This is a genomic window from Nocardia sp. NPDC052566 (assembly GCF_044547285.1).
Lineage (GTDB): Bacteria > Actinomycetota > Actinomycetes > Mycobacteriales > Mycobacteriaceae > Nocardia.
Genome location: NZ_JBIUAF010000004.1, coordinates 111,946 through 225,572, shown reverse-complemented (window position 1 = coordinate 225,572; position 113,627 = coordinate 111,946). Strand labels below are relative to the sequence as shown.

105 protein-coding genes (2 of these 105 only partly in view) are annotated in these 113,627 nt (G+C 67.1%); 67 read left to right on the top strand and 38 right to left on the bottom strand.

Annotation, left to right across the window (positions count from 1 at the left end; all coding sequences use genetic code 11):
* Positions 1–454 carry the 5' portion of a helix-turn-helix domain-containing protein gene (locus tag ACIG5A_RS20725; RefSeq protein WP_397242298.1) on the bottom strand. 350 nt of this gene lie to the left of the window's left edge, so the window shows 454 of its 804 coding nt (coding positions 1–454); it begins with the start codon at positions 452–454; its stop codon lies off the left edge, out of view.
* A gap of 228 nt (positions 455–682) precedes the next feature.
* A complete protein-coding gene (locus ACIG5A_RS20720) occupies positions 683–1,132 on the bottom strand; it encodes a hypothetical protein (RefSeq protein WP_397242296.1) in 450 nt (149 codons plus the stop codon).
* A 180-nt stretch (positions 1,133–1,312) separates the two neighbouring features.
* Between ACIG5A_RS20720 and ACIG5A_RS20715 the strand changes: the two genes are divergently transcribed.
* The 3 genes from ACIG5A_RS20715 (at position 1,313) to ACIG5A_RS20705 (ending at position 5,744) form a co-directional block, all read left to right on the top strand.
* Positions 1,313–2,707, top strand: coding sequence for a helix-turn-helix domain-containing protein (locus ACIG5A_RS20715; RefSeq protein ID WP_397242294.1), 1,395 nt, complete (start codon positions 1,313–1,315; stop codon positions 2,705–2,707).
* 79 nt (positions 2,708–2,786) lie between these two features.
* Positions 2,787–4,043, top strand: a complete 1,257-nt coding sequence (locus ACIG5A_RS20710; RefSeq protein ID WP_397242292.1) for a pyridoxal phosphate-dependent aminotransferase — start codon at positions 2,787–2,789, stop codon at positions 4,041–4,043.
* Between the two features lie 426 nt (positions 4,044–4,469).
* Positions 4,470–5,744, top strand: a complete 1,275-nt coding sequence (locus ACIG5A_RS20705; protein ID WP_397242290.1) for a YibE/F family protein — start codon at positions 4,470–4,472, stop codon at positions 5,742–5,744.
* 1 nt (position 5,745) lies between these two features.
* On the opposite strand, the gene ACIG5A_RS20700 is transcribed toward ACIG5A_RS20705, so the two are convergent.
* The 3 genes from ACIG5A_RS20700 to ACIG5A_RS20690 all read right to left on the bottom strand — a co-directional run bounded on the left by ACIG5A_RS20700 (position 5,746) and on the right by ACIG5A_RS20690 (position 9,234).
* Positions 5,746–7,053, bottom strand: a complete 1,308-nt coding sequence (locus ACIG5A_RS20700; protein ID WP_397242288.1) for an Hsp70 family protein — start codon at positions 7,051–7,053, stop codon at positions 5,746–5,748.
* Positions 7,054–7,209: 156 nt separating this feature from the next.
* Positions 7,210–8,532 (bottom strand): UDP-glucose dehydrogenase family protein, encoded by a 1,323-nt coding sequence (locus ACIG5A_RS20695; RefSeq protein WP_397242286.1) that lies wholly within the window; start codon positions 8,530–8,532, stop codon positions 7,210–7,212.
* Positions 8,533–8,946: 414 nt separating this feature from the next.
* Positions 8,947–9,234 (bottom strand): hypothetical protein, encoded by a 288-nt coding sequence (locus ACIG5A_RS20690; RefSeq protein WP_397242284.1) that lies wholly within the window; start codon positions 9,232–9,234, stop codon positions 8,947–8,949.
* Between ACIG5A_RS20690 and ACIG5A_RS20685 the strand changes: the two genes are divergently transcribed.
* Positions 9,233–9,439, top strand: a complete 207-nt coding sequence (locus ACIG5A_RS20685; protein WP_397242282.1) for a PASTA domain-containing protein — start codon at positions 9,233–9,235, stop codon at positions 9,437–9,439. The genes ACIG5A_RS20690 and ACIG5A_RS20685 overlap by 2 nt on opposite strands.
* A gap of 60 nt (positions 9,440–9,499) precedes the next feature.
* On the opposite strand, the gene ACIG5A_RS20680 is transcribed toward ACIG5A_RS20685, so the two are convergent.
* The 3 genes from ACIG5A_RS20680 to ACIG5A_RS20670 all read right to left on the bottom strand — a co-directional run bounded on the left by ACIG5A_RS20680 (position 9,500) and on the right by ACIG5A_RS20670 (position 12,420).
* Positions 9,500–10,570 (bottom strand): macro domain-containing protein, encoded by a 1,071-nt coding sequence (locus ACIG5A_RS20680; protein ID WP_397242280.1) that lies wholly within the window; start codon positions 10,568–10,570, stop codon positions 9,500–9,502.
* 11 nt (positions 10,571–10,581) lie between these two features.
* Positions 10,582–11,274 carry a DUF4433 domain-containing protein gene (locus ACIG5A_RS20675; protein WP_397242278.1) on the bottom strand — a complete coding sequence of 231 codons (693 nt, stop codon included), beginning with the start codon at positions 11,272–11,274 and terminating at the stop codon, positions 10,582–10,584.
* Between the two features lie 162 nt (positions 11,275–11,436).
* Positions 11,437–12,420 (bottom strand): alpha/beta hydrolase family esterase, encoded by a 984-nt coding sequence (locus ACIG5A_RS20670; RefSeq protein WP_397242276.1) that lies wholly within the window; start codon positions 12,418–12,420, stop codon positions 11,437–11,439.
* Positions 12,421–12,816: 396 nt separating this feature from the next.
* Between ACIG5A_RS20670 and ACIG5A_RS20665 the strand changes: the two genes are divergently transcribed.
* The 11 genes from ACIG5A_RS20665 to ACIG5A_RS20615 all read left to right on the top strand — a co-directional run bounded on the left by ACIG5A_RS20665 (position 12,817) and on the right by ACIG5A_RS20615 (position 23,498).
* Positions 12,817–13,236, top strand: coding sequence for a hypothetical protein (locus ACIG5A_RS20665; protein ID WP_397242274.1), 420 nt, complete (start codon positions 12,817–12,819; stop codon positions 13,234–13,236).
* A gap of 62 nt (positions 13,237–13,298) precedes the next feature.
* The gene (locus tag ACIG5A_RS20660) at positions 13,299–13,859 is read left to right on the top strand and encodes a hypothetical protein (protein ID WP_397242272.1); all 561 of its coding nucleotides are present in this window, start codon (positions 13,299–13,301) and stop codon (positions 13,857–13,859) included.
* Positions 13,860–14,011: 152 nt separating this feature from the next.
* Positions 14,012–14,269, top strand: a complete 258-nt coding sequence (locus tag ACIG5A_RS20655; RefSeq protein ID WP_397242270.1) for a hypothetical protein — start codon at positions 14,012–14,014, stop codon at positions 14,267–14,269.
* Complete coding sequence (locus tag ACIG5A_RS20650) at positions 14,221–14,673, top strand: DUF5361 domain-containing protein (RefSeq protein ID WP_397242268.1); 453 nt, start codon at positions 14,221–14,223, stop codon at positions 14,671–14,673. The genes ACIG5A_RS20655 and ACIG5A_RS20650 overlap by 49 nt, the downstream gene beginning before the upstream one ends.
* A 14-nt stretch (positions 14,674–14,687) precedes the next feature.
* Positions 14,688–18,461: a phage tail tape measure protein gene (locus ACIG5A_RS20645; protein ID WP_397242266.1), complete on the top strand. Its 3,774-nt coding sequence runs from the start codon at positions 14,688–14,690 to the stop codon at positions 18,459–18,461.
* Between the two features lie 42 nt (positions 18,462–18,503).
* A complete protein-coding gene (locus ACIG5A_RS20640) occupies positions 18,504–19,421 on the top strand; it encodes a phage tail protein (RefSeq protein ID WP_397242264.1) in 918 nt (305 codons plus the stop codon).
* Positions 19,418–21,061 (top strand): phage tail protein, encoded by a 1,644-nt coding sequence (locus ACIG5A_RS20635; protein WP_397242262.1) that lies wholly within the window; start codon positions 19,418–19,420, stop codon positions 21,059–21,061. Before ACIG5A_RS20640 ends, ACIG5A_RS20635 begins: the two co-directional genes overlap by 4 nt.
* A 2-nt stretch (positions 21,062–21,063) precedes the next feature.
* Positions 21,064–21,486, top strand: coding sequence for a DUF2744 domain-containing protein (locus ACIG5A_RS20630; protein WP_397242260.1), 423 nt, complete (start codon positions 21,064–21,066; stop codon positions 21,484–21,486).
* Complete coding sequence (locus ACIG5A_RS20625; protein WP_397242258.1) at positions 21,483–22,574, top strand: glycine-rich domain-containing protein; 1,092 nt, start codon at positions 21,483–21,485, stop codon at positions 22,572–22,574. Before ACIG5A_RS20630 ends, ACIG5A_RS20625 begins: the two co-directional genes overlap by 4 nt.
* The gene (locus tag ACIG5A_RS20620; RefSeq protein ID WP_397242256.1) at positions 22,571–23,161 is read left to right on the top strand and encodes a hypothetical protein; all 591 of its coding nucleotides are present in this window, start codon (positions 22,571–22,573) and stop codon (positions 23,159–23,161) included. Before ACIG5A_RS20625 ends, ACIG5A_RS20620 begins: the two co-directional genes overlap by 4 nt.
* A gap of 1 nt (position 23,162) precedes the next feature.
* The gene (locus ACIG5A_RS20615) at positions 23,163–23,498 is read left to right on the top strand and encodes a hypothetical protein (protein ID WP_397242254.1); all 336 of its coding nucleotides are present in this window, start codon (positions 23,163–23,165) and stop codon (positions 23,496–23,498) included.
* A 61-nt stretch (positions 23,499–23,559) separates the two neighbouring features.
* Here ACIG5A_RS20615 and ACIG5A_RS20610 read toward each other — a convergent pair whose 3' ends face one another.
* Complete coding sequence (locus tag ACIG5A_RS20610) at positions 23,560–24,510, bottom strand: PH domain-containing protein (RefSeq protein WP_397242252.1); 951 nt, start codon at positions 24,508–24,510, stop codon at positions 23,560–23,562.
* A gap of 248 nt (positions 24,511–24,758) precedes the next feature.
* Between ACIG5A_RS20610 and ACIG5A_RS20605 the strand changes: the two genes are divergently transcribed.
* The 3 genes from ACIG5A_RS20605 to ACIG5A_RS20595 are packed head-to-tail and all read left to right on the top strand — an operon-like array spanning position 24,759 to position 27,406.
* Entirely contained in the window at positions 24,759–25,988 is a 1,230-nt protein-coding gene (locus ACIG5A_RS20605; RefSeq protein WP_397242250.1) for an acyl-CoA dehydrogenase family protein, read from the top strand.
* Positions 25,988–27,136 (top strand): acyl-CoA dehydrogenase family protein, encoded by a 1,149-nt coding sequence (locus ACIG5A_RS20600; RefSeq protein ID WP_397242248.1) that lies wholly within the window; start codon positions 25,988–25,990, stop codon positions 27,134–27,136. The genes ACIG5A_RS20605 and ACIG5A_RS20600 overlap by 1 nt, the downstream gene beginning before the upstream one ends.
* Positions 27,137–27,172: 36 nt before the next feature.
* Positions 27,173–27,406: a hypothetical protein gene (locus tag ACIG5A_RS20595; RefSeq protein WP_397242246.1), complete on the top strand. Its 234-nt coding sequence runs from the start codon at positions 27,173–27,175 to the stop codon at positions 27,404–27,406.
* A gap of 13 nt (positions 27,407–27,419) precedes the next feature.
* Here the strand turns inward: ACIG5A_RS20595 and ACIG5A_RS20590 are convergent, their stop codons facing one another.
* The 3 genes from ACIG5A_RS20590 to ACIG5A_RS20580 all read right to left on the bottom strand — a co-directional run bounded on the left by ACIG5A_RS20590 (position 27,420) and on the right by ACIG5A_RS20580 (position 31,765).
* A complete protein-coding gene (locus ACIG5A_RS20590; RefSeq protein ID WP_397242244.1) occupies positions 27,420–27,989 on the bottom strand; it encodes a PIN domain-containing protein in 570 nt (189 codons plus the stop codon).
* Positions 27,989–28,510, bottom strand: a complete 522-nt coding sequence (locus ACIG5A_RS20585; protein WP_397242242.1) for a helix-turn-helix domain-containing protein — start codon at positions 28,508–28,510, stop codon at positions 27,989–27,991. Before ACIG5A_RS20585 ends, ACIG5A_RS20590 begins: the two co-directional genes overlap by 1 nt.
* A 123-nt stretch (positions 28,511–28,633) precedes the next feature.
* Positions 28,634–31,765 carry a heterodisulfide reductase-related iron-sulfur binding cluster gene (locus tag ACIG5A_RS20580; RefSeq protein WP_397242240.1) on the bottom strand — a complete coding sequence of 1,044 codons (3,132 nt, stop codon included), beginning with the start codon at positions 31,763–31,765 and terminating at the stop codon, positions 28,634–28,636.
* A 467-nt stretch (positions 31,766–32,232) separates the two neighbouring features.
* Here ACIG5A_RS20580 and ACIG5A_RS20575 point away from each other — a divergent pair, with 467 nt between their 5' ends.
* On the top strand, positions 32,233–32,910 hold the full coding sequence (locus ACIG5A_RS20575; protein WP_397242238.1) for a hypothetical protein: 678 nt from the start codon (positions 32,233–32,235) through the stop codon (positions 32,908–32,910).
* A gap of 63 nt (positions 32,911–32,973) precedes the next feature.
* Here ACIG5A_RS20575 and ACIG5A_RS20570 read toward each other — a convergent pair whose 3' ends face one another.
* The 6 genes from ACIG5A_RS20570 to ACIG5A_RS20545 all read right to left on the bottom strand — a co-directional run bounded on the left by ACIG5A_RS20570 (position 32,974) and on the right by ACIG5A_RS20545 (position 42,348).
* Positions 32,974–33,831, bottom strand: coding sequence for an NRDE family protein (locus tag ACIG5A_RS20570; protein ID WP_397242236.1), 858 nt, complete (start codon positions 33,829–33,831; stop codon positions 32,974–32,976).
* A gap of 98 nt (positions 33,832–33,929) precedes the next feature.
* Entirely contained in the window at positions 33,930–35,210 is a 1,281-nt protein-coding gene (locus tag ACIG5A_RS20565; protein WP_397242234.1) for a protease, read from the bottom strand.
* A gap of 135 nt (positions 35,211–35,345) precedes the next feature.
* The gene (locus ACIG5A_RS20560; RefSeq protein WP_397242232.1) at positions 35,346–36,704 is read right to left on the bottom strand and encodes a S1 family peptidase; all 1,359 of its coding nucleotides are present in this window, start codon (positions 36,702–36,704) and stop codon (positions 35,346–35,348) included.
* A gap of 134 nt (positions 36,705–36,838) precedes the next feature.
* Positions 36,839–37,963: a hypothetical protein gene (locus ACIG5A_RS20555; protein WP_397242230.1), complete on the bottom strand. Its 1,125-nt coding sequence runs from the start codon at positions 37,961–37,963 to the stop codon at positions 36,839–36,841.
* A gap of 43 nt (positions 37,964–38,006) precedes the next feature.
* Positions 38,007–40,622 (bottom strand): LuxR C-terminal-related transcriptional regulator, encoded by a 2,616-nt coding sequence (locus ACIG5A_RS20550; protein WP_397242228.1) that lies wholly within the window; start codon positions 40,620–40,622, stop codon positions 38,007–38,009.
* Entirely contained in the window at positions 40,615–42,348 is a 1,734-nt protein-coding gene (locus ACIG5A_RS20545) for an Hsp70 family protein (RefSeq protein ID WP_397242226.1), read from the bottom strand. The genes ACIG5A_RS20550 and ACIG5A_RS20545 overlap by 8 nt, the downstream gene beginning before the upstream one ends.
* Before the next feature lie 294 nt (positions 42,349–42,642).
* Between ACIG5A_RS20545 and ACIG5A_RS20540 the strand changes: the two genes are divergently transcribed.
* The 5 genes from ACIG5A_RS20540 (at position 42,643) to ACIG5A_RS20520 (ending at position 51,168) form a co-directional block, all read left to right on the top strand.
* Complete coding sequence (locus tag ACIG5A_RS20540) at positions 42,643–46,146, top strand: beta strand repeat-containing protein (RefSeq protein WP_397242224.1); 3,504 nt, start codon at positions 42,643–42,645, stop codon at positions 46,144–46,146.
* A 33-nt stretch (positions 46,147–46,179) separates the two neighbouring features.
* A complete protein-coding gene (locus ACIG5A_RS20535; RefSeq protein WP_397242222.1) occupies positions 46,180–48,027 on the top strand; it encodes a dynamin family protein in 1,848 nt (615 codons plus the stop codon).
* A gap of 211 nt (positions 48,028–48,238) precedes the next feature.
* A complete protein-coding gene (locus tag ACIG5A_RS20530; protein ID WP_397242220.1) occupies positions 48,239–49,795 on the top strand; it encodes a dynamin family protein in 1,557 nt (518 codons plus the stop codon).
* 182 nt (positions 49,796–49,977) lie between these two features.
* Entirely contained in the window at positions 49,978–50,622 is a 645-nt protein-coding gene (locus ACIG5A_RS20525) for an endonuclease (RefSeq protein ID WP_397242218.1), read from the top strand.
* A gap of 99 nt (positions 50,623–50,721) precedes the next feature.
* Entirely contained in the window at positions 50,722–51,168 is a 447-nt protein-coding gene (locus ACIG5A_RS20520) for a hypothetical protein (RefSeq protein WP_397242216.1), read from the top strand.
* Here the strand turns inward: ACIG5A_RS20520 and ACIG5A_RS20515 are convergent.
* Positions 51,158–52,315 (bottom strand): zinc-binding dehydrogenase, encoded by a 1,158-nt coding sequence (locus ACIG5A_RS20515; RefSeq protein ID WP_397242214.1) that lies wholly within the window; start codon positions 52,313–52,315, stop codon positions 51,158–51,160. The two genes, ACIG5A_RS20520 and ACIG5A_RS20515, sit on opposite strands and share 11 nt — an antisense overlap.
* A gap of 389 nt (positions 52,316–52,704) precedes the next feature.
* A complete protein-coding gene (locus tag ACIG5A_RS20510) occupies positions 52,705–53,154 on the bottom strand; it encodes a winged helix-turn-helix transcriptional regulator (protein WP_397242212.1) in 450 nt (149 codons plus the stop codon).
* Between the two features lie 84 nt (positions 53,155–53,238).
* On the opposite strand from ACIG5A_RS20510, the gene ACIG5A_RS20505 reads away from it, so the two are divergent.
* Positions 53,239–54,684 carry an MFS transporter gene (locus tag ACIG5A_RS20505; protein ID WP_397242210.1) on the top strand — a complete coding sequence of 482 codons (1,446 nt, stop codon included), beginning with the start codon at positions 53,239–53,241 and terminating at the stop codon, positions 54,682–54,684.
* Positions 54,685–54,752: 68 nt separating this feature from the next.
* Here the strand turns inward: ACIG5A_RS20505 and ACIG5A_RS20500 are convergent, their stop codons facing one another.
* A complete protein-coding gene (locus ACIG5A_RS20500) occupies positions 54,753–56,351 on the bottom strand; it encodes an FAD-binding oxidoreductase (RefSeq protein ID WP_397242208.1) in 1,599 nt (532 codons plus the stop codon).
* Positions 56,352–56,983: 632 nt separating this feature from the next.
* On the opposite strand from ACIG5A_RS20500, the gene dnaK reads away from it, so the two are divergent.
* The 5 genes from dnaK to ACIG5A_RS20475 all read left to right on the top strand — a co-directional run bounded on the left by dnaK (position 56,984) and on the right by ACIG5A_RS20475 (position 62,761).
* Positions 56,984–58,831: a molecular chaperone DnaK gene (gene dnaK / locus ACIG5A_RS20495; RefSeq protein WP_397242206.1), complete on the top strand. Its 1,848-nt coding sequence runs from the start codon at positions 56,984–56,986 to the stop codon at positions 58,829–58,831.
* Positions 58,828–59,460: a nucleotide exchange factor GrpE gene (gene grpE / locus ACIG5A_RS20490; RefSeq protein WP_397242204.1), complete on the top strand. Its 633-nt coding sequence runs from the start codon at positions 58,828–58,830 to the stop codon at positions 59,458–59,460. Before dnaK ends, grpE begins: the two co-directional genes overlap by 4 nt.
* Positions 59,461–59,484: 24 nt before the next feature.
* Positions 59,485–60,639 carry a molecular chaperone DnaJ gene (gene dnaJ / locus ACIG5A_RS20485; protein ID WP_397242202.1) on the top strand — a complete coding sequence of 385 codons (1,155 nt, stop codon included), beginning with the start codon at positions 59,485–59,487 and terminating at the stop codon, positions 60,637–60,639.
* Entirely contained in the window at positions 60,639–61,064 is a 426-nt protein-coding gene (locus ACIG5A_RS20480) for a heat shock protein transcriptional repressor HspR (RefSeq protein ID WP_397242200.1), read from the top strand. The genes dnaJ and ACIG5A_RS20480 overlap by 1 nt, the downstream gene beginning before the upstream one ends.
* A 527-nt stretch (positions 61,065–61,591) precedes the next feature.
* Positions 61,592–62,761, top strand: coding sequence for an FAD-binding oxidoreductase (locus tag ACIG5A_RS20475; protein WP_397242198.1), 1,170 nt, complete (start codon positions 61,592–61,594; stop codon positions 62,759–62,761).
* 13 nt (positions 62,762–62,774) lie between these two features.
* On the opposite strand, the gene ACIG5A_RS20470 is transcribed toward ACIG5A_RS20475, so the two are convergent.
* The 3 genes from ACIG5A_RS20470 to ACIG5A_RS20460 form a co-directional block, all read right to left on the bottom strand.
* Positions 62,775–63,557, bottom strand: coding sequence for an FAD-binding oxidoreductase (locus ACIG5A_RS20470; protein ID WP_397242196.1), 783 nt, complete (start codon positions 63,555–63,557; stop codon positions 62,775–62,777).
* A gap of 33 nt (positions 63,558–63,590) precedes the next feature.
* Positions 63,591–64,748, bottom strand: coding sequence for an FAD-binding oxidoreductase (locus ACIG5A_RS20465; protein ID WP_397242194.1), 1,158 nt, complete (start codon positions 64,746–64,748; stop codon positions 63,591–63,593).
* A gap of 218 nt (positions 64,749–64,966) precedes the next feature.
* The gene (locus ACIG5A_RS20460) at positions 64,967–65,902 is read right to left on the bottom strand and encodes an NADP-dependent oxidoreductase (protein ID WP_397242192.1); all 936 of its coding nucleotides are present in this window, start codon (positions 65,900–65,902) and stop codon (positions 64,967–64,969) included.
* A 263-nt stretch (positions 65,903–66,165) separates the two neighbouring features.
* Between ACIG5A_RS20460 and clpB the strand changes: the two genes are divergently transcribed.
* On the top strand, positions 66,166–68,718 hold the full coding sequence (gene clpB / locus ACIG5A_RS20455) for an ATP-dependent chaperone ClpB (protein ID WP_397242190.1): 2,553 nt from the start codon (positions 66,166–66,168) through the stop codon (positions 68,716–68,718).
* A 209-nt stretch (positions 68,719–68,927) separates the two neighbouring features.
* Positions 68,928–69,743, top strand: a complete 816-nt coding sequence (locus ACIG5A_RS20450) for an alpha/beta fold hydrolase (RefSeq protein ID WP_397242187.1) — start codon at positions 68,928–68,930, stop codon at positions 69,741–69,743.
* Between the two features lie 8 nt (positions 69,744–69,751).
* Here the strand turns inward: ACIG5A_RS20450 and ACIG5A_RS20445 are convergent, their stop codons facing one another.
* Positions 69,752–70,264, bottom strand: a complete 513-nt coding sequence (locus ACIG5A_RS20445) for a DinB family protein (RefSeq protein WP_397242185.1) — start codon at positions 70,262–70,264, stop codon at positions 69,752–69,754.
* Positions 70,265–70,418: 154 nt separating this feature from the next.
* On the opposite strand from ACIG5A_RS20445, the gene ACIG5A_RS20440 reads away from it, so the two are divergent.
* The 6 genes from ACIG5A_RS20440 (at position 70,419) to ACIG5A_RS20415 (ending at position 75,681) form a co-directional block, all read left to right on the top strand.
* Positions 70,419–71,210 carry a DUF5666 domain-containing protein gene (locus ACIG5A_RS20440; RefSeq protein ID WP_397242183.1) on the top strand — a complete coding sequence of 264 codons (792 nt, stop codon included), beginning with the start codon at positions 70,419–70,421 and terminating at the stop codon, positions 71,208–71,210.
* Positions 71,211–71,281: 71 nt separating this feature from the next.
* Entirely contained in the window at positions 71,282–72,358 is a 1,077-nt protein-coding gene (locus ACIG5A_RS20435; protein WP_397242181.1) for a hypothetical protein, read from the top strand.
* A gap of 28 nt (positions 72,359–72,386) precedes the next feature.
* Complete coding sequence (locus tag ACIG5A_RS20430; RefSeq protein WP_397243926.1) at positions 72,387–73,193, top strand: SDR family NAD(P)-dependent oxidoreductase; 807 nt, start codon at positions 72,387–72,389, stop codon at positions 73,191–73,193.
* A gap of 8 nt (positions 73,194–73,201) precedes the next feature.
* On the top strand, positions 73,202–73,750 hold the full coding sequence (gene pyrE / locus ACIG5A_RS20425; protein ID WP_397242179.1) for an orotate phosphoribosyltransferase: 549 nt from the start codon (positions 73,202–73,204) through the stop codon (positions 73,748–73,750).
* A 171-nt stretch (positions 73,751–73,921) separates the two neighbouring features.
* Positions 73,922–74,980: a beta-ketoacyl-ACP synthase 3 gene (locus ACIG5A_RS20420; protein ID WP_397242177.1), complete on the top strand. Its 1,059-nt coding sequence runs from the start codon at positions 73,922–73,924 to the stop codon at positions 74,978–74,980.
* A gap of 2 nt (positions 74,981–74,982) precedes the next feature.
* The gene (locus ACIG5A_RS20415) at positions 74,983–75,681 is read left to right on the top strand and encodes a lysoplasmalogenase family protein (protein ID WP_397242175.1); all 699 of its coding nucleotides are present in this window, start codon (positions 74,983–74,985) and stop codon (positions 75,679–75,681) included.
* 49 nt (positions 75,682–75,730) lie between these two features.
* Here the strand turns inward: ACIG5A_RS20415 and ACIG5A_RS20410 are convergent, their stop codons facing one another.
* A complete protein-coding gene (locus ACIG5A_RS20410) occupies positions 75,731–76,177 on the bottom strand; it encodes a hypothetical protein (RefSeq protein ID WP_397242173.1) in 447 nt (148 codons plus the stop codon).
* Positions 76,178–76,346: 169 nt separating this feature from the next.
* Here ACIG5A_RS20410 and ACIG5A_RS20405 point away from each other — a divergent pair, with 169 nt between their 5' ends.
* A complete protein-coding gene (locus ACIG5A_RS20405; RefSeq protein WP_397242171.1) occupies positions 76,347–76,658 on the top strand; it encodes a DUF4190 domain-containing protein in 312 nt (103 codons plus the stop codon).
* Here ACIG5A_RS20405 and ACIG5A_RS20400 read toward each other — a convergent pair.
* Positions 76,648–77,307, bottom strand: a complete 660-nt coding sequence (locus ACIG5A_RS20400) for a LuxR C-terminal-related transcriptional regulator (protein ID WP_397242169.1) — start codon at positions 77,305–77,307, stop codon at positions 76,648–76,650. The genes ACIG5A_RS20405 and ACIG5A_RS20400 overlap by 11 nt on opposite strands.
* On the bottom strand, positions 77,304–78,674 hold the full coding sequence (locus ACIG5A_RS20395) for a sensor histidine kinase (RefSeq protein ID WP_397242167.1): 1,371 nt from the start codon (positions 78,672–78,674) through the stop codon (positions 77,304–77,306). Before ACIG5A_RS20395 ends, ACIG5A_RS20400 begins: the two co-directional genes overlap by 4 nt.
* Positions 78,675–78,816: 142 nt before the next feature.
* Here ACIG5A_RS20395 and ACIG5A_RS20390 point away from each other — a divergent pair, with 142 nt between their 5' ends.
* The 3 genes from ACIG5A_RS20390 (at position 78,817) to ACIG5A_RS20380 (ending at position 81,183) form a co-directional block, all read left to right on the top strand.
* A complete protein-coding gene (locus tag ACIG5A_RS20390) occupies positions 78,817–79,140 on the top strand; it encodes a DUF4190 domain-containing protein (RefSeq protein WP_397242165.1) in 324 nt (107 codons plus the stop codon).
* Positions 79,141–79,174: 34 nt separating this feature from the next.
* Positions 79,175–79,855, top strand: coding sequence for a TrmH family RNA methyltransferase (locus ACIG5A_RS20385; RefSeq protein WP_397242163.1), 681 nt, complete (start codon positions 79,175–79,177; stop codon positions 79,853–79,855).
* Positions 79,856–80,094: 239 nt separating this feature from the next.
* Complete coding sequence (locus tag ACIG5A_RS20380; RefSeq protein WP_397243924.1) at positions 80,095–81,183, top strand: glycoside hydrolase family 76 protein; 1,089 nt, start codon at positions 80,095–80,097, stop codon at positions 81,181–81,183.
* 9 nt (positions 81,184–81,192) lie between these two features.
* Here the strand turns inward: ACIG5A_RS20380 and ACIG5A_RS20375 are convergent, their stop codons facing one another.
* Both ACIG5A_RS20375 and ACIG5A_RS20370 read right to left on the bottom strand, forming a co-directional pair.
* Positions 81,193–81,891: a DedA family protein gene (locus tag ACIG5A_RS20375; protein ID WP_397242161.1), complete on the bottom strand. Its 699-nt coding sequence runs from the start codon at positions 81,889–81,891 to the stop codon at positions 81,193–81,195.
* Between the two features lie 4 nt (positions 81,892–81,895).
* Complete coding sequence (locus ACIG5A_RS20370) at positions 81,896–82,552, bottom strand: DedA family protein (RefSeq protein ID WP_397243922.1); 657 nt, start codon at positions 82,550–82,552, stop codon at positions 81,896–81,898.
* A 335-nt stretch (positions 82,553–82,887) separates the two neighbouring features.
* Here ACIG5A_RS20370 and fbaA point away from each other — a divergent pair, with 335 nt between their 5' ends.
* Complete coding sequence (gene fbaA, locus ACIG5A_RS20365) at positions 82,888–83,922, top strand: class II fructose-bisphosphate aldolase (protein ID WP_397242159.1); 1,035 nt, start codon at positions 82,888–82,890, stop codon at positions 83,920–83,922.
* Positions 83,923–83,953: 31 nt separating this feature from the next.
* Positions 83,954–85,072, top strand: a complete 1,119-nt coding sequence (locus ACIG5A_RS20360; protein WP_397242157.1) for a BTAD domain-containing putative transcriptional regulator — start codon at positions 83,954–83,956, stop codon at positions 85,070–85,072.
* Here ACIG5A_RS20360 and ACIG5A_RS20355 read toward each other — a convergent pair whose 3' ends face one another.
* On the bottom strand, positions 85,073–85,396 hold the full coding sequence (locus ACIG5A_RS20355) for an excalibur calcium-binding domain-containing protein (RefSeq protein WP_397242155.1): 324 nt from the start codon (positions 85,394–85,396) through the stop codon (positions 85,073–85,075).
* 197 nt (positions 85,397–85,593) lie between these two features.
* On the opposite strand from ACIG5A_RS20355, the gene ACIG5A_RS20350 reads away from it, so the two are divergent.
* On the top strand, positions 85,594–87,057 hold the full coding sequence (locus ACIG5A_RS20350) for a DUF4185 domain-containing protein (protein ID WP_397242153.1): 1,464 nt from the start codon (positions 85,594–85,596) through the stop codon (positions 87,055–87,057).
* A gap of 7 nt (positions 87,058–87,064) precedes the next feature.
* Here ACIG5A_RS20350 and ACIG5A_RS20345 read toward each other — a convergent pair whose 3' ends face one another.
* Positions 87,065–88,123: a fused (3R)-hydroxyacyl-ACP dehydratase subunits HadA/HadB gene (locus ACIG5A_RS20345; RefSeq protein ID WP_397242151.1), complete on the bottom strand. Its 1,059-nt coding sequence runs from the start codon at positions 88,121–88,123 to the stop codon at positions 87,065–87,067.
* Between the two features lie 208 nt (positions 88,124–88,331).
* Complete coding sequence (locus tag ACIG5A_RS20340) at positions 88,332–89,351, bottom strand: hypothetical protein (protein ID WP_397243920.1); 1,020 nt, start codon at positions 89,349–89,351, stop codon at positions 88,332–88,334.
* Between the two features lie 1,231 nt (positions 89,352–90,582).
* Here ACIG5A_RS20340 and ACIG5A_RS20335 point away from each other — a divergent pair.
* The 4 genes from ACIG5A_RS20335 to ACIG5A_RS20320 all read left to right on the top strand — a co-directional run bounded on the left by ACIG5A_RS20335 (position 90,583) and on the right by ACIG5A_RS20320 (position 95,525).
* Entirely contained in the window at positions 90,583–91,026 is a 444-nt protein-coding gene (locus ACIG5A_RS20335) for a DUF3151 domain-containing protein (RefSeq protein ID WP_397242149.1), read from the top strand.
* A gap of 6 nt (positions 91,027–91,032) precedes the next feature.
* Positions 91,033–92,181, top strand: a complete 1,149-nt coding sequence (locus ACIG5A_RS20330; protein WP_397242147.1) for an aromatic acid exporter family protein — start codon at positions 91,033–91,035, stop codon at positions 92,179–92,181.
* A 1,097-nt stretch (positions 92,182–93,278) separates the two neighbouring features.
* A complete protein-coding gene (locus tag ACIG5A_RS20325) occupies positions 93,279–93,983 on the top strand; it encodes a DUF3800 domain-containing protein (RefSeq protein WP_397242145.1) in 705 nt (234 codons plus the stop codon).
* 684 nt (positions 93,984–94,667) lie between these two features.
* Positions 94,668–95,525, top strand: coding sequence for a hypothetical protein (locus ACIG5A_RS20320; protein ID WP_397242143.1), 858 nt, complete (start codon positions 94,668–94,670; stop codon positions 95,523–95,525).
* Between the two features lie 71 nt (positions 95,526–95,596).
* Here ACIG5A_RS20320 and ACIG5A_RS20315 read toward each other — a convergent pair whose 3' ends face one another.
* A complete protein-coding gene (locus ACIG5A_RS20315) occupies positions 95,597–96,295 on the bottom strand; it encodes a GntR family transcriptional regulator (protein WP_397242141.1) in 699 nt (232 codons plus the stop codon).
* A gap of 229 nt (positions 96,296–96,524) precedes the next feature.
* Between ACIG5A_RS20315 and ACIG5A_RS20310 the strand changes: the two genes are divergently transcribed.
* The 15 genes from ACIG5A_RS20310 to ACIG5A_RS20240 are packed head-to-tail and all read left to right on the top strand — an operon-like array spanning position 96,525 to position 104,927.
* Positions 96,525–96,995 carry a hypothetical protein gene (locus ACIG5A_RS20310; protein ID WP_397243918.1) on the top strand — a complete coding sequence of 157 codons (471 nt, stop codon included), beginning with the start codon at positions 96,525–96,527 and terminating at the stop codon, positions 96,993–96,995.
* Positions 96,995–97,612: a DUF2637 domain-containing protein gene (locus tag ACIG5A_RS20305; protein WP_397242139.1), complete on the top strand. Its 618-nt coding sequence runs from the start codon at positions 96,995–96,997 to the stop codon at positions 97,610–97,612. The genes ACIG5A_RS20310 and ACIG5A_RS20305 overlap by 1 nt, the downstream gene beginning before the upstream one ends.
* 12 nt (positions 97,613–97,624) lie before the next feature.
* On the top strand, positions 97,625–97,879 hold the full coding sequence (locus ACIG5A_RS20300) for a hypothetical protein (protein ID WP_397242137.1): 255 nt from the start codon (positions 97,625–97,627) through the stop codon (positions 97,877–97,879).
* On the top strand, positions 97,879–98,241 hold the full coding sequence (locus ACIG5A_RS20295; RefSeq protein ID WP_397242135.1) for a hypothetical protein: 363 nt from the start codon (positions 97,879–97,881) through the stop codon (positions 98,239–98,241). The genes ACIG5A_RS20300 and ACIG5A_RS20295 overlap by 1 nt, the downstream gene beginning before the upstream one ends.
* A complete protein-coding gene (locus tag ACIG5A_RS20290; protein ID WP_397242133.1) occupies positions 98,238–98,429 on the top strand; it encodes a hypothetical protein in 192 nt (63 codons plus the stop codon). Before ACIG5A_RS20295 ends, ACIG5A_RS20290 begins: the two co-directional genes overlap by 4 nt.
* Positions 98,429–98,815 (top strand): hypothetical protein, encoded by a 387-nt coding sequence (locus ACIG5A_RS20285; protein WP_397242131.1) that lies wholly within the window; start codon positions 98,429–98,431, stop codon positions 98,813–98,815. Before ACIG5A_RS20290 ends, ACIG5A_RS20285 begins: the two co-directional genes overlap by 1 nt.
* Positions 98,736–100,124, top strand: a complete 1,389-nt coding sequence (locus tag ACIG5A_RS20280; protein ID WP_397242129.1) for an FtsK/SpoIIIE domain-containing protein — start codon at positions 98,736–98,738, stop codon at positions 100,122–100,124. Before ACIG5A_RS20285 ends, ACIG5A_RS20280 begins: the two co-directional genes overlap by 80 nt.
* Entirely contained in the window at positions 100,121–100,354 is a 234-nt protein-coding gene (locus tag ACIG5A_RS20275; protein ID WP_397242127.1) for a hypothetical protein, read from the top strand. Before ACIG5A_RS20280 ends, ACIG5A_RS20275 begins: the two co-directional genes overlap by 4 nt.
* Entirely contained in the window at positions 100,354–100,680 is a 327-nt protein-coding gene (locus ACIG5A_RS20270; RefSeq protein ID WP_397242125.1) for a hypothetical protein, read from the top strand. The genes ACIG5A_RS20275 and ACIG5A_RS20270 overlap by 1 nt, the downstream gene beginning before the upstream one ends.
* Positions 100,677–100,895 (top strand): hypothetical protein, encoded by a 219-nt coding sequence (locus ACIG5A_RS20265; RefSeq protein ID WP_397242123.1) that lies wholly within the window; start codon positions 100,677–100,679, stop codon positions 100,893–100,895. The genes ACIG5A_RS20270 and ACIG5A_RS20265 overlap by 4 nt, the downstream gene beginning before the upstream one ends.
* The gene (locus tag ACIG5A_RS20260) at positions 100,892–101,125 is read left to right on the top strand and encodes a hypothetical protein (protein WP_397242121.1); all 234 of its coding nucleotides are present in this window, start codon (positions 100,892–100,894) and stop codon (positions 101,123–101,125) included. The genes ACIG5A_RS20265 and ACIG5A_RS20260 overlap by 4 nt, the downstream gene beginning before the upstream one ends.
* Positions 101,122–101,754 (top strand): hypothetical protein, encoded by a 633-nt coding sequence (locus tag ACIG5A_RS20255; protein ID WP_397242119.1) that lies wholly within the window; start codon positions 101,122–101,124, stop codon positions 101,752–101,754. The genes ACIG5A_RS20260 and ACIG5A_RS20255 overlap by 4 nt, the downstream gene beginning before the upstream one ends.
* Positions 101,754–103,457, top strand: a complete 1,704-nt coding sequence (locus ACIG5A_RS20250; RefSeq protein ID WP_397242117.1) for a replication initiator — start codon at positions 101,754–101,756, stop codon at positions 103,455–103,457. The genes ACIG5A_RS20255 and ACIG5A_RS20250 overlap by 1 nt, the downstream gene beginning before the upstream one ends.
* 10 nt (positions 103,458–103,467) lie before the next feature.
* On the top strand, positions 103,468–103,662 hold the full coding sequence (locus ACIG5A_RS20245; RefSeq protein ID WP_397242115.1) for a helix-turn-helix transcriptional regulator: 195 nt from the start codon (positions 103,468–103,470) through the stop codon (positions 103,660–103,662).
* Complete coding sequence (locus ACIG5A_RS20240) at positions 103,662–104,927, top strand: tyrosine-type recombinase/integrase (RefSeq protein ID WP_397242113.1); 1,266 nt, start codon at positions 103,662–103,664, stop codon at positions 104,925–104,927. Before ACIG5A_RS20245 ends, ACIG5A_RS20240 begins: the two co-directional genes overlap by 1 nt.
* 102 nt (positions 104,928–105,029) lie before the next feature.
* Here the strand turns inward: ACIG5A_RS20240 and ACIG5A_RS20235 are convergent, their stop codons facing one another.
* Together ACIG5A_RS20235 and ACIG5A_RS20230 are read right to left on the bottom strand one after the other, a co-directional pair.
* Positions 105,030–105,821: a site-2 protease family protein gene (locus tag ACIG5A_RS20235; protein ID WP_397242111.1), complete on the bottom strand. Its 792-nt coding sequence runs from the start codon at positions 105,819–105,821 to the stop codon at positions 105,030–105,032.
* Complete coding sequence (locus ACIG5A_RS20230) at positions 105,818–106,477, bottom strand: hypothetical protein (RefSeq protein ID WP_397242109.1); 660 nt, start codon at positions 106,475–106,477, stop codon at positions 105,818–105,820. Before ACIG5A_RS20230 ends, ACIG5A_RS20235 begins: the two co-directional genes overlap by 4 nt.
* A gap of 321 nt (positions 106,478–106,798) precedes the next feature.
* On the opposite strand from ACIG5A_RS20230, the gene ACIG5A_RS20225 reads away from it, so the two are divergent.
* The 3 genes from ACIG5A_RS20225 to ACIG5A_RS20215 all read left to right on the top strand — a co-directional run bounded on the left by ACIG5A_RS20225 (position 106,799) and on the right by ACIG5A_RS20215 (position 112,776).
* Complete coding sequence (locus ACIG5A_RS20225; protein ID WP_397242107.1) at positions 106,799–108,088, top strand: adenylosuccinate synthase; 1,290 nt, start codon at positions 106,799–106,801, stop codon at positions 108,086–108,088.
* Positions 108,089–108,607: 519 nt separating this feature from the next.
* Positions 108,608–111,211 (top strand): LuxR C-terminal-related transcriptional regulator, encoded by a 2,604-nt coding sequence (locus tag ACIG5A_RS20220; RefSeq protein ID WP_397242105.1) that lies wholly within the window; start codon positions 108,608–108,610, stop codon positions 111,209–111,211.
* Between the two features lie 602 nt (positions 111,212–111,813).
* Positions 111,814–112,776: a hypothetical protein gene (locus ACIG5A_RS20215; RefSeq protein WP_397242104.1), complete on the top strand. Its 963-nt coding sequence runs from the start codon at positions 111,814–111,816 to the stop codon at positions 112,774–112,776.
* Positions 112,777–112,814: 38 nt separating this feature from the next.
* On the opposite strand, the gene ACIG5A_RS20210 is transcribed toward ACIG5A_RS20215, so the two are convergent.
* Together ACIG5A_RS20210 and ACIG5A_RS20205 are read right to left on the bottom strand one after the other, a co-directional pair.
* Positions 112,815–113,375 (bottom strand): methylated-DNA--[protein]-cysteine S-methyltransferase, encoded by a 561-nt coding sequence (locus ACIG5A_RS20210; RefSeq protein ID WP_397242102.1) that lies wholly within the window; start codon positions 113,373–113,375, stop codon positions 112,815–112,817.
* A 148-nt stretch (positions 113,376–113,523) separates the two neighbouring features.
* On the bottom strand, positions 113,524–113,627 hold the final stretch of the coding sequence (locus tag ACIG5A_RS20205; protein ID WP_397242100.1) for a hypothetical protein. The gene runs 406 nt beyond the window's last position; 104 of the gene's 510 nt are visible here — the last part of the coding sequence; its start codon lies off the right edge, out of view; the stop codon is at positions 113,524–113,526.

The window sequence follows — 113,627 nt, the reverse complement described above, 5'->3', positions numbered from 1 at the left end:
CGGCGACCAGCGTGAACCGATCCGTCCATGCCGTCGTCTCCGCGAGCCGAGCGGTCAGCTCGTGCGCCGAAGGCCCGAGGAACTCACCGAGATCGGCTGTCCCGTTGCGTAATTCGTGCAGCGGCGCGCCGAGCAGCCGACGCGCGGCCAGCGGCTCCAATTGCACCTGCACGCTGCGCATCCGGCCGGCGTGCTCGGCGGTGCCGCCGCGGTCGTGCAGCCCGATCACCAGCGGTGCCGGCTCGATCCGCCGCCCTTCGAACGTGCCGTCCAGTGCGAAAACGATTTTCACGGTGCCGCCGGGAATCTTGCGGCGGCGCAGGGGTTTCGGTTCGTGCACATCGAAACCGAAACAGCGGATCACCGGCAGCCCGGCGAACTCCACGGCCGGTCCGTGCACGACGTGCCGAGACCGAACCTGGTATGTCCCACGCAGATCCAGCAGGCGATCCATCCATCAACACTATGTCCGTACCTCCGCATTCGCTCCGGCCATGCGCGGTCTGCGGACGGACTTCGTCCGGCTGCGCCTGTCATGCGGAGCGGTGGGGTGGACCACCCGACCGGAGTCCAACCCCACCGCGTCCGTCCCACCGAATCCGCCCCGTCGACTGCCAGGAAAAGGGGCGGATTCGGCTCGGTCCGGTACCGGACGGCTGCGGGAACCGATCGCGGCGCGTGATCAGTCCCCGCCGCCCGCTCCGACCGCGAGCGCCGTCGTGATGACGACGGACAGCGGTGGGAGCGTGTCGCCGCGGCTCGGTGGGCTGACCCAGAAGCACCCTTCCCGGGTCCAGCGGCCGAGTCCGGTCGGCAACATCACGGCACTACCGATTGCGGGTATGCCGATATCGAGTCGGTTGAGCACCTCCAGTACTTGTGTTCCCGGCCTGCTGTCTGGTTCGGCGAGGAAGCTCCACCGAATCTGCCTGGCCAGCATGGGTCCCCTCGTCCCTTGCTGTTCCAATGCGGCTCTTACCTTTTCGGCTCGAGCAGTCGGCAGGTGAACGACACAGACCCGCCCGGTGATTGGTAACATGACGAAGCCACCACGTTCGGTTACCGGTAGCCCGAATTCGTGTCGGTAGAACGCCACCCAATCATCAACGGTTCTGAGCTTCTCCACGTTCACGGCGAACTCCTTGCCTCCCTGCTCTATAGGGTCTCCCGGGATGGGGCGGCGCGGTATTGCCCGCACGCCCGCCTTCTACTGCCTTTCCGCTGCCTCTGATAGCGCGACCATTTTGTTTGTGGCCCTGGTCACTGCGCGCTCGTACCCTGGGAGAAGAGTTCGTTCGGAAGGGATGACATCGTGGTCCGGCAGTGGTCAGGAAAAGAGGCCCGAGCCCTGCGCGATGCCAAGCGGATGAGCATCCGGGAGTTCGCGGCGCACCTGGGTGTGCACGAGCGCCTGGTATCGAAGTGGGAGGCCGGTGGCGCGCGGGTCCATCCACGTCCGATGAATCAAGCCGCTCTGGATACATCCCTTGCCAGGTCCGACGAGGTGGTGCGGGCACGGTTCGCGGCGATGGTCGATTCGACCGTCGCCGATCGCGATCCGGCGCTCGGATTCGACGCGGGTGCCACAGCCTCGGCACACGCCAATTACACGAGCGACGCGGACCTTTTGGCTCTCATAGATGCCGGTGCGATGAGAGGTGATGCGTTAGCAGCGATTTCGGAGAGGGATCTGATCATGGCGGCTGCCCATGAGGCCAGCGAGCACGCCGGCCAGGCGGAAAGTACCAACGTGGGTGCCACGACGTTGGAACAACTCGACGCCGACGTCACACGTATCGCGAACGATTACGTGCAACTTCCACCGGTACCGATGATGGTGGAGATGCTGCGCGTGCGGCGACGGGTGTATCGGTTACTCGAGGGCCATCAGCGGCCCGCCGACACCAGCCATCTGTATCTGCTCGCGGGAACCCTGTCCGGGTTGCTCGCCAACGCGAGCACCGACCTCGGGTACTACGACGCCGCGGGCGAGCAGGTCCGCGCGGCGTGGGCCTACGCCGAACTGTGCGGCCACAACGGCTTACGTGCCTGGACCAGGGGCATGCACGCGCTGATCGAGTACTGGTCCGAGCGGCCGCGCCGCGGTGTGCTGCTCGCGCAGAGCGGGCAGGAGTTCGCCGAGTCGGCGACGGCGAAGGTGCGGCTGTTCAATATCGAGGCCAGGATCTGGTCCCGGCTCGGCAGCGCGCAGGACACCGACCGGTGCATCCGCGCCGCGGACGACGCGCGGGAAGTGTCGGAGACCGACTCGCTGCACGACGAGGTCGGCGGGGTGTTCGGATTCAACGACGCGAAGGCGCAGTACTACGCGGGTGCGACCTACATCCATCTCGGTCAGGCCGAGCCCGCGCTCACCGCGACCTCCCGGGCCATCGAGCTGTATTCGGGCGGTCCCACCGAGCAGCGGTCCTACGGCGCCGAATCCCTCGCGCGGGTGGACAGCGCGGCCGCGCATCTGATCAACGGCAGCCTGGACGGTGCCGCCGAGGCGCTCGCGCCGGTGCTCGGCCTGGCCGAGGACAAGCGCATCGCCCAACTGGAGGAGCGGCTGACCGCGGTTCGCCGCCGGATCGCGGGCCCGTCGTTCCGCGACGCGGTGGAGGCGCGCCGCCTGGACGAACGCATCGAGGAGTTCTGCGGCTCGACCGCCGCGAAGGGGATTCCGCCTGGTAACTCGGGGTCTTGAGGCGCGGGCGCGCGGTAGCGGAGCAGTTGCGTCACGGAATGACTGTGACGCAGATCAACCCCTTGCCCCGGATGGCACCATGGTTCAGGTGAGCCCGAGTCATCTACCGCATCGCCCGCCGCGTGTCCTGGAGCAGTCCACGAAGCTCCAGGACGTGCTCTACGAAATCCGTGGACCGGTACACGCGCATGCGGCACGACTGGAGGCCGAGGGGCATCGCATCCTCAAGCTCAATATCGGCAACCCGGCGCCGTTCGGATTCGAGGCGCCCGATGTGATCATGCGCGACATCATCGCCGCGCTCCCGTACGCCCAGGGCTACTCGGAATCGAAGGGCATCCTGTCCGCCCGCCGCGCCATCGTCACCCGCTACGAGCTGGTACCCGGTTTCCCTGAGCTCGATGTCGACGACATCTATCTGGGCAACGGCGTCTCCGAGCTGATCACCATGACCATGCAGGCGCTGCTCGACAACGGCGACGAGGTGCTGATCCCGGCGCCCGACTACCCGCTGTGGACCGCGATGACCAGCCTCGCCGGCGGCACACCGGTGCACTATCTCTGCGACGAGTCCAACGGCTGGCAGCCCGATGTCGCCGATATCGAATCCAAGATCACCGACAAGACCAAGGCCCTGCTGGTGATCAACCCGAACAATCCCACCGGCGCGGTGTATTCGGCCGAGGTGCTGCAGCAGCTCGTCGATCTCGCGCGCAAGCATCAGCTGCTGCTGCTCGCCGACGAGATCTACGACAAGATCCTCTACGACGACGCCAAGCACATCTCGCTGGCGACGCTGGCGCCGGATCTGTTGTGCCTCACCTTCAATGGGCTGTCCAAGGCCTACCGGGTGGCCGGCTACCGCTCCGGCTGGCTGGCGATCACCGGGCCGAAAGAGCATGCCGCCGGGTTCCTGGAGGGCATCGACCTGCTCGCCTCTACCCGCCTGTGCCCGAATGTGCCTGCGCAGCATGCCATTCAGGTGGCGCTCGGCGGGCATCAGAGCATCGAGGATCTGATCCTGCCCGGCGGGCGGCTGCTGGAGCAGCGCGACGTCGCCTGGGAGCGGCTGAACATGATTCCCGGCGTCTCCTGCGTGAAGCCCAAGGGCGCGCTCTACGCTTTCCCTCGTCTGGATCCGAATGTGTATGAGATCCACGATGATTCGAAGCTGATCCTGGATCTGCTGCTACAGGAGAAGATCCTGATGGTGCAGGGCACCGGCTTCAACTGGCCCGATCACGATCACCTGCGGATCGTAACGCTGCCCTGGGCAAGGGATCTCGCGGTCGCGATCGAACGGTTCGGCAACTTCCTGGCCAGTTACCGACAATAGTCAAAAAGTGTCGCCGGAGGCCCCAGATCGCCCCGCTTCCGGGCTCTAAACCGACCCTGCGTCTGGATATTTGGCGGTTTTAGAGACTGATCTAGCGCAAAAGAAGATCTTTTGTGTACAGTGGCTCTTGGCACTTCAAGTGCCTGGCCGAGTTGCCTACCCCCCTGGGCAACACGGCTTCGGGTACGGCCGCCTACCCCCCTGGGCCGCCTACCTGCGGGCGGCGGAGACATCCCCCTGCTCTCCGCCGCCCCCTCCGAAATCCTTCAGCCACTCCTGGCACGCACCATGGTCCCGACGCGCCCGCTTCGAGCTGGTGTTGAAAATGAAATCCTTTAAGCTCGCAGTCGTGAGTGAGCGGAGCGAGCGAACCAACAACACAGTGCGCATCGCGAATGACGGAGCCGAGCGCAGCGAGGCGCAGTCGTGAGCGATCACCACCATCACCACCACGACCATTCGGAACCGATCGAGATCAGTGCCACCGCGGCGCGGGTCGTCGTCGGATTGCTCACCGTCATCGGCATTCTCGTGCTGATCGGCACCTTCGTGCTGTGGCCGAGCCGCCAGCACGTCGACATTCCGCTGCCCTTCCAGAACGCGGGCGGCGGCGCGGTGCAGACCGAAGCGGGCACGGTGGTGCAGCAGGAGCGTGGCCCGTGCGGCAGTCCATCGAACGGCAAGGTCTTCATCGATAAGCCGGAGGCGCCGCGCAACACCTCCTACACCTGCAAGCGCAGCGTCATCGCCATCGAATCCGGACCGCACAAGGGCAATCACACCCTGTTCGAGATCACGGACGGGCCGGGGCAGCCCACCCTGCAGGTCGACGACAAGATTCGGATCGTGCGGCAGGCGGATCCGGCGGGCGTGCCGCTCTATTCGTTCGAGGACTACGCGCGCGGTATGCCGCTCACGCTGATCGTGCTGGCCTTCGTCGTGGTGATCGTGGTGGTGGCGCGCTGGCGCGGCCTGCGCGCGCTGCTCGGGCTCGGGTTCGCGTTCGCGGTGGTGGTGATGTTCCTGCTACCCGCGCTGCTCGACGGCAAACCGGCGATACCGGTCGCGCTGGTCGGGGGTGCGCTGATCCTGTACGCCGTGCTGTATCTCGCGCACGGGGTGAACCTGCGCACCAGCTCGGCGTTGCTCGGAACCTTGGCGTCGATGATCGTCGCGGCGGTGCTGTCCTGGCTCGCGCTGAAAATCACCCACCTGACCGGGTTCTCGGAGGAACAGAACACCAACGTCGCCACCTACCTGCAGCACGTCAGCATTACCGGACTGCTGCTCGCCGGGTTCATCATCGGCTCGCTCGGCGTGCTCAACGACGTCACCATCACCCAGGCCTCGGCCGCCTTCGAGCTCGCGGCCATCGACGAATCCGCCTCGCGGCGTGAGGTTTTCACCGCGGCCATGCGGGTCGGCCGCGACCACATCGCCAGTACCGTCTACACCCTCGTGCTCGCCTACGCCGGTGGCGCGCTGCCGCTGCTGCTGCTGTTCAGCGTGGCGGGCCGGTCCATTCGCGACGTGCTCACCGGTGACGCGGTCGGCATCGAAATCGCCCGCTCCTGCGTCGGCGGTATCGCGCTCGCCCTTTCGGTGCCGCTGACCACCGCGATCGCCGTGCTGCTCGCCCGTCCCTTCGGGCACCAGGCCGTCGCCGAGCCGCCGCGGCGCGCACGCCACGCGAAGGCCTGACCTAGCGCGGCGGAGGCGGCGGCGGAGGCGGGAAAGGCGGCAGCAATTCCGGGGGGATCGTCGGGACGATGATCGGCGGGAGGCCGGGGACGACGATGGTATTCGGGCCGGGAGTCGGCGGTGGCGGCGTCGTGGTCGTCTGGCGGCGCGGCGGCGGCGCCGCGGGGGATTCGGATTCGGTGGTCGGTGCGGGGGACACCGCGATCTGCGGATCAAGTGTCGTCGTGCGCGGTGCGCTGGTCGGCGGCGTCGACGTCGAGTTGTCGCTGCGCGAATCCCGTTGCAGCACTTCGGTTCCGTACCCGAGCCAGAGTCCGATCGCGGCGACCACCGCCAGCGCGCTCACCGCGAGTACGGCACCGCTGATCTCGCGCTTCTGCTTGTCCTTCGGCGGATTCGATAGCCATGCGGGGGAGAGTTCGTCGTCGTTCAGCGGGGCGACAGGGCCGCTCGACGGCCGCACCGACCGTGCGAGCAGCGCCGCGCCGCGCGCCATCACGGTCTCGGGGCTGTCCGGCACGATCACCGGAACGCCCATCCACCGCTCGAGCACCTTGGCGACAAGCGGAATCCGCGCGCAGCCGCCGATGGCGAGCACACCGTGTACCGGCCGATCCGAGCGCACGATCACATCGCGCGCCATCCGCGCCGAGGATTCCACGGCGAGCATGATCAGCGCTTCGAAGTTCTCCTGCGCCAGCAGAACCAGACCCTGTTCGCTGGGCAGCGCCACCGCGGTGTTGGTGGACAGCTGCTCCTTTGCCTCGCGGCACAGCGCGTCCAAGGCGGCGAGCCCGGCGTGATCCTGGGGATGGGCGATGCGGCCCGACGCGATCTGCTGTTCGCGGATCAGCGAATCCAGATAGTCGCCGCTGATATCGCTGGTGCGTTCGCTGTGGCGGACCTCGCGGGTGTGCGTATCGACCACGCTCACTGACAGGCCGGAACTGCCGAGGTCGTATACCACCAGGGAGGAGATGCCGCGGATATCGCCGGTGGATTCGGCGAACTCCAGCGCCGCGACGATCTCCGGGACGAGTTCGTAGTTGGTCAGCTGCTGGCGGGCCATCGCGGCGCGGATGCCGTGCTGCTCACCGCGATAGGCGATGACGGTCGCGCCGATATCGCCGATCGCCTCCAGGGTGACGCCGATCGCCTCGGCGGCCAGTTCGTCGACATGCTGTGGGCCGACCGGAATGGTCTGCAGATCGAAAGCGTGCGGCGCGACGTGGCCGTGGGTGCCCCCGGCGTGTGGCCGCGCCATACGGACGGCGCCGGCCCCCACCGAAACTCCCAGAACCGAACTCATCAGCTGCCCATCTCGTTTCACACTTACGACATGCGAGCCTGCGCCGACGACCGACGGATGGTCCCGCGCTTCGGACCATACCGTCGAGGACCAGCTACATGTAAGGCAGGACCCGGAGGCGGAGGCGACGCCGCCATCAGGCTCTGCCGAGCCACTTTACGGTGTGCCGAGTCCGGCGTACACCCATCCCGCATCCCTCCAGGTGGCACGATTGAGACAGTTCCGGCCGTCGATAATCGAACGGCTACGCACCACTTCGCCGAGGTCTTGCGGACGCAATGCGGTGAACTCATCCCACTCGGTGAGCACGAGCACCACATCGGCGCGCTCGCACGCCTCGGCCACCGAGGTGGCGTAGTTCAGTGTCGGGAACACCCTGCGCGAATTCTCCAGCGCCTTCGGGTCGTACACGGTGACCACCGCGCCGTGCAGCTGGATCATGCCCGCCACGTTCAGCGCCGGTGAATCGCGCACGTCGTCGGATTCGGGTTTGAACGCCGCACCGAGCACCGCGACATTCGCGCCGAGCAGTGAACCGCCGCACGCCCGCGTCGCCATGTCCACCATCTTGGTGCGGCGGCGCATGTTGATGTTGTCGACCTCACGCAGGAAGGCGACCGCGTGATCGGCGCCGAGCTCGCCCGAGCGCGCCATGAACGCGCGGATGTCCTTCGGCAGGCAGCCGCCGCCGAAACCGAGTCCGGCATTGAGGAATCGGCGGCCGATGCGCGCGTCGTAGCCGAGCGCGTCGGCGAGCACGGTCACATCGGCGCCGGTCGCCTCGCACACCTCCGACACTGCGTTGATGAAGGAGATCTTGGTCGCCAGAAAGGCATTCGCCGAGACCTTCACCAATTCGGCGGTGGCCAGATCGGTGAGCAGGAACGGCACCTCGGCGGCGATCAGGTCGGTGTAGATCTCGCGGACCAGTCCCTCGACCCAGGCCGCGTTGTCGCGGGCGCCGTCGACGCCGAGCACGAGCCGGTCAGGGCGCAGCGTGTCCTGTACCGCGAAGCCCTCGCGCAGGAACTCCGGATTCCAGGCCACCTCCACCTCGGTGCGGGTGAGTGCGCGGACCCGGTCGCCGAGCGCGGCGGCGGTGCCGACCGGAACGGTCGACTTGCCGATGATCACCGAGGGGCGCTCCAGCATCGGCGTCAGCGTATCCACCACGGCGTGTACGTATTTCAGGTCTGCGGCGTACTCGCCCTTCTTCTGCGGCGTGCCGACGCCGAGGAAGTGCACCTGCGCGTGCGCGGCGGCCTCGTCGTAGGAGGTGGTGAAGCGCAGCCTGCCCGCATCGAGGTTGCGCCGCAGCACCTCTTCCAGACCTGGTTCGTAGAACGGCACCACACCGTCGGACAGCTTCGCGACCTTGCCAGGATCGACATCCACCCCGATGACGTCATGCCCGAGTTCGGCCATGCACGCCGCGTGCGTGGCACCCAGGTACCCGGTTCCGAATACTGTGCATCGCATGATCGATTGGTAAGCCCCGCCGATGGCCGTGCCACATCACCCAAGCAAGGCACTGCGCAACATCTGGTGTACAAGCGGCGACGTAGGTCACACTCACCCACCCTGACCTGCGGCAACTGCTCATCGTGCCGGTGCGGCGGAACTGAATTGCCTGGCTTGCGCGGCGGCCTCGTCGCCGCCATTGCCGTCGGGCTGTGGCGGGTCTACGTCAGCCCGCGCCGCGATCGCCCGTGTCCGCTGACGCGTTCTTGTCATCTTCGGGGACCGCCTGCGCTGTGGCGTATCGGGCTCGAGTCTGATAGATGTATCCGATCCCAATAATTGGGAACGGGGGCTACGGCACTGCCGCACGATTCACCGGGGGCGCATCGTCTGCGTCCGCTCAGTTCGATCAGGGGGATTACAGCGTATGACTTATTCGTGGCGCGAATACACGTCCAGTCCGGCACGGATGATCGCGGTTGTCGGTGGAGTGCTGCTCGTCGGCATCACCGGCATTGCCTGCGGCAGTGACGAAACGAGGAGCGCGTCGGCGCGGCCGAGCGCCTCGTCCGTGAGCAGCAGCACCACCGTGGTTCCGAGTACCACGATCGCGCCTAGTGTGCCCAGTGCGCCGAAATCGACTGTCGCCGTACCGAAGGCGACAGTCGCGCCGCCCGCCCCCGCTGCCGCGAAGGTGCCCATGCCGAATGTGGTGTGCATGAATCTGCAAGACGCGCAGAACAAGATTCAGGCGGCGGGTGTGTTCTACTCCCGCTCCAAGGACGCGTCCGGCCGCGGCCGCGCACAGATTCTCGACCGCAATTGGCTCGTCGTCTCCCAATCGCCAGGTCCTGGCGTCGCGATCGGCGAAGGCGACGCGGTGCTCTCGGTCGTCAAATACGGCGAACCCAACTCCTGCCGCTGAAGGACTGTGCTCCCGCAGCAGCTAACTGCTACTTTCTGGATCGGTGGGTCCCGCTGATGTCTATGCTCCGGGAATCGCGGTCTGCTCTGTCAAGTGCTTCAGTGCGGTGCCGACATGATCATCGGTGAAGATTCGTCCCTTCCGCTCGGTCCAACTTCGAACGGCCTCGGCCGCCGCGCGATGGTCGCACGCGCCATGCTTGCTTGCCACCCAATGAGTGCTCGCGAGCAGTTCAATACCGTACGGTCCCTCGAAACCTTCGACGACCTGGAGAACCGCGCGAACGATATCAGCCACGTGCGGCCCGTTCTTCGACTGAAGATAGGCTTCCAGATCTCTTTCGCCATCCTTCGTCATCGAGATGGGGTTATTCGCAAGCGTCTTTGCGGTGCCGTCGCCTAGGCCGACGGTATACGCACCCTCCATCTCCTGGAGGATGTGACGTACCTTCTCACTGTAGGGCCCGTACCGTGCAGGCGTGAAGTCAAGTTTGAGCGAGGGTTCGAAGAGATCGGCGAAATACATCAACTTTTGTATCTCTAGGTGAGATGCACCTGCGGGGTTCTCCCACGGTTCAAGGGCTTGTCGCCGGTTGATGTAGCTCCGGATCAGGTCCAACAGCAACGCCCTGCCCCATGTCATACGTATTCCCTTGGGGGCGGCGAGCCTTCGAGTGGTTTCTGTCGGTGCATAGACGATTGCCAGAATCTTTGGAGCGTCTCCGAAGGCGGAGACCAATCGCGACTCGACATCAGGCCAATCCAGCCCCCCGTTACCGGCTCCGAGTGGCGGTATAGCGATTGTTTTGATTCCCAGCTCGTCGATTACTCGAAGTAGATCGACGAGCCCGTCGTCGATGTACGACAATTTCGACGGTGAACGCCAATGCTTCTTAGTTGGGAAATTGATGATGAACTTCGCGCCTTCGAGCTGCCCTGTCGGTATGACGAGCATTCGTCCGATCTGTACCTCGCCGCGATCGCATGCTTGCTTGTATTCATCGAACATATTTGGATAGCGTCGCTTGAATTGGAGTGCAATTCCTTTTCCCATGACTCCGACGCAATTAACGGTGTTCACCAGCGCTTCTGCCTCCGCTGTCAGCAGATCGCCCTCTCCCGCAACTATCATTGTTCACCTCCTCAGTAGTACATCTCAGGGTTGACCCCATACTCCCTCATGCCACTGACAAGTTCCAGGTGCCCCTTGGCTAGCTCCAGAGTTGCTTCGTTGGAGCAGCACACCCGGGTGACCAGCTCGAGTGGTACCTGTGCCAGGACCAGCACCTCGGCCGAGCGCCTTCGCTTCCGGTCGCCGTCATCTGGGGTGTTGGACCAGTCGCGCTGGCGCAGTAGATCGAAATCGATGAACTCTCCGAGAGTTGACAACTCGCGGCTGAATCGGGTGAGCGTCGCGGCAGCATTGCCATCGCTAACGCACCAGGTTGCCCCTGCATCGACAATGTCGCCGAGCGTGACACCGAGGAGGACCAGTGGGTCAGGGCCCTCTTTGTACTCTCCGTGTCCTCTGCAGACCACGTACAACATTGGGGACTTTGCCGCAATGTAGAACGGTACATGTTCACTGACGGTGGCAGTGGGGTAGTGGTGGTCAGGGGTCACCTGTTTCTGTGTTCGAAGTTCCTTGATTTCTTTGTTGGCGACATTGGTGTTCGACTGCATCTTTGACGCTGGCAGTAGTCGTTGCTCGGTCACCATGGTGCTGAGGTTGGTGATGTGCGTGAAGTGCCAAACCAGCCAGTCGCGCGGGTTCTCTCTTGCAGGCTCACCGCCGCGGGCGGCGAAACCTGAGTTACGACAGTACTCGTACGTCAAAGCTCCCACCCCTCGCTCGTGACATGGCCACCTCGCATCAGTCCCTGTCCTCGACCGACTTGCTAAAACTGGTCGCTTGGATCAGAGCCGTAAGACCGGAAACCGTACAGGACTCTCGGCATGTTTGGTCCAAAACGTGTGGTGAAGTGTCGATTTGGTCGTTCAGAGTGCGGCGAAGAAGGTCCAGATGGATTGGGCGGTGTTCAGGTTTTGGCTGGCCTTGCCGATGTCGGATTCGGGAAGGTATTGGGGGGTGCCTGGCCAGATGTGGCCGCCGCCTTCGACAGTGACGAGTTGGACCTGAGTGTTGTTGCGGCAGGACGTGGTCGCGGTGATGGTGATGTGGGTGCCGTCGTTCACCTTGTCCGGCACCGTGGTTGGTGCGGCAGGGGGTTGGCAGCCGTTCTTGGTGCGCCAGAGAGCGGCGGTGTCGGGGGCCGAGAGGACTTCGGTGCCGTCGCCGGGGCCGCCGCGGCTGACCACGGTGCCGCCGTCGTAGGGGACGATCGGGTCGGCGGTGCCGTGCAGCTCGTAGACCGAGAGCGGACGGGAAGGGTTGCAGCGCTTGACATATCCGGCGGGCATGCCGCTGAGCGTCGGGGCGATGGCGGCGAGCTTGTCGGCGGCGTCGCAGCCGAGCATCTGGGTGTAGGCACCGCCGAGTGAGACCCCGGTGGCGAAAACCCTTGTCCTGCTGATGTGCTGGTCGACGGCCAGCTTGTCGATGATGGCCGTGACGTAGCTGACGCTGTTCGCGCTCGATCGGGTACGCGAAGCGGGCCGGAACTCCATGAAGTTGTCGGGGTAGGCAACGACGAAATGGTTGGCGTCGGCGACCGCGTTCAGCCCCGACTTGGCCGCCATCTGCGCACCGGAGCCGCCGCGCCCGTGGAATGCGAGCACCGCGGGCGCATTCGACGGCAGGCCCGGCGGAACATGCAGGACGAACGTGGCCCGCTTACCGTCGACCGTGATCGTCTCGGTGGTGTCGCGCCCATCCTTCGCCACCGTGCTGGACCCACGCGGCGCCGCGCTGGGCTCGCCGACGTCACGGCAGCCTGCCACGCCGAGCGCCAAGGTCAGCACCCCGAGCAGGACGGCAAGACGCACCGCTCGCGGCAGTTCGATCGTTCGCGAGTTCCGCATCCGTCCACCATCGCATCGCCGCCGTCCGAATGGGGAACTCCGCGGCACCGTCCACGATTATGCGTCGTCACAGCGGGATCCGCAGTGCGAGCTCCCGACCGTCGGCCGCCCCTCGCGCGGCCGCTGCGCGATTGGCGAAAAGGCTAACTAGCTGTGAATTTGCCGTGCTGGTTGACAATCTCGTCCGCTTAGGTGAAACTTTGTGCAGCGCCACAGCTGCGCCTTCATCCCGGAAACCGGGATTCATTCTCTCCCCTAAGGAATTACGAACCCTGGTTCGTGTGCGGCCCCGATCCATGCTGGATCGGGGCCGCGGTCATTCCTGCGTCAGTCATCACCGAAGTAGGAGGCACCATGATCGATCCGCGCGCACAGGCATGGAGCAGGTAGCCGACGATGGTGGAAATAGTGGTATTTCCCGATGTGGAAGCTGTTGTGGGGTCCTACCTTTCCGCACAGCTGACCGCGAGGGGCGATAACACCCTGGTGACCAGGGCCGCACCGGAAACCCTGCCGAACCGGATGGTTCGCGTCAAGGGCTTCTGGGGCGCGGACCGCGGCGCCGCGCTCTCGACGCGATACGTCACCGTGCAATGCACCGACGCCTCGCCCGCGGCCGCCGCCGAACTCGCCGAACTGTGCTTCGCGATTCTCAAAGCCGCGTGGCACGACCCTGCGGTACCCGCGATTCGCCAGGTCGACAGCGTCGACGTGGTCACGGTCGAGCGATCTGCCCTGCGGTTGCCCGAACCGAATCCCGCTCGTCCGAACTACCAATTCACGGTTTCGTTACTGCTGCGCGGCAAAGGCCGCTAGCAAGTAGCCGAATTCAGCAAGCTCCAGGCCCGGTCCACGCTGCCTGAAAGGGGCTATCCATCATGGCAAGTACTGTTGCCAACGTTTTCGCCGCCATGCCGAAGGCCACCGGAGCCGTGTTCCGGGCACCGCTCGGCACCGCGGGTCCGGTGACCGCGATCGACGCGCTGAACGCCGCGTTCATCGACTGCGGCTATGTCGGCGAGGAAGGCTTCACCGAGTCCAACACCCGGGAAACCGAGAAGAAGAAGGCCTTCGGCGGTTCCACCGTCAAGGTGCTGCAGACCGACTACACCGCGACCCTGAAGTTCGCCTTCCTGGAGTCGACCAACGCCGACGTCCTCAAGGCCGTTTTCGGTGACAACAACGTCACCGTCGACGCCGCCAAGGGCGACATCACCGTGAAGAAGAACAAGAAGGCGCTGCCGCACAACGCCTGGGTCATCGACACCGTCGACGACGCCGTTGGCGCGATCCGCACCTTCATCCCGAACGGCCAGATCACCGCCGTCGAGGACATCGTCAAGGTGCACACCGACGCCATCATGTACACGGTGACGATGGAGTGCTTCGAGGACGCCAGCGGCAACAACATCTACGAGTACATCCACAAGGCCGCGTAGTACGACAACGCAGGCCGCGTCACGGATCTCGTAACGCAGTCCCGCCCGGTGGGGTTCATTCAACCCTTGGACCGGGCCTGCCCTCACCGGGCGGGCTTCGAAAGGCCCTGTCCACCAAGGCTACTCAAGAAAATCACGAAAGGTCCGGTCCCATGATGGAAAAGTTCAGCTACACCGCGAAGAGCGGCAAGAAGATCACCCTGCCCCGTTTCGACAACATCCCGTTCGGCGTCATCCGCACCCTGCGCAAAGAGGGCGAGACCGAACAGTTCTTCGGTCTTATCGAAGGCGTTTGCAGCGCAAAGGATCTGGCGGTCGTCGACGCGATGACCCAGGCCGAGGTGCGCGAGCTGATGACCGCATGGCAGCAGGAGTCGAGCGTCGACCTGGGGGAATCCTCGGCCTCCTAGAGCTGTGTAATCAGCACGGGGAGGCGATCGAGGCCGACCTCATTCGCGCGGGCGTTCGCCTGCGCGATGTCGGCACGAAGCGGTTCACCTGGCGAGATTTCGCCGTCCTCGTCCGCCAGTCGTCCGCGGACAGCGCGCTACTGCGCGCGATGCATCCGGAACGGTATCGCTGGGGACAGGTCGAGCATCTGCTCGCCGATCTGGTCGACGTGGCAAATCTGCTGCTGTGGAGCAAGACCAAGGACGGCAGCAACAACCGCAATCGTCCCTCGCCCTACCCGAGGCCAGGCGTCGAGGACAAGTCCAAGCGGCAGGTTAAAGGCACCGCGATGCCGGTGGATCAGCTGCACGCGCGGCTCGCGGCACTCCGAACGGGAACTTCCCCACCCACCGCCGGGGCATGACAGATGGAGACACCATGGCGAACACAAATGCGGAAGCTGCCGCAGCTCAGTTATCGGATGAGGTCAGGGAGGCGCTGAAGACCGCCCTGCAGGAGGCGTTCACGCAGGCGCAGGCCGAGACCGAGGTGGTGCCGCCGTCCGCCGCGGACGAGATGAAGGAGGCGTGGCGTACCGCGCTCAAGGATGCCTTCACCGCGACGGCAGGCACCATCAAGGACTCGTTCGCCAATGCCGTGAAGGATGCGGCATCGGGCGGCGGTAACGCGGGAAAGATTCTCACCGAAGGGCTTTCGCAAGGTGTCATCGCCGGCATGCAGGATCTGGCGAACAAGGTCGGCCTCGGTGGCGTCGTCGAGCAATTCGCCGCGGTCGGCAACGAATTCAAGGCCTCGCTGAAGTCGATCCAGGATCAGACGAAGGCGACCGACGCCCAGATGGCCCAGGTCTCCACGACCGCACAGCAATTGGGTGCGGCGCTGCCCGGCAGCTCGGCCAAGGACGCCGCGGCGGCCATGGCCGAGCTGGCCAAGAGCGGCTTCACGGTCGAGCAGGCCATGACCGCCGCCAACAGCACGCTGCAGCTGGCCGCCGCCGCGAAGGTCGACGCGACCAAAGCCGCGGCCGTCCAAGCGCAGGTGTTGAAGGCGTTCGGCCAGGACACGAGTTACGCCGCCACCTCGGCGGACGTGCTCGCCAGCTCGGCCAAGCTGATGGGTGTCAATGTCGCCGATGTCGCCACCGGCCTCGCGGCGTCGGGCGCCGGCGCGAACAAGCTCGGCGCGAATATGGCCGACACCGCCGCCGCCATAGCGGCGCTCACCAAGGCGGGCACGCCCGTCTCCGCGGCGGGAACGATGATCGCCGCGGCATTCCAGGGCCTGGCTTCCGACACCGCACCGGCCAAGCAGGCCATTCAGGATCTCGGTCTCACCGTGACCGACGCCGGCGGCAAATTCGTCGGTATGCCCGCGATTTTCGCGCAGTTGAACAGCGCGGCCAAGACCATGGCGCCGGGCATGTACGAGGCCGCGACCTCCGCGCTGTTCGGCACCGACGCGATGCAGTTGGCATCGCTCGCCGCGCAACAGGGCGTGGGGGCATTCGATGGCATCACCGGGGCCATCGGAAACCAGGGCGCGGCCGCCGATCTGGCGGCGAAGAACACCGCGGGCCATCTCGACGCGCTGAAGACACTGGAAGATGTCGCGCTCCGGGCACGGCTCGCACTCGACGGCATGACGCAGGCCATCGCCGAACGCATGGTCAGCGGTCTCGGCAAGGTGAAGAACGCCATCTCCGGCATCATCAACTTCTACCGCGAATGGAACGACGTCATCCAGGTGCTCGGCGCCACGGTCGTCGGATTCTTCATTCCCGGGTTGATCAGGCTCATCGCGACAACGGTGTGGGCGAAGGCCGTCACCCTCGCCCAGGCGGCGGTCACGCGCGTCGTCACCGCCGCGCAGCTGCTGTGGAATATGGCGATGATGGGCAGTCCCTTCGGCTTGATCATCGCGGCCATCGCCGCATTGGTCGCCGGGCTCGTCGTGTTCTTCACCAAAACCGAATTGGGCAAACGGATCTGGGCCACGGTCTGGGATGCGATCAAGTCGGCCATGGCCACCGCGTGGGAGTACATCAAACCGATCTGGGACGGCTTCCTCGTCGCCATGAAGGCGGTGGGCGATGCGCTGGTCTGGTTGTGGGGCACCATCATCCAGCCGATCTTCGGGTTGATCGGCACCTTGATCCAGCTGTGGTGGAACGGCTACGTGATGAACGTCTGGAGCGCCTTCACCGCGGCGCTCCAGCTGGTCGGCACCGTGATCGGCTGGCTGTGGTCCAGTGTCATCCAGCCGGTGTTCGGCTTCATCGGCGAGTTCATCTCCGCCTGGTGGAACGGGGTGGTCAAACCGGCCTGGGACGCCTTCGTCGCGGTGATCCAGTTCGTCGGCGATGCCATCAGCTGGTGGTGGACCAATATCGTGCAGCCGGTCTTCGGCTTCGTCGGCGCGTTCATCGCGGCGGTGTGGAACGACGTCATCAAACCGGCGTGGGACGGCTTCGTCGCGGCGCTGCAACTTGTCGGCGACGTGTTCAGCTGGTTGTGGTCGACCATCATTTCGCCGACCATCACCTTTATCGGCGACACGATCTCCGCGATCTGGAACGGCATCATCAAGCCGATCTGGGACGCGTTCATCGGCTCGTTGCAGATGGTAGGCAATGCCTTCCAATCCATGTGGAACGATTTCATCAAGCCTGCGTGGGATCTGCTCCAGGCCGGTATCCAGGCTGGTTGGGCGATCATCCAGACGGCCGTCGAAACCGGCCAGAATGTGTTCAACACGTTGCGCGACACCGTGGTCAACGCGGTCAACACCATCCTGGAGTACTGGAACAAGATCAAGGATGTCGTCGGCACGGTCGTCGATACGGTGGGCAAGATCGGCAGCACCGTCATCAACGGCGTCACCAGCATCATCCCCGGGTTCGCGACGGGTGGTCACATCTCCGGACCGGGAACGGGCACAAGCGATTCCATCGTTGCTCGGCTCTCCGATGGCGAGTTCGTCGTCAATGCGAAGGCGACAAGCGAGAACCTCGGCCTGCTGCACGCCATCAACAGCGGCTCGGTGCCGGGTTCCCCCGAGGGTGGGGCCTTCGGCACGTCGGACGGACTGCCCGGCTTCGCCGAGGGCGGTCTGGTCAGCGCCGATCAGCTGGTCGAATTCGCCAAGGGCGTCGAAGGCGCGGTGTACAACTGGGGCGGGGTCAACTGGGGCGACTGCTCCGGCGCCATCTCCGCACTGGCGAATTTCGTTGCCGGACTGCCTCCGTTCGCGAGCCGGTTCGCGACGGGCAACGAGGGCGACGCGCTGGTGCAGCGCGGCTTCCAGCTCGGTATGGGTCCGGCGGGCAGCCTGCGGGTCGGCTGGTACAACGGCGGCCAGTTCGGCGGGCATACCGCCGCGACGCTGCCGAACGGTGTCAACTTCGAGATGGGCGGCCAGCGCGGCAACGGCCAGTACGGCGGAATGGCTTCGGGCGCAGCCGATTCGATGTTCACCGATCACGCCTTCTTCCAATTCGCGGCCGCGCAGATGGCTTCACCGACCGGAGTCGAACCGGCGCAGTCGAATCCGGCCAGTTCGGCCCCGGCGGCTACCACGCCGGTCGCGGCGACCACCGACAATCGCTCGCCGATGCAGAAGCGGCAGGACGAGACCATCACCTCGATCCAGTCCAACTTCACCAAGGCGGGCGACGCGTTCAAGAACGGCATGTTCGGCGACTTCCTCACCGTGCTCGGCATTCCCGACCTCAGCAGCACGCCGCTGGCGAAGGCGTGGACCGCCATGGACAAGTCGAACCAGCAGTGGAACAAGGACCAGGCCGACCAGGCCAAATGGCAGCAGGCGAACCCGGGTACGCAGGCGCAGACCGACACTTCGATCTGGTGGGACTCGACCCGGGGTCCCGAGCAGCTGCTCGACCTGCCGGGACGGGTGGCCAACCTGTTCATGAGCAAGCTGGTGCCGACCCGATACGACAACGGTGGCTGGCTCGCGCCGGGAATGACGCTGGTGGAGAACAAGACTGGGCAGCCGGAGCCGGTGTTCAACCCGCAGCAGTGGTCGCAGATGTCGGATCTGGTGCAGGGCAACGGTTCTGCCGACAACTCGATCAATATCCAGAACATGCACACCGGGATGACCGCGGCGGACTTCCGCCGCGAGCTGAACCTGCTCCAGACCGAGCGCTCGCTCGGATTCGTGCGCCGATGAACAGCGCACCAGCACTGACCATTTCGATCAAAAGGACGGATCATGCCTGACACGCTGATCGAGCTGGAGGGCCACAACGGCCAGCGATTCACGGTGGCGGGTCCCGGCGCGGGCACCCGCGGTGTGTACCTGGCCCCGGAGAACGACGGCACCGAGTTCGACGGCCTCTACGACGCGCCGGTCAAGACCATCTGGAATTCGACCGCGTTCCAGCTCGGCGCCTCCTATGGCGGAATGCGCGAGGAGAAGTACGAATTCACCCTCGCCTTCCACGTCACCGAATCCGCGACCGCCACGTGGCGGGAGAACGACTCCGCGCTGCGCAAGGCGTTCTCCTACGACAAACGCTCGAAACTCTGGGTGCAGGTGCAGGATTCGCGGCGCTGGCTCGACGTGCAGCTGGTGTCGAATCCGCGGGTGAAGGTCGGCCGCGACCCCAACGATCAGCAGTACGGGCTGGTGCTCGTTCCGCTGGCCGCGGCCTACCCGAGGTGGATGCAGGCCGACGCCACCGCCACCTTCGTGACCACCAAGGACACCACCGACGGCAGTACCGAGCTGGGGTCGGTGCGGATCGCGAATCCGACCGATACCGAGATCTGGCTGAAGTGGATGCTGCAGGGCACCGGCGCCGTCAAGTGGACGCTGCCCGACTTCTCCTTCGGCGACGACCGATTCGACCGCGCCACCAAGGACGCGGACCGGATGATCGTGATGCCGGAACTGCGTGCGGGCGAACACGTCCGGGTCGACACCGACGAGATGGGGATGGAGGGGCAGGTCATCTCGTCGCTGGACACCGCGGTGTACCAGCGGATGAACGGCAAGATGTTCCTCTACCCGATTCCGCCGTACACGCCGGAAACCACACTGCCGGTGGCGGTTACGGGTGCGCCGCAGGGTGCGGGCCTGCAGGTCCGCGCGCCGCGGCCGTGGACGCGTCCGTGGGGCCTGGAATGAGCACGATAGCCACGATCGACTTCGCGGCCGAGTACGCAGCCATCGTCGCCAGGCTGGAAGCGAACCGCCGCAAGCGATTACGGCCGCCGCTGGTGCGGCTCTGGGACGGCAACTGGGTGCTGCGCGGCCAGGTCGCGCACACCTACTCCGGATCGTTCCAGGAGGTCGACTCGGAGACCGGGGTCGGCAAGATCGAGATGCCGGAGGACTACTACCTGGCCAAATGGATCATCGACCATGACGCGCGCAAGACCAAGAACATCCACGTCACCGTCGACAAGGACGGCGTGCGCTGGTCGGGCCGGATGGACTCCTACGAGATCGAGAAGAACTCCAGCGGCCAGACCGTGGTTCGCGTCTTCTTCAAGCACGACTACGAGGAGCTCAAGCACATCATCTGCTGGAGCAATCCGTTCCTGCTCGCCGAAGTCCAGTTCCCGCGACTGTGGTTGATGTTCGGGCCCGCGAAATGGGCGCTGAAACTGACGCTGCTGGTGAACATCATGCGGCTGGAGTCCTCGATCTGGATGCTGCCGGACGACCCGCTCGATCCCAAGCAGTGGTTCAACTTCGACCAGTCGACCTGGTCGATGGTGGTGAAGCCGCTGAAGATCGAGGACGACAGATCGCCGTTCGCCGTGGTGCATTCGCGGTTCAAGGACTTCCACACCGTCGCCAAGAGCATCCTCGCCGACGGTCAGCTGACCCCGACCTTCCGGCGCTATCTCGACGGTGACGAACCCCCGTGGCCCGGCGCCCGGCTCAAGCACGGCTGCCTGGTCATCGATATCGAAGACAAGTCCGGATGGACAAACGGAACCTCGTTCGGCGGTGACCTTTTCAGCGGACTGGTGCACGCCATCACCAACATCGCGGGCGACGGGAAGACCGAGGGCGTCGAAATCATCAGCGACCCAGCGTTTCCCGATGAGTACTATCAGCCGGGCTGGAAGGGCACCTTGCCCGCCGCGCCCGGCATCATCTACCGGGAAACCAAGCGCAACGGCATCGTCTCGTCCGGATTCGTCGGCAGGCCCGCCACCGATGTGCAGGTGGTCACCGGCGGTCACAGCATGCCCGGTGTGAACGAACTGATCAGTGCGGCAATCCAAATGGCGGGCGACCTGATCGCGATGATGATCGGTGTGCCGCCGGTGGGCGGTGCGGCCGACGCGCTGCTCAAACCGCTCTACACCGACACGATCCTGGCCTGGCAGGCGTGGAAATCACCCACCAGAGCGCAACAGCTCGGCTGGTCGCACTACAAGGAGGGGCTCGCCAGCGCCTCCGACAAGGCATACACGCTGTCGGCGCTGATCAACCTGCGCGCCAAGCTCTGGGCCACCCGCGAACAGTTCTCGCACCAGGTCCAGGTCGCGGACGGCGCACCGTGGCTCATCGGTCAGCGCGGTAAGGGGCACTTCTACGTCGGCGACCGCATCGGCACGACGGTCAAGGGCGCACCCAAGGGAAAAATCTACGTGGAGCGGGTTTCCGAGGCCACGCTGTCCTGGAGCCGGGACAGGTCCCCGACGTGGGCGATCACCGTCGGCCACCGCGAAGAACGCGATCCCGTGGTCAAGGCACTGGAAAAGGTGCAGGAACTGTTCGGGATCGCGCACGACCTAGGAGTGATGTAGCAATGCGTCTGCCCACCCAGCAGCTCTGCGATATGGACAAGCCCGACGAGCACCTGCTGTGGGCGCTCGCGCAGATCGCCATGTCGCCGACCCAGCCCATGCTGTTGCAGGAATCCATCGCCCGGGTGATCTCGAAACATTTGTACGAGTGTGGGTTCCGGCATCATCCGGAGTTCCAGGAGAAGAAGTTGCAGCCGCCGCACCGTGGCCAGCAGCACATGCTCAACGGTGCGGCACTCTGGGTGCCGATTGATGAGGACGAGCCGGAACCGGTGGTGCTGCCGGATATGGCGTCGATGACGGTGCACGAACAGGAACATGTCATCAACCAGCTCAAGGCGCTCGGGCGGCTGCCCGAACCCGCCGAAGCGGTGGACGTGGCCGAGGAGACGACGCTGCGCGAGCTCCAGGAGGGGCAGCCATGACAACTCCCGGGCAGGGCGCGCCCGACGGCGCGTTCGTGGTGCGCAGCCGCTACGGGCAGAACATCACCGAGCAGTCCGCGAAAGCGATCATGAAGGGTGGTGTGGTCAAGTCGTTCAGCGGTGCGCAGGACGCCGCGCACAACACCTACAACAACGTGATCGACGATCACTCGCGCAGCATCACCGAATTGCGTGCCGCCTACGACAAATTGGTGTTGCAGGGCAAGGCGATCGTGTTCACCTCCAACAACACCTACACGCCGACGCCGGGCACCGTATCGATCGAGCTGATCATCATCGGCGCGGGTGCGGGCGGCGGCGCGGGGTGGGCCGCCGGGCTGCCCGCCTACGAGAACGGCGGCGGTGGCGGTGGCGGCGGGGGTGAGATCCACGTCAGGATTCCCACCGCCCTGCTGGCCAAGGACGGCGCGGGCAAGTTCGCGCCCATTCCGATCACCGTCGGTGCGGGCGGACCGGGCGGCGTCGCCATCGCCGCTGCCGGAACCGGTGGCGGGAACACGATTTTCGGTAGCGGCGCCCAAGCGCTGACCGTCACCGGCGGCACCGGCGGTACCGGCGGCGTCGAGAACATTCTCAACTCCGGCTTCGGCGGTGCGGGCGGCGTCGGGATGATCTTCGGCGGCAACGGTGGTCGCGCCTCCGCGCAGATCGTGTCCGGCGAGAACTCCGTGCCGTCCAGGGCCGAACGCGGCGGGACATCCCTCAGCTCCTATGAGCTCTACGGTGGCGGCGGCGGCGGCGGTGGCGGCGGATCGGGTGGTCCCAGCGACGCCGGGCGCTGGCCGGGTGGGGACGGCGGCGCGGGCGGCATCGCGCCCGGCGGCAAGGGCGGGGCGAACGGCCTGCCCGGAAATCCCGGCAGCATCCCGAGTTCCATCCTCGCCACCGGTGGTGGCGGGGGTGGCGGTGGCGGCGTCAACGGCGGCGGCAAGGGGGGCGACGGCGCTTACCCCGGCGGCGGGGGTGGCGGTGGCGGCGGCGGTCGCAGCGATGCCGCGCGCGGCAAGGGCGGCAACGGCGGCAACGGCATCGTGTACGTGATCGAGCGCGGAGCCGAGCCGAAGTGATCAGCAGGCTACTGGTGTTCACGGCCAACGCCAGCTGGACCAAGCCTGCCGGGCTGTCCTACATCGACGTGTGGTTGCGCGGTGGCGGCGGCCAAGGCGGTGCGAAAACCGGTGGCGGTGGCGGTGCGGCGGTGGAGCGCCTGCGCATCAAGGCCGCCGATCTCCCGGCGACCGTGTCGATCTCGGTCGGCGCTGGCGGTGGCGGCGACGGTGGCGCCTCGGTCTTCGGTCAGCCGCAACTGACCGCGCCGGGCGGTGCGGCCGGAACGGCGAGCGGCGGTGGCGCAGGGGGGATTTCGTTCATCGTCGGCGGCCGTGGCGGTGACTCGGGAAAGCCGGGCGCAGCGACTACATCCAGCGCGGTCCGGCTGCTCGCCGGTGGTGGCGGTGGTGGCGGATCGTCGGCGGCGGGCGGGAAGTCCGGCCTGGCAACCGTTTCCAGCAATCCGCCGTTCTGGCAGGTATTGCAGTCGGGGGCGGGCGGCAACAGCGGCCAGCCGGGCGGCTATCCCGCGGGTGGCGGCGGTGCGGGCGGTGCGGGCGCGAACGGCGTCGTCACCGTCGTCGAATATCTAGAGGAGAACTGAGATGACAACCAACACAGCCAATCTGCACATCGACGCGGTCGGCGGCTATGTCGGCCCGGCCCGCTGCTATCGATTGGATCCGCCGAAGCAGTTCGAGGGCGAGGCCGTCGAATACGTGACGATCTGGCTCCAGCCGCCCTTCGCGCACCAGTCACCCGAGGTCGGTGTCGTCGCCGCCACCGAAACCGGAGCCGCCGCGGCACGATCGGTGCAGCGCATGCCCGGTTCATTTGTGCTGCAAGACAACCCGGAGTCGCCCGACTACGTCGACGGCGCCTATCGGATGGCTCTCGGCCTGCTCGGCGGTTACGCGATCGCCGAGCGAACCGAGACGTAGCGCCCGACAATCGAATCGAAAAACGGCCCGGAGAAATCCGGGCCGTTTTCGTCGTATCCGGCTACATGCGGTTGAGGAGGTCCTGCTTCTTCGTGGCGAATTCGGCGTCGGTGAGGATGCCCGACGCGTGCAGGTCGGCCAGTTGACGGATCTGGTCGGCGATGTTCGGCGCGGATTGCGCGGGTGCGGGCTGCGCGGCCGGCTGTGCCAGCCACTGGCGGATCGCGTCGGCCAACGGCGCCAGATCGTCCTTCCTGACCTTGGAAATCGTCGCGGTGTTGCCCGAGGCGAAGATCTTCAGCTCGCCGGTGCGCAGGCCTGAACTGGTCTGCACCGACGAGATGGTGTGCAGCGGGAAGTCCTCCAGTCGATTGCGGATCATGCCGTGGAAGAGGAACAGCACGCGCTGGTCGGTGAGCACCACGATGCCCTCGTCGCCTTCGTAGGCGCCCTGGGCGATGAAGCGAACCGTCTCCTCGGCACGCAGATGCTCGCCGAGATGGCCGATCTCCTGAATTCCGCCCCACGTGGCGCCCATTCGGGCCGTCGCGGCGATGACGTCCGGGCGGCCTTCCGGTCCGGCGTACACCTGCGCCGCGCGTTGCTTACTCGCCGCTTCCCGTGCGCGCTGGCGGTCGACGCGGTTGGTGCCGGTGTCGTAATCGATGGCACTGGAATCGATCCCCAGCGTTTGGTTCTGCCGAACGACCGAGAGCAGCCATTCGTGCAGCTGCCGGAACTGCGTGGCCTGCTTGGAACCGAACACGATCGCGTCGGGATCGCTCGGTGTGTTGATGCCACGGTCCACTGCCGGGTTTCCGCCGAGCCCGAGTTGCAGGTAGCCACTCTTCAACGTGGTCGGTTCGCGCAGGAGCACACCAGAGACCGCTCCCAGTGGGATCCGTCGCGGCGCCACCTTGCCGAACCCGACCCTGGCGTTGATGCCCTCCCTGGTGATGACGATGGCGTCGGTTTCCACAGTGATCTGACCGGTCGACCCCTCGTATCGCAACGCTGTCTTCCTTCGTTCCGGCAGGGACACCAGCCGCCCCCATCCGCACGAATCATCACATGACCGCATAGTCGTCGCCACTGCCACGTTCGTCACTCCGCGGACGCCGAGCAATGAATGCGCCGGATCACCGCATAAGTGCGGGCGGGTGACATCAGTTTGCTACGCTGAGGATGGCGGGCCATGGTTCGCCTCGCTTCGGCGCACCGCCGACGGCGACGCATGGTGCACACCCTCCGGGAGGGCAGATGGATTACGACTGGTCAGCGGAGGATCTGAGCTTCCGGGACGAGGTGCGGGCGTTTCTCGACGAGAAGCTGACGCCCGAACTGCGCCGGGCCGGGCGGTTGGCGACGAGTGTCTATCCCGACCACGAGGCCAGCATGCGGTGGCAGCACATCCTGCACGAGCGCGGGTGGGCGGCGCCCGCCTGGCCGGTGCAGCACGGCGGGTGTGCGTGGAGCCTGACTCAGCACTACATCTTCGGCAGGGAACTGGCTTTGGCCGGTGCGCCCGCGCTGTCGCCGATGGGGATCAGGATGGTGGCGCACGCGATCATCGCGTTCGGCACGCCGGAGCAGAAGGATTTCTATCTGCCGCGGATCCTGACCGGGGAAGTCTTCTTCTGCCAGGGGTATTCGGAACCGGAGGCCGGATCGGACCTCGCCTCGCTCACCATGGCGGCCGTCGACGACGGCGACGATCTGGTGTGTACGGGCAGCAAAATCTGGACCACCCATGCGACGGAAGCGAATTGGATCTTCTGCCTGGTGCGCACCTCGCGCGCGGGCAAGAAGCAGGAGGGCATCACCTTCCTGCTGATCGATATGAACACACCGGGCATCGAAATCCGGCCGCTGGTGATGACTTCCGGCGAGCAGGTGCAGAACCAGGTCTTCTTCGACAACGTCCGGGTGCCGAAAAGCAATGTGCTCGGGCGGATCGACGAGGGCTGGACCGTCGCCAAATACCTGCTCATTCACGAGCGTGGTGGCTCGGCGGCACCGTGGTTGCAGGTCATGGCGCAGGATGTAGCCACAGCGGCCACCGAACAGGCCGGGCCGGACGGTTATCCGCTGATCGACGATCCGCTGTTCTCGGCGCGGTTGGCCGACGCCAGGATTCGCACCGAAGTGCTCGAAGTCCTGGAGTACCGGACGCTTTCGGCGATGGCGCAGGGAAAGAACCCCGGCCCCGCCGCCTCGATGCTCAAGATCCTCGCCACCGAACTGAGCCAGCAGATCACCGAGCTGGCGCTGGAGGCGGCCGGGCCGCGCGGACGCGTCTACCAACCGCATGCCACCGAACCCGGCGGCCCGATCGCCGAATTCACCCCGCCCGCCGATGGTTACCGCAGCGGCGCGGACTGGCAGGCCGTCGCGCCGCTGCGCTACTTCAACGACCGTGCGGGCTCGATCTACGCGGGCAGCAATGAAATTCAGCGAAACATCCTCGCCAAAGCAGCATTGGGGCTCTGATGGACTTCACCCTGACCAAGGAGCAGGAGCTCCTGCGTGACGCGCTCGCCGGATTCCTCGGCGCCCGCTACGAATTGGCGAAGAGCCGCAGCGCCGTGAAGTCGGCGGCGGGCTGGGATCCCGCCGTCTGGCGTGGCTTCGCCGAGGAACTCGGCATTCTGGGTGCGACCCTCCCGGAGCGCGTCGACGGAATGGGCGGCGGGCCGGTCGAATTGATGATCATCGCCGAGGAACTCGGCCGTGCGCTGGTGGTCGAGCCGTTCGTCGACACGGTGGTCGTCGGCGCGGGACTGCTCAACCGCTCCGGCGGCGAACGCGCGGATGCGATTCTCCAGCAGGTGGTTTCGGGTGAGGCCCGGATCGCCTTCGCCGCACTGGAACCCACGTCGGGCCACACCATGCACGCGGTATCGACCACTGCCCGCCGTGACGGCGACGACTGGATCCTCGACGGCGCCAAGACCGTGGTGACCACTGCCCCGATCGCCACCCACCTGATCATCTCCGCCCGCACCTCGGGCGAGCGCCGCGACCAGGCCGGAATCTCCCTGTTCTGCACCGAATTCGACGCCGCCGACCCACCGGCGGGCATCGAGGTGCACTCCTACCGCACCATCGACGACCGCGTTGCCTCGGACCTCACCTTCACCGGTTTCCGCCTCCCCGCCGACGCCCTACTCGGCGTCGAGGGCGCGGCCTGGGTCGCCATCGAACCCACCGTCGATGAGGCCATCGCCGCCATCTGCGCCGAAGCGGTCGGCTGCATGAGCAAGGTCCTCACCGACACCGTCGAATACACCAAGCAGCGTCAACAGTTCGGCGTCCCCATCAGCTCGTTCCAAGCGCTACAGCACCGCATGGTCGACATGTACATCGAACTCGAACAATCCATCGCCGCAACCCATCTGGCGATCCACTCCCTACAAGCCACCCCCACGGCCCGCGCGAAAGCGGTCTCCGCCGCCAAGGTCACCATCGCCCGCGCCGCCCGCCACCTCGGCCAGAACGCCGTCCAACTCCACGGCGCCATGGGCATGACCGAAGAACTCCCCATCGGCCACTACTTCAAGCGCCTGACCGCCCTCGAATCCGAATACGGCACCAGAGACCACCACTTGGCCCGCTACGCCACCCTCGCCAAGAATTAGCTCGCAGAACAGAATTGGTCCTGGCACTCTCGCTCTGTGGATTCGACATGGTCAGAACTGCGAAACGATCTGGACCAGATCATCGGCGCCCTGGACGCGGACGGGAATCTCGACCTCCTCCGGGACTCAGGCGCGGTGATCCGCTCGACCCTGGCCGCCTGGCGAGACACGGCTACGGCGTACATCGATCCACAAATCCGAATCGACGGTTCCGACCTCCACTACCTCGACGAAGTCGTGCCGGTACGGGACCCGCGGGGTGGCTGCTGAGCGGTGTGCAGAACTATGTGCCGAGCATCAACTCGACCGCTTCGTGCATCTTGTAGCGCGATGCCAGCACGGCGAGCAGTTCATCAATGGATCGCGCCGGGTTGCGATGGCGCAGTGAGAGTTTGTGTACAGCAACCAATGCTCGGGTCGGATCGACAGCGCAGGTGTTCGCGGCGAACTCGGCTGCGCCGATGACCTGGAGCTCGGACGGTAGGCGTTCGGTCGGAAAGTGCTTGCGATTCTCGGTGACGATGGCTCCGGCCCCGCTGACGACTGCCGCGGCAACTACATGTTCGTCGTCGGGGTCGGGCAAGCCGAAAGAGCCTTCCAGCGGTTCCCAGCCGCAGACCAAGGCGTCATCGAATGCATCGGTCATAACGGTGACCAGTCGGGTTGCGCGGGCCTGTGCCTGCCTTGGATCCTGACCGCGATCGACTAGCTTCCGCGCCTCATGCAGTTCGAGTTCGGCGAGGATGGTGTCGCTCCACAATGGTCGATAGAGATTCTCCACAGCGAGTGACAGCAAGAAGTCCCGTTGCAGACTCGGCCAGAGAACGCAGGTGTCGAGCAGTGCGCTGAACATCAGCGGCGCCGTTTTGCCGCGACCTCCTTGCGGATTTCGCGTAGCTGGGCGAGCACGGCCGCCGGATCGTCCTCGTCGTCCATCTCGATTGAGCTGATGGTGAGGGCTTCGTATTGCTTTCGTCTGCGCTGTTCTCGATACGCCAACACGTCGGTCAGCAGAACCCGTCGTCGGGAACCCGTCCGTTCGGCCGGAATCTCATGCGCGTCGATCAGACGAACGACGGTTGGCCGACTTACGCCCAACAGGTCGGCCGCTTGTTGGGTGGTCAAGGTCAGGCTCTGTGGGGCGACTGTCACGGCCTTGCCCTCGCGCAGTGCCGCGACTACCTGCACCAGCACTCGGTGCACCGATTCCGGCACTTCGACCTGGTCATGCTCGTCCGCCCCGACGAGCAGATATCGAGGGCGGACGGATTCACCGCGCCGGGCCTCGTGGGCGGCGAGGAAGCTGACTACAGGTGCCAACTCTTCAGACGGCTCGGGTAAATAGGTCTGCTGGACCAAGGCTGCTGTCGACATGTGACTACCTCCTTCGAACAAATCGTAATTGATTTCGAAACGTTCGTACAGAGCGATAGCGTCGTTGATGCTGCAAACAAGAAGAAGCCCGGCCTGTGGGACCGGGCTTCTTCTGTGTTCAGGTTAGTTCTTGCGGCCTGGCGCCTTGGCGCCGGACTTGAAGCCGAGGCCGCCTGGTTTAGCGGTCGGCGGGGTTACCTCGGGGGAGCCGTTGCCGTTGGCGGGCTGGTCCGGTTCCGGGGCCGGCTCGGGCTGAGCCGCAGGCGTTTCCGCTGCGGGGGCGGCCGGTGCCGGGGTTGCCGTGCCGGGGGCCTTGGGGCCGGGGCGTTTGAAGCCGGACTTCATGGCGAGGCCCTTGGGGGCTACCGTCGGCTTGGATTCGGTGGGGGCCGAAGCTGGTTCGGCAGCCGTTTCCGTGGCCGGTGTGGATTCGGCGGCCGGTGCCGATGCCGCGGGAGCCGGAGCTTTCGCGCCGGGCGCTTTGGCCGCGCCCTTCATGGCGAGTCCGCCGCCGGGCGCCTTGGCCGCGCCCTTCATGCCCAGACCCTTCACGGGCGGTGCCGTGGGTGTCTCTGCGGCGGGGGCGGATTCGGCAGTAGGTTCGTCGGCGGGCTTGGCGCCGGGTGCTTTCGCACCGCCCTTCATGCCCAAACCGCCGCCCGGTGCCTTGGCCGCGCCCTTCATACCGAGACCACCCGGTGCCTTCGCGGGGCCCTTCATGGCCAGGCCCTTGACCGGTGCGGCGGGTGCGCTGGTCTCCTCGGCCGGGGCGGCTTCGGGAGCCTTCGCGCCGGGTGCCTTGGCGGCCCCCTTCATGCCGAGGCCACCGCCTGGCGCCTTGGCCGCGCCCTTCATGCCGAGACCACCGGGTGCCTTCGCCGGGCCCTTCATGGCCAGACCGCCACCGGTCGGTGCGGCCTTGGGAGCGGCGGGCGCCTCCGCGACCGGTTCCGGCTCCGCCGCAACAGGTTCGGGTTCGGCGGTCTTGGGTTCCTGGATGACCGTCAGGTTCGCGGTGAGCGTGGCGGGTTCGACGCGGTCGATCGCGTCGAGCATCAGCTGGGCGACGTCCACGACCTCGACGCCGACACCCTCGCCCTGTTCCTGGCGCGCGGTGACACCGTCGGTGAGCATGACGCGGCAGAACGGGCAGCCGGTCGCGATCTTGCCGGGAGCGGAGCCTGCGGAGCTCCCCGAAGACGCGGCGAGGATGTCCAACCCCTCGTCGACGCGGTCGACGTTGATGCGCTTGCCGAGCTGCTCCTCCATCCACATGCGCGCGCCACCGGCGCCACAGCACATGGACCGTTCGCCGTGCCGCGGCATTTCGACGAGGGTGGAGCCCGAGGCCTCCATCAGCTCACGCGGCGCGTTGTAGACCTTGTTGTGGCGGCCGAGGTAGCAGGGGTCGTGGTAGGTGACGTTCTGCGTCACCGAGGCGACCGGGATCAGCTTCTTCTGCCGCACGAGGCGATTCAGCAGCTGAGTGTGGTGCACCACCTCGTAGGTGCCACCCACCTGCGGGTATTCGTTGTTCAGCGCGTTGAAGCAGTGCGCACAGGTGACGACGATCTTCTTCTTGCTCTGCTCGACGCCTTCGAACACCGAGTTGATCAGCTCGATGTTCTGCTGCGCCAGCTGCTGGAACAGGAATTCGTTGCCTGCGCGCCGCGCCGAGTCGCCGGTGCAGGTCTCGTCCGCGCCGAGCACCATGAACTTGGTGCCCGCGGTGGCGAGCAGCTCCGCGACGGCCTTGGTGGTCTTCTTCGCGCGGTCCTCGTATGCGCCGGCGCAACCGACCCAGAACAGATACTCGTATCCGTCGAAGGAGTCGGCATCCTGGCCGAAGACCGGGATCTGGAAGTCCATCTCGTTGATCCAGTTGAGCCGGTCCTTGGAGTTCTGGCCCCACGGATTGCCCTTGTTCTCCAGGTTCTTGAACAGACCGGCGAGCTCGGACGGGAACTCCGATTCGATCAGCACCTGGTAGCGGCGCATATCGATGATGTGGTCGACGTGCTCGATATCGACGGGGCACTGCTCGACGCACGCACCGCAGGTGGTGCAGCTCCACAGCACCTCGGGATCGATGATGCCGTGCACGTCCTCGCCGCCGACCAGCGGACGCTCGGCCTCGGCCTTGGCCTCGGCCGAAATCTTGGCCAGCGCGGCCTCGTTCGGGTTGCCCTCGGCGTCGACCAGGCCCACCTCGTCGCCGCCCATGTCCTTGCGGCCACCGGCAAGCAGGTACGGCGCCTTGGCGTAGCCGTGGTCGCGCAGCGACATGATCAGCAGCTTGGGCGAGAGCGGCTTACCGGTATTCCATGCGGGACACTGCGACTGGCAGCGACCGCATTCGGTGCAGGTGGTGAAGTCCAGCCAGCCCTTCCAGGAGAAGTCCTCGATCCGGCCCGCACCGAAGGTGTCGTTGTCCGGGTCGGCGGTCTCCATATCGATCGGCTGGCCCTTGGACATCATCGGCTTGGCCGCACCCAGTGCGACGCCGCCGTCGTCCTCACGCTTGAAGTAGATGTTCGGGAACGCCGAGAACCGGTGCCACGCGACACCCCAGTTGAGGTTGCGCCCGACCAGGAGCAGGAAGGTGCTGCCGGACATCAGCTTCACGAACGCGAACAGCGCGACCATCGTCGCGTTGGCGGGCAGCAACTCGGCGACCTGCATGGTGAAGAAGTCGGTCCACGGGTTCGAGTGGCCGTACAGGGCGATCTTGCCCGCCTTGACGAACACCATGCCGAGGCCCTCGATGAGCACGATGGTTTCGATGGTGTAGGCGGGCCCGAACTTCGAGCCGCTGAAGCGCGAAAGCCGTTCCGGCACGCGAGGGTGATTCAGCTGCCTGATGATGATCAGCGCGACGATGCCGATCACGGTGCCGAGGCCGAGGAGCTCGTCGGCGAGGTGGTAGATCGCCCAGTCGCCGATGATCGGCCAGTGGAATTCGGGATCGAAGGTCTGCCCGTATGCCTCGAAGAAGAGGATGAAGCCGACGAGGAAGCCGATCATCACCAGCCAGTGCGCCCAGCCGACGGTGCGGAACTTCACCATGCGCGTATGCGCGAGGAATTCCACCAGCATCGTCTTGAAGCGCGGGAAGAACGGTCGCCACCGATCGGGTGCGGACTGGCCGATCATGATGGTGCGCGCGATGTTTCGGACGCCGCCGACGAACGACGCCCAACACAACAAGCTGAGCGCCGTCCCAATCGTGCCCAGCGTCACTGTCAGGGCATTCATGTCGCGACCTTTCTTTAGAGGCAACACGAGCGTTGCGGGGCGGCCTGGGCGCCGCCCGGTTGGCTCGTATCCTAACGGGCGGTAAGTTACCCGCCAGTAACAACTACTGTCTATCGTACGATCGGTAGCCGGCCCATCCCCCCTCTTCCTGGGGCTTGACCAATTATCGACCTGTGATCCATCTCACTCGGGATGTTCCATCCGCAGGCGAGTTCGGCTGATCAACACCGTAAACATGGTGGCCTGGGGCACAACGCCTAAGGCCAGGCTTAGTCGAGCCGAAAGTTCAGAATCTGTAAGGCACCTCGCATCTGTGGTCTTGTTCGATTACGCTCACCTCGTTTCTGTTTGCTGTGCCCGTCTTCTCATAGCTCGGGGAGGATCCAGGCTCGAAAGAGCCTGGGCTGAATGGGCTCTCGCGTGGGCGAGGCGGCTGGCGGACAACCTGATGATGGATTGGAAACTGAATGAATCTCCGCAGGACCACTGCGGTCGCCGCCATGGCCATCGGTGCGATGACCATCGGTCTGGGGACCGCGCACGCCGAGCCCGTCGCCGCGCCGTCTGAGCCCGGTCTGAACTACTCGGTCAAAATGGTGGACAAGACCATCGTCGCTTCGCTCAAGGGGGGCACCTTCTCGCTGACCGAGAAGGACGGCGCGACTGCCGATGATCCGAAGACCACCTACGCCAATGTCCAGGACGGGAAAGGCAACACGCTCATCTCGTTCCCGCTCGACTACAACGTCGACGGGCAGAAGGTGCCGGTCAAGCCGGTTGTGAAGAAGGACGGCACCGTCCTCGAGGTCAACGCGGAAAAGCCGGAAGGGCTTGTCGTTGATCCGGCCCGCCCGCTGCAGGTTCAGCAGATCGCCTCGCCGATCGAGAACCAGCGTGCGCAGAACGAATTCGCGAGCAACTTCGGCATCTCGACCGCGGTCGGTGGCTTCATCGGCACCGCGATCGGCTTCGTCGTCGGCTGCATCGTGATCCCCGCCATCGGCTGCCTCCCCGGCGCCGGTATCGGTGGCATCCTCGGCACCATCGCGGTCGGTGGCCCGACCCTGATCGCCGCGGGCATCGAGCTGCTCAACACCCTGCAGGCGCCGGACGGCACCACCAAGTGGGCCGACAAGCCGAAGTAAATCGGCGACCGAGCTCGTAATCGACTGGCCCGCACCCTTTCTGGGTGCGGGCCAGTCGGTGTTTCAGTCGTCGAGCCCGCCGCGGAACGCCACCTCGCCCTTGCGCCGGCCGAACCGCCCGAAGGTTCGCTCCGTCATCTCGAACGATCCGTCCTCGCGCACGAGCAGCACGGTGCTCACCCGGGTGCCGTACGTGGCGTGCGGGATGAACCTGGCCGACGCCGCGCGTTCGATCGGCAGCGGAACTCCGGTGTGCGGCAATTGATCGTCGGGGGCCTGTGTCCGATCGGCGAGCACCTCGAAATAGCGCTCGACGGCGCCGGGTTCGGATTCCACCACCGCCCGCAGTCCCGCTACACCACCGCGAACCTTGGGCCAGATCGGCTGAGGCGCGGTCAAATCGGTGTCGCCGGGGGTCAACCCTGCCGAGGCCACATAATTGCCGTTGGAGAGGCCGTGGAAGCCCGGTGACAGCTCGCGCGGTCGCGGGTCGCCGCGGTTGGTGTGCCACCACAGCGTGTCCAGGTCCGAGACCACCAGGTTGTAGCCGTTGTAGACGTCCGGCGCCGCGGCGATGTCGAGGACGTACTTCTCCGGGCCCGGCGCTTCGCCCGAGCGCAGGAAGTCCATCAGCAGCGCGCCGCGCGAGCGGGCGTCCTGGCGTTCGTTGCCGGGGTCGCGCACATTGGTAACGGTGGTGAAGCGGTTGCGGCCGTTGGCCTGCCGCACCCCGAGCCAGGTGCCGGGCGGATCGCCCTCGACCCGGCCGACGGCGCCCAGATCGCGCCCGGCGAGCAACCCGGGGACCTCGGGCCACCAGCGCATGGACTCGGTGGCGCGGGTGTAGAACTCGTCGCGGTTGGCCGCGACGATCAACCGATATTCCGGATGCGCGCGCCAGCCGATCAACACCAAACACATGCAATCCAGCATGCACCAACTGACCCGCGGGGTAGGGCTCTGTGACAGCAAAAAGGGCCGACAGCGCAGTGCTGTCGGCCCTTTCGATGCTCCAGGGGTCAGTTGGTGCGCACCTTCAGACCCGGGTTGTCCGAGAGGACCACGCTGATCGGCTGACCGAACAGCTGCGGCGCGTTGCCGGTGAGCGCGCCGATCAGGTTCGGGATCTCGCAGATCGGGTAATCGGCCACCGACGACGCGCTGGAGATGCCGAGGGCGAGCCTGCCGGTGACGATCGGGCCGCCGCTGTCGCCGGGCAGCGCGCAGATGTTGGCGGAGAAGCTCTGGGTCTGCAGCCGCTCACCGATCTGCACGGTCTGGTCGACCGCGTTGACCACGCCGCAGCTGAAGCCGGTACGCGAGCCGGACTTGCAGACCGGGGCGCCGACCACCGGGGTCGCGACACCGTCGATCGGGATGGGGCCCGCGCCGGGCACCTTCACCAGGTTGTTGGCGAAGCGGTCCCTGGACTGGTCGTTGATCCGGATGATCGAGTAGTCCTGCTCGCCGAGCACCGACTTCTGGAACTGGCCGAGCTGGGCGCCGAGGCGGTCACCACCGATCAGTTCGAAGACGCCGGAGGCGTTCGGGCCGCCCGCCGCCGGGATATCCGGATTGCAGTGGCCCGCAGAGATATTCACGGTGTTGCCGGAGCGATCGGTGCCGTTGAAGCCGAGCGAGCAGCGCAGCGACATCCGGCCCTGGGTCGAGGCGTAGCCGTCGCCCGCGGCCAGTGCGCCGCGCGCCTCGCCCGCGATCTCGCTCGCCTGCAGCGTCGTCCGCTCGCCCGCGACCGGCGGCGCCATCACGATCACCCGCGCCGGGTCGATGAAGCTCGGCATCGGCAGGCCGACCTGATCGACGCGCACCGCGATGGAGTTGTTCACGGTGTCGATCACGACGCCGCGCACCAGCGAGGCCACCGCGGCGGGCTGGCCGCTGAGCCACCGCTCGAACGCGCTCTTCTCACCGCGCAGCGCCGACTCGCTCTTGGCGACGGTGCGGACGTCGAACCCGGCCGACTGCGCGGCCTTGCGCGCTTCTTCGGCGCCCGGCCCCTGGGCGAGTGCGACGACGCCCTTGCCGCCCTCATCGAGCCAGGAGCCCGCGAACACCTGCGGGTACTGCCGCTGCGCCGTGGTGGCATAGGCGGCGACCTGCTGGGCCGCGTCCGCGCGCTTGAGGTACTCCTCGGGGGAGATCTTCAAATCGCGCGCGATCGCGCTGACGAGTTCGGCCGGTAGGGCCGGGGCCTGCTCGGGTTGTGCGCTCGCTACCGCTGCCGTAGGACCCAACAGCAAGATCGCCGCCGAGGCGGCGATCGCTGTTTTACGGATCATGGTCTGTCGCACTGACGATCGGTATTGACCTCTACGTGGCAGGAGCATGCCCAGACTATATGGGGTCGGAGCCGGTCTGCCTACTCAACTTTGGGAGCGATTCGGTCGATAGCGGCATATCCGACGATGTGATCATCAACTCGCGCGCGCGGTGGTGCGCACGGAGATGCCGTTGCCGAGTCCGCCACCCGAGGACGCGTCGATGTCGGCGAGGATCGCGCGGATCGGAATGCCCAGCGTGGCGGTGCCGCCGTACTGCGCCAACACGGTGTTCGCCTCGTTGCAGTTCGGCGCCTCCGCGGCGTTGGAACCGCTGGTGATGCCGAGGGCGAGCGTGCCGGACACGATCGCGCCGCCGCTGTCGCCGCCGAGCGTGCAGGCCGAGCTGGCGAAGCCGCGCACGATCTTGCTCTCGCCCTCCGCGGTGTACAGCTGGGTCTCCACCCGGTCGGCGACCACGAATCCACAAGTGAAGGTGGACGATTGGCCGGACTTGCAGACCGGGGCGCCGGTGACCGGATCCGCGGTGCCGGTGATGTTCAGCGTGGTGCCGTTCGCGCCGCGCACCGAGGGCCGGTCCATGCCCGCGGTGACCGCGCGCTCGTTCAGCTTGATCACCGAGTAGTCCAGCCCGCCCGCGCCGCCGAGCTTCGCCTTCACGAAGGTGCCGAGCTCGATGCTGTTCGCGATGTCCTTCACGTTCGGGTAGTACACGGTGGCCTGCTGATCGGCCTTGCCGAGATTCGGATCGCAGTGGCCCGCGCTGATGTTCAGCGGGTTGCCCGCGGCATCGGTGCTGTTGAAGCCGAACGAGCAGACGTCGACGCCGCGCAGCGAACTGTCGTTCAGCGAGCCCGCGGTGGTGATGTAGGTGTCGCCGCCCATCGGCCTGCGCTCGACCGGGCCGCCGCTGTTGGGCGACAGGATGACCTTCACGTTGGCGATCAGCGTCGGCAGGTTGATCATGTGGCCGATCGGGGTGTTCGCCACGCTCAGCACCAGCTGGCTGTTGAGGAAATCGATGGCGACCGAGTTGATCGCCTGCGAGATCTCCTTCGGCAGCCCGGTGACCCACTGATTCAGTTGCATCAGCGAGCTTTCCAGGCTGTCCGCCGAGATCGGCGCGATATGGGTCTGGTAGCCGTCGGCCGCGGCGATGCGCGCGGCGTCGGCCGAGGTGACCGAGACGACCGGCTTGCCGTCCGTGCCGATCCAGGCGCCCGCGTAGGAATTCGGTCGCTCCGAACGGAATTCGCGCGCGTAGGTGCTCAGCTGCTGGGCCCTGGCCGACCGTTCGAGATACTCCGCCGGTGACATCTTGAGGTCACGCGCGATGGCCTGGGTGAGCTCGGGTGGCAGATTGTCCGCGGTCAGCTGGGCTGGTGCCGCCGGTTCCGCCTGGGCGGGGATGGTGCCGAACAAAGGGACAAGGAAGACGGTCGCCGCGATTGTGGCTGCCTTGACCGCGGCGCGACGCGCCACCAACTTGCGCATGAAGTCCCTTCATCAGCAATGTCGAGACCTCGTGGGCACGACTTGGACTGCAACAGACCGTCTGTCCGCAATTTTTCCGACAACACCGGTCAGCGGATCACTTTAGGGCACAAACCGGGGTAGGTCTCTATGAATCAACGCTGCCCGGGCGTCTCCAAACCCGGGGGCAGCGGGATCGCGGGAATCGGGAAGAAATCGTTTGGGTTGGTTGGGGTTTGGGTAGGGCGCGAGGGACGCGTCGGCGCGGTCGGGCTCGGCGTCGTCGACGGCGATGTGACGGTCGGTGGCGGCGTGGTCGGTGGCGGCGTGGTGGTCGGCTCGGTGGTGGTCGGCTCCGGTGTTGTCGTCGTCGGCTCGGGGGTGGTGGTCGGTGGCGCTGTCGTCGGCGGCGCGGGCGGGACGATCGGCGGCGGTGGCGCCGACGGGGTCACCGACACCTGTTCGGATTTGGCATCGCGCAACGGTGGCACCGGCGTCTCCGAACCGGAGCGCAGGACGACAGCGACGCCGAACGCACCGAGTGCGAGCCCGATCAGCGCCGCGGCGGCTAGTAGGAGTGAGGTACGGCTCCGCGGCGTGGCGGGTGCGGCAGGCGTGAGCGGCTCGACCATGGTCGGCGCCGGTCCGACGCCCCCGGCGACCGGGATGGCGGCCGAGTAGGCCTGCGGGTGGCCGTCGTCGGAGACCGCGGGGATCACGTCGGTGGCTTCCATCGCGTTTTCCGCGGAGCTCGGATCCGGCGGCGTGGTACCCGCCGGGGTGGACAGCACCGTGGCCAGCGCCGAACGGGCGGCGTCGTAGGCGTAGGCGGTCGTCGGATCGCCGTCGCCGGTGCCGGGCAGATCACCCTCGCTGACCAGCACCACCGACCGCAGCCCGAGATAGTCGAGCGCCTCGCGCAGCGACCGCACGTACTCCGGCGGCCAGTCCGCCGGATGGGTCGCGTAGAACTCGGCCGGGCCGCTGAGATATTCGGCGGTCAGGTTGATCAGGCAGAACAGCGCCGTCGCGACCATGTCCTCGGCGCGGTAGGCCTCGCCGTCGTCGACGGGAATGCCCGTGGGATCGCCGACCTTGGAGACGAACCCGGTGACGGAATGCGTGTTGCCGCTCGGCGCGGGTCCGCCGAGCTCGGTGTCGCCATCGTCGGACATGTGCAGGATCGACTCACGGACGATGTACCGCGGTTCACCGGATTCGGTGACGATCGCCGCCGTGCATGTGTCTTCGGCGATGCGCAGGCCCACCCCTGTGGCCATCGTCAGTTACCTCGCTTCGGCATGGATTCGGCCGCACCGGGCATCACACCAGCAGCGAGCCGTGTCCCATAGCGCGGAGCATCGACAATAACTCTGAACGCGATCTGGCACCGATCCGGCGGCGGATCCGGGCGACATGATGCTCCACCGTCTTGGCGGAAATGTACAGACGCGCGCCGATTTCTCGATACGTCAACCCGAGCAGCACCAGCTCCGCGACCTCGCGTTCGCGCTCGCTGAGCAGCACCGTCGGGGTCGGCGGTGCCGCGGGAGGCGCCGGTTCCTGCGGCGTGACCGCCTGCGGTTGCGGCCGGGCCGGACGTTCCTGCGGCTTGGCCTCGGCGCGCACCGTGCGGGCGAGCTTGAGCAGCGCGGTGGCGGTCGCGGAATCGGCGGCGGCCAGCGCCGCCTCGCTGGCCAGCCGGGCGGCATCCCAGATCAGGCCGATCTCGCGCAGCTGTGCCACGACGGCCTCGACCGGCGCGATCTCGACCTGTCCGCGCAGGACGAGCACCCACGTCCGTCCCGCGTCGGCGAGTACGGCGGCGTGCCGGTCGCCCGCCTCGGCGGCGGCCTTGAGCGCGTGGGCATGCGGCAGCAGCTCGTCGGGGCTCTCGTGTGCGATACCGGCTTGGACGCCGTACCAGTGGAAGGCATTCGCCCAGGCGGGTGGCTCGTCCAGGCCGCGAAGCAGCGCGAGCGCCGCGTCGACGAGCGGGGCGATCGGGCGCTCGTCGCGCAGCCGGATTCCGGCCAGCCACAGTTCGCCGATCGGGAGCAGGGCGAGCAGATCGGTGTCGACGTCGTCGAACAGCGGGCGCGCGGCCTGCCAGGCCACGGTGAGCGCCGCGTGATCGCCGCCGCGGCGGGCAAGGCCGACCGCGACACCGTGCGCGAGCAGGCGATCGCGCACGTCGAGCGAATCGTGGTCGAGCGCGTCGACGGTGGCCGAAGCGGTCTGCTCGTCGCCGCCGAGCATCGCCGACCAGGCGGCGAGCACGTCGAGCTGATGGCAGCGCAGGCCGCCGGTCCGCGCGCGCCGCAGCGCGTCGGCGGCACGGCGCGGTTCGCCGGTGCTCAGGCTCAGCAGCGTCGCGATGGACGCGGCGGTGCACGGCAGGAAGCGGTCGACGCCCGCATCCGCGTTGGCCGCCTGAACCAGCGCGGAAACCGCCGCGGCCGTACCGGATTCGCGTTCGGCGATGGACTGTGCCAGCGCCGTCGCGATCAGCCTGGCGTGCGCGTTGGCCTCGGTCGGCGGCCACTGGGGCGCCGAGCCGGACAGCTCCGCCGCCGCGCCGACATCGCCCGCCAGGTACTGCACGGTCGCACCGACGGCCCAATCCGCGCCGATCCGCTGGGCGCCGAGCCAGTTGTACAGCTGGGCGGCGCGGCGGACCAGGCCGCGACGGGTGAGCACCGCCGCGCAGATCCGCACCGCGTCGGCGAGTTCGGGCCCGCTGACGCCGGGGCGGCCGATCACCGGCTCCGCCAAGCGAATCGCGGTCTCGCCGTCACCGGTGCGGGCGGCCGCCTCGGCCCAGCGCAGCGCGATCAGATCGGGATCGGCGCCGGTCGCCGCGGCGGCGGCGTAGTAGCGGACCGCCTCGCGACCGGCCTTTTCCGCTGTGCCGCACAGGAATTCGGCGAGCCTTCGATCCTGGACGCCGGATTCGGCGAGTAGCAGTGCGGTGTGGTCGCGCAGCAGGCCCGAGTCGAGGCGCGCGTTGAGCAGGCGGCGCTGCACGGCGACGAACCTGCGGTCGCCGAGCAGCGTGCGCAGCGGTGCGACCGCTGGGGTCAGCAGCAGATCGGCATCGGTCACCAGTGCGCTGGCCCGCGCTCGATCGATGAGGTCCTGTGCCGCCGCGGATTCGATGCCGAGCACCTCGGTGAGCTCACTGGAATCCAGGCCCGCGCCGGTGGTGGCGACGACCAGGGTTTCCAGCAGATCCGGCTCGACATCGTCGAGCAGCGCGCGGGTCCAGCCGGACACCGCCTCGTCGACCGCGCGGATACCCGCGTCGAGGCGGGCCGAGCAGGCGGCGCTCAGCGCGGCGACCACACCGCCACGGATGCCCGCGGTCTGCCGATGGATGTGCTGGGCCACCTGGCGGGGAACCATCATGCCGAGTTCCCTGGCGAACGGCGCGATATCGGCGACGCCGAGCGCGCGCAGATCCACCACGCGGCCGCGGCGGGCCACCGTATCGGTGAGCGTGCGCACGCGTGGGTCGTGCGGGCGCGGCTGGGCCGCGACCACCACGGTGTGGCAGCCGGATTCGATCGTGGCGCACAGGCTTTCGAGATCGGCATCGTGCAGCGTATGCGCGTTGTCGATGATCAGGGCGGAGCGCGGCTGATCGGTGCGCCGGTGTGCGCCGCCGTTGCCGTTCGCCCTGGTGGCGATCGTCTCGACCGTGTGCGCACCGAGCGTATGGGTGCCGAAATCGGTTGCGGTGGAATCGATCAGCGCGGGATCGTCATGGGTGAGGATGCCGTGCGCGCGCAGCCGGGCGCGGATCGCCGCGAGCAGGGTGGTCTTGCCGGTGCCGGAGCGGCCGCGAATGAGATAGACGACGGGCTCGTGATCGGCGGAATCGACCTCGCGGAAGATCTCCCGTGCGCACGGCATCGTGTCGAACGCGGTATCAGCCACCGTTGCCTCCGAGGATCTGGCCGGGTATCTGCGCGGCCGAGCTGGCGGCGCCGCCGACCTTGTCGACCGCGTCACCCAGTCCGCCGATCGGCGGCGACGGCAGGTTCGGCAGGTTGGGCGCCGGTCTCGGTTGCGGTGGCGGCTGTTGCGTCGTGCCCGGCGCCTCGGGTTGTGGCGAGTTCGGCTGCGGTGAGTTCGGTTGTGGTGCGGCGGGTTCCGCGGGGGCCGTGGTGTCCGCCTGGGTCGTCTGGTTATTCACGGTCACGACGCTGCTCGTCGGCGCGGGATGTGCCGCACCGGGTTTCGGGTTGGGGTTGGTGGTCGGAGTGGTCGCGACGACCGGTGCCGTCGTGGCTGCTGGGGTGCCTGTCGGTGCCCCCGTTGTCGCCGCGATCTCGGCGGCGCCTGGAGTCATCGTCGAATTCTGCACCGAGGCAGGCGGATTCGGGCCGGATTGAGCACCAGTTCCGATCGCGACCGTCCCGGTGGCCAATGCGGCGAGCGCGATCGCGGTGCCCGCGATGATCGCGGCGCGCTGTTTGCCCGTCAGCCTGCGGCGGGCGCGGGCGGTCGGCAGCGACTGCTGCTTCGATACCGAGGGCAGCTCTTTGGTTTTCGGCGCCGAGGGTGCCGGTATGGCGGTCACGGCCGCGATCGGCGCGTGCGTCTCCTTGGCGGCAAGCAGATCCGCCGAGAGCACGGCGGCGCCGCGGGCGCTGGTGAGCGCGGGCTGTGGCGCCGCGACCACCGGGAGACCGAATTCGGACGAGATCAGCTCGGTGACAAGGGGAATCGCACCACCGCCGCCGGTGAGCAACACCCGGCCGATATCGGCGATCTCCAGCCCGGCGCGATGCACCGCGTCGCGCATCACGTCGATCGAGGTCAGTAGCGGTTCGCGGAGTAAATCCTCCAGCTCGCCGCGGACCAGGCGGACCTGCTCACCGCGCGGCGCGGCCGGATCCAAGCGCACCGGAACAACGGTCGCGGTATTTATGGAGAGCTCTTCCTTCGCATTGCGGCAGCGGGCGCGCAATGTCGACAATTCGCGTTCCACCGCCGGGTCGAACGGATCGAAGTCATTTCCGTGCAGCGCATTTGCCAGGACATAGCGCATGGTCAGCAGATCGAATTCGGCGCCTGCGACATCGGTGGCGCGCAGCGGTGTGCCGAGTAGGCGTGCGTGCTCGCCGGTGCGCACCACCGAGACCGTCAGGCCGGTGGCGCCGAGATCGTAGACGACCACCGCGCCGTCGCCGAGCGGTCCGTGCACCGATTCCAGCCAGCGCACCGCCGCGGTCGGCTCGGGGATCAGGGTCACCGCTGCCAGCCCGGCCTGTTCCAGCGCGGCGCGCTGGGCCTCTACGGTATGCGCCGACCACCACGCCGGATGGCATGCTATCGCGGAATCCGCTGCCCCCGTGCCGATCTCGTCGATCAGGCAGCCGATGGCCGTGGCCACCAGCGTTGCCGCGGAATGGGCGGTGCCGTCCTCGGCGAACATGTCCACCGGATCGCCGACCCTGGTCAGGAAACCCTCCAGCACCGTGGCGCTGGAATGGCGGCCGATGGATCGGGCATCGCCGCCGAGTGCGGGCGGTGCGCCGGCCGCGAGTCGTAGCACGCTCGGATGCGTGACAACGTCCTCACTACCGTCCCCCGCCGCCGCAATGGCGACCGAATTCGACGCCCCGACAGTGATGCCGAGCGCCAGACGCTCTGTCATTACGAGAACCCCGTTCGAAAACTGTGTGGTCCGGTAGTCCGCTGTTGTGTATCCGGTGGTGCAAAAGACTGTGGGGTCAGCCGACCCACCACTTCTGTCGGTTGCTGGGGGGCCACCGTTACCGGTTGGGGAAGGTTCGGGGAAATTCCCCTAATGGTCGTGCTGCCCCTAACCGGCGCCGTCCGTGGACCGTGGGGGTTCGCCCCGTTTCCCGTAACGCATCGCGTCCCTAGCGTGAAATGCATTCCAACGTCAGCGGATCGGTAGGTCCGCCGCATCTGTAGGAGGATTTCGGTGACACCGAACGCGATTCTGGAGTTCATCCTCGATCTGCTGCGCCACCCGGAGGCCGCGGTCGGCTACTGCGCCAACCCGACCCAGGCGCTGGCCTCGGCCGGGCTGTCGGCGGTGACGCCGGAGGACATCGCCGCGGTCGCCCCGATGGTGGCCGAGTCGGCGCTGATCACCGGCGGGTCTCACCTGTCCGCGATCGTCGCCGCCGGTGGGCAGACCGGAGCCGCCGCGCAGACCGGCGCGGCCGCAGGCGCCGGACTCGGCGCGGCGGTACAAACGGGTGCGGCCGTCCAAACCGGCGCCGACCTGGACCTGAGCCTGAACACCGGCCTCGATGCCGCGATCGGCGCCGGCATCCAGGCGGGCGCCGACCTGAGTGCCGCCGCCAACGCGGGCCTCGGCGGCATGGTGCACGCGGGCGCGGACCTCGGCGCCGCCGTGAACGGCGCGATCGGCCTCGGCGCCAACGCGCTGACCGGCCTCGAACTCGGCCTGTCCACCGGCGCCGACCTGGCCGCTGGCCTGCAGGGTGCACTGCACACCGGCGCCCAAGCCGGGGCCGACCTCGACACCGGCCTGCAAGGCGCCCTCAACGGCGGCCTGCACGCGGGCACCGACCTCGGCACCCATCTCACCACCGCCGCGAACGGCCTCATCACCGGCGCGACCCACACCACAACCGGCCTGGAAGCAGCCATCTCCACCGGCATCAACGCAGGCACCGACCTCACCACCGGCCTGCAGGGTGCACTGCACACCGGCGCCCAGGCCGGAGCCGATCTCAATGCCGGTTTGCAGGGCGCACTGAATACCGGCGCCCAAGTCGGCACCGACCTCACCGCCGGTCTGCAAGGCGCAGCGAACGCGGCCACCAGCCTGACGACCGGCGTAAACGGAGCCCTCGACACAGCCGCCCAGGTGACAACCGGTCTCGGTGCAGGCGCGCACGCCGCAACAGACCTGTCCAGCAACGTAGTCGGCGCGGTCACCACCGGCCTCGGCGCAGGCGCCCAGACAGGCGCTGACCTCAATGCTGGTCTGCAGACCGCAGCGAACGCGGCCACCCACCTCACCACTGGGGTCGACGGAGCCCTCGATACCGCCGCCCAGGTGACAACTGGTCTCGGCGCGGGCGTGGACGCTGCTACGGGGTTGTCCAGCAACGTGGTTGGTGCTGTGCACACCGGCCTCGGTGCCGGTGCGCAAGCGGGCGCGGATCTCAATGCTGGCCTGCAAGGCGCAGCGAACGCGGGTACTGGCGTCGCCGCAGGACTGAACGAAGCGCTCGACAGTGCGGTGCAGGTCACCAGCGACCTCGGCACGGGGGGTCTCAACGCGGGTGTGGACGCTGCAACGGGGTTGTCCAGCAACGTGGTTGGTGCTGTGCACACCGGCCTCGGTGCCGGTGCGCAAGCGGGCGCTGACGTCAACGCCGGTCTGCAAGGCGCTGCGGATGCGGGTGCCGGTCTTGGTACCGGTGTTGATGGGGCCCTCGATGCTGCCGCGCGGGTGACGGCTGGTCTCGGTGCGGGTGCGGATGCTGCTACGGGGTTGTCCAGCAACGTTGTTGGTGCTGTGAACAGTGGCGTCGGTGCCGGTGCGCAAGCGGGTGCTGGTCTCGGTGCCGGAGTTGATGGGGCCCTCGATGCTGCCGCGCAGGTGACGACCGGTGTCGGTACGGGGGCGGACGTAGCTACTGGCCTGTCCAGCAATGTTGTTGGTGCGGTGGGCACCGGTGTTGGTGCCGGTGCGCAGGCGGGTGGGGATCTCACGACGGGTGCGCGGGGTGCGGTCGACGAGGCGCTCGGCGCGGGAGCTTCGGCTGGAGCGGGCGGTGCGGTCGATACTGCTTTCGACGCAACTGCCGGGGTGTCCAACGTGGTTGGCGGGGCGGTGGGTGCTGGTGTGTCCACCGGGACACAGGGGGTTGTGCATGCTGCCACCGGTGTCGGCGGTGCGCTCGATGCAGCGGCGGACGCGACGGCCGGGCTGGCGACCGGGGTTGGTGCGGTGGCCGATACTGGTGCGCAGGTTGGTACGGGGGTGTCCACCGGGGTGCAGGGGGCGACGCAGGTGGGGGCCGGGCTGGAGACCAGTGTGGCTTCGGGAGTGGGAAGTGTGGTTCCCGCTGGTGCTCAGGCGGGCGCCGGAGTGTCGACCGGGGTCGGGGCGGTCGGGAACGTCGGGGGTGGGCTTGATGCGTTGTTGTCCACAGGTGTGTCGGGGGTTGTGAATACCGGTGCACAGGTTGGAAGTGGCTTGGGGACAGGTGTTTCCACGGAGGTCGGCGGTGCGGTCGATGGTGCTGCTCATGTCGGTTCGGGATTGGAGACCGGGTTGTCGACCGGGGCCGGGGCCGCAGCGGACATCGGTGCCGGCGTCGGCGGTGCTGTGCATGCGGCGACCGGGTTGTCTACGGGTGCCGGGACATCTGCTGGCGTCGGGAGTGCTGTGGATGGTGCGGTACAGGTTGGAAGCGCTTTGGGGACTGGCGTTTCCACAGGCGTCGGCGGTGCTGTGAACGGGGCGACGGGGGTCGGTGCTGGAGCTGCTGCCGGTGTCGGCGGTGCCGTCGACGCGGCGACGGGCCTTTCGACCGGTGTCGGCGGTGCCATCGGCGGAGCGGTCAATGCGGGGACCGGGCTGTCGACCGGTGTCGGGGCCTCTGCCGGTGCTGTTGATGCGGCGGTGCAGGTCGGAAGTGCGTTGGGGGCTGGGGTTTCCACAGGTGTTGGCGGGGCTGTGGATGTAGGGACGGGTATTTCGGCGGGGGTCGGCGGTGCTGTGAATGGTGGGACCGGGGTCGGCGCCGGGACTTCTGCGGGTGTCGGTGGGGCTGTGGATGCCGGGGCGCATGTGGGTAACGGTGTGGGGGCGGGGGTTTCCACAGGTGTGGATGGGGCGGTGCGAGTGGGGACCGGGTTGGAGACCGGGCTTTCGACTGGCGCTGAGGCCGGTGCCCATGTTGGTTCGGGGCTGGAGACCGGGTTGTCCACCGGTGCCGGGGTTTCCGCCGAGGTCGGGAGTGCGGTGAATACCGGGCTGCACACCGGGAGTGGTTTGGGTACAGAGGTTTCCGCTGGTGTCGGCGGTGCTGTGGATACCGGAGTGCATGCCGGGAGTGGTTTGGGCGCGGGGGCCTCCGCTGGTGTCGGCGGTGCCGTGGACACCGGAGTGCATGCCGGGAGTGGCTTGGGGGCAGGGGTTTCGGCAGGGGTGCAGAGTGGGGCTCAGGCGGCCTCCAGTGCGGCGGCCGGTACCTCGGCCGGTGCGCACGGGGCTGTGGACAGTGGGCTCGGGGTGCATGCGGGCGGGCCTTCGTCGACGGTGGACGCGGCGGCGAATACGTGGTCGTCGCTGGATGTTTCGAGCGCGTTCGGCAATGGGATCGACAGCAATGTGGGGGCGCACGGTGATACCGGACTGCATGCGGATACGCACAGTGGAGTCGATCTGACCGGGACGGCCGGTGCCGACGGGCACGGCGATTTCCTGCTGCACTGACCGTATCCACAACTGAAAGAGGTTTATCGCGCGATGGGTACCCCCGTACCTGCTGCTCAGCCACCTGCGGTTTCGCTGCTGTCGGTGCTCGGCGAAACCATCGCGGCCGCGCGGGCCGCGGGGCGCACGGATCTGGTCGCACGCCTCGAGGCCGCGGCCGACCGTGTCCGAGATCCGCGCCGCCGGATCGTCATCGCCGGGCAGCTCGGCCAGGGTAAGAGCCGATTCGTCAACGCGCTGTTGAACATCGAGATCTGCCCGGTGGGCGACGATGCGACGACGACGGTGACGACGCTGCTGGCACACGGGCCGCAGCCGCGAGCGGAGCTGATTCTCGGCGGCGCGTCCGGCGTCGACGAGACCAGGGTCGCGGTGCCGATCGAGGAGATCGGCGCGATCACCGCGCGCACGCCGCTCGCCGAGGGGCGCCGGGTCCTGCGGCTGGAGGTACAGCTGCCCAATCCGCTGCTCGCCGACGGCATCGTGCTGATCGACACCCCCGGCGTCGGCGGGCACGGAACCTCCAGTGCGGCACACGTACTCGGCTTGGTCGCGGCGGCCGATGCGGTGCTGGTGCTCTCGGATGCGTCCACCGAGCTCACCGAGCCGGAGCTGGCTTTCCTGCGCCAGGTGCACGAGCTGTGCCCGTCGGTGGCATTACTGCTCGCCAAAACCGATCTCTACCCGCACTGGCGTCAGGTGCACGAGGCCGATCTGGGGCATCTGAACCGCGCGGGGCTGGATATCGCCACCATCCCGGTGTCCGCGCTGCTGCGCGCCCACGCACTGCGCCTGCAGGATCAGCAGCTCGGCCTGGAATCCGGGTTCGGCGTGCTCTATCAGTTCCTGCGCGATCAGGTGGTCGCCCGCGATCAGGCGGCGACCAGGCGTGCGGTGGCACTCGATATCCAGTCCGCCGCAGAGCATTTGGCGCTTGCGCTGGGCAGTGAGCTGGTCGCGCTGCGCGATCCGGCGCAGGGCGCGGCGGCGGTGCGCGAGCTGCAATCCGCGAAAGCCGTTGCCGAACAACTGCATCGGCGCACCGCCGCGTGGCAGCAGACGCTGTCCGACGGCATCACCGACCTGGCGGGCGATGTCGACCACGATCTGCGCGAGCGGCTGCGCGGTATCGCGCGCACCGGGGAGGAATGGATCGACGAGCACGATCCGGGCAAGCACTGGGAGCGGATCGCCGAATGGCTTTCCGGCACCGTCGATACCGCGCTCGGTGACAACCTGCTGTGCGCCCACACCAGGGCGGTGCAGCTGGCCGAGCGGGTCGCCGAACACTTCACCGAGGTCGGCACCGTCGATCTGCCCGACGTCGGCGCCGGCCTGCACGCCGAGGACAGTCGTGCGGGCACCGGCACCCTCGCCGATCTGGAACCGGATATCGGTTTCGCCAGCAAGGTGCTCGTCGGCATGCGCGGTTCCTACGGCGGCGTGCTGATGGTCGGGCTCGCCACCACCTTCGCCGGGCTGGCGATGCTCAACCCTATCTCGCTCGGCGCGGGAGTCCTGGTGGGCGGCAAGGCATTCCGTGACGACAAGCAGGCCAGGCTGCAGCGCCGCCGCAACGAGGCCAAACAGGCGCTGCGCCGCTTCCTCGACGACGTCACCTTCCAGGCGGGCAAGGAAACCAAGGACCGCCTGCACCGTATCCACCGCGCCCTGCGCGACCACTACGCGGGCGTCGCCGAACGCAGCCTTCGCTCCATCGACGACTCACTGCGCGCCGCCCAGGAGGCGGCAACGATGGAAACCGCCCGCCGCACCGAACGCAGCGCCCTCCTCGAACGCCAACTCCACGTAGTCGCCGAACTTCGCCGCTACTCCGACGCCATGAACCCGACCCCCGCCCTAGGCCCTGGCGCCACATAGCCCTTCCCCTCCGAGAACTCGGCGCTCAGCCTCGGTCCTGGCGGGTGGCCCGCTCCGCCCGCTCGCGCAGCGGCCGCGTGCTGCGATCAACGCTCGCACGCTGGGGCATGGTGAGCGTTCGGCCGTCGATATCGAGTGCGTTTGCGCTGGTGGGAGGGGGCAGGTGCGGCAGGGTGTGATACGAAGGCGGTTGGGGGCGATGTGTAGTGATGTGACCGGACGAGAGCATGGGAATGGCGCGGGCAGGGTGGCGCCGGGGATTGTCGCCGAGACGCATCGGCTGGTGGATGCGGCGCGGCAGGCGTTCGCTGGGCGGGGCAGACCGCGCGCGCTACTCGACGACTGCGCGCGGCGGCTGGAGCAGCCGTTGCGGGTCGCGCTGGCCGGTTCGCTGAAGGCGGGCAAGTCGACGCTGTTGAACTCGCTGGTCGGGCAGAACATCGCGCCGACGGACGCGACCGAGTGCACGCGGGTGGTCACCTGGTACCGGTACGGCTCGACACCGAGCGTGACGGCGTACGCACCGGACGGCGTGCGGGCGAATGTGGTGGTGCGCCGCGGCGGCGGCGCGCACGGTCTGACCTTCGATCTGTCACAACTCGCCTGGGCCGTGCCCGGCCCGCGCGAGGTCGACCATCTCGAGGTCGAATGGCCCGCGGCGGCATTGGCGCACACCACGATCATCGATACGCCGGGCACGTCGTCGCTGTCGCGCGAGGTTTCGCAGCGCACCGCCCGGCTGCTCACCCCGGAAGACGAGGCGGATACGGCATTGCCCGGCGCCGACGCCGTGGTCTATCTGCTGCGCAGGCTCGATGCCGCCGATATTCGCTTCCTGGAGCGCATCGGCGCGGGAACCGTTGCCGGACCGGGAATGTCGGGTACGCCGAGCCCGCTCGGGGTGATCGGCGTGGTGTCCCGGGCGGATGAGATCGGCGCGGGCAGTATCGACGCGCTGCACTCGGCCCGCGATGTCGCGGTGCGTTTCGCCGGCGAGCTGGAGCGAACCGGGTTGTGCCAGGCGGTGATTCCGGTGGCCGGGCTGCTCGCGTTCGCCGCGGCCACGCTGCGCCAGCAGGAGTTCGCCGCCTTCGAGGCGCTGGCGGGTGTGCCCGTCGAGGAGCTGGGCGTGGCGCTGCTGTCCGCCGATCGTTTCGCCCGGCCCGATGTCGTGCTGCCGGTGCCGCCGGAATTGCGCGCGCAACTCGCGGATCGCTTCGGCCTGTTCGGTATTCGCATGGCCATCACGCTGATTCGGCTCGGCGTCCGCGATTCCGCGACGTTGTCCGCCGAATTGACCAGGCGCAGTGGCGTCGACGAACTGCGCACGGTGCTCGACGTGCAATTCGGCCAGCGCGCCGACCAATTGAAGGCCCACTCCGCGTTGACCGCGCTGGCCCGCGTGCTCACCGCCCACCCTGGTACGCCCGCCGACCAGCTGCTGCCCCGGGTGCGCACGCTGCTCGCCGATGTGCACGGTTTCGCCGAGCTGCGCCTGCTCGGCCGCCTGCGCACCGACGAATTGACCATGCCCGCAACCGATCTCGCCGAACTGCACCGCCTCATCGGCGGTTCGGGCGTCGCGCCCCACCTGCGCCTCGGCCTCCCTATCGATACCTCGGTCCGAGCCCAGCGCACCCAGGCCGTCGCGGCGGTACGCAAATGGCGCGCCCGCGCGGGTCACCCGCTGGCCGACCAGTTCACCACGACCGCATGCCTCACCGCCGCCCGCAGCGCCGAGGGCACCCTGACCTTGCTTTCGGAGTGACGGGGCTAGGCGGACACAATTCGCCTGAGCGTGGCGATATCTGCCACGCGACGATGAAAAGTGTCCGCCGAGGCTCGGGGCACGCAGTAGGACGGATCCGGCTCGGTACCCGGTCTGGACCGGCGGTCGTGTGAGCCGCGCGGGGTGGGGTACGCGGTCGGTACCGAACGTGGGAGACCGTGATGAATCAGCAAGACGTGGTGCGGGCGTTGCTACAGCGGGCGGGCACCGGATATGCCGAGGAGGCGGGGATAGCGCTGGCGGACAAGCCCGCGCCACTGTTCCAGCTGCTGATGCTCGCTGAGCTGCTCAGCACTCGGATATCCGCGGCTCTCGCGGTGGCGGCGGCGAAGGAGCTGGTCGGCACCGGGTATCGGACCCCGCGGCGGGTGGCCGACGCGGACTGGCAGGAACTCGTCGACGCGCTCGGGCGGGCGCACTACCGGCGCTACGACGAGAGCACCGCTTCGCGGCTCGGCGCGAACGCCGCGCTCGTGCTCGACCGCTACGCCGGGGACCTGCGCAAGCTGAGCGAGGAGGCCGAGCGCGATCCGACGCGGGTGGCGCGGTTGCTGCAGCAGTTCCAGGGCATCGGGCCGACCGGCAGCGATATCTTCCTGCGTGAGGTGCAGGACGTGTGGACCTGGGTGCGGCCGCATTTCGACGAGCGTGCGCTGCGCGGCGCCGAGCGCATCGAATTGCCCACCGATCCGGGCGAACTCGCAGCACTCGCACCCCGCGAGCGCACCGCGGACCTGGCCGCCGCGCTGGTGCGCGTCTCACTGGACGAGGACATCGCCGAAGCGGTGCTCGCCGCCGCACACTGATATGTCCTACATCACAGTCTGATTCGGCAACGTACGGTCACAGTGCCGCCGAATTCGGTGTCAGAACCGGTGAAAGCAGTTACCGGAAAGGACGCCATCATGAACGCCATCACGCTCAACCCGCAGGTCCTCGGCCAGGCCGAGAACGCGCACCGCGCCGTGCTCGACGAGATCCTGCGCAACCCCGGCATGACCTACCGGCAGTGGGTCGGCCTCACCCTTGCCGTCACCGCGGGCGACGATGTTCCGCTCGATGAGCTGATCGCCCGCCTCGCCGGTGCGCTGAAGGCCGATATCGCCACGGTGCGAAGCACTCTCGGCGAGCTGGCCGATGCCGAGCTGATCGAACCGATCGCGGACGCGGCGGCGCGGATCCGCGTCACGGCGCTCGGCCGCACCCGCTTCGGCGGCGTCCGCTCCGATATCGAAGGCGCGATGAAGCGGGCATACGCGGATATCCAGGCCGGCGAACTGGCCATCGCGGGCCGGGTGCTCGCCCAGGTCACCACCCAGATGAACGCTGTTCTGGCGGGTGTCAGGGGGTGACCGCGGCGCTCGCGGGGTCGATGAGGATCTTCGCGTGGTGTTCCGGGTTGCCCAGCGCGGTGAAGGCATTGTCGACACCGTCGAGGCCGACCGTGCCGGTGATCAGCGGCGCCGGGTTCACCTTCCCGTCGGCGAGCATGTGCAGGGTGTCGCGGAATTCGCCGGGGTCGTAGGCGAAGGCGAAAAGGAGTTCGATCTCTTTGTTGATCGCCATCGCGGGCTGGAAGTGGTCGTCCTGCATGCAGACCCCGACGACGACCACCCGCGATCGCGGCGGCGCCGCGGTAACGATCTGGTCGATAATGCCTGGTACGCCGACACATTCGAAGACAACGGGGCCGGACGGGCCCACGTTGAACGTGTGCGCGAGCCGGAAGACGTACCACCAGGGCAGGTTCGGCACTTGCCGCAGCCGCTCCATGGCGTCGAAGCCGAGGTTGAGTATGTCGGTGACGCCTTTGCCGCCGGGTTTCGCCCCGGCCGTCCACGGCGATTCGGTGGCGGGATCGACCACCACATCGGCGCCGCAGCGTAGCGCGAGTTCGCGGCGGCGCGGGGAGAAGTCGCTGGCCACCACGGTGCGCACGCCCGCGGCCTTCAGCATGCCGATCACCGCGAGGCCGATCGGCCCGCAGCCGATGACGAAGGCGGTCTGCCCCTTGCCGATTCGCGCCTTTCGCACTGCGTGCCAGGCGACAGCCATCGGCTCGGTCAGCGCCGCGTATTCGGCGGACAGCCCGTTCGGCACCGGCAGTGTCATCGATTCCTGGACCACCACCTGCTCGGCATAGCCGCCGGGCGCCGCGGCCGAAAGACCAACCAGCTGTGGCTGCTTGGCCTGCCGGACGATCGGCAGCGCGACCACCGGTGTGCCCGATGTCCAGCGCCGACGGCAGCCGGGCCCGTATTCGGCTATCTCCCCGCTGAATTCGTGGCCGAGCACCACGCTCTGGCTCGAGCGCATGAACTGGTCGTAGCCGGTCGCGTCGGCGAGGTCGGCCATCGCGTCGGCGTGCATGCGCGCGTGCAGGTCGGAACCGCAGATGCCGCAGCGGGATACGTTGATCAGCACCTGTCCCCGGCCGGGCACCGGCGTCGGCAGCTCCTCGACGTGGAACTTGGTGTTGGTGACCACGGCAGCACGCATGACGACTCCTCGAATCGGCGCGTCGAGGGCGCTCCTCGAGCGGCCCCCAGATGCAGGCACAACCCTAACCGGGGTGACGGTCGTGCAGACCGGAATCCACAGTCATGCAGACGGAATCCGCAGTCATGCAGACGGAATCCGCAGTTACGCAGACGGAATCCGCAGTCACGCAGACGGAATCCGGCTCAGTTGTGCGGATAGAGCTCAGCTGTGCGGGACAAGCTCAGCTGAGCGGACACTTTTCGCCGCAATTCGCGCGGAATCCACCCAAACGGCCGAAAACTGTCCGCTCAGCCGAGGAAGGCCTAGCGACAGCGGCTATACAGAGGTCAGTGCCCCGGCTAGCCGTAGGTCAGTTGCCCCGGCGAGCCGTAGGTCAGTTGCGTCAGCTACACGGAAGCCAGCTGCGCCGCTTCCTCTTCCAGCGTCTTGCGGTCGTAAGTATTACGGGCGGTGGCGATCTCGTTCTGGTGATCCTCGGTCCAGGTGACCAGCGCCTTGATCGTGGTGTGCAGGCTGGCGCCGAGCGGGGTCAGCGCGTAGTCGACGCGCGGTGGCACCGTCGGATAGACGGTGCGCTCGACAAGCCCGTCCCGCTCCAGGTGGCGCAGCGTGCGGGTGAGCATGCGCTGGCTGACACCGTCGATCTTGCGTTTCAGCTCGGTGAATCGCAGGCTGCGCTGATCGAGCAGCGCGATGACGAGCAGCGACCACTTGTCCGCGACGCGGTCGAGGATCTGCCGTACTTCGCAGTCCACCCGGGTATCCCATTGCAGTACTGCGTAATCGGCCTCGGTATCCCCGCAGTCACCGGGTGACTTGAAAGTGCCTTCTTCCACGATTGGTCATACTGCCCCAGAATTTGGGCGGTAACAAGAGGGAACCGACCCCACCATTGGGAACCAAGGCTTTTGGGAGTGGTAATGCTGAAATCCGAACCGGCGGCGGTCTTCACCGCGATGACCGGCCGCGCCTGGGGTGTGCTCGCGGTGCTATCCGGTGCGATCTTCCTGGAGGGCGTCGACGTGGCGATGCTCAATGTGGCGCTGCCGTCGATCCGGGCGGAGCTCGGCCTGTCCACCGCGATGCTCAGCGGCGTCGTCTCCGCGTATGTGCTCGGCTACGGCGGGTTCGTCCTGCTCGGCGGTCGCGCCGCCGACCTGCTCGGGCGCAGGCGGATGTTCCTGTTCTGGTTGACGGTCTTCCTGGTCTTCTCCGGCCTCGGCGGCTTCGCCACCACCGGCTGGATGCTGCTGACCGCCCGTTTCGTCACCGGTATCGCCGCGGCGTTCATGGCGCCGGCCGGGCTGTCGCTGATCACCACCAACTACGCCGACGGACCGGTGCGAGAGAAGGCGTTGCTGGTCTACGCGGGGGTCGCTGCGGGCGGATTCTCGCTCGGCATGGTGGTCGGTGGCCTGCTCACCGCGCTCGGCTGGCGCTGGGTGTTCTTCGTGCCGGTGCTCGTTTCCGCGGTGCTGCTCGCGGCGGCGATCGTGCTGGTACGCGATTCCGGTGCGCCGCGGAACGTTACGGAAGGTAGGGCGGGCCGATTCGATGTAGTCGGCACGCTGAGCGTCACCGCGGCGATGCTGCTGCTGGTGTACGGCGTTGTCCGGCTGGAACATCCGAGCGAGATGCCGGGCCTGACCGCGGGCGTATTCGCCGCCGGGCTCGCGGTGCTCGCCCTGTTCGTCTGGAACGAACGCCGGTCCGCCGCACCGCTGGTCCGGCTCGGCATCCTGCGCTCGGCCAATCTGGTCCGGATCAACCTGGTGGCCGTGCTGTTCATCGGCTCGTTCATGGGCTTCGCCTTCCTGGTGACGCTGTACTTCCAGGAACTGCGCGGCTGGAGCACTGTGCAGACCGGCCTGGCTATGGCGGTGATGGGCCTCGACGCGCTGCTCGCGCCGCTGCTGACCCCGTGGCTGGTGCGCAAATTCGGCAATACGCGGGTGATCTTCGGCGGCGTGCTGACGGCACTGCTCGCCTACGCCCTGTTCCTGCCGACCGACCTGGATCGCGCCTACCTGGCCATGCTCCCGACCATGCTGCTGCTCGCGGTGGCGTTCGCCATGGTCTACGGCCCCCTGACCATCGCGGGCACCGAAGGCGTCGGCGAGGAAGAGCACGGCCTCGCAGGCGGATTGCTCTACACCGCAATCCAATTCGGCGCCGCGCTCGGCATCTCCGCGGTCACGGCGGTGAACGTCGCCGCCACCGGCACGGGTGGGTCCGCCATGGACGGCCTGCGCACCGCGCTGATCGTGCCCGCCGCGGCCGCGGCACTCGGCGCCGTCATCGCGGCGACCGGCGTGCGCCGCAACGCAACCGCCGTCGCACCGGAGCTCGCGTTCGCCCAGGTCTGAGCATCGCGAGCGCTTCGGTCGCGTCGACCGTGATGGTCGATCGCGGCGGCAGCTGTGGGAGGTTCTCGCTAGATGAGCACGCCCGGATTGAGGATGCCGCCGGGATCGAGTGCGGACTTGGCCGCTCGCAGCGCGGCTGCGAAGGGCTCCGGTCGCTGCCTGTCGTACCACGGGCGGTGGTCCCGGCCGACCGCGTGATGGTGGGTGATGGTGCCACCCGCGCTCGACAGTGCCTCGGAGACAGCGGCTTTGATGTCATCCCACTGGGCGAGTGTGCTGCCCCAGCGGCCCGCGGCGTAGATGCCGAAATAGGGTGCTGGCCCGTCCGGATAGACATGGGTGAATCGGCAGGTGACCACGCCGGTCGCGCCGACCGCGCGGATCGCCTCGTTCGCCGCCGCGGTCACCGCGGCCTTCAACGAGTCGAACTTGTCCCAGGTGCAGGCGGTTTCGAAGGTTTCGGTGATCATCGACTGGGCCGCGAGCGCATCGCGCTGATACGGCATCCGCAGGAACGACGACTTCCAGGTGTCGGCGGCGCCACCGGAGGTGCTGTTCCCGGAATCCGAATAGCGCACGGCCTCGGGCAGTTTCCCGCCGTGGTCGGCGACCAGCTCGACCGCGCGGTCCATCCATGGCCCGACCGGATGATCGGCGGATTCGAAGCCGAGTACAAGCACGCCGCCGCCGGTCGCCGCGCCCGCGTTCAGGAACGCCTCGGCGGGATCGAGCAGCCGGCAATTGGTCGGAGACAACCCCGACTGCGCGATGGCCCTGGTGGCCGCGACGGCCGCGCCGTAGTCGTCGAAGTGCACGGAAGCCGTTGCGCGCCAGCGCGGTCGATCCTGCAACCGCATCCACGCCTCGGTGATGATGCCGAGCGTGCCTTCGGAACCGAGGAACATCCGGTCCGGCGAGGGGCCCGCGCCCGAGCCGGGTAGGCGCCGCGACTCGCCGGTGCCCGCCGGAGTCACCACCCGCATCGACTCGACGAGATCATCGATGTGGGTGTACAGCGTCGCGAAATGCCCACCGGCCCTGGTGGCCAGCCATCCGCCGAGCGTGGAGAATTCGAATGATTGCGGAAAGTGGCGCAACGTCAGGTCGGCCCCGCGGAGCTGATCCTCCAGCGCGGGCCCGAAGACGCCCGCCTGGATCCGCGCCGCCCGGCTGACGCGATCGATCTCCAGCACCCGATCGAGCGCACCCAGATCGAGGCTGACCGCACCGGCGAAGTCGCCGTCGAGCCGCGGCTCCACGCCGCCCACCACGGAAGTGCCGCCGCCGAACGGGATTACGGCCACCTCCGCGCGCGTCGCCCAATCGAGCACATCGACGATGTCGGCCTCACTGCGCGGCCGGATCACCAGATCGGGCGGATTGTCCACCTGCCCATGCAGATTCCGCACCACATCCCGGAACGCCTTCCCGTGCGCGTGCGCCGCGCGATCCGCCGCATCCGCCGAGGCGAGCCCGGCAAGCGAATCCGGTACGGCGACACGCGGTTCGGGCAGCCCTAGCGAGTCGACCGTGGGCGGCTCGTGTGCCGTGAGATCGGCACCGGGCAGGATCGCCGCGACCCGTGCCGTCAGCGCCTCTCGCTCCGCGCCGTCGACCGCATCCTCGACATTGCCCCAGCCCCACCATGATCGCGTCTTCGCGCTCACCTTCGCTCCTCTCGGCGCCGCATAGCCGGAAATACCCCGCGCGCGCCCATCATTGCTCGCCGCGCGCGAACTCGCCCGCCATCCGTGTCGTCCGGTCGCCCGTGGGCTACGCATCCGCCCGAGTGAATTCGCTGCCGACCACCTGAACGTCCGCACGGTCGGCTGGCGGCTTCGAGTGAGCTTCGGCGCCGATGCCGGACCACTGGCCGATGAGGCGGCGCTGGACCGGGCTGGCCTGGGTCGAGCAATTTCGCTGGGTCACAACTGGCACACAATTGCTGGTCAGAGGCCATTCGGGTGACAAGAATGGCGCAGGGAAGGCCCGCTCGATCGCGGATCCGGGAATTATTCGCGACGGCCGCCCGTTGAGCTCTTGGACAAGGTTGAGTGGCTACGGCTCAAGTTTCAGTTGACTCCCGGACGGAATCGAGGGCAAGATTGAGCCGACCACGCTCACCGTAGCGACTGCTCGCAGGTCGCTCGAAACAACCAGCGTTGCTGGGACCGTGCTCCGTGAGGTGCTTGGGGCGAGGTCTCGCGGCAGATGCCAGATGCCGCAGAACGGGCTGTTCACGCAGCTCGAGCAGACACCAGGCACCGACAAACTGTTACGTCAACTAGGAGGAACCACTATGGCTCGTGCGGTCGGAATCGACCTCGGGACCACGAACTCGGTCGTCGCCGTTCTCGAAGGCGGCGAGCCGGTCGTCGTCGCGAACTCGGAAGGCGCGCGCACCACCCCGTCGATCGTCGCGTTCGCCAAGAACGGAGAGGTACTGGTCGGGCAGCCGGCCAAGAACCAGGCGGTCACCAACGTCGACCGCACCATCCGCTCGGTCAAGCGCCACATCGGCACCGACTGGTCCGTCGACATCGATGGCAAGAAGTACACGCCGCAGGAGATCAGCGCGCGCGTGCTGATGAAGCTCAAGCGCGACGCGGAGGCCTACCTCGGCGAGGAGATCACCGACGCGGTCATCACCGTGCCCGCGTACTTCGAGGACGCCCAGCGTCAGGCCACCAAGGAAGCCGGCCAGATCGCCGGCCTGAACGTGCTGCGCATCGTCAACGAGCCCACCGCGGCCGCGCTGGCGTACGGCCTGGACAAGGGCGACAAGGAACAGACCATCCTGGTCTTCGACCTCGGTGGCGGCACCTTCGACGTCTCGCTGCTGGAAATCGGCGAGGGCGTCGTCGAGGTCCGCGCCACCTCCGGCGACAACCACCTCGGTGGTGACGACTGGGACGAGCGCGTCGTGCAGTGGCTGGTCGACAAGTTCAAGGCCAGCGCGGGCATCGACCTGACCAAGGACAAGATGGCGATGCAGCGCCTGCGCGAGGCATCGGAGAAGGCGAAGATCGAGCTGAGCTCCAGCCAGAGCACCTCGATCAACCTGCCCTACATCACCGTCGACGCGGACAAGAACCCGCTGTTCCTCGATGAGCAGCTGACCCGCGCCGAGTTCCAGAAGATCACCTCGGACCTGCTCGACCGCACCCGCGCGCCGTTCCAGTCCGTGATCAAGGACGCGGGCATCAACGTCGCCGATATCGACCACGTCGTGCTCGTCGGTGGTTCCACCCGCATGCCCGCCGTCTCGGATCTGGTCAAGGAACTGACCGGCGGCCGTGAGCCCAACAAGGGCGTGAACCCGGACGAGGTCGTCGCCGTCGGCGCCGCGCTGCAGGCCGGTGTGCTCAAGGGCGAGGTCAAGGACGTCCTGCTGCTCGATGTGACCCCGCTGTCGCTGGGCATCGAGACCAAGGGCGGCGTGATGACCAAGCTCATCGAGCGCAACACCACCATTCCGACCAAGCGCTCGGAGACCTTCACCACGGCCGACGACAACCAGCCCTCGGTGCAGATCCAGGTGTTCCAGGGCGAGCGCGAAATCGCCTCGCACAACAAGCTGCTCGGCTCCTTCGAGCTGACCGGCATCCCGCCGGCCCCGCGCGGCGTGCCGCAGATCGAGGTCACCTTCGACATCGACGCCAACGGCATCGTGCACGTGACCGCGAAGGACAAGGGCACCGGCAAGGAGAACACGATCAAGATCCAGGACGGCTCCGGCCTGTCCAAGGAGGAGATCGACCGGATGGTCAAGGACGCCGAGGCGCACGCCGCCGAGGACAAGGCGCGGCGCGAGGAGGCGGAGACCCGCAACCAGGCCGAGTCGCTGGTCCACCAGACCGAGAAGTTCATCAAGGAGAACGAGGACAAGGTCCCCGCGGACATCAAGTCCAAGGTCGAGGCGGCCATCGCCGAGGCGAACGAGGCGCTCAAGGGCACCGATATCGCCGCGGTCAAGGCGGCCGTCGAGAAGCTGGCGACCGAGTCGCAGGCGCTCGGCCAGGCGATCTACGAGGCCTCGGCCGCCGAGTCGGCCGCGTCCGGCAACGGCGCGTCCAGCTCCGCCAACGATGACCAGGTGGTGGATGCCGAGGTCGTCGACGAGCCGGTCGACACGGAGAAGAAGTGAGCGACGGAAACTCCGAACAGGAGCCGATCACCTTCGTGGACAACCGCAAGATCGACCCGGAGACCGGCGAAATTCGGGAAGCGGTGGCAGACAACGGGTCTGCCACCGCCCCGGCCGAAGCCGGTGACGGCGCCGAGGTGCTCGCCGACGCGATCAGCGTCGAACTCGCCGAGCGCACCGCCGATCTGCAGCGGCTGACCGCGGAGTACGCCAACTATCGGCGCCGTGTCGAGCGCGACCGCAAGGTCGCCATCGACACCGCCAAGGCGGCCGTCGTCACCGAATTGCTCGGCGTGCTCGACGATCTCGATCGGGCGCGGGCCCACGGCGACCTGGAATCCGGGCCGCTCAAGGGCGTGGCCGACAAGCTGGCCGCGGCGCTGCAGAAGCAGGGGCTCGAGGAATTCGGTTCGGAGGGTGAGCCTTTCGACCCGACCCTGCACGAGGCCGTGCAGCACGAGGGCTCCGGGCACGACCCGGTACTCGGGCTGGTCATGCGCAAGGGCTACCGCTTCGGCGACCGGGTGCTGCGGCATGCGCTCGTCGGGGTGACCGATGGCGTGGCCGATCTCGATCGGGCCGCGGCAGAGACAGAGGCATCCGACGATGCCGACGCGAATACTCAATAGAGACGCGAGAGGAGGAGATATCCAGTGAGCCAGCGGGAGTGGATCGAAAAGGACTTCTACAAGGAGCTGGGTGTCTCCTCCAGCGCCTCGCAGGACGAGATCAAGAAGGCGTACCGCAAGCTCGCCCGCGACTTACACCCGGACGCCAATCCTGGTGACACCAAGGCCGAGGAGCGCTTCAAGGCCGTCAGCGAGGCGCATGCCGTGCTGTCGGATCCGGCCAAGCGCAAGGAGTACGACGAGACCCGCAAGCTGTTCGCAGGCGGGTATCCCCGTGGCGGGTTCAATCCCGGTGCGGGCGGCGGCTTCTCGCAGGATTTCAACATCGGCGATATCTTCGGCAACGCCAATGCCGGTGACGGCGGGCTGGGTGACCTGCTCGGTGGCCTGTTCAACCGGGGCGGCACGCGGACCGCGAGCCGCCCGCGCCGTGGCGCCGATGTGGAGACCGAGACGACGCTCGGCTTCCGCGAGGCGGCGCAGGGCGTCACCGTTCCGCTGCGGATGACGAGCCCGTCGCCGTGCACCACGTGTCACGGCAGCGGCGCCAAGCCGGGGACCAGTCCCCGAGTTTGCCCGCTCTGCAACGGAACCGGTGTCGTCAGCCGCAATCAGGGTGCGTTCGGCTTCAGCGAGCCGTGCGACGAATGCCGTGGTACCGGCTCGATCATCGACGACCCGTGCGTCGACTGCCACGGCAGCGGCATCCAGAACCGCACCCGCACCATCACGGTCCGTATCCCGCCGGGAGTCAGCGACGGGCAACGGATTCGGCTGGCCGGACAGGGCGAGGCGGGACTGCGCGGCGCGCCGTCGGGTGACCTGTATGTCACCGTGCACGTCAGCCAGGACAAGGTCTTCGGCCGCAACGGCGATGACCTGACCTTGGTGCTGCCGGTCAGCTACAGTGAATTGGTGCTCGGCACAACGGTTTCCGTGCCGACGCTGGAGGGGCGCGTCGGCGTCAAGGTGCCGCCGGGCACCGCGGACGGCCGCATCCTCCGTGTCCGCGGTCGCGGCGTGCCCAAGCGCGGCGGCGGCGCCGGTGATCTGCTGGTCACCGTCAAGGTCGCGGTGCCACAGAAACTGGACGACAATGCTTCCGAGGCGCTGCGGCGCTTCCAGGAGGCGGAGAAGGCCAGCGGCTTCGATCCACGTGCGGGATGGGCAGGTGCGTGATGTCCACTGATCCGAAGAAGGCGGCCGGATCTCCGGGACCCGGTAGCGCGTCGCAGCGTGCCGAGTTCTTCATGATCTCGGTGGCGGCTCAGCTCGCCGGCATGCACGCGCAGACGCTGCGCACGTATGACCGGCTGGGACTGGTGACGCCGCAACGCACTTCGGGCGGTGGGCGGCGCTATTCGGCCAGGGACGTGGAGCTGCTGCGCGAAGTGCAGCGGCTGTCCCAGGACGAGGGCGTCAATCTGGCCGGTATCAAACGCATTATCGAACTCACCAATCAGGTGGAGGAATTGCGGCAGCAGGTCACCGAGCTGGCGGCCGAGCTGGAGCGGATGCGGGCGGGCTACCGCCCCGACCTCTCTCCGCCGCAACGCAGTACCGCGCTGGTGGTCTGGCAACCACGACACCGGCGTTCGATGTAATCAGCAAACCCGTTGAGCCCCTGGCTACCGTCCGCCCGGTTTGGGTGGAGCCGGGGGCTCTTCGGCATTCTGGGGCATTCGCGATCCTGAATTAGCTGAGAGTAAGCCGTAATTCGGGGGTTGCGCGCCGCGAGCCGGTGTGCCAGTTGCCTTTCGGATGCCCGTCTTGTGCCGGGTGGCGGTCGTCGGATGTTTGCTGGCACAAACTGGTCGGTCAAATCTGTTGTGTTGCTACAGGATCGCTCCGCTGGTGCCAATTCGGACGAAGCTTGCAAATCGGGTCACACAAATTCGGTGAAGGTACGACCGAGTTAACCCCCGAGAAGCGGTCTTGCAGTCTGTTTTTGACCGCAATAGCGCGCCCAAACCTAGTTTTTCCGGAATTACACGCTTGATGTTTAAACGTAGGATTCCGTTGCTGGCTAACCTCGCTTACACTCCTTGGCAACGGCTGCTGACGAGTGTCCCGCAGCACCTCACTCGCCGGCACGGTTTGTGTTCGAGTGCGAAATGGGGTTGTGACACAAATGGATTCGCGGACTGTCGCTTTGATCAGAACCACGTTCAAGGCGGTTGCTGCGGAAGAAGGGGGACCGGAAAAGTTAGCCAGATCGTTTTATGCGATCTTGTTCACCGACTATCCGCAGGTCCGCGATTTCTTTCCGGCATCCATGGATGCGCAGCGCGACCGTCTCGTCAAGGCCATCGTCTATACCCTGGACCGGCTGGAGGAGCCGGACAAGCTGTTGCCGTTCCTTGCCCAGCTCGGGCGCGACCACCGCAAATACGGTGTCCAGCCCGCCCATTACGTCGCCGTGGCTACTTCTCTGAAATCGGCGGTCAAGGTGTTCGCCGGAACCGAGATGTGGACCGACGAGGTCGACCGGGCCTGGGACGAGGGCCTGACCATCATCGGCGACACCATGATCGGCGCGGCGGAGAAGGAGATGACGCCCGCGGTGTGGCACGGCACCGTGGTCGAACGCCGTGACGTACTCCGCAATCTCGCGGTCATCCGGTTGCAGCTGGATCAGCCGATGCGCTATGCGGCAGGGCAATACCTGAGCGTGCAGGTGCCGGCCCGGCCGCGGATGTGGCGCTACCTCTCGCCCGCCGTACCCGCGAATGCCAACGGGGAGATCGAATTCCACGTCCGCGGCGTGCTCGGCGGCTGGGTCAGCCCGGCCATCATCGCCAGGACGGCGGTGGGCGAACAGTGGCAGCTGAGCTCGCCGCTCGGCGGGCTGGGCATCCCGCGCAACACCAAGCGCAAGATGCTGATGATCGGTTGCGGCACCGGCATCGCGCCGCTACGCGCCCAACTGATGGCGATGGCGCAGCGGCGCACGAATCCGCGCACCCACCTGTTCGTCGGCGGGCATCATCCCTGCGACCTCTACGATCTGGAGACGCTGAGCAGGCTGGCCGTCTCCAACAAGTGGCTGACCGTGACACCGGTGACCGAGACCGACGAAAACCCGTGGTGGTACCCGGGATCCGGCGAGCCGGGCGCGGCGCTACCCGGCTTGGAACAGCGGGTCACCGGTCAGATCGGCAAGGTGGTCGCCGGCTTCGGCCCGTGGTCGGATCGCGATGTGCAGATCGTCGGCGCGCCATCCATGGTGCAGACCACCAAGTTCCGGCTGATGGCGGCGGGCACGCAGACCAAGAACATCCGGCACGATCCGCTGTTCTGACGATCCCGCGGACTCAGGCGCCTTCGTACTGAATGTTGCGCAGCGGCGTGCCCGATTCGACGAGCCGGTCGACCGTCGCGCCCACCATTGCGGGCGAGCCGCACACCAGCACCTGGTGACTGTCGAAGGCGCCGTGCGAGGAGACCACGTCGGCGAGGTTGCCGTGCAGCAGATCGTCCTCGGCGAAGCCGATATCGACCCGGGAATGCTCGTACCATTCGTCGGCCCAGTTCGGATCCGACGTGCTGTCCACCACCGGAACCACGGTGAGCCATGGCAATTCGTCGGCGAGCAGGGTCAGCATGTCCGCGGCGTACAGGTCGCGCGGCGACCGGCCGCCGACGAACAGGTAGGTGCGCGGCTGCTCCGGCTTGCGAGCCAGATCCAGGATCTGCGCGCGCATCGGCGCCAGGCCGGTGCCGCCCGCGATCATCACCACCTCGGGGCCGCTCGGTTCGATCGCGAAACTGCCTCGGGGAGCGCCGATTCGCCACTCGTCGCCGGTTCTGGTGTCGGCGACGATCGAACCGCTGCACCAGCCGCCCGGCACGGTGCGCACGTGGAATTCCAGCTTGCCGTCCAGCGACGGCGGCAGCGCGGGGGAGAGCCTGCGTCGCATACCTGGCTGCTGCGGCACCTGCACCTCGACGGACTGTCCCGCGGTGAACGGCACGAATTCACCGATCAGGCGGATCACCGCGAGATCGTGGCGCAATCGGTGGTGCCCGACCACGGTCGAGGTCCACACCGGCGCCTGGTGGCCGCCATTGCCGAGCGCACTCGGATCGATAGTCATACCCTCACTGCTTCTTGCCTACGTCCACCCCGTCTACACGGGATCGGAGCTGATGTTCTGCTCCGGTGTGCCCACCGCGATCAGTGCGCGGCGGGTGTCCGCGATCATCCGCGCCGAGCCGGCGATCTGGATCTGCCGGTCCGCCCATGCGCCGAAGCTCGCGACCACCGCGCCCAGATTACCGATCAGCCGCCGATGCATGCCGTACGGCGCATCCTGCGGCGGATGTGGATACCACCACGGGTTGGTCTTCTGCTCGCAGACCGGGACGACGGTGAGCCACGGATTGCTCTGCGAGAGCTGCCACATGTTCTCCACGTCGTACAGATCGCACGGGTAGCGGCCGCCGATGAAGAAGTGCACCCTCGGGTTGATACCGCGCTGCCCCATCTCGATCAGCTGGGCGCGCAGCGGTGCGATGCCGGTGCCCGCGCCGATCAGCAGCACATCGCGGCCGGTGTCCCGATCGATGTGCAGGCCGCCGAGCGGGCCCGCGATCTGCCACCGGTCGCCGACCCGCGCCTCGTTGACGATGGCCGGGCTGACCCAGCCGCCGCGGATCTTGCGCACATGGAATTCGATCTCGCCGTACGGATTTGCCGGGATGGCGGGCGATAGGTAGCGCCACATCTTCGGCCGCTGCGGCACGGTGATCGGCACGTACTGACCGGCCTGATACGGGATCGGGGTGTCCGATTGCAGCCGCACGATGGCCAGATCCTCGAGCACCCGCCGGTGCCCGACCACGGTCGCCTCCCAAAACGGTTGCGACCGGTCGGAATTCGCGCCGATGGCCATGGACGCGGAGATCAGGATGGTGATGTCGCGCCATCCCTCGTCCAGCGCCCGGGTCCAGCCGCTGCCGTTGTAGGCGCGGAACGCGGCGTGCAGCGCCCGCCCGGCCACGTCGTAGTGCGCGGCCTCGACCCCGTACTTGCGATGGTCGCGAGCCAGCTGCTCGAGAAACTTCTGTGCCCTGCCCCAATCCTCGAGATGGTCGAGGACATACTGAATGGCGGTCGCCAGTCGTTTGGGTTGCATGTCCATAGCCGGCGGGAACAGTTCCCGCAGCCGAGGGTTCTCGGCGAACAGGTGACCGTAGAACGCGCTGATCAACCGCTCGGGTCCGTTCGGTGACTCGATCACCGAACGGAAGTTGGCGCGGACCAGCGCTGCTGAACGCGCATCCACGACGTGGAGCTTCCTTTCCCTCAAAATGCTCACCCGGCGACCTGTCCGTAACCGGCGGTCCTCCGGGGTCAAGTATCCCTGAAAATGGCGTAATGGTGTCGGTATGAGTCGGGTCCGACCCGGCCAACGGTAACCCGTGGGCAAACCGCGCTCGCACGGCCCCTGACGGGAATCTGAAACGGCTCGAATTCGGTTGGGCGGCCGACCATCTCGGGACTTCAGATGGCCAGCACCGTCTTCCCGCGCGCGCCGGTCGCGCCGATCACGGAGGCGGCCTCGGCCAGCGGCACGGTCCGGTCGACCGGCACCACCACATCGCCCTCGGCGACCCGGGCCAGCAGCCGTGCGAGTTCCGGCGCCTTGCCCTTGGATTCGATATTCCCGCCATGGAGACCGCGCTCGCGCAGCGCGTCCTCGTCGGCGGACCAGATGGTCGAGTAGACGGTGCCGCCGTCGCGGACGAGCGCGGTCAGCTCGGCCAGCGTCTCGGGCGGGCTGACCAGATCGAACAGCACGTCGACGCCGGCGGGGTACGCGGCGCGCACCTGGTCGGCGACCGGGCCCGCGGTGTAGTCGACGGTCTCGGCCGCGCCGAGCCTGGTCACCTGGTCGGCGGCCGCACCGCGCGCGGTCGCGATGACCTGCGCGCCCGCGATATTGGCCAGCTGCACGAGGAACGAGCCGACGCCGCCGGTCGCGCCGATGATGAGCACCGTCTGGCCCGGCTCGATCTTGCTCGCGTCGACGATGTCCTGCGCGGTGACGCCCGCGGTCGGCAGCGCGGCGGCGGCGACGGTCGATACCGCCTCCGGGATGGGCACCAGCGTGCCGGACTCCGGGGAGAGGGTGAACTCGGCGAAGCTGCCGTGGCCGACCGGCGGGTAGAGGAACTTGCCGACGACGCGATCGCCGACCGCGAACACGGTGACGCCGGGCCCGACCGAGGCGATGGTGCCCGCGCCGTCCACCCCGAGGATCATCGGAAACTCGTGCGGCAGCTTGCCGTCCAGGATGCCGTCGGCCATCTTCCGGTCGAACGGGTTGACGCCTGCGGCCTCGACCTGCACCCGGACCTGGCCGGGGCCAGGCTCCGGCATCGGCATGTCGGCCAGCTCCGGTGCCGCCCCGAACTTCCGTACGACGATCGCGCGCATCCATTCGCTCCTTGTAGTTTCGACCGATCTGCAAGCAATCGCTGATGCATCAACCAATGGCCAGGGTCATCGTAGGCGTGCTACCACCGCAGACGGGATGATTCGTCCCATTCGGTGGTGTCGCGGCGTAGCGTTTCGACCGAGTCATGGACAGAAACTCAAACTTGAGCGGAACAGACTCAACCTTTCCGACGTTGAACGAATGGACGCGGCGCCGAAGAACCCCGGCGGGCCGCGAAAATCGACCAGTAGGAAGGTGACTTGTGGACTCGTTCAATCCCACCACCAAGACGGGGGAGGCCCTGCAGGCCGCGCAGCAGACGGCGGCAGCGGCGGGCAACCCGCAGATTCGCCCGGCGCACTTGTTGGTGGCGTTGCTGGATCAAAACGACGGCGTCGCCGCCCGCCTGCTGACGGCCGTCGCCACGGATTCGGCGGCCGTGCGGCGCGAGGCACAGGAGATCGTCGACCGGCTGCCGCGCGCGACGGGTGCCACCACGCCTCCCCAATTCGGGAACGAGGTGCTCGCCGCCATGAAGGCGGCGCAACAGTTGGCCACCGAGCTCGGGGACGAGTATGTCTCCGCCGAGATACTCCTGCTCGGGCTGGCTCGCGGTGATTCCGATGTTTCGCAGCTGCTGCTGAAGTACGGCGCGAGCGCGGACAAGCTGCGCGAGGCACTGTCGACCGTGCGCGGCAATGCGCGGGTGACCACACCCGATCCCGAGGGCACCTTTCAGGCGCTGGAGAAGTACTCGACCAACCTCACCGAGCTGGCCAAGCAGGGCAAACTCGACCCGGTCATCGGTCGTGATGCCGAGATCCGGCGCGTGATACAGGTTTTGAGCAGGCGCACCAAGAACAATCCGGTACTGATCGGTGAACCCGGCGTCGGTAAGACCGCGATCGTCGAGGGGCTGGCCAGGCGCATCGTCGCAGGTGATGTCCCAGAGTCGTTGCGTGGCAAGTCCGTTGTGTCGCTGGACCTCGGGGCGATGGTGGCCGGTGCGAAGTACCGCGGCGAGTTCGAGGAGCGGCTCAAGGCGGTACTCGCGGATATCAAGAAGAGTGACGGCCAAGTCATTACCTTCATCGATGAGCTGCACACTATCGTCGGCGCCGGGGCTACCGGTGAATCAGCGATGGACGCCGGCAACATGATCAAGCCGATGCTGGCCCGCGGTGAGCTGCGCATGGTCGGTGCGACCACGCTCGAGGAATACCGCAAGCACATAGAGAAGGATGCCGCGCTGGAGCGGCGCTTCCAGCAGGTGCTGGTCGGGGAGCCGTCGGTCGAGGACACCATCGGGATCCTGCGCGGTGTCAGCGAGACTTACGAGCGATACCACGGGGTCCGCATTACCGACTCTGCACTCGTCGCCGCGGCTACCTTGAGCGACCGCTACATCACCTCTCGATTCCTGCCGGACAAGGCGATCGACCTGGTCGATGAGTCGGCGTCGCGGCTGAAGATGGAAATCGACTCGCGCCCAGTCGAAATCGATGAGGTCGAGCGTGCGGTGCGGCGGCTGGAGATCGAAGCCGTCGCACTGAGCCGGGAGACCGATGAGGCATCCAAGCAGCGCCTGGAGAAGCTGCGCAAGGAACTTGCCGACGGCCGCGAGAAGCTGAACGAGTTGACGGTCCGCTGGGAGGGTGAGCGGAATGCCATCAACCGGGTCCCCGAACTCAAGAAACAGCTGGAATCGAAGTACAGCGAAATGGAACAGGCTGAGCGTGACCGTGAATGGAAGCGGGTCTACGAGCTGCGCGTCCAAGCCGAGGACCTCGAACAGCAGGTGACCGAGGCCGAGCAGGCATTGGATGCGCCGGGCGATGGCGAGGTGATGCTCAAGAACGAAGTCGGCCCGGACGATATTGCCGAGGTGGTGGCGTCATGGACAGGTATCCCGGTCGGCCGCCTGCTGGAGGGCGAGACGCAGAAGCTGCTCCGCATGGAGGAAGAACTCGGCAAACGCGTTGTCGGACAGGCAAAGGCCGTGCAGTCGGTATCCGACGCGGTGCGCCGCGCCAGGGCCGGTGTCGCCGATCCGAACCGCCCCACCGGCTCTTTCCTGTTCGTCGGTCCGACCGGCGTCGGTAAAACGGAGCTGGCAAAGGCGTTGGCGGACTTCCTGTTCGACGATGAGCGCGCCATGGTCCGGATCGACATGAGCGAGTACAGCGAGAAGCACGCGGTGGCCCGCCTCGTCGGCGCGCCGCCCGGCTACGTTGGCTACGACCAGGGCGGTCAGCTCACCGAAGCGGTGCGGCGCAGGCCATACACGGTGGTGCTGTTCGACGAGGTGGAGAAGGCACATCCCGATGTCTTCGACATCCTGCTCGCGGTGCTCGACGAGGGGCGCTTGACCGACGGTCAGGGACGCACCGTGGATTTCCGGAACACCATCCTCATCCTCACCTCGAATCTCGGCGCGGGCGGTGACGAGGAGTTCGTGATGAACGCGGTGCGCGCCGCATTCAAACCGGAGTTCCTCAACCGGCTCGACGATACGGTCATGTTCCATCCGCTCGATGAGGAGCAGCTGGTATCCATTGTCGACATCCAGCTCGACCAGCTGCAGAAGCGGCTGTCGCAGCGCAGGCTGAAACTGGACGTCAGCGATCCGGCCAAGAGCTGGCTAGCGGTCTTCGGCTACGACCCGGTCTACGGCGCCCGCCCGTTGCGCAGGCTGATCCAGCAGTCCATCGGCGACACCCTCGCCAAGGAACTGCTGGCAGGCGAGGTCAGGGACGGTGACACCGTGAAGGTGAACCTCACCGAGAACGGCGACGGCCTGATCGTCGGCAGCTGAAGCACACCGTGCGCGTCGTGTGAGGTGAACGACCTCGCGCGGCGCGCACGGTGCTGTCAGCACCTGCGATAACCAGTGCTGCTGTCACTGAGCAGTATTGGCTCTTGGCGCGCTGGACCGTGCTGGACCACAGTGGAGTTGGGGGCCGGTGCGGGGCGATCGAGCCGGACGGTCTTCCTGAATGGTCAGGCAGCGATCCGGAGGATGATATGGCGAAAACCGTGGGCGAACTGAACGTCGTCGAAGGCGCCTTGAAGCACAACCTGCCCTATCTGGCGCTGGGCTCCGGCAGGCCGCTGGTGTTCCTGCGCTGGTTCACCCCGGACCACGCCAACCCGACGGGGTGGATGCGCAAGGCCGAGATCAAGATGCTCGCGCCGCTCGCCGAACACTTCCGGGTGTACGCGGTGAATCGGGCGCCAGGCATGCCCGCGGGCACGACGATGGCCGATATCGCGGCGCAGCACGCCGATGCGCTCAACGCGGAATTCGGCGAGCCGGTCGATGTGGCCGGTGTCTCCTCCGGCGGTTCGGTGGCGCTGCAGCTGGCCGCGGACCACCCGGAGGTGGTGCGCAAGCTGGTCGTCATCTCGTCCGGATACCGCTTGGAACCGAACGTGCGCAAGGCGCAGCTGGCCTATGGGGAGGCGGCCGCGGCGGGGCGACGTGGCCTGCACCATGCCGCGGCGGTCGTCGTGAAGTCGCCTGTCCTGGCCCGCCTCACAGCGGCCGCGGTGTGGTTGATCGACCCGCTGGCCCGTCCGAAGGATCCAGCGACCACCCTGGCGTTCATCCGCGCGGAGGACGGTTTCGATCTGACCGGCCGCCTCGCCGACGTCACCGCGCCGACGCTCGTCATCGGCGGCGACCAAGATGCCGCCTACCCGGTGACGAACCTGCGCCACACCGCCGACGGCGTCCCGAACGGCCGGTTGATCGTCTACCCGAAGACCGGCCACGCCGGTGCGACGAAACATCCGCGCCTGGCTCCTGACGTCACCGAATTCCTCACGGCCGCGGTCTGATCGCCGCGTCAGCCGTTGGTGCTGCCGTCGATCAGTTCGCGCACGATGTCGGCATGCCCGTTGTGCTGGGCGTACTCCCTGATCATGTGGAGCATCACCCAGCGCACGTCGATATCGCCGAACCTGCGGTGCGTGCGGACGTCGTCGAGCGATACCAGCGCGAAGATCTCGCGACTGCGCTCGCAGGCGGCGAGATAGCGCCCGACATCGGCCGCCAGGCTCGCGCCGTCGTCGAGGCGGAAGTCACCGTCGCGCACCTCGGGAAAGCCGAAGGGCGCGGGTTCGCCGAGCGCGGCGATGACGGTGACGAACCAGACGTGCTCCACCTTCGTCAGATGCCGGACCAAGCCGTGCAGCGTAGTGAGCGAGGGCAGCACGCGGCGGCCCGCCTGCTCGTCGTCCAGACCGTCCAGCTTCGTGAGCAGCTCGGCCCGGTGGCTGTCGAGCCAGGCGGCCAAGGCCTCCCGCTCGGAGGCGATGTGCGGCACGTCCGGCTGCTCGAGCGGCGACTTGAATCCCATGGGGAGACGCTAGCTCTGTGTCGTGACACCTGGCGCGGCACGGGGTTTCGGTGCCGCCCATGCCCACAGTGCGGCGCGGTCCGGCCGATCCGCTGTGCCATGGACACGCCGCGCCGCAGGCACGGCAAAAGCGACAGAGCCTACCCTGGAACGCATGACCAACCCGAACGATCCCTGGGGGCAGCGGCCGGAAGACGCGCCGACCGAGCACCTGGGCGCGCCGGGCAAGTCCGGGTTCGAGCCGCCCATGCACACCTCGGACCCCACCGAGGCGTACGGGCATGCCCCTGGCGCGCCGAGCGCGTATCCGGCCACCGAACAGTTCGAGCCGTGGTCCCCGCCGCCGCCCAACGCGACCCGCGCGTATCCGACCGGTGAGAGCCAGTCCTACGAGACGCCGTGGACCTCCTACGGTGACCAGCCCGGCGGCCCGGTGCCACCGGGTGGTCCGGTGCCGCCGGGGCAAGCGCCGCCGCCCAAACGCAATACCGGGCTGTGGGTGCTGCTCGCGATCGGCGTCATCGTGCTCGTCGCGGTGGCAGGCCTGATCGCGGGTGTGCTGCTGGGCAAGAACGATTCGACCGATACCGCCGCCTCGGCGCCGACCACGACGGCCAGGTTCCCGGCACCGGCGACGCCGCGTTCCGGTCAGCCGACGCCCTCGGTGAATCCGAGCATCCCCGGCCTCGGCGACATCGATCTCGGCGCGACCATGGGCACGATCACCGCCAACAACAACGGCACACTGACGCTGAACAGCCTCGTCGGCGGGACAGCGGTGACCGTGCGGACCGACGAGCGCACCCAGGTGGTGTCGCTGGCCGGGAGCAAGGTGGCCGATCTGCCCGTCGGCGATGTGGTGCTGGTCCAGGGCGACAAGTCGCCCGACGGTTCGGTGCTCGCGAAGGTCATCATCAGCACCTCGCTGCCAGGCGGCGGAAGATGAGCCGCCGCGCTGGGTTCATGCGCGGTCTGTCGACGGACTTCGTCCGACTGCGTCGATTAGGGTAGACGGCGATGACGGCTATGTGGTTCGGGTTGGCGGCGATCGCGCTGGTTGGTGCGATCGTGCTGCTCTATTTCGATCGGATCCAGCGGCAGCGGACCGGTCATGCGCGCCAGAGCTGGGCGAAATCCCAGGGCTATACCTATGTTTCGGTCGAACCGGCACTGCCGTCGACCTGGCGGCGTGGCGCGCTGGCCAAGCTCGGCTATCTATCGGCCGTCGATGTGGTGTCCGGTGTGCGCAAGGGCGAGAAGTTCGTGCTGTTCGATCTGGAGGATTCCGCGACGCTGGTCGCGGTGCGCCGCCAGATCGGCTCCGACATCGATATCGACATGCGGCTCAAGACCGCGTCGCCGCCCAAGGACGCCGATCTGGAACTGCTCGGCGCGATCGGTGACCGGGTGGTCTTCGCGACCAATCCCGAGATCGCCAGGCACGCCGTGGATCAGCGGATGGTCGCCTTCATCGAGACGCTGCCCGATACGGTGCAGATGCTGTGGAGCGAAGGCAATTGGACGCTCGGCATGCTGGCCGTCGGCACCTCGTCGCGCGAATGGGAGACCGCGATCGACGCGGTGCTGCGGCTGTCCGGTCTGCTGCACGTGCTGCCGCCGGTGGCGGAGCCGGGGCGCGGCGTCGATTCGGCGCACGATCCCGGCCGCCCGCATCCGCGCACCACGTCGCGCGGCGGCGAGCCGGATGAGTATGGCGCGGACGACGATTCGGATTACGACGATCCGGCCGGGCCCGATCTGCGCAAGGGCGGCTACGACAAGTCCTACGACGACGACCCCTACGACGACGAGCCCTATCCGCCGGACGCGCCGAGCGAGGCGCCGCGGCGTCCGTCGCTCGCCGTTGTCCCGGACGCGCGCGCCAGGGCGACCGGCGATCGCGCCAGGACCGACGATGATCGGGCGCGGACCACCGACGACCGCACCGGCGCCGATTGGCCGCCCGCCGACGACGAATGGGCCGACGATCCGCGCGACCGCCGCCCCGCACCGCGCGGCGACGACGCACAGGACCCGCCCGGCGGGCCGTTCCACCCGGGTTTCCGCCCGTACCAGGGACCTGTTCCGCAGTGATCCGCCGCGCTCGTTCCGTGCCGCGGTGATGACCGGACGTTCCGCGCGCCTGCCCGGCGCCGTCCGTCCTGTCGCCATGATCACCGGCCCGACCTCGGGGATCGGCTGTGGCTACGCCGCACGCCTCGCCGCACTCGGCTACGACCTGGTTCTGGTCGCCCGCGACGAGGAACGGCTCGCCGCGCTCGCCGTCGATCTCGAGCACCGCTTCGGCACCCGCTCCGAGGTGCTGCCCGCCGATCTGGCCACCGCGGCCGGCCGGGATCGGGCGGTGGCCAGGGTGGCCGACGGCGTCGAATTCCTGGTCAACAACGCGGGATTCACGGTGTCCGGCGAGTTCTGGACGCTGCCGCCGGAGCGGCTGCAGGCGCAGCTCGACGTCAACGTCACCGCGGTGCTGCAGCTCACCAGGGCGGCGCTGCCGCCGATGATCGCCGCGGCCAAGGGATCGGTGGTCAATGTGGCCAGCGTCGCCGGTCTGGTGCCGGGACGGGGATCGACGTATTCGGCCTCGAAGGCCTACGTCGTATCCTTCACGGAAGGGTTGGCGGGCGGGCTCGCCGGCACCGGCGTCCGTGTACAGGCGCTGTGCCCCGGGTTCGTGCGTACCGAATTTCATGAGCGAGCCGGTATCGAGATGTCCTCGCTACCGGAAGCGCTGTGGCTGTCTGTCGACCGAGTTGTCGCGGACTCCCTGCGTGATCTGGAGAAGGGCCGGGTGCTCAGCGTGCCCGGCGTGCAGTACAAAGCGATCACCGCCGTCGCCGGAATACTCCCGCGAACCCTGGCGGCCCGAATGAATCGCGGTCTGTTCAACGCACGCGGAAGGACTTGATAACAGACATGATCGATCAGGCAAGCAACGATCGCGACCGATTGGCGGCGCTCGTGCGCGAGCTCGCCGTCGTGCACGGCAAGGTGACGCTGTCCTCGGGCAAGGAGGCCGACTACTACGTCGACCTGCGCCGGGCCACCCTGCACCACGGCGCCGCGCCGCTGATCGGCAAGCTCCTGCGCGAGCTGGCCGCCGACTGGGATTTCGACGCCGTCGGCGGGCTGACCATGGGTGCGGATCCGGTCGCACTGGCCGTCATGCACGCGCCGGGCCGCCCCATCGACGCGTTCGTGGTGCGCAAAGCCGCCAAGACGCACGGTATGCAGCGCCAGATCGAGGGACCCGACATCGTCGGCAAGCGGGTGCTCGTCGTCGAGGACACCACGACCACCGGCAACTCACCGCTCACCGCGGTGCGCGCGCTGCGTGAGGCAGGCGCGACCGTGGTCGGCGTCGCCACCGTCGTCGACCGGGAGACCGGCGCCGACCAGGTGATCGCCGCCGAGGGGCTGGAGTACCGGTCGATCCTCGGTTTGAAGGATCTCGCGCTGAGTTAGTTACGCCGGACGTCCGCGAACCGATACTCACATCGCTGTGCTGTATCGGTGGCGCTCGCGGACCATGCGTGGTCGCGCAACCCGCTGCCAGCAGGCTGGTCCGGTGTATCGCTGGGTTAGCCTGGACGTTGGTCTAGTTGTCCGTCCGTGAAGGGTCGTGTGAGTCACACCGTGGTGAGCCTTGCAGTTAACAAGAGTCGTGCGAACGTTGCGATGCTCAGCATCGGTGCCTATCGACCCCAGCGCCTGGTCAGCAATGCCGAGGTGTGCGAGGTACTCGACTCGACGCCCGAGTGGATCTTCGAGCGCACCGGTGTCCGCAATCGCCGCTGGATCAGCGGCGACGAGACGCTGCAGTACATCTCCGCGCGGGCGGGCGAGCGGGCGCTGAACAACTCCGGCATCGACCGGTCCAAGATCGGCGCGCTGATCCTGTGCACCTCGAGCTGGCTGAAGCTGACCCCGCACGGCGCCCCGAGCGTCGCGGCCGACCTAGGGATGAACGGCATTGTCGCCTTCGACCTGACCTCGGGCTGTGGTGGCTTCGGCTACGGGCTCGGGGTGGCCGCGGACCTGATCAGGGCGGGTTCGGTCGATTACGTGCTGGTGATCGGGGCCGAGACGATGACCGTCGGCCTCGATCCCACCGACCGCGGCACCGCGATGATCTTCGGTGACGGCGCGGGCGCCGTGGTGGTCGGCCCGAGCGAGGAGAACGGCATCTCCCCGACGGTCTGGGGCAGCGACGGCGAGAACGCGGGCGCCATCGCCCAGGACATCGACTTCCTCGAATACATGCAGCGTGCCCAGGCCATGCAGGGCGTCGACCCCGAGGTCGAGAAGATCGGCCGGATGTCGCTGCGGATGGAGGGGCCGCGGGTATTCCGCTGGGCCGCCGTCACTTTGCCGCGCGCGCTGTCCACCGCGCTAGAGGTGTCCGGGGTGGCCAAGGAGGACATCGAGGTGTTCGTGCCGCATCAGGCGAACGCCAGGATCAACGAGCTGATGAAGAAGAACCTCGGCCTGGCCGACGATATCCCGATGGCCAACGATATCGAGAACACCGGCAATACGTCGGCGGCCTCGATTCCGCTCGCCATGGAGGAGATGCTGGTGACCGGCAAGGCCAAGGGCGGTCAGCTCGCGCTGCTGCTCGGCTTCGGCGCCGGGCTGAGCTATGCGGGGCAGGTCGCCGTGCTGCCACCCGCTCCGGCCGAGCCGAGCTTCTAATAATGTCGCGCCCGTTCCGGGCCGGTTTCCTCGCCGCCGCGGCGGTCACCGTCTACGGTGCGCTGACCGGCCGCGAGAAGCTGCAGTTGATCGCCAAGCCGCTGATGATGCCGCTGCTCGCGGCGGACGTGGCCACCGCGGGTAAGGACATGGCACCGGCCGACCGGACCGTCCTGCTCGGCTCGCTCGGCGCGGCCACCCTCGGTGACGTCCTGCTCATCGAGCCGGACAACGATCGCCGATTGATCGCGGGCGCTTCGGCTTTCGCGGTGATGCAGGCCGGATACGCGACGCTGTGGTGGCGCCACGGCGCGCGCCCGCGCGTCGATGTCGCGCTGCCGAGGCTCGGCGCCTGGGCCGGTGCGGCGACGCTGATGAGCGCCAAGGCGCGCACCGTCGCGGCTCCGCTGGCCGCCTACGGCGCGGCGCTCGGTACCGCGGCCACCCTCGCCTCCGATCCCCGCCTCGCGCCCGAGGCGAAAACCGTTGCGGGCGTGAATGTTCCCGGTGCCGATCCGCGCAGTCGGCTCGGTATCGGCGCACAGCTGTTCACCCTGTCCGACGGCCTGATCGTGCTGCGCCGCATCTTCGCGCGCGGCGAGCGCGCACGCCGGGTCGGCGAGGGCGTCATCCTGGCCACCTACGCCGCCGCGCAGTATCTGCTGGCCGACCCGAAGGCGCACGAGCGGCCTCGCGCATAGCGAATCGCGGCACCGCACGGGACGGGCCAGCGAATTCCCTTGTGGCAGTTCACAGTACGAGGATGATGCGGTCGCGGTTCTGTGGGTCGACCCTGATGGACACGGTTTCGCCTACGGCAAGCCGGGATTCGTCGACCGGCATGACGTCGAAGACGATGGAGCCGTGGTAGGTGGCGGAGCCGGGAATGGTGAGCTCGAGATCGAATTCGGTCAGCGTGCTGTGATGATCGGTGCGCTCGATCGGGTGCGCGGCCTCGATGGTGGCCCACCCCTCGATGCCCCGCCGCCACAGCCTGCGATCCGCGCGTGACGGGCGCACCGCGAGCAGCATGCCGATCCCGACGCCCGACCCGAACAGGCCGACCAGCGCCACGATCTGATACGGCAGCGTCCCCGGTGGCGTGTGCTGGACCAGCCAGCCCAGCCACAGCCCGAGGATCACCAGGTACCCGGCGGTGACGCCGAGCACCGTGCGGAGAATGCGCGCGTGGTCCATCCGAGCCTCCGCCCCGGCCGATCAGATCTCCAGGATAGTTCCGGCGCCCTGCCACCAGGGTCTCATCGGCATTTCGAATATCAATCGGAATTCTTATTTATCCGAAACTGATTTCACGGTGACGCGCTCGGTGACGGGGTATACCGATTACCGTTTTACTGTTTGCCGCGTGAGTAATGCATATCCGGAAAACCATCCGAAGGCCACCACGATCATGGTGCTCGGCATCCTCGGCCTGGTGCTGTGCCAGCTCCTCGGCCCCGTCGCATGGATCATGGGCCGCGGCGCGCTGCGCGAGATCGACGCCTCGGGCGGTCGCCTCGGCGGTCGCAGCAACGTCAAGGTCGGCTACATCTGCGGCATCATCGGCACCGTCGCGCTGGTCCTTGCCGTCGTCGCCGGTGTGGTGGCGGCCGTCAGCGGCGGCGGTGGCGACACCGCCGAAGCATTCGGCCTCGGCGCCGCGGTGTTCAGCCTTTGAGCCGCAGCACCGCGAGCACCCGCCGATGATGCGTATCCGACGGCGGTAGATCGAGTTTCGTGAAGATATTGCCGATGTGCTTTTCCACCGCGCGCTCGGTGACGGTGAGTGCCTCCGCGATGGCGTTGTTGGACAACCCCTGTGCCATCAGTTCAAGCACTTCACGTTCCCGCGGTGTGAGCCTGGCCAGCGAATCCTGTTGCCGCGACGCGCCCATCAACTGGCTCACCACCTCGGGATCGAGCGCGGTGCCGCCGGTGGCGACCCGGTAGAGCGCGTCGACGAACTCGCGCACATCGGCGACCCTGTCCTTGAGCAGATAGCCGACGCCCGCCGCGCCACCGGCGAGAAGTTCGGTGGCATAACGGGTTTCGACCCACTGCGAGAACACGAGCACACCCGTCATGGGGTACTTGCGGCGCAGCTCGATGGCGGCGAGCAGCCCCTCGTCGGTGAAGCTCGGCGGCATCCGCACGTCCACGACGGCGACGTCGGGATTGTGCTCGGCGACCACGTCGGCCAGGGTGGTCGCGTCGCCGACCATCGCGACCACCTCGTGCCCGCGCTCGGCGAGCAGACCGGCCAGGCCGTCGCGCAGGATGGCGTTGTCCTCGGCGATCACGATCCGCAGGCTGGATGTCTCGGTCATCGGGCCGCCTTCGGGAGCAGGATGGTGACAACGGTGGGGCCGCCGGGCGGGCTCTGCACGGTGAGTGTGCCGTCGACCGAGCGGGCACGCGCGGCCAGTCCGGCGAGTCCGCTGCCGACACCCAGCGCCGGGGGCATAGGTGCGAGTACGCCGCCGATTCCGTTGTCGCGCACGGTGATCGCGATGGTGTGCGCGTCGTGCGGCAGCGCCGAGACCCAGGCGTTGGTGGCGTTCGCGTGCTTGACCACGTTGGTGAGCAGTTCGGCGACGGAGAAGTAGGCGATCGCCTCGACCGCGGGATGCGGGCGCTCGGGCAGATGCACGCGCAGCTCCACCGGCACCGCGCAGCGGGCGGCGAGCGTTTCCAGCGCCGGTCCGAGACCCAATTCCAGTGCGGGCGGATGGATTCCGCGCACCAGCTCGCGCAGCTCGGTGAGCGCCTCCTTGGAGTTGGCGCGCGCGTCGGCGATCAGATCGGTGGGGTCGCCGCCCGCGGCGAGCCGCTCCTCGGCGCGGCCGAGCGACATCGCGATGGTCACCAGCCTGGCCTGGGTGCCGTCGTGCAGATCGCGCTCGACCCGCCGCAGCGTCGCCGCCGAATCGACCACCGCGGCCCGCCTGCTCTCCTGCAGTTCGAGCAGCCTGCGGTCGCGCGTCGTCGGGCTCAGCAGCGCCATGGTCAGCAGGCGGTGCACCAGGCAGACGAGGCGAAGCACCCACGGCAGCACGAAGCAGAGGACCACGCCAACCGCCGAGAACGCGATGACCCCCGGCCAGGTTTCGACGTAGGAGTCGCCGAACTGGAACAGCGAATGGTGTTCATTGCCTTGGGCATCGATGTTGATCGGGTGGAACAGCACCCATGGGATCGGTGAGATCGCGAGGAAGACCACCATGGCCGTCACGATCAGCACGAAGTAGCCGAGCACTGCGCCGAGCGCCGCCTGCGCGATCAGGAACAGCAGCGCCCGCCAGCTCGTGCGATCGGTGAAGGCGCTCTTCAGGAACCCGAAGAAGCCGGGCTCGGGGCGGAAAGGCGGCGGTGCGTCCAGCGGTGTGTCGAGCAGGTCCTTGCAAAGCGCCCGATAGATGACGCCCCACAGCCGCGTGCCGAGCAGGACACCCGCGAGCACCGGTATGCCGATGAGGGTGAACGAGATCATCAGTCCGCCGCCGAAGCCGACGAACCCGTAGACCCACACGAAGCAGCCGAGGATGAAAACGGTGAGGATATACGCGAATTCCTTCCAGGTCCGAGCCTGGATCGGCGCACGAAGGATCGCGCGGGCGACCTTGCTCGCCGTCGAGCCGGTCCGGCCCGCGGACGGGTCGAGCACGAGGGTGGGTTCGGCCTGTGTATCCGTCATGGCTCCATCGTTGTCGCGGCGGCGGCGGTATTCGATCGGGCTGTCCGCCGAATTGATGGTGTAGCCAGCTACACCATTCGGCCGCCAGCCTCTAGCATCCAGCTGTGAGCGCGGGATCGCGCCGAGTGCAGCGGAGGGGACCATGAACTATCCACAACAGCCGTACGGGTATCCAGCCTATGGTCCGCCGCCGGATCACCCACAGGCCACCACCGTGCTGATCCTCGGCATCCTGAGTCTGGTCGTCTGCGGTGTGCTCGGCCCCTTCGCCTGGGTGATGGGCAAGCGGGCGCTCGACGAGATCGACGCGTCGGGCGGCGCCGTCGGCGGGCGCGGCAATGTCCAGGCGGGCTATATCTGCGGGATCATCGGCTCGGTCATGCTGCTGCTCGCCATCGTCTCCGTCGTGGTCTTCGTGATCCTGCCGCTGATCCTCGTCAGCGCAGGCGCCGCCACCACCTACTGATGTCGGCCGCCCGGCCGGAATTAGGATCAGCCGGGTGAATCACGCCGACACCTCGGAGCACGACCTCGCCGGACCCACCGAGTGGGGCGAGCATCCGCACGGTGTCGGGCCGTGGGCCGACGAGCACGCCGTGCCACCGCCGGACGATCCGCGCCTCGACCCCGAGCTGCTCGCGAACGGCGACCGCCGCAATGTGGTCGACGCCTACCGGTACTGGACCCGCGAGGCCATCGTCGCCGATATCGACCTGCGCAGGCATCGCTTCCACGTCGCCATCGAGAACTTCGGGCACGACGCGAACATCGGCACCGTGGTGCGCACCGCCAACGCCTTCGCCGCCGCGGCCGTGCATATCGTCGGCAGGCGCAGGTGGAACCGTCGCGGCGCCATGGTGACCGACCGCTACCAGCACATCGAGCACCACACCGATATCGCCGAGCTGCTCGCCTACGCCGAACGGGCCGGGCTGACGGTCGTCGCGGTCGACAACGTGCCAGGGTCGGTGCCGCTGGAAACCGCGGAGCTGCCGCGCGACTGCCTGCTGCTGTTCGGGCAGGAGGGGCCCGGCGTCACCGAGCACGCGAAGGACGCCGCGCTGATGACGGTATCGATCGCGCAGTTCGGTTCCACCCGCAGCATCAACGCGGGTGTCGCCGCGGGGATCGCCATGCACGCCTGGATCCGCCAGCACGCCGATCTCGCTACGGCGTGGTGAGACGCGCGCACACGCACAACTCCGCTTCGAATCAGTCACAAATCGGACACGGAAATCCATATGGAACTGGCACCATTGACAGCATGACCTCGCGGAGCGGCCAGCATCCACCGACCAACTCCGGCGCCGCCCAGAGCAATACCGGCGCCGGCCGGTCCGACGTGCCGGGCAAACGCCGCTGCGGCGATCAGTCCGATACCGGTGGCGCCACGCCGGCCGTCTGGTCGGAGCGCGCCGATATGGCCGAATCCGCGATCATCTCCCGGCACCTGCGGGCGCTGTGGGCCTTTCCCGGTACGGAATTGGGCGTGGTCGGCTGGCCGGCCACCAAACGCGAACGCGGCTTCGCCTCCTGGCATTACTGGTGGCAGGCGCATCTGATCGACTGCGTCACCGATGCCGCCAACCGGACACCGACCGCGGCGCGCCGCAAACGACTCGCCGCGCTGACGCGCTCCCACCGCATCCGCAATATCACCGGCTGGACCAACAGGTACTACGACGACATGGCCTGGCTCGCCATCGCGCTGGAGCGCGCCGAACGCACCCAGAACATCACCGGTGCGCGCGCGGCGTTGATCGCGCTGGAGCGCCGGCTCTACGACGCGTGGGCTCCGGCCAAGGGTGGCGGACTGCCGTGGCGGGTCGCGTCGGATTACTACAACGCACCGGCGAACGGGCCCGCCGGCATCGCGATGATCCGGCTCGGGCACGTCACCAGGGCGCAGGAGATCGCCGACTGGCTCGACGCCACGCTGGTCGACAAGGAATCCGGCCTGATCCTCGACGGCATCCACCTGCCGTCCGGTGAGATCGAGACACCGGTGTTCACCTACTGCCAAGGCGTTGTCCTCGGTCTGGAGACCGAGCTCGCGGTGCACACCGGCGAGCCGAGGCATACCGAACGGGTGCACCGGCTGATCGCCGCGGTCGAGGAGAGGATGACGACGAACTGCGTCATCCACGGCGGTGGCGGCGGGGACGGCGGCCTGTTCAACGGCATTCTGGCCCGCTACCTGGCGCTGGTCGCGATGATGCTGCCGGGCGACGGCCGTGCGCAGATCGCCGACCGGCGCATCGCGGCCACCCTGGTGCGCGAATCGGCAAGCGCCGCATGGGCGAATCGGCTCGAGGTCGAGGGCGAGCCGCTGTTCGGCAGCGACTGGAGCAGACCGGCGCAACTGCCCGGCGGCAGCGCGGGCGCGGGCCGGTTCACCGCGGGCGGTTCGGTCACCTCGTCGAAGGTGCCGGAGCGCGATATGTCGGTGCAGCTGTCGGGATGGCTGCTGATGGAGGCGGCCTACCTGGTCAGCGCGGCCGGGTTGTAGTCGGCCGGTTCAGTTTTCGGCGTCCGCCGCGCCGGACGGTGTCGGCTCCAGCTCGAATTCCTCGGCGGGCTTGCGCATTTCCTGCCGGTAGTGCCGGACGCCGAAAATGGTGCCGAGGATCAGCCCGACCACCAGCGTGCCGATGACACCGGGCATCAGCCACGGCACCCGCTCCAGGAAGCTGCCCGCGTAATAGCCGATGAGCAGCAGCACCGGCGCCCAGATGATCGCGCCGATGGTGCTCGCGATGGTGAACTTGCGGTGATCCATGCCCGCCGCACCCGCCACCGTCGGGCACAGCGTGCGCACCCACGGAATCCAGCGCGCGACGAGCACCGCGAGGAAGCCGTGCTTGTGCAGCAGTTCGGCGACCCGCTGCAGGTTGCGGGTGTTGATGTAGCGGCCGTTCTTGCGGGCGACCAGCCGGTGCCCGGTGCGCTTGCCGATGACGTAGCCGGTCTGGTTGCCGACGATCGCGGCGACCATCGCGCCGAGCGAGAGCGCCCACACCTGTGCCTCACCGGCCGCGTTGGAGGCCATCACGATGCCCGCGGTGATGAGCATCGAGTCACCGGGCAGGAAGAGCCCGAGGATGACCGCGCACTCCAGGAAGACGAAGGTCAGTACCACCGTCCACACCAGCGCCGGTCCCGCCGAGATCAGCGGATCGAAACTGCCCACCGCTAGGGGCAACTGCGCCGTGGACACGGGCTCAGCGGGTCTGCTCGTTCGTCGCGGCGGTCAGCCCGGCCTCTTGCGGGACGCTTTTGTCGCCGCCTCGGTTGAGCAGCCGCTTCGCGACGTGGAGGATGCCTGGCAGGATCGAAAGCAGCACGATCAGCAGGAAGATCGCCTCGACGTTCTTCCTGATGAACTCGACGTTGCCGAGGAAGTAGCCGAGTACGGTGACGCCGCCGCCCCACAGCACCGCGCCGACGATGTCGAAGGCGACGTACTTGCGGTAATCCATCTTGGAGACACCGGCGAGCACCGGCATGAAGGTGCGCACGATCGGCACGAACCTGGCCAGGATGATCGTCTTCGGCCCGTGCTTCTCGAAGAATTCGTGCGTCTGCGTCACGTAGTGCTTCTTGAAGAAGCGGGTGTCCTCCTTGTGGAACAGCGCGGGCCCGATCGCCCTGCCGATCCAGTAGGCGCACTGATCGCCGGCGAACGCGGTGAGCATGACCAGCGGCAGCAGCACCCAGATCGACACCGGCGGGTTGTCCTGTGCGGAGAGCAGACCACCGGTGAACAGCAGTGAGTCGCCGGGCAGGATCGGGAAAAGCAGGCCGGTCTCGATGAAGACGATCGCCAGGATCGCAGGCAGCACCGCGTTCTTCAGCCATGTCTCCTGCAACAGGTACATGGGATCCAGCAACTGCGGGAGCGCGACGTTGTTCGCCACCGATTCGGTCGCTGCCAGCAGAATCACGCGGCCTCCTGTCCGGGTACGGCTGGTCTGCATCGCTCACCACCGCGGGGAAGCCGCCAGCCCGAATTACCCGGACCACAGTACCGGGTGCTGTGTTGGATGTGCAGCGCCTGCGGCGCTGCGGGGTTGGCGGCCCCCTGATGTCTCGCGTCCGAGCGGCTGCAGGGGTGCATGGATATCGCCTGCCTCTTAACACTAGGAAAGGCCGCTGGCTTACGCTTGGCCCTGACAGAATTGTCTCTTGCCGCACGAACACGGAGGTCTTCACAGTGCCCATCGCGACTCCGGAGGTCTACGCCGAGATGCTCGGTCGGGCCAAAGCGAACTCCTTCGCCTTCCCGGCCATCAACTGCACCTCGTCGGAGACGATCAACGCGGCCATCAAGGGTTTCGCGGACGCAGGCAGCGACGGCATCATCCAGTTCTCCACCGGTGGTGCGGAATTCGGTTCCGGCCAGGGTGTCAAGGACATGGTCGTCGGCGCGGTGGCGCTTGCCGAGTTCGCGCACGTTGTCGCCGCCCGCTACGACGTGACGATCGCGCTGCACACCGACCACTGCCCGAAGGACAAGCTGGACACCTTCGTGCGCCCGCTGATCGCCATCTCGCAGGAGCGGGTGAACGCGGGTAAGCACCCGCTGTTCCAGTCGCACATGTGGGACGGCTCGGCCATCCCGATCGACGAGAACCTGGACATCGCCAAGGAACTGCTGAAGTCGACGCACGCGGCCAACATCATCCTCGAGGTCGAGATCGGCGTCGTCGGCGGTGAAGAGGACGGCGTCGAGGCCGAGATCAACGAGAAGCTCTACACCTCGCCGGAGGACTTCCAGAAGACCATCGACGCGCTCGGCGCGGGCGAGAACGGCAAGTACCTGCTCGCCGCGACCTTCGGCAACGTGCACGGCGTGTACAAGCCGGGCAACGTGGTGCTCAAGCCCGAGGTGCTCGCCGAGGGCCAGCGCGTCGCGGCCGCCAAGCTCGGCCTGGCCGAGGGCGCGCAGCCGTTCGACTTCGTCTTCCACGGCGGTTCGGGCTCGCTGAAGTCCGAGATCGACGACTCGCTGCGCTTCGGTGTGGTGAAGATGAACGTCGACACCGACACCCAGTACGCGTTCAGCCGCCCGGTCGCCGGGCACATGTTCGCCAACTACGACGGTGTGCTGAAGATCGATGGCGAGGTCGGCAACAAGAAGGTCTACGACCCCCGCAGCTACCTGAAGAAGGCAGAATCGTCGATGGCGGCGCGTGTCGTCGAGGCGTGCAATGATCTGAAGTCCGCGGGACGCTCGATCAGCGCCTGAACCTTTTACCCCACGGGGGGCTCGAGAACACATGAGTCTGGATGTACGTGTGCTCGGGCCCGTCCGGCTGCTCGTCGGCGGTGAGCCGGTGGCGGTCGGCGGGCCCAAGCCGCGGGCCTTGCTCGCCGCGCTGACCGTTAATCGGCGGCGCGCGGTGTCCTCTGCCGCGCTGGCCGATATGGTCTGGAACGAGGATCCGCCCGATTCCTACGCGGCGAGCCTGCAGGTATTCGTCTCGAATATCCGTAAGGCGCTGCGTAATTCGGGTGTGGATCCGGCCAAGGTGCTGCGCACCGAGTCCTCGGGCTATCGGCTGGAGATCAGCGAGGAGGCCTGCGATCTGGGCCGCTTCGAGGCGTCGCGGGAAGCGGGCGCGCGGGCGGCCGAGGTCGGCGATCATATGGGCGCCGCCCAGCTCTACGGCGCCGCGCTGCGCGAATGGAGCGGTCGCGCGCTCGCCGATCTGGCCGGATTGCAGTTCGCCGACAGCTTCGCCACCGCGATGGACGAGGAGCGGCTGCTCGCCGCCGCCGCTCGCATCGACGCCGAGATCGCCTGCGGGCGTGCGTCTTCGGTGATCGGCGAGCTGGTCACCATGACCACCGAACATCCGCTGCGCGAACCGCTGTGGGGGCAGCTGATCACCGCGCTGTACCTATCCGGCCGCCAGGCCGATGCGCTCGAGGCGTGTCGCCGGGTGCGCGCCGTGCTCGCCGACGAGCTGGGTATCGATCCGGGGCCGGCGCTGATCCAGCTGGAACAGCGGGTGCTGCGCCAAGAGCCGCTCAGCACAGTCGAATTCAAGCGCGTCGAGCGAATGGCCGCCGCGATGACCGAGACCGTCACCGAGATGCCGCGCGCGGTGCGCAGCGGTCAGTTGCGCATGCCGGACGGCCGGGTGATCCCGATCGGCCACGCGGGCATGCGGATCGGCCGGATGACCGATAACGATCTGGTGCTCGACGATCCGAAGGCCAGCCGCTACCACGCGCACATCATGCCGAGCCGGGCCGGACTGCTGATCAAGGATCTGCATTCGGCCAACGGCGTCTTCGTCAACGAGGATCCGATCGACAGTGGTGCGCTGCTCGCCGACGGCGACATGATCCGGATCGGTGCGACCGTGCTGACGTTCCAAGCCGCGGGTTAGTCAGATGTCGCCTGCGTCGCAGGCGACGCCGTCGCCGTCGGAGTCGAGGTAGGACCAGTAGCCGGGCTGGCCTCGGTGCAGCCGGAACTTGCCGTCCGCCCTGGCTTCGGCGCAGCTGTTGTAGAAACCGGTGTGCCCCTCCTTCTTCGGGCGGTCCTCGGGGTAGTAGGTGTCGCCGTTGCCCCTCGGCCCGCTGCGCTCGGTCGTGACCGTGTCGTCGGGGTGTATCGCGCTCGCCACGGGGGCGAACACCACACCCGCCGAGAACAGACAGGCGGCGGCGACGGCGGGGAGGGTACGGCGTGGGATGTCGGAAACCTTCACGCCCTCCATCCTGCGCCGTAATCCAGGGAGGTGCTTGTCAAGAGCGCTGGCCGGAGCTGTCGCGCAGCATCGGTGCGCGGTCGGCCGCGAGCGGGAATCTGTTGTGCGGATCGGAAAGTCGCAGGTGATCTTGGTGGGTCAGGGGGTAGGGTCACTCGCTGGTGCGTGTCCTACCTGACGATTCCGAGGGGTTGACTATGGCCAGGCGGGTGATGGCCGCGGTCGGCGCTGTGGTGTTCGGGGCGGGGGTGCTGGTGTACGCCGATCGGCCCGCCGCCGCCGCGCCGGAAGAGCGGACCGTGGTGGCCGGTGGTGGCCCCTGCGTGAGCGATCCCAAGCCGACCCATGAGGCACTGGTGCCCAAGACGCTCGAGGTGCCGATTCCGTATCCGGCGATCACCGTGGTGCCCCAACGCCCCGTCGACCCGGTGCCGACCCGCACCGCGATGGAGTTGCCCGCCGACCCGTGCACCAATCCGTGCCCGGATCTGACGGATCTGCCCGCGCCGCCGCCGAGCCTGGCGGGCAGGCTCGGCATTCCGGAAATCTTGTTGAACCCCAAGCCTTTCTACTTCGCCTTCCCCGGTCCGAGCCCGGATCCCGGGCCGGTGCCGCCGCCACCCGCGCCCGTCGAGCCCGCGGTCGAAGCGGCGCCCCAGGTTCCGGCCAGGCAGGCGCCGCGAGTCGCCGCCGTGCGCGAGGTGGCCAAGCAGACCGGCGCGAATTCGGTGAACCGCACCGATAAGCGCTGGCAGGTGGACGGCACCGATCTCGGCATCATGTGGGAGAGCAAGCCGGGGGAGATCGCCACCGCGTTCGGCGACACCGTCGGGCGCGGCTTCCATCCGCCCGGCGGCATGGGAATGGATTGGCGCAGCAACGTTTTGGCGTTCAGCACCGACACCGACCTGTCCGACGGGATGACCTACGACCGGATGGTCACCGACGACCGCTGCCACGCCGCCGAGGTGCTGTCCAGCCGCAAACTCGACAACGTCGAGATCACCACCATCCCCACCTCGGGATTCGCCCTCGGCGACCGGCAGTACATGAGCTACATGTCGATTCGCACCTGGAACAGCATTCCCGGCAGCTTCTTCACCAACTACGGCGGCATCGCCTACTCCGACGATCACGGCCAGACCTGGACCAAGGATCCGTACGCCCGCTGGGACAACATCTTCGGACTGTCGAATTTCCAAGTGAGCGCGATGGTTCCGCAGGGCGACTACGTGTACATGTTCGGCACGCCCAATACCCGCCTCGGTTCGGTCGGCCTCGCCAGGGTGGCCAAGGATCAACTGCTGAACATCACCGCCTACCAGTACTGGCGCGACGGGAACTGGACGCCGGTGCGTGCCGCGGGCCTGGTCAGCCCGGTCGTCGAGGGCACCGTCGGCGAGCTCTCGGTGCGCTACGACGCGTCCAGGAATGTCTGGCAGATGAGCTATCTCGACACCGCGCGCACCGCCATCGTTGTGCGCGAATCGGATTCACCGCAGGGCGGCTGGTCCGATGCCGTGCCGACCGTCAAGGTCACCGATTATCCCGAGCTCTACGGAGGTTTCATCCACCCGTGGTCCTCGGGGGCCGATCTGTACCTCAACATTTCGACGTGGAGCGATTACAACGTCTATCTGATGCACGCCACCCTCGACTGAAACCGGCTCAGGCGAAACGTACTTCGGCGATCGCGCGCCCGAACAGCTTGCGCCCCTCGGCGGTTCCGCCGAGCAGCACCGTCGCGGTGCGGCGCTGCGGGTCGAGCGATTTGATCTTGCCGGTGAATTCGATGCGGCTCGCCGCGGCGGGCGCCACCGGCACGAAACCGGAGAACCGCACGCTGAACTTCTCGATCGCCGTCGGATCGCCGATCCACGAGGTCAGGTACTCGGCGGCCAGACCCATGGTCAGCATGCCGTGCCCGACCACGCCGGGCAGGCCGGCCAGCTGCGCGGCCTCATCGCTGAAGTGGATCGGGTTGGCGTCGCCGGATACGCCCGCGTAGTTGGCCAGATCGCCGCGGGTGACCCGCGCCGAGCCAGGCGCCAGCTGCTGGCCGGTGACCAGCTCGTCGAAGTCGGGGGTGGTGTTCACCGGGACGGCCGTGCGCTCGCCGACGATCGGCGGCACATCCGAGCCGAGTTCGATCAGCGCTTCGCTGTCCGCGACACTCGCCGACGCGATCTTCGGCACGTGCATCATGATGTTCTCGACCGCTTCGGTGAGGTTCGGGTCGACCACCGCGCCGCGGCGCGCGACGATCGTGGTCGTCCCGACCTGCGCGACCTCGCCGTGCTGATTGGTCAGCGCGAACTTCACGGTGATGAAGTCGTTGTCGCCGTACTGGCGGATGGATTCGATGGCGATATCGCTGGTGAGCCGGTCACCCGCGACGAGCGGGCGGTAGATCTCGAAGATCTGGTCGGTCTGCAGCATCTGCGACAGGTCGTACTCGGTGAGCACGGTGTCGAGCAGCGCGTGGGTGATGGTCAGGCCGATCGTCGAGACGAAGGTCGGCGGCGCCACGATGCCCTGGTAGCCGAGTTTGCGCGCATCCGCCTCGTGGTGATGCGCGCCGTGCTGGTTCTGTACCGCGCGCGCGAACTCGCGAACCTTTTCTCTGCCGACCTCGTAGTGGTCCCGAACCCGGAACCGCTGTCCTGCCAGCGTCGCCGTTGCTGCCGTGTCGTCGGCAACCGGCCGCGCCATTGTCTCACTGCCCATGATCCGGGTCATGCTACTTCCGAAGCGGTCGATTGACCAGGTAGATGTGACGCGTACTACCGAATATCGCCAGGTGGAAGGCCTAACGCAACGCTCTGGGCGGCGGTGGGTGGTCGTAATTGCGACGAATCAGACAGGTTGGTGCTAGCGCTTTTACGCCATGGCGCGGCGGCGCTCGCCGGAGCGGATCCGGCAAGCGCCGACGGCACTACGGGGTGCCCGGCGGCTGATCGCAGACCTTCCACCCGTCGGCGGTGCGCTGCAGATCGAAGGTGCGCGCCGAACGCTTACTCGGATCGGCATCGGTGTAGACGATGGCCTGCGCGATCGCGGTGTTGTCGGTGATGCGGATCGCATCGATGGTCTCCACCACCGGAACGCTCTTGCGCTCCATGGACAGCCGGTGCACCGCGGTGAACTGATCCTCGGGTAGACCCTGGTAGTAGTCGTGCAGCATGCCGCAGGTCGAACTGCGCAGCGTGGCTAGATCGCCCTTCTTCAGCGCATCCGTGTAGTCGGTGATGACCGCGCGGACCTTGGCCTCTGGCGAGTTGTCGTCCGAATTCGCGACGACCGCGACGATCACCGCGATCAGCGCGACCACCAGCGCCGCGGCACCGGCCACCGCGATCAGCCAGCGCCGCGGCTTACGCGCGGCCGCGGGCGCCGCCGGCGTCACCTGCTGCTGTGCGGGCAGCTGACCCGACGGCTCGATGCGCTGCGGCGGCGCGATCGTGCGCGGCTGCGGCGGGCGCGGGCCGAGCACCGACTGCGCGGGCAGCGTCGGCTGCATATCGGCGGGCGACGGCGCGGTGGCGACCTGACGCGGTGCGCCCGGCGGCCGCGGCGCCGACGGCCTTGTCTCCTCGGTGGGATCGGGACCGCCCTGCGGCGGCGCCGAAGGCCCCTGCGGACCAGGCTGTTTCGGTCCCGGCGCGGATCGCGGCGTGCTCGGCGGCTTGGTCAGCGGCGCGGGCCCGCCTGCGGGCGTGGTCACCCGATCGGTGCCTGCGGGCTTGCCCGGCTGCTGAATCGGCAACGCCATGGTCTTCGCGTCGTCCACAGCAGGCACGATCCGCATCGCGACCGTCTTGTCCTCCGACCCCGGGACCTCATCCTGCGCCGGCTCCGGAGCCTTTGTCTGCATCGAAACGGTGACCGCATCGGGATCCCCGGCCCCCGCGTCGACGGCCGCAGCGCCCTCCGCGACCGGCGGCACCGTTCGCATCACGGTGGTGACCGCCTCGGAACCCGTGGTTTCACCGCCGGATTCGCCGGATCCCTGCTGGTCCTGCCCGGCAGTGGCCTCTTCCGCGGCCTTATCCGCTTGCGCGGCAGGCGCTTCCGTCGCACCGCCGCTCGGCGCGGCGGCAGGTGCTACCGGCGATCCGGCTGGCTGCGTCGCATCGATCCGGTTGATCTTCGGAATAGCGCCTGGTTCAGGCGGACTCGCCGGTCGCTCCGCCGCAATGCCTTGACGGACCGTCGGCGCGGCATCGCCACCCGGTGCGGCCGTTCCCGCGCCGGTGCCGATCCCTTGCGCGCCCGCATCGCCCGCCGGAGTGTTACCGGCAGCGGACGCTGCGGCTGGGTTGCCGTGACCGGCTACAGGTGTACCAGCGTTACCGGGCGTTGCTTGTTGCGGCGCGCTACCCCCCTGAGTAGCAGCGGTTTCCGCGCCGGAGCCTGCCCCTGGCGCGGAGTCGGGTACCGAGCCCGGGGCGGCCGAGCCGGGAAGCTGAGTCGGTGCAGTGCCTACGACCGCCCCGCTCGATGCTGCGCCGCCGGGTGTTGAGCTCTGACCGGTCGGTTGAGTCGCGGCTGGAGACGGTGCACCTGTGGCATTGCCCGAGCCGGGTGTCGATCCGGCAGTGGGCTGGTGTGCGGCTTCGGCCTGCTGCGTTGCCTCGGCGGTGGCCGAGCCTGCCGTCGGGCCGCCCGCGGTTGTGGCGCCGGGGTTCGGGTTGCGTTGGATCGCAGCGGTTTCCGCGGTGGCGTCGACCGTGGGTGTGGTGGGAGTGCCGGGCGTAGGGGCGGTGTTCGGGTCATCCGAAGAGCTCACGGGGGTACCTGGCTGTGCCACACCGGGGGTAGGCGCTGTGGCCTCTGCTGTCGACTGGCTTGCCGGGGGTTGGCTCGCGGGGGTGCCGGGCTGTGGCATCGCGATGGTCGGCGCCGCGCGGCCCGGTGCCTGCGGGGCTGCGACAGGGTTCGGCTGGGCGGGGGCCGGGGTGGCGCCGGGGTCGGCGGGCTTTTGTTCCGCGGGGGTGGGGCGCGTGGCGTCCGCCGCGGGGCGCGCGGCATCGCTCGCCGGGTTCTTTTCGTCGTTCGGGTCGGACACCACTACCCCTCGCTCAGGCGGAACTGTGAACTCGTCGGCCAGCGTAGCGGCAGTGGCAGGACCGAGCCCGCCTTTGACCAAGCGCTCCGCCGGACAAGGGTGGTGCACAATGATCCGCATGACCTCGTTCGGTGATCTGCTCGGACCGCAACCAGTGCTTCTACCCGAAAACTCCGACGCGGAGCAGGCTCTGCTCGACAAGGCCGATCCGGTTCAGGTGGCGGCCGAACACCCGGCGGCCTCGATCGCCTGGGCCTATCTCGCCGAAGCCGCGCTCGGCCGCGGCGAGGGCCAGGAACCCGCGATCAACCACGACATCGTCGCCGCCTACGCGTTCGCCCGCACCGGCTACCACCGCGGCCTCGATCTGCTGCGCCGCAACGGCTGGAAGGGTTTCGGCCCGGTGCCGTGGAGCCACGAACCCAACCAGGGTTTCCTGCGCAGCGTCGGCGCGCTGGCGCGGGCGGCGAAGGTGATCGGTGAGACCGAGGAATACGCGCGCTGCCTCGATCTGCTGGAGGATTGCGACCCGCGCGCCGCGGCCGAGCTCGGCCTCAACTGAGCCAGCGTGCTCGACCCGAATTCGCCTGTCGCCGTCGCCAAAGCGAGCACGGTCGAAACGCTGCGGGAGGCGTGGGCGCGGTTACGCCTTTCCGCGCTGCCGATCGTCCAGTGCGCCGTCGGCGCGGCGCTCGCCTGGTTCATCGCGCACAAGGTGGTCGGGCATCCGCAGCCGTTCTTCGCACCGACCGCGGCGGTGGTGTCGATCGGTATCTCGTTCGGCGCCAGGCTGAAGCGCTCGGTGGAGCTGGTGGTCGGCGTCGCGGTCGGCATCGGCATCGGTGACCTGTTCATCACCAGGGCAGGCACCGGTGTCTGGCAGATCGCGCTGGTGGTCGCGGTCGCGATGGCGCTCGCGGTATTCCTCGACGGTGGCTCGATCATCACCATGCAGGCGGCCGGTTCGGCCGTACTCGTCGCGACGCTGCTGCCGCCGTCGGCGGGCGGCGGCTTCGCGCGGATGATCGACGCGCTGGTCGGCGGCCTGGTCGGCGTGGTGATCGTCGCCGCGATTCCGCTGCACCCCGTGCGCAGGGCACGCGAGCAGGCCGCGGAAATCCTTGCCGTGATGGGGAAGTCGCTCGCCGAGGGCGCGGACGGGCTGCTCGCCCAGGACCCGGAGAAGGTGCGGACCGCGCTGGAGGCGGTCCGCGCGACCCAGCCGCAGATCGACGCGCTGCGCGCCACCCTGGAGGGCGGCCGCGAGATCAGCCGGATCTCACCGCTGTACTGGAACTCGCGCGCCAGGCTCGATCGCATCAAGGCCACCGCGGATCCGCTGGACAACGCGGTACGCAACACCAGGGTGCTGCTGCGCCGCTCGCTGAGCCTGGTCCTGGACGACGAGATCCTCGACCCCAGGCTCATCGACGAGGTGGAGCGGCTCGGCCAGGCCGTCGAGGTGGTGCGCAGGATGATGCTCGCCGATCCGGGCCAGCAGCCGGACCAGGCCGAGGCGGCCAGGGTGCTGCGCTCCGTCGCCAAGGAGGCGCGGCCGGAACTGGTTGAGGGCGCCGGTCTTTCGGCGCACGTCGTCTTCGCGCAGGTGCGCTCGACGCTGATCGACCTGATGCAGGTGTGCGGGGTGAAGCGGATCTCCGCCATCGCGCTGCTGCCGCCGACCGTGCCGAACCCGCACGTGCCGCCCGCGGTCTAGCTACAGCGTCGACTACTCAGCCGATTTCGGACATTACCGGTCGCCGCATGTCCGCGGCCGACGCGCCGCGCGCCGAACAGCCGCGCTTTGGGGTAGTCGGCTACTCGTGTTCGACGCGCCGCCCGGCCCTACTTTGAGCTGGTACCGCAAAACGACGAGGGGTGTTGCGGTCCAGCTTCGCTCACGCAGTCGCGGCCTCACCGGCCATTATTGGTGTGGTGGCCGGGCGGGAGGGGCCGCGAGCAGCGAAGGCGAGGAGCAGAGCCGCCTTGGTCAATGAGGTCGACCAAGGCGGCTCTGTGTATATGGCAGCGCCTGCGGCGCTGCGGGTTGGCGGCCCCCTGTGTCTCGCATCCGAGCGGCCGAGACTCGCGCCTGCGGCGCATGCGCTTCGGCCGCTCGGATGCGAGACGGGCCGCCAACGGTCGCTCGTAAGACTCGCTCCGGACGGGGTTTTCGGTGCTTCGAACGTTGCGGCTGCGGTGGCTCACAACCAGAATCGGACGAGGTAACCGCCGTACTGGGACCAGATGCGCGGGACGCCGGAGAGTTCGAAGATGGCGTAGATCATGCGGCCGTATTCCGGTGTCCTGGGCGAAGATCGCGGAAATGTCCGATGACCTGCGCGGCAGTTCCTATTCGTTCTCAGCAGTTTCGGCTGCTCCCCGGCCTCGCACGGCCTGGCGACGGCCTGATTCCAGCTATGGCCGTCTGCTCCGGAGGCAGCCCCGGGCCGGTTTTCGGGATACCTGGATGGTCGTTGCTGTCCGGCCACCTGGCGGTTTTCTCCGGCTGTGTCTGGCTGTGTCCGGCTTAGTTCGCGGGACTTGTGACATCGTGGTGACATCGAGCGTCATCATGGACCGTCTGATTCGTAGTCAGTCAGATGAGGTGTACCTAATCATCGTGCCTTCCAGTGGTTGGGTGATGAGCGCGGCGGGGATGTCGTCAGTGCCGTCGGCGTTGTCGTCGGATCTGTCGTACGCTCCGGGGGCGGACTCGGGCAGTTCTTCGAGATATCCGGAGCGTCGTCTGTCGGACAATGCCTCTAAAAATTAATGTGTATCAAGCGGTTCCTTAATCGCGATAATTAGTATGTGCTGTTGGCCTACCTAGATGAGTCGTATGACGCGGGAGAGTACTGGGTAGCTGCCGTCATTTGCCCGGCTGATGAGGTTCTCAAGCTGGCAAATAGCCTTGACGAGGTAGCAGGCAAAGCAGCAAGCGCGTGGTCAATTGATCCGCGGGCCGAGCTTCACGGAAACGACCTCGTGCAAGGTAAGAACGGCTGGGTCCGACTCGCACCACAGATCCGTGTGCGCATCGGCGTCTACCACGACGCACTGAAGGCCATCGCCGGGACTGCCGATCTGAAGCTGATATATCGAGGTGTCGACAGGAAGGCACTTGTGGCGCGGTATGTGAACCCGTGGTCACCACATCGAGTCGTGTTGGAGCACGTTCTGCAGTCGATTAACGGCTACGCAGTCTGCGTCAGCCAGCCTGTTTTGGTCATCGCTGATGAGGTTGGCGGTCACGACGGTCACCGTAAGAGCGTCTGGGAGTACCAGCATGTTGGCACCGGTGGCTACTTTGGAACGAAGTTGGAGATGGTGGCCGACACGATTCACTTCGCGCCCTCGTGCGACAGCCGCCTGCTACAGGCCGCCGATTTGGTCTCGTACTTGCACTATCGGATCCGGCGTACACCGATCGTAGATCCTCGCGCCGAGAAAGCTAATGCCATGCTATGGGCGACAATTGAGCCGAACGTACATTACAGATACCTCTGGACACCCTGAAATGCACGACGACCCCGCACTCATTGGCGGGGTCGAAGGCTAATCGGAATCCTCTCGGATGTCCTTTTATCAGGCTAACATGCGAACACTCATGTGTGAACAGAGAACTCGATCACAGTATTACAGCTATTGCGATCACAAAATGCAGGAAGATTGCCCCTGGGATGGCTGGGGATGCATCCAGATGTGGCCTCGCGCCGCACCGACTGCTCTTCTCCCAGCTTCCTCGTCCCGGCCATCCCTGAGCGGAGGGAGGGCGTGTCAAGGGCGCTCTTTCCCTTGACACGCCCGAGTGAGGTCAGACAATTGGGCCATGAGGAGGCAGGGGGCCTACGTGACCATCGGCCACCGACCAACCGCGGCGTGCATCTCCATCTCGTCTCCATCGGCCGGGACCCACAGCTGGTCACCCCGTACGGTGCCGGCCGATTCGTGCTCGGGCTGCGGGAGAGCAAGCCGGGTACGGCTCTCGTCGTGCCCAGCACTTCCCGGTTATCGCAGAGGTGACCATGCATGTCCTGGAGCAACATTGGAGGCGCAACCGTGCCGCCGACGTGCCGACGCGCCCGGCGGTGAGGTTCGAGCAAGACGGTTGCGCGTCGTAGCGCGGCGGCGGCGCGGTAGCGCCGCCGCAGGCGCTCTTGATCCTGTATGGCGAAATTCGGCAACTGATCGTGAAAGGGCGTGGTGCCCGGGAGAATTGCCTACATGACTGGCCTAGCGCTGACGACCGAACGACGGACCGAGCTGGCTGCGCTGCTGGACGACGAGCAGCGGCTACGAGCGGAGTATCCCCGGGTGGCGGACTACTTGGACACGGCTCCGCAGCTGTCGGGTACCGGTGATGCTGGAGCTGATTCGGCGTTCGACCTTCGTCTTGTGCATTACATGACGGGTGGGGAATCGCCTACGGGGAACCCGTATTGGGACATCGTCGGCCCATCGGTAGGTGATGGCGATGGCGGCCGTGTGGTGAATGGCGGGCGGGCGAATGGGAGTGTGCGTCTGGGGTTCGCTCAGACGATCTTGCAGTCGGTGTACGCCTACGCGGTGCCGTCACCGGAGACGTTGCGGTGGATCGGCGAGTTCAGCGGGGGAGCCAAGGTGCTCGAACTCGGTGCGGGCCGCGGATACTGGGCACGCCAGTTGGCGGACACCGGGGTGGAGGTGGCTGCGTTCGACTCGGAGCCGCCGGACCAGGTGGAGAACGTTTCATTTCCTGGCGCTTCCGGCCAACGCGACATCTGGTACCCGGTTGGCGACCTGGATCAATTCGCGGCCGAGCGCCAAGGGGAGGGCGTCCTGTTCATGTGCTGGCCGCCCGGCTGGGGCTCGCCAATGGCGTCGGAGGCCTTGCGAGCGTTCGAGAAGGCGGGCGGTGAACGCGTCGTCTACATCGGCGAACCGAAGGGCGGGAAGACCGGCGATGATGCCTTCTTCGATCACCTCAGTGCTGCCTGGCACCTCGAATCCCAAGATGCGCAGCATGTTTCGTGGTGGAACCTGACCGATATCTGCCAGGGGTGGGTTCGCCGCCGCTGAGCGGACATGACAACGCCCGGACGATTGCTCCTGGGAGAAGCGGTTGCCCGGGCGTCTTATGTGGCGATGGGTCAGTCGGCGCTGGGGGTGACAGGCTCAATGTCGAGATCGAGTCGCATCCGGAAGACGAACGCTTCGTAGCGATCCCGCGGGTACGACACGTCCGAGATCATGAGCACTCGGTCGTCCTTGGTCAGGAATCGCTGATGTACGGCTTTCACCAGGTCGCCCGATGCGACGCCGAGCCATTCGCCGTGGGCGAGAGGCGGGATACGATCCGCGATCGTCTCCTCGAGGAGAACCGCGTCCGTGGTGCCGTGCACGCCGAGGGGCTGGTAGGTGTCCGATATCGAGATCGGTCGGCCCCCCTCGGTGGCGAGCGTGATGACATGAGTCAGCTCGTCCCCTGTGGCGATTCCGAAAACCTCGGCGAGCTCGGGTGATGCGGGTATGTGCTGGGTGTCGCGTTCGATGCTGACCTCTCGATCGGTCTCGCGGCTGTAGGTCATCTCAGGACTCTCCATCTGTCGTTCGGGGGATACACGAACCAGATTCGGCCGATCGGCGACGAAGGTTCCTCGGCGTTCGACCGTCCGTACCAATCCTTGGCTGAGCAGTAGCTCTATTGCCTTGCGGATGACGATTTGCGATACGCCGTGTCGTTCGGCGAGCTCGGCATAGCTCCGCAGCTGCGTCCCGGGGGCGAGATCCCCGCCGCGAATCTGTCGGGCGTACTCCCCTGCGATCGACACATAGGCCGGTTCTGCCATGGAGCTGCATCCTTTCGAGTGGTTCCGATGTTGACGACATTCTCAGTATACGCAACTGCGTATACGCACAGGTCAACGGCGCTTTACTCAACCGCCGCAACCGGTCGGGATCAAGCTGTGTATACGCAGACGTTGTGTGTATACACAGTTGTGTATACACTGGGCTTGTCCCGCTGACGCGGAAGCAACCCGCAAGGCGAATTCGCAACAGATGCAAGGGAGTTCAGCAATGGCGATTAAGAGGGGCTATCAGTTCCCGATCCGGTTCGGTTCGGCGTTCCCGCAGAAGCTGGTGTTGCTGGGGGAGATCACGCGGATGACGAAGTACAACCCGAACCCGAACGCAGCGCCGGAGGGCATGTTCGACCTGGATCGGGAGGGGCAAGGAACGGGTCTGCCGCTGTGGAAGGCGACGGTGACCGATCCGCACGAGGAGAAGGCGAAGCGGGCCAGTTTCGAGATCATCTTCGTGGCGGAGGTTCAGCCGGTTCCGGCGACGGAGGAGATCGTTGCTGGTACTGGCATGCGGATGGTCGAGCTCGAGGGTCTTACCGCCGAGCCGAAGGTGATGGGGCAGGGCGAGTTCAAGTACCTGGGCTACCAGTACCGCGCGACCGGCATCGTGGGTGACGCTTCCGGTGCCAAGGTGCCGCCGGCCGATCCGGGTGCTGCTCGCCCGTCCAGCGCTAAGGCGGCGTGATGAATGCGGCGGACCGGTCGGTGGGGATGCGGTTGGCGCGCTGGTCCGCCGTTGTCATCCTCGCGGGTGTCGGGGCGGCGGCGTTTCGGTTGTCGTTCGCGACGCTGCGGGATCTGGCGATCCTGGCTCATATCCCCGCCGGAGATGCCTGGCTGTTCCCGGTGATCGTGGACGGCACCATCATCCAAGCCACTTTGGGTGTGTTGGTGCTGGCGAAATCTCGTGAGCGGCAATGGTTCCTGTGGGTGCTGGTCGTCGGCGCGGTCGTGTCGGTGGTTGGCAACTCTCTGCACGCGATCGCTGCCGGACGCGAGTTGCCTTGGTGGGCTTCGGCGCTGGTTGCTGCGATCGCCCCGATTTCCCTACTGGCCGATACCCATGGTCTGGCTGTGCTGTTCCGTGCGGCCCAGCATGATTCGCGCTCAACTCCGGCCGTGGCCGAGGAGGCTGCTCCGACTATCGCAGTATCCGGCGAACCGCCAGTCGAAGTGCCTGCGGCTGTTCCAGTCGCTGAGCCGGTGGTGGCTACGCCGAAGATTCGCCCGGCTGTCGTGCCGGTGCGCCCTATTCGCCCTGTGCGGCCGGTGCAAGAAGCGCTGCCGCTCACGGTTTCCTGACAAGGAGTTCTCATGTCCGACAAGTACTACCCGGTCCACAGAACCGGCCGAAACGATGACGTGCTGGTGACCATGGCGGCGCATGCCGTGTCGTTCGAGGTCCACTTCTACGGCAAGAAAGTGTTCGTGAGGTTCGGCACCAGCTGCTTCATGCAGCTCGACCTGTCCCAAGCCGTGGCACTGCGCGGGCTGCTCGATGCCGGTATCGCCGATGCGATCGCCGATCAGCAATCCGGGCGGGTTGATCTGGTGAAGGCGGTGGCGTGATGGCGCACGAGATTGCGATCTGGACGTGTGTGGCGTGCGTGATCGTGCTGGCCGTGAGCGTCGTCGGAATGGGTCTGGGCAGGGTGTTCACGCTCGTCGACACGGTTTACATGCTCGAAAGCTGGATCGGCGAAGTGCGGATCGAGCTGCTGGCCCAAGAACAGGCCGACGAGTTCCAGGCGATGCGCCAGCGCATTTCCGAGGTCAATAACCGGCTCGACGCGTTCGCTGAGGCCATGGGCCAAGCCGAGCCAGACGATGACGGCGAGCCCGGCGACGACGAAGCGGGCGGCGAGCCGTGGCCTTTCATCGACCTCGCCGAGGTGTACCCGCCGAGTGGTGATGGGTGGAGGGCGTCATGATCACGATTGCTCTGAGGCGCCCGGGATGGGTCGCGGTGTTCGTGCTGGCCGTGATGGTGGTGCTGCCCGTGACGCTGCTGCTCACCATGGGTCGCGAGTCGGCGGGAGAGATTCCCCGGACTCCGGCCCGGCCGGACGGATGCGTGATGTTTTGCGCGACTTCCATTACAGCACAGGGGGTTCAGTGATGTCGTCGAGTGAGATGGTCCGGGCCGAGGGCTATTGGGTTTCGTCGGATCCGCAGCGTCATGTGTCGTTTGAACTGCCGGAAACCCGTGTGAGTGGTCATGGTTCGCCTGGTGTCCGGTATGTGACCGAGGGTGAGCATGCGGGGTTGGTGTGGCTGACCCTGGGTGGTCATCACGCGGGCGGCAGGATGCCGTTGCTGATCATGAACCTGGATGCGGCGGCTGAGCTGGCGCAGTTGCTGGCGGCGGCGGTCAATGAGGGCCGCATCATCGAAGGCGCTGACCTGCCATCGATTCCGTTCCGCGATGTCACCGGTGATCGGTGCAATTGCCCGGCATGCGATGACGCGTTGGTTGCTCTGCTCGAGGCTGAGGCAGGGCAGTGACATGGTCGCAGCTGAGCTGGTAGTGGCTGGTAGCGCGTTCATCGGCGCGGCCGGTATGTGGTGGATGCGGCATTCAGGAGCAGGCGCCCGCCCGATCACGGCGCAGGACATCGCCGCGCAGGCGCCGGCCGAATTGCGCACGGCGGTCACGATTTTGGCTGATCCGATGCAAACCAACCTGATGTTCGAGGCCCTCGGACTCGGTTCACGCAACGACGGCTTCCCGCACGTTGACGGCTACTACTACGACGAATCCGGGCTGCATGTCGATGTGATGATGCTCGGCGGCCAGAAACCCAAGGACTGGAACAACGACGACATCCTGGCCCAGTTCGCCACCTACTTCCAGGTGCCGAAGGTGACAGCGCTGTCACCCGAGCCGAGCTGGGTCCGTCTCCAGGTGAGAGTGTTCGACACCCTCGCCGCCCCGGCAGCGTCGCCGGAAGCGGTTCACAACGAGGTGGACCTGGAGGCGGTCCCGGTCGGGATCACCGAGTACGGCGCCTTGTGGCTGCTGAAAATCCTGTACGTCCACATCCTTCTCGCCGGTGCGATGGGCTCGGGTAAAGGGTCGGTGCTGTGGTCGATCCTGCGCGGGGTCGGCCCGGCGATCAAAACCGGCCTGGTGGACGTCTGGGTGGCGGATCCGAAAGGCGGTGCGGAGTTCGGGCGTGGTGAGAACCGGTTGTTCGTCCGGTTCACCGTGGATACCGCCAGCATTCTCGCGATGCTGCGCGAAGCCGTGGAGCTCATGGACGAGCGGCTGGTGCGGATGCGTGCGGCCGGTATCCGCAAGCTGGTCCCGACCATCGATGAACCGCTGATTCTGATCATCATCGATGAGGCCGCGGCGCTGTCGTCCTATGCCGACCGCAACGAACAGGAGGAGTTCCGGCGCCTGACCGGGCTGCTCCTGTCGAAGGGGCGCGCGGCGGCGGTGTCAGTGGTCGCAGCGTTGCAGGACCCGTCCAAGGAGACGATGCCCAACCGGCAACTGTTCCCGGTCCGCATCGGCCTGCGCCTGGACGAACCGACCCAAAACGCCATGGTCCACGGCCAAGGCGCGAAGGACCGCGGTGCTCGCTGCCATGAAATCTCCGACCAGACACCAGGTGTCGGGTATGTGGGTGAGGACGGCACCACCGAGTTCGTGCGGGTCCGCGCGTTCTGGGTCGACGACGACGCAGCGGATGCCATCGTCGACGCGTACTCACCTGCGCCCGAAATCGCCGGGCCGACAACTGATTACAGCGACTTCGACCCTGACGACCTCGGCGACGACGACGGCCTGAGTGGGGTGGCGGCATGAACGACAGCGCTCGCGCGATTCCGGCATCGGCGGTCGATGTGCGGCTGTACGGGTCTCGCTCGAAGGTGGACGAGATCGTGAAGCTGCTGGCGGAGATCGGGTTCGACATCCGAGAGGACGAAAGCTATGCCGGTCTCTCCCCGACCGAAGTAGCCCTCTACGCCACCGTCTACCCACGTCAGCTCTACCCCCGACGCTGGCTGCCGAACCCGCAAGAGGGTGGTCGGTGATGAAGGCGGGATTCGTGATCGAAGAACACGTCGTCGTCTACTGCGACGGCTGCGGAGACCACTACAGCGAAAAAGACAACGAGAGCATCTGTTTCCACTCCATTGCCCAGGCCATCGCCTACTTCAGCGCCCACTCCGCAACTGTCGGGTGGGTCTACGACGGCGACCGCATCCTCTGCGACGGCTGTATCGCCACCCTGCATTGCCTTCAGTACGGACACACCTACCCCGACACCTGGCAGACCACGGTGTGGCCGCTGGGCAAACTCACCCGCTCCCGCAGCTGCGCAGAGTGCGGCATCCCTGAAATCGAGGCCCAATCATGAACGCACGCACCAACATCCGCCACAGCTCCCGCCAGACTTCCCGCCAGTTCGATCGTGAGGACATCGACGCCGCAGTCCATGTCCGGTCGCGTCGGCGCTGCCAGTTCGAACGCTCCGGGATGGACCCGATTTCCATCGCGGTGCACCTGCTCGCCGAGACCGGCGATGTTCCCGGCTGGGATGACGGTCTCGATGACGGCGACTGGGCGGCATGAGCACAACCAAGCGGACGCAGTGGGGCGTGATGGTCGGCCGGATCATCCGCCCTCTGCCCCACGCCACAACCGCCGCCGAAGCTCACATCTGCGCCGCCAAGGTCAATGCCGTGAAAACGGTTGTGGTGTACCGCAATTCGAACAGGGAGATGTGGCGGACCTGGATCGGTGAGCGTGAGCAACCGACCCAACTCGCCTTCGACCTACCCGAGAAGGGGCAACGACTATGACGAAAACAACCGGCACACAGTCGAGAACCGAGATCGACATCGTGTTCGAGAAGATCGCCACCGCTGTCCTGGTCACTATCGTGAAGACCGTCGCGGTGAGCGTGTGGTGGGCACTGCTGTTCCCCATGATCTCGATCCCGATCGCAGCCGCGGTTGCGGTGGGCGTGTGGCTGGATTGGCGGGCAGGTGTCGCGGTGGTCGGGGTGTTCATCGCGGGGATGGTGCTCTGGCGAGCAGGGAGCCCGGAGACCTTCGAGCGGTGGATCACCTCACGGGCACGCACCCGGTTCCTGATCTGGTGGCGCTACCGACGCCTGTGGGACCGCCGGATCGAGGCATGCGGGCTGACCCTCGTTCGCGACGACGCGGTGTTCGTTCCACGGCTGCTGGGTGTCGAGATCGGCGACACCGTGGATCGGCTGCGGGTCAAGATGCTGCCCGGCCACTGCCCCGAGGACTACGAAAACCGCGTCAAGCGGATCGCACACACCTTCGGCGCCCTGGACTGCCGGGCCATCGTCACCGCCCCAGGGGTGATGGAACTGGTAATGCGCCAATCGGATTCACTCGCCCACCCCATCACCGCACCCCGCATAGACACGCCTCGCTGGAGAAAGGGCGCAGCCTGATGAACGACACCCCCGACAAGCCCCAGACAGGAGCGACAGCGGCTCAGCGCCGCGCCCTACCCGACCTGCACGAGGTCGCCCAAGCCGCCGCCGAACAGTACGACGTGTGCCGCCGGCCGATTCCGATGCGTGTGGAGGACCCGCGCACCGGGACCGTCACCTACGAAGGCGCCCCGTGCAAGTCCACGATCGAATCGGTGTGCCCGGCCTGTGCCAAAGCCAACCGGCTGCTGCGGATCGCGCAGTGCCGCGAAGGCTGGCACATGAGCATCGAGCTCGATGACGAGAAGAAGGACCCGACCCCGGCCCAAGTTCAATTGCTCACCGCTCGAGCCGATCTCGTCGCCCAATACCGGCAGGCGGTGGCGAACGGCGATGAGGGGATGGCCGAGAGCTGCCGGGTATGGGTGGCTGACTTGGATTGCGAGTTGCGAGAATCCGGGCTGCGTGGTCGGCTTCCGGCCCTGGATATGGTTACCAAGGATCGGCGGCGACGCTCTACTCGGCGGCGTCAGGATGTGCCGAACCTGCCGCGCCGCAAGGTCACCAAGCGCACCATCGGCGAGGTGTTCGCGGGCAAGCACCAGCCGAGCATGTTCGTCACCCTCACCATGCCGGGCTACGGCCGGATCAATCGCGACGGCGCAACCAACGACAAGGGCGAGCCATGCTCGGACGGGTCTCCGGTCGATCTGGACTCCTACGACTACGTCACTGCCGCACGCGACATTGTGTTCTTCTCCAAGCTGGTCGACCGCTGGATTCAAAACCTGCGTCGCGCAGTGGGTTACGAGATTCAGTACTTTGCGACCGTGGAGCCGCAGAAGCGCGGTGCCCCGCACCTGCACATCCTGATCCGCGGTGCGATCTCCCGCGAGATCCTCAAGCAGGTGACCGCGGCTACCTACCACCAGGTGTGGTGGCCTCGGTTCGATGCCGAGAACCAGATGTACGGCGGGGATTACTGGCCGGTGTGGGACCACCGCAAGGCCACTTTCGTCGACCCCGGAACCGGGAAGGCGCTGACGTACTGGGATGACGCCCTGGACATCCTCGACGCGGTTGATGACCTCGAACCGGCGCACACAGTGCGGTTCGGAACGCAGATGGATCGCAAGCACATCAAGGGCATCGTCGGCGGCACCGAAAAGGCCGGCCGAGCCATCGGCTACGTCACCAAGTACCTGGTGAAGTCGATCGCGGAAATCGTTGAGCCTCAATCGGATCGGGCCGCCGAACACTACGACCGGCTACATGCGGAACTCCAGCACACCCCATGCTCGCCGCGCTGCGCGGTCTGGCTGCGCTACGGCATCGTCCCCCAGGGCGCCAGCGACAAGACCGTGCCCGGACGCTGCCGGGGCAAAGCACACCGCCGAGACACCCTCGGGCTGCCTGGTCGGCGAGTACTGGTGTCGCGGCGTTGGTCGGGAAAGACCCTGATCGACCACAAGCAAGACCGTGTCGAGTTTGTTCGGCAACTCCTCGCCGACGCCGGAATCGTCAAACCTGACACATCGCATTTGAAGGTGACGCCAGTCGAACCGGGAGACAAGTCCCGGCCCCTGCGTGAACACCTGATCATGGGCGCGGTATCCCGGCGCACCGTCTGGCGTGCCGAGTACTTGAGAGCACGGATGGCGGCTGAACCACCCGAACCACCCAGACCGGAGAAAACTTCGGCAACTCAGCAAGCGGCGTAGGGGAGGGGTGATGGTGATGGAGCTACCAGATAATCGGCTTTGGAATGTTGAGGAGACGGCGTACTTCCTTGGCGTGCCGGTCAAGACCCTGTACCAGTGGAAATGGACTGGTGAAGGGCCTCCTGTCCGCAAGGTCGGCCGACATCTGCGCTACAACCCCGCACGGGTACGAGCCTGGGTCGATTCGGATGAGGCGGCGGCCTGATGGGGCACGTAGACGATCGCTGGTGGCGACCCCAGCGGGACGAGAACGACAAAATCGTCGTCAACGGCCGCGGCAAACCGGTCATGGAGAAAACCGAGCTGTACGGGCGTGGGCTTCGCTACCGAGTGCGGTACATCGATCCCGATGGAGTCGAACGATCCAAGTCGTTCGCCGATCGCGAGAAGAAGCGCGCCGACGACTTCCTCATCGAGGTCGAATCCGACAAGCGCGAGGGCAAATACATCGACCCCCGTGCGGCGACGAAGAAGTTCCGGCAGCAAGGCGAAAGCTGGTACAAGGCGCAATCGCCCGATCCCGCGACCCGTGCAGCATTGCGGAGTCGGCTCACCAGCCGGATCTATCCGACGTTCGGCGACTTGTCCCTTGGTCGGGTCATGCCGTCGACCATCCGTGATTGGGTGGCAGAGCTGGAGACGAAGAAGTACTCGGACAACTACATGGCGGTGTTGTTCGCGATGGTGTCCGGGATTCTGGACTCGGCCGTTGACGACAGGATCATTCGTGCGAATCCGTGTAAGGCCAAGACAGTACGCCGCCCCGTGGCGAAGAGCCCGAAAGTCGTTGTCTGGCCGGAGAGTCGGATCACAGCGGTGCGTCGTGGATTGAGCGAATCGAAGCCCCGGTTCTCGGTGGTGGTTCCTATCGGTGCGGGGCTCGGCCCTCGGCAGGGCGAGATTCTCGGTCTGTCGCCCGATGACATCGACCGTGAGGCCATGGTCGTACACATTCAGCGCCAAGTGAAGTACGTGGAGGGTGTGCTGATGTTCGCGCTACCGAAGCGGGAGAAGACGCGGTTCGTGCCACTGTCGAAAGCGGTGCTGGATGAAATCGATGAGCACATGAAGGAGTACCCGCCGCAGTCTGTGACGTTGCCTTGGGGCAGCGCTGATGGCAAACCTGTCACCGTGCTGCTGCTGCTCACCGACCACAATGGCGCGACGATGAGCGGTGATGTGTTCACCAAGACCGTCTGGAAACCGGCCTTCGCTGTTGGCGACCTGATCTACCGCCCTCGTGCCGATGGAATGCACACCGGACTTCGGCATCTGTATGCATCCACATTGCTGGCGCGCGGTGTGTCGATCAAGGAACTGGCGGACTTCCTCGGACACGAAGACCCCGGGTTCACACTCCGGGTCTACACACACCTGCTGTCGTCCAGTAACGAACGCGCCCGCCAGGCCGTGGACGACACGGCGGCCTTCTGGAAGCTACCCGCCGATGACGGCCTGGAGACGGCCTGAGAGATGCCTAGCCAATCGAAAACCGATCAGGGAACCAGAAATCCGGTGCGAGTCACGAACAAGGCTCGCACCGGATTTCTGCGTTCTACCAGGGCAGATGAGTTACAACCAGAATCGGACGAGGTAACCGCCGTACTGGGACCAGATGCGCGGGACGCCGGAGAGTTCGAAGATGGCGTAGATCATTTCGAACAGGGGGCGGTACAGCGCGGGGGTGAAGACCAGGACGAACAGGATCAGCATGCCGAAGGGCTTGTACTGATCGATCGAGCGGCGGGTCTGGTAGCTCAGCGAGGGCTCCAGGATGCCGTAGCCGTCGAGGCCGGGGATCGGCAGCAGGTTGAGGACGGTGGCGGTGATCTGCAGGAAGGCCAGGAAGCTCAGGCCGAACCAGAAGGCGGGATGTTCATAGGTGCTGCCGAACAATTTCACGATCAGCAGCAGCAGCACCGCGAAGACCGCGTTGACGGCCGGTCCGGCGCCGCTGATCAGGCGCTGGATGCGCGGGCTGAAGTTGTGCGAGTGCACGTACACCGCACCACCGGGCAGGCCGAAACCGCCGAGCGCGATGAACACCATCGGCAGCACGATCGACAGCAGCGGATGGCTGTACTTCAGCGGGTTCAACGTGAGGTAGCCGCGCAGCTCGACCTCGTGATCGCCCGCCCGCCACGCGATGAACGCGTGCGCGAACTCGTGCAGGCACAGGCTGACGATCCAGCCGAACACCACCAGGACGAACACGCCGACCTTCGCGCGCACCGATTCGACATCCGCGTCCCACGCCAGCGCGCCGCCGACGATCGCCGCGATCACCACGACAAGGAACACCGGGCTCGGCCGCACCGCGCCCAATCCGCTCGCGCGGCGATTCTCCGGATAATGCCAGGTCATCGGACCAGCAGCCAGGGCTCGTGGTGGCGGTAGAAACTCGACCGCGGCACCGTCCGCTCACCGCGGATCCCGTCGCGGGTCACCACCGCGCCCGGCGTGCCGAGCTGCGCCGCGCGCCCCTCGACCCAGCGGCGCCTGCGGATCCCGCGCTGTGCGGTCGCCCGCACCCCGGGTAGCTCCAAGGTCGGCGACACATGCATCGCCGTGACCTTTCCCGAAAACAATTGTGTGTCGTCCACGTAGGCCTCCCCTTCCAATTTCTCCCCGTCCACCCCCGTGATCGTGGCACGCCCGACCAGCACCTTGCCGGTGTCGTCCCTGATCAGCGGTGTCTCCGTGGCCTTTCCCTCGATGGCGCGCTTCGCCGCGGCATTGCCGGTACCGGTCTGGTAGGCGCGCGAGCCATAGGTCTTCTCGATCGGTACGTAGCCGATCTCCACATGCAGCCGCTCGGTGCGCATCAGGTGCGTCAGCACCGCGGCCAGCCCGGCGTCCTCGCCGAGCACGATCAGCCGGGGCAGCGAGTCGGCGGCGAGCACCGGCAGCAGCTCATCGATCTGCCCGGTATCCGGAATGGCGGCCGTTTGGGTCGTCGGCAGCGCTGCGAGTGCGATGGGTACCGGCGCGCCGTCGCAGCGGAGAACGTGGGTACTCAAACTGCCGTACACCCTCCTCGGTCCGGCCGACGCTCGTCGGTTCGCTTTCCGTGCAACCATAACCGCGCCTTGGTCCGCCCACACGGTTCCGGCCGCACGGTTGTCGAGCCCCGCGGCGTGAGCTCAGGGCCCGGAGGCGGTAGCGAAGCGTAACCACGCAGGGCCTCGCGAACGCCGCCATTCAGATTACGATGTCAACCGCTGCGTCGCCGCTGTCGACGCGTCTACTAAACTGTGCTTCCGGCCACCGCCTCGATACGGCAGGTAGCTGCAACACTGGGCTTCACCCGTGTTGCGCGTCGAACCGTAGGAGACACGACCATGCCGGCAATCGTCCTGATCGGCGCCCAGTGGGGCGACGAGGGTAAGGGCAAAGCGACCGATCTACTCGGTGAGCGGTTGCAATGGGTCGTCCGCTACCAGGGCGGCAACAACGCGGGCCATACCGTGGTGCTGCCCAACGGTGACAAGTTCGCGCTGCACCTGATCCCGTCGGGCATCCTCACCCCCGGTGTGAAGAACGTCATCGGCAACGGTGTCGTCGTCGATCCCGGCGTGCTGCTCGACGAGGTGGCCGGCCTGGAGGAGCGCGGTGTCGACACCTCGAACCTGCTGCTCTCCGCCGACGCGCACCTGATCATGCCGTACCACGTGGCCATCGATAAGGTCACCGAGCGCTTCCTCGGCAACAAGAAGATCGGCACCACCGGCCGTGGTATCGGCCCCTGCTACCAGGACAAGGTCGCCCGCGTCGGCGTCCGCGTCGCCGATGTGCTCGACGAGAAGATCCTCACCCAGAAGGTCGAGGCCGCACTGGAATTCAAGAACCAGGTGCTCGTCAAGATCTACAACCGCCGCGCGCTCGATCCGCAGCAGGTGGTCGACGAGGTGCTGGAGCAGGCCGAGCGCTTCAAGCACCGCATCGCCGACACCCGCCTGCAACTGAACGAGGCGCTGGAGCGCGGTGAGACCGTGCTGCTGGAGGGCTCGCAGGGCACCCTGCTAGACGTCGATCACGGCACCTACCCGTATGTCACCTCGTCCAATCCGACCTCGGGCGGCGCGGCGGTCGGTGCGGGCATCGGCCCGAACAAGATCAGCACGGTGCTCGGCATCCTCAAGTGCTACACCACCCGCGTCGGCTCCGGTCCGTTCCCGACCGAGCTGTTCGACGAATTCGGCACCTATCTGGCCAAGACCGGCGGCGAGGTCGGCGTGACCACCGGCCGGGCCCGGCGCTGCGGCTGGTTCGACGCGGTCATCGCGCGCTACGCGACCCGGGTCAACGGCATCACCGACTACTTCCTCACCAAGCTCGACGTGCTGTCCAGCCTGGAGACGGTGCCGATCTGCGTCGCCTACGAGATCGACGGCGTGCGGGTCGAGCAGATGCCGACCACGCAGACCGAATTCCACCACGCCAAGCCGATTTTCGAGGAAATGCCCGGCTGGTGGGAGGACATCTCCGGCGCGCGCACCTTCGAGGATCTGCCCGCGAACGCGCAGGCGTACGTGCGGCGCCTGGAGGAGCTGTCGGGTGCGCGGATGTCGTGCATCGGCGTCGGCCCGGGCCGCGATCAGACGATCGTGCGCCACGATGTGCTCGGCTGAGGCTGCGAAGAGCTGAGTGGCAAAGTTAGCCACCGATGTGCCCTTTGGGCGTAGAATCGCTGCTGTCACGCAAGTGATGAGTGGACAGGGAGTCGAGCGCTCCTTTCTGGATACGACCCCCTGTCCGAATGGGGTTACCTAGTCCGAATGATTCGGATCAGGATGTAGAAGAGCCCGGCGGCTGCGACAGCGGTTGCGAGCCATACTGCCGGATTCGCCGGCTCTTCTTTCCGGTGTTTACCCATCTCCCCATTCACCTCCTTTCCTGGTTGTGGCGGTGGGGAAGGCCGCCACAACCGGGAGGAGGCGGCCATGACCATACCGGTTGGCTATGACACCTGGTTGCGAATTCGTTATCTTGTGTGCCCGTTGATGGTTCGCTGAAGCGCGGGGGCCATGCCCGATCTGGGCGGCGGATGTTCGATCACGCGGGATTAGGGCCGGAAACAGTCTGAAAGCCTGTGCCCGTTCATCTTCGATACCTTCGATCATGATCTCCGACGCTCTACAGTTAGAGCTATGGCTCGGAATTGGCCGATGATCGAGCGCGAAAGCGAGTTCGAGGCGATCCGCGCAGCGCTCACCGGCTCGGAACACGTGGGTGTGGTGCTAACCGGCGATGCCGGGGTGGGCAAGACGACGTTGGCCAGACAGGCGACCGCGGCGGTCGGCGGCAATATCCGCTGGGTCGCGGGCACCGAATCGGCGCGCAGCATCCCCCTCGGCGTCTTCGCGCACATGGTCGGCGTCTATACCGCGCACGACCCCGTGACGTTCATGTCCGCGGCGCGCGAGGCACTACTTGCCGACGGGCACACCATCATCGGCGTCGACGACGCGCATCTGCTCGACCAGCTGTCGGCGACACTGCTGCTGCAACTGGCCATCGATAAGGCCGCGCACATCGTGGCCACCGTGCGCAGCGGCGTCCCGGTACCCGACGCGGTCACCTCGTTATGGAAAGACGGGCATCTGCTGCGGCTCGACCTGCGCCCGTTCACCCAGCGGCAAAGCGTCCACCTTGCCGAATCCATGCTCGGCGGTCAGCTGGAGGGCTTCACCGCCAACCTGATGTGGGAGTCGTCCGGCGGAAACGCGCTGTTCCTAAGGCATTTGATCGAGGGAGCGCTGGAAGCGGGCACGCTGCGCCAAGTGAACGGCGTCTGGCAGCTGCGCGGGCGGGCCGCGGTCACCTCGGAATTGGCCGCGCTGCTGGAGGATCGGGTCGAGCAGCTGCCGGATCCGGTGCTGCGGGTACTCGAGCTGCTCACCTTCTGTGAGCCGATCGATCTCGACGTGCTCGCCGAGCTGGCCGGTGAGGAAGCGGTCGAACAGGCCGAAAATCGCGGTGCGATAAGGGTTGTGGAGAACTCGCACCAGCTGACCGTGCGCTACAACCATCCGCTGTTCGGCGAGGTGATCCGGCGCAGGCTCGGCATCGCGTCGGCGCGCCGGTTGCGCGGCAGGCTCTACTCCTCGCTCAAGGAACGGCGCATCAATTCGGCGGCCGATCGCATCCGTTTAGCCGAATTGGCTTTGGACAGCGATAAATCCGCCGATCTCGAGCTGTTCGAGGCGGCCGCCGCCGACGCCATCAACCTGGCCAACCTGCCACTGGGCGAACGCTTCGCCAGGGCCGCGGTGGAGCGGCGCGGCGGTGTGGAGGCCGCCGATCTGCTCGCCCGCGCGCTGCTGTGGCAGGGGCATCGGATCGAAGCGGAGCGCACACTGGCCAGCTTCGATCCGGATCAGCTCACCGAGGTGCAGCTGGCCCGATGGGGCAGCACCAGGGTGTCGAATCTGATGTGGGCCATGGGCGATGCCGATCGCGCCGACGACGTGCTCGCGCAGATCCGCAGCCGGGTCTCCCAGCCGAAGATCGTCGCGACGCTCGACGGGCTGGCCTCGGCGTGCGCGGTCAACGAGAACCGCATCGACGTCGCGTTCGCCGAGGCGGAAAAGGTGATGTCGCAGGCCGATGCGCCACCGTGGGCGGTCTGGTGGGCCGCGTTCGGCGGTGTGCTCGCGCTCGCGCTGATGGGCAAGGGCGAGGTGGCGCGGCAGTACGCGGCGCGCAGCCACGAGGTGGAAGGCAGTATCGACGGGCTCAACCGGTTCATGTCGACCCATGCCGAGGTGCTCGCGCTCACCTACACCGGTGATCTGGAGGCCGCGCGGCGTCGCGCCGCGGCGAATTTCGGCTACTCCGCGCCGGGGCAATATCTGGCCTGGGGCATGTCGAAGATCCTGCAGGGCACCGTCGACGTCGCGCAGGGCAGGTTTCCGGACGGCATCGAACACCTCGAGCAGGCATTGGCCGCGCTCACCGCGGAGGGCGCCGCCGCATGGATGATGCCCGCCAGACTCCGCCTGGCCGAAGCCTATTCGGCGCTGGGGCGCGCCACCGAGGCCGCGGAATCGGTGGCGGCCGCGGCCGAGCGCAGCGGCAGGCACAGCGCGGTCTACGAGCCACAGCTCGAAATCGCCCGCGCCTGTTTGGCGGCCGCCGAAGGCACCGTCACCCCGGCCATTCGATACGCGATGAGCGCCGCCGATGCCGCGGCCAGATCGCATCAGCACGCGATCGAGGCGATGGCGTTGCACGCGGCCGCGCGCTTCGGCGATACCTCGGTCGCGGGCAGGCTCGCCGATCTGGCGGCCAGGGTGGACGGCGGGCTGGTGCAGGTGCAGGCCAGGCACGCGGTCGCGCTCGCCGCGCACGACGGCCCGGGGCTGGACGCGGCGTCGGCCGAATTCGAGCGGATCGGCGCGCTGCTCTCCGCCGCCGACGCCGCGGCACAGGCGGCGTCGGCACATGAACGTGCGGGTGATCGTCGTCGGCTGCTCGAATCCGCCGCTACCGCAAACCGTTTGGCCGCGACCTGCGGCGGTGCGAGCACCCCGGCCCTGCGTCAGGCCGCTCAGCCGCTGCCGTTGACCGCGCGGGAACGCGAGATCGCCAACCTCGTCGCGGCGGGACTGTCCAACCGGCAGATCGCCGATCGGCTCACCGTCTCGGTGCGCACTGTCGAGGGTCATCTCTACCGGGCCTGCATCAAGATGGACGTCACCGACCGCGAATCGCTCGGTGCGCTCATGCGGGGCGAGTCACCGACCGAATAGCGTGACCAGCGGTGCAAGCCCGACGCCGCCGGTCACGAAAGATGCCGGGGCCCAACGGGATCCGGTCGGTGCGCCGGTCAGCGCCATGGTGGGACCACGGACTTGTGCATTGCCACCATGACGACCCCGCGTGACCGCGATCGCACCGTGCCTCGATTCTTCCAACGCACCAGCCCCAGCGGATCGCCCATAGGTACTGTCTGTCACCCCTCCTCCGGCGTACGTCCGCGGGCGCGAGTGCGCGACCTTGTCGGTAGACCGCGAGTGGGACCTACTGGCTGCACGCTCGTCTGTGGGTCTGTGGGTCTGTGGGTCTGTGGGTCTGTGGGGGCCGTGGAGTCGTGCGGGGGTTGGGCTGTGGGGTTCGGCGGGTACGTTGCGGCCGATGTGGGCAGTTGGTCACTTGCTGGCTAATTGGTGAGATTGCGTAAATGGGGATGTGAGCGGGGGATTGGTGCTGGAATTTGGAATTAGGGCAGTCAGGTTGGGGCGTGTTGGGGTTGTCTGTCGACTTGACAGCATCCGGACAGCTACGGATAGGGTGCGAGCGCGGTACGCGGGGACGTGCCGTCCGACTCAAATCCTGATGGTGGTGTTTCGACGTGGCTCGTCATCGTGCATTGAACAACTCGGGGGTCCGGCGGGCCATCGCCGGAGCACTACCGCTGGTGGTCGCCGTTGCCTGCGCCGGTGTCGCCGCCGCCGACCCACAGCCGGGGACCTCGACCCAGCCCGGCGTGACCACGCCGAGCAAGCCGAGCGGCTCCGACAAGCCGAGCCCCGAGCGCTCGCCGAGCCAGCCCGGCGTCAGCACGCCGAATCAGCAGGGCGCCACCGGCCCCGGCCGTCCCGTGCCCGCCGAGCCCGCGCCGCAGAACCTGGAGTACGCACGCCCTGTTCCGGAGAAGCAGCCCGCTCCACCGATCGAACCGCAGCAGCTGCACGCACCGCGACCGGTGGCGCCGGTTGCCCCGATCGCGCCGCCGCCGCGCACCCTGCGCATCGGTGACTTCAGCACCCCGGTCCCGAACGAGGTGCCCAACGAACTACTCGACGGCGTCAACGGCGCCGCCGCCAACGCCGAGGCGGCCATCGCCACCGGCGGCCGCTCCATCGGCATCAACCCAAGCCGCTCCGACAAGATCGCCGCGGCCACTGCGGCGGGCGCCGTCGGTGGCGCGCTGGCAGGCGCCGCGATCGCGGGCGTCCCGGCCGCCGTGGTCGGCGGTGTCGGCGGCGGCCTGATCGGTGCGGGCGTGGGTGCGGGGATCGGCGTCATCGTCGGCGCCGGTGCCACCGCAGCGGGCGCCGCGGCCATCGGCGGCGTCGTCGGCGCCGCCACCGGCCCGGGCGCGGTAGCCACCCTGCCCGCGGTCATCGGCGCGGCGGTCCCCGTCATCGCCGCCACCGGCGCGGCGGGCGCGGGCGCGGGCGCACTGATCGGTGCGGGCGTAGGTGCCGCGGCCGGTGCCGCGGTCCTCGGCATCCCCGCCGCCCTCGCGGGCGGTGTAGTCGGCGGCATCCTCGGCGGCACCGCGGGTGCAGGCTTCGGCGCCACCCTCTGACCACCCCGCGCACCCACCACCCGGCGCGCCCGGTGTGGTCAGAAGAGGGTTGGTTCGCCGAAGCCGGGGGTGCGTTCGATGGTGAGCAGGCGCTGTTTGGTGTCGATGCCGCCGGGGGCGGAGAAGCCGTTCAGTGTGTGGTCGGCGGCCAGGACTCGGTGGCAGGGGATGATCAGGGGAATGGGGTTGCGGCCCAAGGCTTGTCCGACGGCTTGGGCGGCGCCCGGTGCGCCGATGCGGTCCGCCACCTGTCCGTAGCTGAGGGTGTGGCCGGGGTCGATGGCGCGGGTCACCTCGTAGACCGCGCGGTTGAAGTCGGGAATTCCGCTGGTGTCCAAGGGGATCCAGCGCAGGTCGTCGAGTTCGCCCGCGAGATGCGCCTGGATCACCGCGATCGCGTCGGCGATCGGGCCGGAGGCGGGTTGCCCGGTGACCTCGTCACCGCCGCGCCGGTCGGTGATTCGCGCGCGCGTCTTGGCGGGATTCGTTTCGGGAAGGGCGAATCGGATCACCGCGCCCTCGCGCCATGCGATCGCGCAGATACCGATGGCGGTCTCGAACAGTGCCGCCTCGGCGGAGACACGAGTCGACTCACTCATACCCGTCAGTGTGCACCGTCCGACCGACAAGTGCGTATCGAGAAGGCCAGTTTTCTGGAACTGGCATTGTCGTCCCGGGTCTGGTGTGCGGTCCGGCCGACCAGCAGGTGATCCGGCGTCGTTGCCGAAAGCACCAGCGGTCTGCCGATCAGCAGGCGGTAGCGGGCGTCGAAGTGATCGCCGGGCCAGGGCGGCGGCGTGGGGATCGGTCCAGTTCGCCAGGGGGCGTGGTGATTTCGGTCGCGGGCACGG

Excerpts from the sequence above, each read along its gene's own strand:
- ACIG5A_RS20340 (WP_397243920.1), bottom strand. The coding sequence starts at position 89,351 with ATGCGAACGGTGCCGCCGGTCGCGGAGGGCGCTGCGGCCGTCGACGCG.
- ACIG5A_RS20390 (WP_397242165.1), top strand. The coding sequence starts at position 78,817 with ATGAACTATCCACAACAGCCGTACGGGTATCCAGCCTATGGTCCGCCG.
- ACIG5A_RS20300 (WP_397242137.1), top strand. The coding sequence starts at position 97,625 with ATGTCCGACAAGTACTACCCGGTCCACAGAACCGGCCGAAACGATGAC.
- ACIG5A_RS20700 (WP_397242288.1), bottom strand. The coding sequence starts at position 7,053 with ATGAGTTCGGTTCTGGGAGTTTCGGTGGGGGCCGGCGCCGTCCGTATG.
- ACIG5A_RS20645 (WP_397242266.1), top strand. The coding sequence starts at position 14,688 with ATGGCGAACACAAATGCGGAAGCTGCCGCAGCTCAGTTATCGGATGAG.
- ACIG5A_RS20475 (WP_397242198.1), top strand. The coding sequence starts at position 61,592 with ATGGATTCGCGGACTGTCGCTTTGATCAGAACCACGTTCAAGGCGGTT.
- ACIG5A_RS20685 (WP_397242282.1), top strand. The coding sequence starts at position 9,233 with ATGAATCTGCAAGACGCGCAGAACAAGATTCAGGCGGCGGGTGTGTTC.
- ACIG5A_RS20630 (WP_397242260.1), top strand. The coding sequence starts at position 21,064 with ATGCGTCTGCCCACCCAGCAGCTCTGCGATATGGACAAGCCCGACGAG.
- ACIG5A_RS20275 (WP_397242127.1), top strand. The coding sequence starts at position 100,121 with ATGAACGACAGCGCTCGCGCGATTCCGGCATCGGCGGTCGATGTGCGG.
- ACIG5A_RS20710 (WP_397242292.1), top strand. The coding sequence starts at position 2,787 with ATGGTTCAGGTGAGCCCGAGTCATCTACCGCATCGCCCGCCGCGTGTC.
- ACIG5A_RS20380 (WP_397243924.1), top strand. The coding sequence starts at position 80,095 with ATGGCCGAATCCGCGATCATCTCCCGGCACCTGCGGGCGCTGTGGGCC.
- ACIG5A_RS20295 (WP_397242135.1), top strand. The coding sequence starts at position 97,879 with ATGGCGCACGAGATTGCGATCTGGACGTGTGTGGCGTGCGTGATCGTG.
- ACIG5A_RS20625 (WP_397242258.1), top strand. The coding sequence starts at position 21,483 with ATGACAACTCCCGGGCAGGGCGCGCCCGACGGCGCGTTCGTGGTGCGC.
- ACIG5A_RS20555 (WP_397242230.1), bottom strand. The coding sequence starts at position 37,963 with ATGGCCACAGGGGTGGGCCTGCGCATCGCCGAAGACACATGCACGGCG.
- ACIG5A_RS20245 (WP_397242115.1), top strand. The coding sequence starts at position 103,468 with ATGGTGATGGAGCTACCAGATAATCGGCTTTGGAATGTTGAGGAGACG.
- ACIG5A_RS20270 (WP_397242125.1), top strand. The coding sequence starts at position 100,354 with ATGAAGGCGGGATTCGTGATCGAAGAACACGTCGTCGTCTACTGCGAC.
- ACIG5A_RS20290 (WP_397242133.1), top strand. The coding sequence starts at position 98,238 with ATGATCACGATTGCTCTGAGGCGCCCGGGATGGGTCGCGGTGTTCGTG.
- ACIG5A_RS20350 (WP_397242153.1), top strand. The coding sequence starts at position 85,594 with ATGGCCAGGCGGGTGATGGCCGCGGTCGGCGCTGTGGTGTTCGGGGCG.
- ACIG5A_RS20635 (WP_397242262.1), top strand. The coding sequence starts at position 19,418 with ATGAGCACGATAGCCACGATCGACTTCGCGGCCGAGTACGCAGCCATC.
- ACIG5A_RS20665 (WP_397242274.1), top strand. The coding sequence starts at position 12,817 with ATGGTGGAAATAGTGGTATTTCCCGATGTGGAAGCTGTTGTGGGGTCC.
- ACIG5A_RS20435 (WP_397242181.1), top strand. The coding sequence starts at position 71,282 with ATGACGGCTATGTGGTTCGGGTTGGCGGCGATCGCGCTGGTTGGTGCG.
- ACIG5A_RS20585 (WP_397242242.1), bottom strand. The coding sequence starts at position 28,510 with ATGTCGACAGCAGCCTTGGTCCAGCAGACCTATTTACCCGAGCCGTCT.
- ACIG5A_RS20605 (WP_397242250.1), top strand. The coding sequence starts at position 24,759 with ATGGATTACGACTGGTCAGCGGAGGATCTGAGCTTCCGGGACGAGGTG.
- ACIG5A_RS20220 (WP_397242105.1), top strand. The coding sequence starts at position 108,608 with ATGGCTCGGAATTGGCCGATGATCGAGCGCGAAAGCGAGTTCGAGGCG.
- ACIG5A_RS20655 (WP_397242270.1), top strand. The coding sequence starts at position 14,012 with ATGATGGAAAAGTTCAGCTACACCGCGAAGAGCGGCAAGAAGATCACC.
- ACIG5A_RS20360 (WP_397242157.1), top strand. The coding sequence starts at position 83,954 with ATGAGTCTGGATGTACGTGTGCTCGGGCCCGTCCGGCTGCTCGTCGGC.
- ACIG5A_RS20545 (WP_397242226.1), bottom strand. The coding sequence starts at position 42,348 with ATGACAGAGCGTCTGGCGCTCGGCATCACTGTCGGGGCGTCGAATTCG.
- ACIG5A_RS20640 (WP_397242264.1), top strand. The coding sequence starts at position 18,504 with ATGCCTGACACGCTGATCGAGCTGGAGGGCCACAACGGCCAGCGATTC.
- ACIG5A_RS20280 (WP_397242129.1), top strand. The coding sequence starts at position 98,736 with ATGTCACCGGTGATCGGTGCAATTGCCCGGCATGCGATGACGCGTTGG.
- ACIG5A_RS20520 (WP_397242216.1), top strand. The coding sequence starts at position 50,722 with ATGAACGCCATCACGCTCAACCCGCAGGTCCTCGGCCAGGCCGAGAAC.
- ACIG5A_RS20315 (WP_397242141.1), bottom strand. The coding sequence starts at position 96,295 with ATGGCAGAACCGGCCTATGTGTCGATCGCAGGGGAGTACGCCCGACAG.
- ACIG5A_RS20470 (WP_397242196.1), bottom strand. The coding sequence starts at position 63,557 with ATGACTATCGATCCGAGTGCGCTCGGCAATGGCGGCCACCAGGCGCCG.
- ACIG5A_RS20580 (WP_397242240.1), bottom strand. The coding sequence starts at position 31,765 with ATGAATGCCCTGACAGTGACGCTGGGCACGATTGGGACGGCGCTCAGC.
- ACIG5A_RS20690 (WP_397242284.1), bottom strand. The coding sequence starts at position 9,234 with ATGCACACCACATTCGGCATGGGCACCTTCGCGGCAGCGGGGGCGGGC.
- ACIG5A_RS20505 (WP_397242210.1), top strand. The coding sequence starts at position 53,239 with ATGCTGAAATCCGAACCGGCGGCGGTCTTCACCGCGATGACCGGCCGC.
- ACIG5A_RS20440 (WP_397242183.1), top strand. The coding sequence starts at position 70,419 with ATGACCAACCCGAACGATCCCTGGGGGCAGCGGCCGGAAGACGCGCCG.
- ACIG5A_RS20415 (WP_397242175.1), top strand. The coding sequence starts at position 74,983 with ATGTCGCGCCCGTTCCGGGCCGGTTTCCTCGCCGCCGCGGCGGTCACC.
- ACIG5A_RS20560 (WP_397242232.1), bottom strand. The coding sequence starts at position 36,704 with ATGCGCAAGTTGGTGGCGCGTCGCGCCGCGGTCAAGGCAGCCACAATC.
- ACIG5A_RS20535 (WP_397242222.1), top strand. The coding sequence starts at position 46,180 with ATGGGTACCCCCGTACCTGCTGCTCAGCCACCTGCGGTTTCGCTGCTG.
- ACIG5A_RS20480 (WP_397242200.1), top strand. The coding sequence starts at position 60,639 with ATGTCCACTGATCCGAAGAAGGCGGCCGGATCTCCGGGACCCGGTAGC.
- ACIG5A_RS20680 (WP_397242280.1), bottom strand. The coding sequence starts at position 10,570 with ATGATAGTTGCGGGAGAGGGCGATCTGCTGACAGCGGAGGCAGAAGCG.
- ACIG5A_RS20265 (WP_397242123.1), top strand. The coding sequence starts at position 100,677 with ATGAACGCACGCACCAACATCCGCCACAGCTCCCGCCAGACTTCCCGC.
- ACIG5A_RS20670 (WP_397242276.1), bottom strand. The coding sequence starts at position 12,420 with ATGCGGAACTCGCGAACGATCGAACTGCCGCGAGCGGTGCGTCTTGCC.
- ACIG5A_RS20615 (WP_397242254.1), top strand. The coding sequence starts at position 23,163 with ATGACAACCAACACAGCCAATCTGCACATCGACGCGGTCGGCGGCTAT.
- ACIG5A_RS20210 (WP_397242102.1), bottom strand. The coding sequence starts at position 113,375 with ATGAGTGAGTCGACTCGTGTCTCCGCCGAGGCGGCACTGTTCGAGACC.
- ACIG5A_RS20450 (WP_397242187.1), top strand. The coding sequence starts at position 68,928 with ATGGCGAAAACCGTGGGCGAACTGAACGTCGTCGAAGGCGCCTTGAAG.
- ACIG5A_RS20255 (WP_397242119.1), top strand. The coding sequence starts at position 101,122 with ATGACGAAAACAACCGGCACACAGTCGAGAACCGAGATCGACATCGTG.
- ACIG5A_RS20575 (WP_397242238.1), top strand. The coding sequence starts at position 32,233 with ATGAATCTCCGCAGGACCACTGCGGTCGCCGCCATGGCCATCGGTGCG.
- ACIG5A_RS20525 (WP_397242218.1), top strand. The coding sequence starts at position 49,978 with ATGAATCAGCAAGACGTGGTGCGGGCGTTGCTACAGCGGGCGGGCACC.
- ACIG5A_RS20650 (WP_397242268.1), top strand. The coding sequence starts at position 14,221 with ATGGCAGCAGGAGTCGAGCGTCGACCTGGGGGAATCCTCGGCCTCCTA.
- dnaK (WP_397242206.1), top strand. The coding sequence starts at position 56,984 with ATGGCTCGTGCGGTCGGAATCGACCTCGGGACCACGAACTCGGTCGTC.
- ACIG5A_RS20695 (WP_397242286.1), bottom strand. The coding sequence starts at position 8,532 with ATGCGATGCACAGTATTCGGAACCGGGTACCTGGGTGCCACGCACGCG.
- ACIG5A_RS20260 (WP_397242121.1), top strand. The coding sequence starts at position 100,892 with ATGAGCACAACCAAGCGGACGCAGTGGGGCGTGATGGTCGGCCGGATC.
- ACIG5A_RS20430 (WP_397243926.1), top strand. The coding sequence starts at position 72,387 with ATGACCGGACGTTCCGCGCGCCTGCCCGGCGCCGTCCGTCCTGTCGCC.
- ACIG5A_RS20395 (WP_397242167.1), bottom strand. The coding sequence starts at position 78,674 with ATGACGGATACACAGGCCGAACCCACCCTCGTGCTCGACCCGTCCGCG.
- ACIG5A_RS20310 (WP_397243918.1), top strand. The coding sequence starts at position 96,525 with ATGGCGATTAAGAGGGGCTATCAGTTCCCGATCCGGTTCGGTTCGGCG.
- ACIG5A_RS20235 (WP_397242111.1), bottom strand. The coding sequence starts at position 105,821 with ATGACCTGGCATTATCCGGAGAATCGCCGCGCGAGCGGATTGGGCGCG.
- ACIG5A_RS20410 (WP_397242173.1), bottom strand. The coding sequence starts at position 76,177 with ATGGACCACGCGCGCATTCTCCGCACGGTGCTCGGCGTCACCGCCGGG.
- ACIG5A_RS20335 (WP_397242149.1), top strand. The coding sequence starts at position 90,583 with ATGACCTCGTTCGGTGATCTGCTCGGACCGCAACCAGTGCTTCTACCC.
- ACIG5A_RS20370 (WP_397243922.1), bottom strand. The coding sequence starts at position 82,552 with ATGTACCTGTTGCAGGAGACATGGCTGAAGAACGCGGTGCTGCCTGCG.
- ACIG5A_RS20445 (WP_397242185.1), bottom strand. The coding sequence starts at position 70,264 with ATGGGATTCAAGTCGCCGCTCGAGCAGCCGGACGTGCCGCACATCGCC.
- ACIG5A_RS20345 (WP_397242151.1), bottom strand. The coding sequence starts at position 88,123 with ATGGGCAGTGAGACAATGGCGCGGCCGGTTGCCGACGACACGGCAGCA.
- ACIG5A_RS20460 (WP_397242192.1), bottom strand. The coding sequence starts at position 65,902 with ATGCGCGCGATCGTCGTACGGAAGTTCGGGGCGGCACCGGAGCTGGCC.
- ACIG5A_RS20515 (WP_397242214.1), bottom strand. The coding sequence starts at position 52,315 with ATGCGTGCTGCCGTGGTCACCAACACCAAGTTCCACGTCGAGGAGCTG.
- ACIG5A_RS20570 (WP_397242236.1), bottom strand. The coding sequence starts at position 33,831 with ATGTGTTTGGTGTTGATCGGCTGGCGCGCGCATCCGGAATATCGGTTG.
- ACIG5A_RS20225 (WP_397242107.1), top strand. The coding sequence starts at position 106,799 with ATGCCGGCAATCGTCCTGATCGGCGCCCAGTGGGGCGACGAGGGTAAG.
- ACIG5A_RS20305 (WP_397242139.1), top strand. The coding sequence starts at position 96,995 with ATGAATGCGGCGGACCGGTCGGTGGGGATGCGGTTGGCGCGCTGGTCC.
- pyrE (WP_397242179.1), top strand. The coding sequence starts at position 73,202 with ATGATCGATCAGGCAAGCAACGATCGCGACCGATTGGCGGCGCTCGTG.
- ACIG5A_RS20600 (WP_397242248.1), top strand. The coding sequence starts at position 25,988 with ATGGACTTCACCCTGACCAAGGAGCAGGAGCTCCTGCGTGACGCGCTC.
- ACIG5A_RS20250 (WP_397242117.1), top strand. The coding sequence starts at position 101,754 with ATGAACGACACCCCCGACAAGCCCCAGACAGGAGCGACAGCGGCTCAG.
- ACIG5A_RS20285 (WP_397242131.1), top strand. The coding sequence starts at position 98,429 with ATGTCGTCGAGTGAGATGGTCCGGGCCGAGGGCTATTGGGTTTCGTCG.
- ACIG5A_RS20565 (WP_397242234.1), bottom strand. The coding sequence starts at position 35,210 with ATGATCCGTAAAACAGCGATCGCCGCCTCGGCGGCGATCTTGCTGTTG.
- ACIG5A_RS20590 (WP_397242244.1), bottom strand. The coding sequence starts at position 27,989 with ATGTTCAGCGCACTGCTCGACACCTGCGTTCTCTGGCCGAGTCTGCAA.
- ACIG5A_RS20400 (WP_397242169.1), bottom strand. The coding sequence starts at position 77,307 with ATGACCGAGACATCCAGCCTGCGGATCGTGATCGCCGAGGACAACGCC.
- ACIG5A_RS20240 (WP_397242113.1), top strand. The coding sequence starts at position 103,662 with ATGGGGCACGTAGACGATCGCTGGTGGCGACCCCAGCGGGACGAGAAC.
- ACIG5A_RS20660 (WP_397242272.1), top strand. The coding sequence starts at position 13,299 with ATGGCAAGTACTGTTGCCAACGTTTTCGCCGCCATGCCGAAGGCCACC.